77 protein-coding genes (1 of these 77 only partly in view) are annotated in these 81,788 nt (G+C 48.5%); 40 read left to right on the top strand and 37 right to left on the bottom strand.

The annotated features are described in order from the left end of the window. Positions 1–540: 540 nt before the first annotated feature. Complete coding sequence (locus V7723_RS08285; RefSeq protein ID WP_335683986.1) at positions 541–1,716, top strand: hypothetical protein; 1,176 nt, start codon at positions 541–543, stop codon at positions 1,714–1,716. 7 nt (positions 1,717–1,723) lie between these two features. Here the strand turns inward: V7723_RS08285 and V7723_RS08280 are convergent, their stop codons facing one another. The 5 genes from V7723_RS08280 to V7723_RS08260 form a co-directional block, all read right to left on the bottom strand. Next, positions 1,724–2,887, bottom strand: coding sequence for a tyrosine-type recombinase/integrase (locus tag V7723_RS08280; RefSeq protein ID WP_335683985.1), 1,164 nt, complete (start codon positions 2,885–2,887; stop codon positions 1,724–1,726). A gap of 415 nt (positions 2,888–3,302) precedes the next feature. Continuing rightward, a complete protein-coding gene (locus tag V7723_RS08275; RefSeq protein ID WP_335683984.1) occupies positions 3,303–3,701 on the bottom strand; it encodes an MAPEG family protein in 399 nt (132 codons plus the stop codon). A gap of 49 nt (positions 3,702–3,750) precedes the next feature. Beyond that, on the bottom strand, positions 3,751–4,344 hold the full coding sequence (locus V7723_RS08270) for a TetR/AcrR family transcriptional regulator (protein WP_335683983.1): 594 nt from the start codon (positions 4,342–4,344) through the stop codon (positions 3,751–3,753). Between the two features lie 149 nt (positions 4,345–4,493). Continuing rightward, positions 4,494–5,627 (bottom strand): iron-containing alcohol dehydrogenase, encoded by a 1,134-nt coding sequence (locus V7723_RS08265; protein WP_335683982.1) that lies wholly within the window; start codon positions 5,625–5,627, stop codon positions 4,494–4,496. A gap of 63 nt (positions 5,628–5,690) precedes the next feature. Beyond that, complete coding sequence (locus V7723_RS08260; RefSeq protein WP_335683981.1) at positions 5,691–6,899, bottom strand: cytochrome P450; 1,209 nt, start codon at positions 6,897–6,899, stop codon at positions 5,691–5,693. 196 nt (positions 6,900–7,095) lie between these two features. Between V7723_RS08260 and V7723_RS08255 the strand changes: the two genes are divergently transcribed. Beyond that, positions 7,096–8,712, top strand: coding sequence for an AMP-binding protein (locus tag V7723_RS08255; RefSeq protein WP_335683980.1), 1,617 nt, complete (start codon positions 7,096–7,098; stop codon positions 8,710–8,712). A gap of 2 nt (positions 8,713–8,714) precedes the next feature. On the opposite strand, the gene gltS is transcribed toward V7723_RS08255, so the two are convergent. Beyond that, positions 8,715–9,914, bottom strand: coding sequence for a sodium/glutamate symporter (gene gltS, locus V7723_RS08250; protein ID WP_335683979.1), 1,200 nt, complete (start codon positions 9,912–9,914; stop codon positions 8,715–8,717). Positions 9,915–10,251: 337 nt separating this feature from the next. On the opposite strand from gltS, the gene V7723_RS08245 reads away from it, so the two are divergent. Both V7723_RS08245 and V7723_RS08240 read left to right on the top strand, forming a co-directional pair. After that, complete coding sequence (locus V7723_RS08245; RefSeq protein ID WP_335683978.1) at positions 10,252–10,794, top strand: DUF2975 domain-containing protein; 543 nt, start codon at positions 10,252–10,254, stop codon at positions 10,792–10,794. Between the two features lie 11 nt (positions 10,795–10,805). Beyond that, entirely contained in the window at positions 10,806–11,015 is a 210-nt protein-coding gene (locus tag V7723_RS08240; RefSeq protein WP_335683977.1) for a helix-turn-helix domain-containing protein, read from the top strand. 48 nt (positions 11,016–11,063) lie between these two features. Here V7723_RS08240 and V7723_RS08235 read toward each other — a convergent pair whose 3' ends face one another. From V7723_RS08235 to V7723_RS08205, 7 genes are all read right to left on the bottom strand, one after another. Next, a complete protein-coding gene (locus V7723_RS08235) occupies positions 11,064–11,813 on the bottom strand; it encodes a proteasome-type protease (RefSeq protein WP_335683976.1) in 750 nt (249 codons plus the stop codon). A 28-nt stretch (positions 11,814–11,841) separates the two neighbouring features. Next, the gene (locus V7723_RS08230) at positions 11,842–12,642 is read right to left on the bottom strand and encodes a transglutaminase family protein (RefSeq protein ID WP_335683975.1); all 801 of its coding nucleotides are present in this window, start codon (positions 12,640–12,642) and stop codon (positions 11,842–11,844) included. A gap of 8 nt (positions 12,643–12,650) precedes the next feature. Beyond that, complete coding sequence (locus V7723_RS08225; protein WP_335683974.1) at positions 12,651–13,592, bottom strand: alpha-E domain-containing protein; 942 nt, start codon at positions 13,590–13,592, stop codon at positions 12,651–12,653. A 7-nt stretch (positions 13,593–13,599) separates the two neighbouring features. Further along, complete coding sequence (locus V7723_RS08220) at positions 13,600–15,027, bottom strand: circularly permuted type 2 ATP-grasp protein (protein WP_335683973.1); 1,428 nt, start codon at positions 15,025–15,027, stop codon at positions 13,600–13,602. A 164-nt stretch (positions 15,028–15,191) separates the two neighbouring features. Further along, complete coding sequence (locus V7723_RS08215) at positions 15,192–16,154, bottom strand: TAXI family TRAP transporter solute-binding subunit (protein WP_335683972.1); 963 nt, start codon at positions 16,152–16,154, stop codon at positions 15,192–15,194. A 34-nt stretch (positions 16,155–16,188) separates the two neighbouring features. Next, positions 16,189–18,066, bottom strand: coding sequence for a TRAP transporter permease (locus tag V7723_RS08210; RefSeq protein ID WP_335683971.1), 1,878 nt, complete (start codon positions 18,064–18,066; stop codon positions 16,189–16,191). A 179-nt stretch (positions 18,067–18,245) separates the two neighbouring features. Further along, positions 18,246–18,737, bottom strand: coding sequence for a GlcG/HbpS family heme-binding protein (locus tag V7723_RS08205; RefSeq protein ID WP_335683970.1), 492 nt, complete (start codon positions 18,735–18,737; stop codon positions 18,246–18,248). 161 nt (positions 18,738–18,898) lie between these two features. On the opposite strand from V7723_RS08205, the gene V7723_RS08200 reads away from it, so the two are divergent. Beyond that, positions 18,899–19,615, top strand: coding sequence for a GntR family transcriptional regulator (locus tag V7723_RS08200; RefSeq protein WP_335683969.1), 717 nt, complete (start codon positions 18,899–18,901; stop codon positions 19,613–19,615). A gap of 22 nt (positions 19,616–19,637) precedes the next feature. Here V7723_RS08200 and V7723_RS08195 read toward each other — a convergent pair whose 3' ends face one another. After that, positions 19,638–20,504, bottom strand: a complete 867-nt coding sequence (locus tag V7723_RS08195; protein WP_335683968.1) for a fumarylacetoacetate hydrolase family protein — start codon at positions 20,502–20,504, stop codon at positions 19,638–19,640. Between the two features lie 243 nt (positions 20,505–20,747). Here V7723_RS08195 and V7723_RS08190 point away from each other — a divergent pair, with 243 nt between their 5' ends. After that, a complete protein-coding gene (locus V7723_RS08190; protein WP_335683967.1) occupies positions 20,748–21,638 on the top strand; it encodes a 3-keto-5-aminohexanoate cleavage protein in 891 nt (296 codons plus the stop codon). Between the two features lie 12 nt (positions 21,639–21,650). Next, positions 21,651–23,126: a carnitine 3-dehydrogenase gene (locus V7723_RS08185; protein ID WP_335683966.1), complete on the top strand. Its 1,476-nt coding sequence runs from the start codon at positions 21,651–21,653 to the stop codon at positions 23,124–23,126. Here the strand turns inward: V7723_RS08185 and V7723_RS08180 are convergent. Then, on the bottom strand, positions 23,116–24,336 hold the full coding sequence (locus tag V7723_RS08180) for a TauD/TfdA family dioxygenase (protein WP_335683965.1): 1,221 nt from the start codon (positions 24,334–24,336) through the stop codon (positions 23,116–23,118). The genes V7723_RS08185 and V7723_RS08180 overlap by 11 nt on opposite strands. A 104-nt stretch (positions 24,337–24,440) precedes the next feature. Here V7723_RS08180 and V7723_RS08175 point away from each other — a divergent pair, with 104 nt between their 5' ends. Continuing rightward, positions 24,441–25,376: a GlxA family transcriptional regulator gene (locus tag V7723_RS08175; RefSeq protein ID WP_335683964.1), complete on the top strand. Its 936-nt coding sequence runs from the start codon at positions 24,441–24,443 to the stop codon at positions 25,374–25,376. 9 nt (positions 25,377–25,385) lie between these two features. Here V7723_RS08175 and bhcR read toward each other — a convergent pair whose 3' ends face one another. Next, positions 25,386–26,213, bottom strand: coding sequence for an HTH-type transcriptional regulator BhcR (bhcR, locus tag V7723_RS08170; protein ID WP_335683963.1), 828 nt, complete (start codon positions 26,211–26,213; stop codon positions 25,386–25,388). A gap of 222 nt (positions 26,214–26,435) precedes the next feature. On the opposite strand from bhcR, the gene bhcA reads away from it, so the two are divergent. From bhcA to bhcD, 4 genes are read left to right on the top strand one after another with little or no spacing between them, the layout of a single operon-like run. Further along, entirely contained in the window at positions 26,436–27,626 is a 1,191-nt protein-coding gene (gene bhcA / locus V7723_RS08165; RefSeq protein ID WP_335683962.1) for an L-aspartate--glyoxylate aminotransferase BhcA, read from the top strand. Between the two features lie 7 nt (positions 27,627–27,633). Beyond that, positions 27,634–28,605, top strand: coding sequence for a beta-hydroxyaspartate dehydratase BhcB (gene bhcB, locus V7723_RS08160; protein ID WP_335683961.1), 972 nt, complete (start codon positions 27,634–27,636; stop codon positions 28,603–28,605). A gap of 15 nt (positions 28,606–28,620) precedes the next feature. Continuing rightward, positions 28,621–29,775 carry a DSD1 family PLP-dependent enzyme gene (locus tag V7723_RS08155; RefSeq protein ID WP_443024204.1) on the top strand — a complete coding sequence of 385 codons (1,155 nt, stop codon included), beginning with the start codon at positions 28,621–28,623 and terminating at the stop codon, positions 29,773–29,775. Between the two features lie 12 nt (positions 29,776–29,787). Then, on the top strand, positions 29,788–30,753 hold the full coding sequence (gene bhcD / locus V7723_RS08150) for an iminosuccinate reductase BhcD (RefSeq protein ID WP_335683959.1): 966 nt from the start codon (positions 29,788–29,790) through the stop codon (positions 30,751–30,753). 13 nt (positions 30,754–30,766) lie between these two features. Here bhcD and V7723_RS08145 read toward each other — a convergent pair whose 3' ends face one another. Beyond that, the gene (locus V7723_RS08145) at positions 30,767–31,666 is read right to left on the bottom strand and encodes a LysR family transcriptional regulator (RefSeq protein WP_335683958.1); all 900 of its coding nucleotides are present in this window, start codon (positions 31,664–31,666) and stop codon (positions 30,767–30,769) included. A gap of 149 nt (positions 31,667–31,815) precedes the next feature. Between V7723_RS08145 and V7723_RS08140 the strand changes: the two genes are divergently transcribed. From V7723_RS08140 to V7723_RS08125, 4 genes are read left to right on the top strand one after another with little or no spacing between them, the layout of a single operon-like run. After that, on the top strand, positions 31,816–32,805 hold the full coding sequence (locus V7723_RS08140) for a membrane dipeptidase (RefSeq protein WP_335683957.1): 990 nt from the start codon (positions 31,816–31,818) through the stop codon (positions 32,803–32,805). Next, positions 32,802–34,502 carry a hypothetical protein gene (locus V7723_RS08135; protein WP_335683956.1) on the top strand — a complete coding sequence of 567 codons (1,701 nt, stop codon included), beginning with the start codon at positions 32,802–32,804 and terminating at the stop codon, positions 34,500–34,502. Before V7723_RS08140 ends, V7723_RS08135 begins: the two co-directional genes overlap by 4 nt. After that, positions 34,499–35,134, top strand: a complete 636-nt coding sequence (locus V7723_RS08130; RefSeq protein WP_335683955.1) for a DUF3726 domain-containing protein — start codon at positions 34,499–34,501, stop codon at positions 35,132–35,134. The genes V7723_RS08135 and V7723_RS08130 overlap by 4 nt, the downstream gene beginning before the upstream one ends. 13 nt (positions 35,135–35,147) lie before the next feature. Continuing rightward, positions 35,148–36,155, top strand: a complete 1,008-nt coding sequence (locus tag V7723_RS08125; protein WP_335683954.1) for an Ldh family oxidoreductase — start codon at positions 35,148–35,150, stop codon at positions 36,153–36,155. Between the two features lie 14 nt (positions 36,156–36,169). Here the strand turns inward: V7723_RS08125 and V7723_RS08120 are convergent, their stop codons facing one another. The 4 genes from V7723_RS08120 to V7723_RS08105 all read right to left on the bottom strand — a co-directional run bounded on the left by V7723_RS08120 (position 36,170) and on the right by V7723_RS08105 (position 40,169). After that, entirely contained in the window at positions 36,170–36,889 is a 720-nt protein-coding gene (locus tag V7723_RS08120; RefSeq protein WP_335683953.1) for a haloacid dehalogenase type II, read from the bottom strand. Between the two features lie 77 nt (positions 36,890–36,966). Further along, complete coding sequence (locus V7723_RS08115; protein WP_335683952.1) at positions 36,967–38,172, bottom strand: CaiB/BaiF CoA transferase family protein; 1,206 nt, start codon at positions 38,170–38,172, stop codon at positions 36,967–36,969. A gap of 17 nt (positions 38,173–38,189) precedes the next feature. After that, positions 38,190–39,356, bottom strand: coding sequence for an acyl-CoA dehydrogenase family protein (locus tag V7723_RS08110; RefSeq protein WP_335683951.1), 1,167 nt, complete (start codon positions 39,354–39,356; stop codon positions 38,190–38,192). Positions 39,357–39,359: 3 nt separating this feature from the next. Beyond that, positions 39,360–40,169, bottom strand: coding sequence for an IclR family transcriptional regulator (locus V7723_RS08105; RefSeq protein WP_335683950.1), 810 nt, complete (start codon positions 40,167–40,169; stop codon positions 39,360–39,362). Between the two features lie 90 nt (positions 40,170–40,259). On the opposite strand from V7723_RS08105, the gene V7723_RS08100 reads away from it, so the two are divergent. The 5 genes from V7723_RS08100 to V7723_RS08080 all read left to right on the top strand — a co-directional run bounded on the left by V7723_RS08100 (position 40,260) and on the right by V7723_RS08080 (position 43,993). Further along, on the top strand, positions 40,260–40,709 hold the full coding sequence (locus V7723_RS08100; RefSeq protein WP_335683949.1) for a MaoC family dehydratase: 450 nt from the start codon (positions 40,260–40,262) through the stop codon (positions 40,707–40,709). Then, positions 40,706–41,605 (top strand): HpcH/HpaI aldolase/citrate lyase family protein, encoded by a 900-nt coding sequence (locus V7723_RS08095; protein WP_335683948.1) that lies wholly within the window; start codon positions 40,706–40,708, stop codon positions 41,603–41,605. The genes V7723_RS08100 and V7723_RS08095 overlap by 4 nt, the downstream gene beginning before the upstream one ends. 164 nt (positions 41,606–41,769) lie before the next feature. Continuing rightward, complete coding sequence (locus tag V7723_RS08090; protein ID WP_335683947.1) at positions 41,770–42,474, top strand: ABC transporter permease; 705 nt, start codon at positions 41,770–41,772, stop codon at positions 42,472–42,474. Next, on the top strand, positions 42,468–43,184 hold the full coding sequence (locus V7723_RS08085; RefSeq protein ID WP_335683946.1) for an ABC transporter ATP-binding protein: 717 nt from the start codon (positions 42,468–42,470) through the stop codon (positions 43,182–43,184). The genes V7723_RS08090 and V7723_RS08085 overlap by 7 nt, the downstream gene beginning before the upstream one ends. Before the next feature lie 5 nt (positions 43,185–43,189). Next, on the top strand, positions 43,190–43,993 hold the full coding sequence (locus tag V7723_RS08080; protein ID WP_335683988.1) for a substrate-binding domain-containing protein: 804 nt from the start codon (positions 43,190–43,192) through the stop codon (positions 43,991–43,993). A gap of 30 nt (positions 43,994–44,023) precedes the next feature. Here the strand turns inward: V7723_RS08080 and V7723_RS08075 are convergent, their stop codons facing one another. Continuing rightward, a complete protein-coding gene (locus tag V7723_RS08075) occupies positions 44,024–44,551 on the bottom strand; it encodes a hypothetical protein (protein WP_335683945.1) in 528 nt (175 codons plus the stop codon). A gap of 285 nt (positions 44,552–44,836) precedes the next feature. Between V7723_RS08075 and V7723_RS08070 the strand changes: the two genes are divergently transcribed. Then, entirely contained in the window at positions 44,837–45,454 is a 618-nt protein-coding gene (locus V7723_RS08070) for a hypothetical protein (RefSeq protein ID WP_335683944.1), read from the top strand. Positions 45,455–45,465: 11 nt separating this feature from the next. Here the strand turns inward: V7723_RS08070 and V7723_RS08065 are convergent, their stop codons facing one another. The 5 genes from V7723_RS08065 to V7723_RS08045 form a co-directional block, all read right to left on the bottom strand. Then, complete coding sequence (locus V7723_RS08065) at positions 45,466–45,927, bottom strand: DUF3237 domain-containing protein (RefSeq protein WP_335683943.1); 462 nt, start codon at positions 45,925–45,927, stop codon at positions 45,466–45,468. Between the two features lie 29 nt (positions 45,928–45,956). After that, positions 45,957–46,688 carry a phosphatase PAP2 family protein gene (locus tag V7723_RS08060; RefSeq protein ID WP_335683942.1) on the bottom strand — a complete coding sequence of 244 codons (732 nt, stop codon included), beginning with the start codon at positions 46,686–46,688 and terminating at the stop codon, positions 45,957–45,959. A gap of 261 nt (positions 46,689–46,949) precedes the next feature. After that, on the bottom strand, positions 46,950–47,843 hold the full coding sequence (locus V7723_RS08055; protein WP_335683941.1) for a Dyp-type peroxidase: 894 nt from the start codon (positions 47,841–47,843) through the stop codon (positions 46,950–46,952). A gap of 49 nt (positions 47,844–47,892) precedes the next feature. Beyond that, positions 47,893–48,765 carry a mechanosensitive ion channel family protein gene (locus tag V7723_RS08050; protein ID WP_335683940.1) on the bottom strand — a complete coding sequence of 291 codons (873 nt, stop codon included), beginning with the start codon at positions 48,763–48,765 and terminating at the stop codon, positions 47,893–47,895. Positions 48,766–48,792: 27 nt separating this feature from the next. Further along, complete coding sequence (locus tag V7723_RS08045) at positions 48,793–49,632, bottom strand: hypothetical protein (protein WP_335683939.1); 840 nt, start codon at positions 49,630–49,632, stop codon at positions 48,793–48,795. Between the two features lie 186 nt (positions 49,633–49,818). Here V7723_RS08045 and V7723_RS08040 point away from each other — a divergent pair, with 186 nt between their 5' ends. From V7723_RS08040 to V7723_RS08030, 3 genes are all read left to right on the top strand, one after another. Next, entirely contained in the window at positions 49,819–50,973 is a 1,155-nt protein-coding gene (locus V7723_RS08040; protein ID WP_335683938.1) for an MFS transporter, read from the top strand. A gap of 59 nt (positions 50,974–51,032) precedes the next feature. Beyond that, positions 51,033–52,175 carry a CaiB/BaiF CoA transferase family protein gene (locus V7723_RS08035; RefSeq protein WP_335683937.1) on the top strand — a complete coding sequence of 381 codons (1,143 nt, stop codon included), beginning with the start codon at positions 51,033–51,035 and terminating at the stop codon, positions 52,173–52,175. A gap of 88 nt (positions 52,176–52,263) precedes the next feature. Beyond that, on the top strand, positions 52,264–55,494 hold the full coding sequence (locus V7723_RS08030; RefSeq protein WP_335683936.1) for a hypothetical protein: 3,231 nt from the start codon (positions 52,264–52,266) through the stop codon (positions 55,492–55,494). A 34-nt stretch (positions 55,495–55,528) separates the two neighbouring features. Here the strand turns inward: V7723_RS08030 and V7723_RS08025 are convergent, their stop codons facing one another. After that, the gene (locus V7723_RS08025; protein ID WP_335683935.1) at positions 55,529–56,413 is read right to left on the bottom strand and encodes an SDR family oxidoreductase; all 885 of its coding nucleotides are present in this window, start codon (positions 56,411–56,413) and stop codon (positions 55,529–55,531) included. A 40-nt stretch (positions 56,414–56,453) separates the two neighbouring features. Further along, positions 56,454–57,650 (bottom strand): MFS transporter, encoded by a 1,197-nt coding sequence (locus V7723_RS08020; protein WP_335683934.1) that lies wholly within the window; start codon positions 57,648–57,650, stop codon positions 56,454–56,456. Between the two features lie 158 nt (positions 57,651–57,808). Between V7723_RS08020 and V7723_RS08015 the strand changes: the two genes are divergently transcribed. Next, positions 57,809–58,177 (top strand): DUF4870 family protein, encoded by a 369-nt coding sequence (locus V7723_RS08015; protein ID WP_335683933.1) that lies wholly within the window; start codon positions 57,809–57,811, stop codon positions 58,175–58,177. A gap of 24 nt (positions 58,178–58,201) precedes the next feature. Here the strand turns inward: V7723_RS08015 and V7723_RS08010 are convergent, their stop codons facing one another. Together V7723_RS08010 and typA are read right to left on the bottom strand one after the other, a co-directional pair. Further along, positions 58,202–58,423, bottom strand: coding sequence for a biotin/lipoyl-binding carrier protein (locus V7723_RS08010; RefSeq protein ID WP_335683932.1), 222 nt, complete (start codon positions 58,421–58,423; stop codon positions 58,202–58,204). Positions 58,424–58,576: 153 nt separating this feature from the next. After that, positions 58,577–60,400 carry a translational GTPase TypA gene (gene typA / locus V7723_RS08005; protein ID WP_335683931.1) on the bottom strand — a complete coding sequence of 608 codons (1,824 nt, stop codon included), beginning with the start codon at positions 60,398–60,400 and terminating at the stop codon, positions 58,577–58,579. A gap of 253 nt (positions 60,401–60,653) precedes the next feature. Here typA and V7723_RS08000 point away from each other — a divergent pair, with 253 nt between their 5' ends. Next, positions 60,654–61,826, top strand: a complete 1,173-nt coding sequence (locus tag V7723_RS08000) for a M20 aminoacylase family protein (RefSeq protein WP_335683930.1) — start codon at positions 60,654–60,656, stop codon at positions 61,824–61,826. Positions 61,827–61,864: 38 nt separating this feature from the next. Then, on the top strand, positions 61,865–62,656 hold the full coding sequence (locus tag V7723_RS07995; protein WP_335683929.1) for an enoyl-CoA hydratase: 792 nt from the start codon (positions 61,865–61,867) through the stop codon (positions 62,654–62,656). A 33-nt stretch (positions 62,657–62,689) separates the two neighbouring features. Here the strand turns inward: V7723_RS07995 and dgcA are convergent, their stop codons facing one another. The 4 genes from dgcA to V7723_RS07975 all read right to left on the bottom strand — a co-directional run bounded on the left by dgcA (position 62,690) and on the right by V7723_RS07975 (position 67,231). Beyond that, the gene (gene dgcA / locus V7723_RS07990) at positions 62,690–63,676 is read right to left on the bottom strand and encodes an N-acetyl-D-Glu racemase DgcA (protein ID WP_335683928.1); all 987 of its coding nucleotides are present in this window, start codon (positions 63,674–63,676) and stop codon (positions 62,690–62,692) included. Beyond that, positions 63,673–64,674, bottom strand: a complete 1,002-nt coding sequence (gene dgcN / locus V7723_RS07985) for an N-acetyltransferase DgcN (protein ID WP_335683927.1) — start codon at positions 64,672–64,674, stop codon at positions 63,673–63,675. Before dgcN ends, dgcA begins: the two co-directional genes overlap by 4 nt. Before the next feature lie 37 nt (positions 64,675–64,711). Then, positions 64,712–65,302, bottom strand: coding sequence for a gamma carbonic anhydrase family protein (locus V7723_RS07980; protein WP_335683926.1), 591 nt, complete (start codon positions 65,300–65,302; stop codon positions 64,712–64,714). 141 nt (positions 65,303–65,443) lie between these two features. After that, positions 65,444–67,231, bottom strand: coding sequence for a putative bifunctional diguanylate cyclase/phosphodiesterase (locus V7723_RS07975; protein ID WP_335683925.1), 1,788 nt, complete (start codon positions 67,229–67,231; stop codon positions 65,444–65,446). Positions 67,232–67,476: 245 nt separating this feature from the next. Here V7723_RS07975 and V7723_RS07970 point away from each other — a divergent pair, with 245 nt between their 5' ends. The 7 genes from V7723_RS07970 (at position 67,477) to V7723_RS07940 (ending at position 75,711) form a co-directional block, all read left to right on the top strand. Beyond that, on the top strand, positions 67,477–68,367 hold the full coding sequence (locus tag V7723_RS07970; RefSeq protein ID WP_335683924.1) for a MurR/RpiR family transcriptional regulator: 891 nt from the start codon (positions 67,477–67,479) through the stop codon (positions 68,365–68,367). After that, positions 68,364–69,695: an aspartate aminotransferase family protein gene (locus V7723_RS07965; protein WP_335683923.1), complete on the top strand. Its 1,332-nt coding sequence runs from the start codon at positions 68,364–68,366 to the stop codon at positions 69,693–69,695. Before V7723_RS07970 ends, V7723_RS07965 begins: the two co-directional genes overlap by 4 nt. Before the next feature lie 4 nt (positions 69,696–69,699). Then, positions 69,700–70,554 carry a 3-keto-5-aminohexanoate cleavage protein gene (locus V7723_RS07960; protein WP_335683922.1) on the top strand — a complete coding sequence of 285 codons (855 nt, stop codon included), beginning with the start codon at positions 69,700–69,702 and terminating at the stop codon, positions 70,552–70,554. 154 nt (positions 70,555–70,708) lie between these two features. After that, entirely contained in the window at positions 70,709–71,683 is a 975-nt protein-coding gene (locus tag V7723_RS07955; protein WP_335683921.1) for a TAXI family TRAP transporter solute-binding subunit, read from the top strand. Positions 71,684–71,794: 111 nt separating this feature from the next. After that, entirely contained in the window at positions 71,795–74,614 is a 2,820-nt protein-coding gene (locus V7723_RS07950; RefSeq protein ID WP_335683920.1) for a TRAP transporter permease, read from the top strand. Between the two features lie 16 nt (positions 74,615–74,630). Next, positions 74,631–75,056, top strand: a complete 426-nt coding sequence (locus tag V7723_RS07945; RefSeq protein WP_335683919.1) for a universal stress protein — start codon at positions 74,631–74,633, stop codon at positions 75,054–75,056. Positions 75,057–75,069: 13 nt separating this feature from the next. Then, positions 75,070–75,711 carry an SGNH/GDSL hydrolase family protein gene (locus V7723_RS07940; RefSeq protein WP_335683918.1) on the top strand — a complete coding sequence of 214 codons (642 nt, stop codon included), beginning with the start codon at positions 75,070–75,072 and terminating at the stop codon, positions 75,709–75,711. A gap of 25 nt (positions 75,712–75,736) precedes the next feature. Here V7723_RS07940 and V7723_RS07935 read toward each other — a convergent pair whose 3' ends face one another. Beyond that, complete coding sequence (locus V7723_RS07935) at positions 75,737–76,111, bottom strand: c-type cytochrome (protein ID WP_335683917.1); 375 nt, start codon at positions 76,109–76,111, stop codon at positions 75,737–75,739. Between the two features lie 198 nt (positions 76,112–76,309). Between V7723_RS07935 and V7723_RS07930 the strand changes: the two genes are divergently transcribed. From V7723_RS07930 to V7723_RS07920, 3 genes are all read left to right on the top strand, one after another. Then, positions 76,310–77,155: a formylglycine-generating enzyme family protein gene (locus V7723_RS07930; protein WP_335683916.1), complete on the top strand. Its 846-nt coding sequence runs from the start codon at positions 76,310–76,312 to the stop codon at positions 77,153–77,155. Positions 77,156–77,166: 11 nt separating this feature from the next. Next, complete coding sequence (locus V7723_RS07925; protein WP_335683915.1) at positions 77,167–77,940, top strand: DUF6969 family protein; 774 nt, start codon at positions 77,167–77,169, stop codon at positions 77,938–77,940. Positions 77,941–78,002: 62 nt separating this feature from the next. Then, positions 78,003–79,127, top strand: coding sequence for a DUF2336 domain-containing protein (locus tag V7723_RS07920; protein ID WP_335683914.1), 1,125 nt, complete (start codon positions 78,003–78,005; stop codon positions 79,125–79,127). 52 nt (positions 79,128–79,179) lie between these two features. On the opposite strand, the gene V7723_RS07915 is transcribed toward V7723_RS07920, so the two are convergent. Continuing rightward, on the bottom strand, positions 79,180–79,665 hold the full coding sequence (locus V7723_RS07915; protein ID WP_335683913.1) for a thioesterase family protein: 486 nt from the start codon (positions 79,663–79,665) through the stop codon (positions 79,180–79,182). A 123-nt stretch (positions 79,666–79,788) separates the two neighbouring features. Here V7723_RS07915 and V7723_RS07910 point away from each other — a divergent pair, with 123 nt between their 5' ends. Together V7723_RS07910 and V7723_RS07905 are read left to right on the top strand one after the other, a co-directional pair. Beyond that, positions 79,789–81,186 (top strand): FAD-binding oxidoreductase, encoded by a 1,398-nt coding sequence (locus tag V7723_RS07910; RefSeq protein WP_335683912.1) that lies wholly within the window; start codon positions 79,789–79,791, stop codon positions 81,184–81,186. A gap of 32 nt (positions 81,187–81,218) precedes the next feature. Continuing rightward, positions 81,219–81,788: the 5' portion of an HAD family hydrolase gene (locus tag V7723_RS07905; RefSeq protein WP_335683911.1), read on the top strand. It continues 135 nt past the right edge of the window; 570 of the gene's 705 nt are visible here — the first part of the coding sequence; it begins with the start codon at positions 81,219–81,221; its stop codon lies off the right edge, out of view.

Genomic DNA, 81,788 nt, shown 5'->3' with positions numbered 1-81,788 from the left:
ATCTTTAAAATGGACATTGAGTTGTTTCATCAATCCCGGGGCCTTGTTCGCTTGAGAGAACATTCCTCGATATTTTTTTGCTCTTTCAGGATTGGAGAAGGCAACATGGGCTTGTGCAAGATGCGTCGCTTGCTTCCAAATTTCTGTTAGATCCATTATCAAATGCTATCTTTTTAGTTGGGGCTTTTTTCAACGCGGACCCTAACGGATTAAATCCTGAAAAGAAACTCTCAGAGTCATCTAGCGTCGCAAAACCCTAAGGGTAAAATGTAGAAGTTTCCCTAACAGTATTGCAGACCAGATAAAACTAGAGATTATCAGTTTCATCTAGGAGCTTTCCCTAGGGGCTATACTAGAAAACCTACCCATTTTCTAACCGCAGCGTCGGTTTGGTTCCTCGTAACGGCCAATATCGAATGATAGTCTTATACGTAAATACCACAATGTGGTTTATTAAATTATTAATTCATTCAATTATATGGTGGGCTGAATAATGTCGTTAAACTATTCTTATGACACGACTGAGAAGCGGAGATCGACTTGGCAATACTGAATTTTATTCGAAGGGTGTATCAAGATCCGGTTGGCAAAGTATTTTTGTTCATATTAGCTATCTGGGGAACATATTCACTATGGCATCTATACAAAGAGTTTTCCGCGCAAACGCCGATGGTGCACGTGATCGCAGAGTTTGATGTGCAAGGAGAATATGTAAAAATTGACAAAAAAATCCGTTGCTACCCAGAAGGGCAAAGTGGTGAATTACTCCAGCAAGACTTCTCATTATATTTTAAATTCTGGAAAAGTGGGCCAAGATTTTATGGGGATAGAAGAATGCTTGGAGCCCATCTAAAAGATGGTCGAGCATTGTTGATTTATACACCGATTAATGCTTGCCGCGACATCTGGATCTCCCTGCAGAGAAATGACATTAAAGATAATTACGTCTCAGAAAATTTCGTTCCGAGTACTGCACTTGTCTACAATTTCGACAAGCCTTCCGTAATCAAATATTTTTCTTCCAAGACAGCGTATCTAAGTGAGACTGCAGAGGTGAAACCAATTTCGTACGTTGTTAAGCAAGCTCCGAAATGGAGTATGTGGGATTTTCCCGACGAATTTAATTGGGTTTCTAGAAGCAATGGTAATCCCCGATACTACAGATTCGAGTCTCTGGAATTTATGTCCGTTCAAGCTTTCGAAGAAAAAACAGAGATCGCTCTCGCGGAATTTGGACAAGAGGCGCCCATAATGCTCAAAGATATACCGGGTTATGAGCATCCAAACAATATGTGGTCGGCGCTTCCGCATACCATTACGAATGTGCTAGCGGGCCGTTCTTCTGTAGTGAGCGAAAAAACCCCCGGCGCAATAGGAGTTGAATATTCCGTAGATAATTATTACCCGCTGGCAATTGAGAACGGTATTTTTAGGCCTGAATTCTCTCAGAGAGGCGCAAGAATTTATTATAAATTAGAAAAAGAAGATCTAAAGAAAAGTTTCAAAGATCAAGGAATGACCTTGTTCTCTTCATTGGCTCAACATCACATTAGTTGGCCGGATCAAATTGAAATTGATCAAACTCTTTTGGATATTATTTTTTATAAGAGCGAAAAATATGACTCTGAAAGCGAGAATAGGTCGACTTATTTTTATTGGCCGAAAACAAACAAAGTTTACAAGGTGAAAGTTTCGCTCAGAACACTCTTCTATTAATGACTATCTATGCCGAACCATTTCCGAGCAATCTCGCTAACTCGGTTGAAACTCTCTCAGCTGCATTCTGCATGGGATCATCTGCCAGATGGGCATAGCGGGCCGTCGTCTGCACTTGATTATGTCCAAGCAGCTTTCCAATCATCGGCAAGCTTTCACCCAGTCCAACGGCACTAGAAGCAAATGAATGACGTAAATCATGGATACGGACATCGTCTAGCTTTCCGGCCTTGCGTATCCGTCTCCATGGCTTTTGCATATCCGTAAGATGTGTGCGCGGCGAACGTCCCGTAATGACGTATGGATTGCCCTCCAGCCGTTCAATGCCCGATAAGGTTTCTAACGCTGCCGGACCCAAATAAATTCGCTTGGCGCCGCTCTTGGAGTCTGGGAGCCATGCAGAATTGCCTTTGATATATTCCCATTTGAGGGTTTGTATTTCGCCAAGGCGACAGCCGGTCAGGATCAATAAGCGAATACCATTAATGGCCGATTGAGATTCCACGCCCTCGGCTTCCAGATCAATCAGGGTCTGCCCAAGTCGAGATAGCTCTTCCGGGCTTAAATATCGTTCTCGTTTTTTCTCTTCATACTTTTTTACATGGCGACACGGGTTAGAACCATCGGATCTGAATCCCCATACCTCCGCCTGATTAAACATCACGGACAGAACGCCCAATGTCCGGTTGGCTTGATAGGGCTTGTCCCGGTGCCTGTGATGAAGGTTTGCAATATGTGAGCGCTGTATTTCTTCGACCTGCACCAATCCAAAAGCGGGATTGATGAAAAGGTCTACGCAGCGCTTGTACTCTTTGGCTGTACTTTCCTTGCAATGGGAAGGGACATAATCAGAAAGAAAACGCGTGCACAAGCCGCCGACAGTCGGCGCGCCCATTTTACGTAATCTTTCCTCAGATGGATTGCCGCCTCTTGTCACGGAGGAGAGTAACGCCCGTGCTTCCGTCTTAGCTTCTTCTGCCGTCACCGTCCCATAACGGCCAAGGCTCTTGCGCCGTGTCCGCCGTCCGCTATCGCGGTATTGTATCAAAAAGCTTTTCCGACCCGTGGGCATGACACGTACGCCAAAACCGGGGAGATCATCATCCCAGACAAAATACTCTTTTTCTTCTACTTTAAGCGTATCTAGAGTACGCTTACTCAATCGTGGCATAGCTTCTTTCTCCATATTTGGAAGCATAATGGAAGCAAGTGACAGCGAAATGCAAGGTATTTGTGAGAAAAGAAGAGTAGGAAATTAAAAATTTTATCAATTAAATCAGTATTATATAGGACAATATGTGACATATGAGTATGTGGGGATACTGTAGGTAAACTAACTCATAACCTGAAGGTCGTAGGTTCAAATCCTACCCCCGCAACCAAGCTAAATAAAAAAATTAGTAGACTATGTTAGCAAGATACTTTGTACGACTTTGCTATCGAGTAATAAATCATCGCGGGTACCTAGCAGCCAAAGTAAATCAATCTCCAGCCAACAAATATGAGTATCCAACAGCGATCCAAATTGATCAATTTCTATCATTATGGTCCTAAGTGGTGACCATGAGCCATCATACTGTAAGCCTTCACATCGTCGCTGACGTTAGAATAGCGTAAATGAGGTAAAGGGTTGATAGGGTGCACATCAGAAAAGCGGGAACTCGGATAAACGGAATGCCCGTATAGTAGAGAACGGCGAAGGCGGCTCTGCCGATCACCAGCAACAATGCAGCCAATTCAGCACCATTTCCTTGCAACCCCGTTATTGCTCCCGCAGCAAGAACCGGAACCACATAGGCTGCAGATTCAATTTGATTTTGGTAGGTGCGTTGGATGCGAAGCGCCAAGGCAGAACGTTCAACAGAAGCACGATTTGCCGAAAAACCGTAGCCAAACCCTTGAGTGGCGTATGTAAAGAATATTTCGTTGCCCAGAAGAAGCAAGGTAAGTAGCCCGTATAGAGAGAGGGCAAAAATAAGAGACATAGATGTGATCCTTTGTATACTAACCGGTTGGTTATATGAATATCAAATTTTAGATTGTTATATATCGAGCAGCCCGTTCACCTGCTTTTAGAATAACGTCAGCATTCTGGTTTAGTTTTGAGGTTACGAGACAGGCGTTCATATTATCTTGCAGATCACCCGCTAACTCATCTGTTGTGCCTGATGCCCTTAGAGTTCCGTCGGCCCGAAGATCTTCAATAATTTGTCTATAGTACGCCGCGAAACGTTTAAACGCGGCCCGAACCGCCTCCCGAACCTGATCGTTGGTCGTTGAGAGCTCGACGCCGATGTTTACCATAGGGCACCCACGCAGCAGATTTTCTTGCTGATATAACGCCAAATGAGATTCATAAATTCGTTGATAAATTCCACGCAATCTGTCCAATGGATCTTTGTCCGCTTCAAATGCACCTTTAAAGACATAATCGATTGTCCTATCAGCCGCGCGTTCAACAGCTGCAATGGCTAACTCTTCTTTAGACCCAAAATGTTGGTAGACCGTCGCTTTGTTTACGCCGGCGACCCTGCTGAGATCGTTCATGTTCGTGGCGTGGTAGCTCGTCTTCCAGAAAAGATCGATTGCCGTATCTATGATTTGTAATCGAGTGTCTTGTTTGCTCATGAAAAGAGATATAACCAACCGGGTGGTTATAGTCAATATATTGGTAGCTCACATTCGCGTTACCAAAATTTTTGCGAACGGTACTCGTCTTATGACTATACCCTTGGTGGCAAGCAGATGGCTTTTATGAAGACGCAAGAGAAGAAAGATCAGCTCCCAATCGCCTCCGCAAACATCACATGATATTCCTCGACCGTTGGTATCTTCGGATTACTGAAGTGGCAGGCATCGGTCATGCAATGATCAGAAAGGTCCGCGATCATCTCGTGGGTGACGCCCATCTCGCCAAGATTAGCTGGCAAGTTGATAGAGTGATTAAATTCCTCAATCCAGGCGGCAATATCGGCCCCTTCGGCCAGCCCCATGGCGCGTCGCAGGCGGACATACTTATCGCCAACATGATCCGCGTTAAAGCGCAGGACGGTTGGCAATAACACCGCGTTTAAAGTGCCATGATGCAGACGTAATGTCTCGTCGGCGCCGACCGCATGGCTCATGGAATGCACGGCGCCCAATCCCTTGGCAAAGGCCATGGCTCCCTCACTCGCGGCCATCATCATATTCCAGCGGGCCTCTTTGTCCTGTCCATCATCGACGGCGCGTTTGAGATAAGTCACGACCCGTTCCAAGCCATCGAGGCCGATGGCGGCTGCGGGCGGATTAATAATCGGCGTCAAATACGCCTCAATACAATGAGCCATAGCATCCATACCCGTCGCTGCCGTCAGTTGCTTAGGTAACCCAAGCGTTAGATCCGGATCACAAATTGCCATTTTTGGAATGAGGTTAGGTGAGACGATGACAGTTTTTTTGCCTTCTTCGGTGATAATGACCAATCCGCCGCCAACTTCACTGCCCGTCCCGGCGGTTGTCGGCATGGCGATGATGGGGGGTGCCGCACCTATTTTGTCCCGACCGCCGTTGATCGCTGAATAGTTATCGATGGGGCCTTCATGGGTGATCGATAACGACACCGCCTTGCCCAGATCGATGGAAGATCCCCCGCCAAGGGCTATCACACCATCACAGTCATTTTCCCGATAGAGCCGTGCGGCATCTTTAACGGCCCGTTCCGTTGGATTGCCCGGTGTTTCATCATAAACGGTGAGGGTCACATCGTTGGGGACAACTCCCCGGACCGTATCGAAAATACCGCAATCGATTATACCTTTGTCTGTGCAGATGAGCGGGCGGGAGATATTGTTGCGCCGCAAGGCGTCTCCCAGCTGTTTGATGGCGCCAAAATCGATTTCCATGAGCGTCGGGTAGGTGATGGTTGCCATGTTGTTTTGTCTCCTTTTTGTTATTGTTCAGCCGACAAGAAAGTTTGCTGATTTCCGCTCTTTTTAGGTAGTTATTTTAACAAGTAATGAATTGAAGCCACGAATGAAGTTCGAATAAAGGCGATCCGTCGGCCCGACAACTTCGACATTGATATCCCGTGCCAGTAACTCTTCCCAAAGGACCTGTATCTGCAGGGCTGCTAGCCGGTCGCCGATGCACCGATGGATACCCACGCCGAAAGAAAGATGGCGCCGGGCGTTCTCTCGCTCGATATTAAAAACTTCCGGTGCCTCGAACTTTTCTTCGTCGCGATTTGCCGAAATATACCACATCACCACTTTATCTCCGGCCGCGATCGCTTGGCCGTTTAGCTCTGTATCGGCAAGCGCGGTCCGACGCATATGAATGACCGGCGTTTGATAACGGATAATTTCCTGAACCATATTGGGGATCAAAGTGCGGTCGGCTTTGACCTTTTCCAATTCTTCTGGATTCTCCTTCAAGGCCAGAAGGCCACCCGTCATCGAATTGCGGGTCGTATCGTTCCCTCCCACAATGAGTAAAAACAGCGTGCCAATAAATTCTTCGCGGTCCATGTTCGCGGTCGCTGGGTTGTTCGCCAGCATGGTGATCAGATCAAAGTTTTCACCGCCGATCCGTTGTTGCCAAAGTGGCGCGAAAGCATCCGCCATTCGCTCCAGTTCCGCGTATCGCGCGTCTTCTGTTGTTACCGGTGCATTCTCAGCAAGTAAATTAGCGGTGGCAACATCAGACCAGTGAATGAGCTGTCGCCGTTGATCCTGCGGGAAATCGAACATGCTGGCCAGCATCATGCCGGTAAGCTCCGTGGACACCAGATCGGCCCAATCAAACACTTCTCCGCGGGGCAGGGCCTCGAGCACGGCAACAGTCCGTTCCCGGATAAGTTCGGAAAATTTTTCCAGGCTTGATCGGTTTGTCATCGGCGTTACTGATTTTCGTCGGCCCGTATGTTCTGGCGGATCCATGGACACAAAACTCGGTCGGTTCAGGTTAGGCGCGATATTATTAATCTGAATACCGCCTAAATCCGCGCGGTTGGAAAAGACCTTGCTGTTAAGCTCAGCTTCTTCGATGAACTGATAATTCGACACACTCCAGTAGGGTCCATAGGCGCTGTCTTTACAATAATGTACAGGGGCTTCTTGCCGCAGCCGTGCGAACGCTGAGCGCCAGGCATCACCGTGGTAAAGGGCGGGATCGCTGACATTGAGATCGGTTAGATCTGACATCGAGATATCTTGTGACTTTCCTCCAGCCATCTTTTTCCCTTCCCGCTAAGCCAATCGGTTTACTACCTTATGCGAACAGGCGTTCTCGTCAAGTGAGACAATAATGCTATTTTTAACTAATCAGATATTGCCTTCTGGAAATTCAACGGCGACAATCCAGATAACAAATAAAAAGTAAAGTTTGGGGAGTTGCTATATGTACGATTTTCAGTTGTCTCAATCCTATATTCCGGCGCAAGAAGATGATGTCGTTCTGGATACAACTGTTGGCGGGGTGCTGCGTGAGACAGTTGGCCGGACGCCGGATGCTGAAGCGTTGGTGGAAGTCAATATGGAGGGGCAGACGGCTCGGCGTTGGACATACCGGGAATTGCTGGCGGAAAGTGAACGTCTCGCCCACGCGCTCGCGTCCCGGTTCAAGCCCGGTGAGCGCATAACGGTTTGGTCCCCAAATATTCCGGAATGGGTTTTGATGGAGTATGCCTGCGCTTTGGCAGGCCTCGTCCTGGTAACCGCTAATCCAGCCTACCAGCCAAAAGAACTGGAATATGTCCTCAAGCAATCGGGCTCAGTAGCTCTGTTCTCGGTAAAGAGTTATCGCGGCAATCCCATGGCTGACATTGCGTTGGAGGCAACGAAGGATCTGTCCGCAATTCGTGAGATGGTGGATATGGAGGATCCGGCGGCGCTGTTTCGGATGGACAATGAAACGGCCACGTTACCGCACGTGCATCCCGACGATGCCGCGCAAATACAATATACGTCAGGCACCACAGGTTTTCCCAAAGGGGCCGTACTTGCCCATCGTGGCCTGACCAATAACGCCCGTTACTTTGTCCGCCGGGCCCGGACAGGGCCGGACGCTAGTTGGTTGAATTTTATGCCGATGTTCCATACCAGCGGCTGCGGTATGATGACATTGGGTTCCGTGCAGGTTGGTTGTCGGATGTTGATTGTAAAAGTATTCGACCCCATCGCTGTTCTGGATTTGATTGAGGCGGAAAAAATCTCGGCTTTTCTGGGTGTGCCGACGATGTTGGTCGGAATGTTGGAGGCGTTAGAAAATCATAAACGGGATACTTCTTCGCTGACGGTAGTCATCTCCGGTGGATCCATGGTGGCACCGGAGCTTGTGCGCAATGTATGTGACGCCTTTGGCTGCGATTTTGAAACGGTTTATGGTCAAACGGAAACCTATCCCCTCCTCAGCCAGCATCACCATACCGACACGATCGAGGATATCTGCACGACCATCGGCCAGCCCATGCCGCAAACGGAAACCTCTATTCGCAGCGTCGAGGACAACAAGGTGGTTCCGATTGATACGGTGGGCGAGATTTGCGTGCGCGGTTATTGTACGATGATTGGCTATCACGAAAATGAAGCCGCGACCTCAGAAACAATTGATGCGGAGGGTTGGCTGCATACGGGGGATCTGGGCGCCATGGACAGTCGCGGATATCTGCGTATCACCGGCCGGGTGAAGGAAATGATTATTCGCGGTGGGGAGAACTTGTTCCCGGCGGAAATCGAGAATGTGTTGCTAGAACATCCGATGGTGGCGGAAATCGCTGTGGTTGGTATTCCGGATCCAAAATGGGGCGAAATTGTTGCTTGCTTTGTCCGGCCAGAGCCAGGGGCGACGGCGGATCACCTGGAGCTGCGCCGCTACTGCCGTGAACATATGGCACCACAGAAAACACCGGCAATCTGGTGCTTCGTCAAGGATTTCCCGCTGACCGGATCGGGTAAGATCCAGAAGTTCGTGCTACGTGATCAATATGTGGCCGGCGAGCATGACGGCTTAAACTGAGCCTATTGCATAAAGGGTAGGCTCAGGAAGAACTTGATGACGAAGGCATTGGCAATATCAAGAAAGAAAGCGCCGACCAGCGGAATGATCAGGAAGGCTTTGGTCGATGGGCCGTATTTACTGGTCACCGCATTCATATTGGCAATCCCGACCGGGGTCGCCCCCATGCCGAGACCGGCAAACCCGGCCGCCATGACACTGGCGTCATAATCGCTGCCGGCTAAGCGAAAAACAATAAAGACAGTAAACAGGGTGATCACGGCCATCTGCGCAAAAATAACGATCAGAATTGTCGAGAAGGCGCCGGCTAAAATCCACAATTGCATGCTCATCAAGCTCATGGAGAGGAATAACTGCAAGCTGATTTCCTCCGTCTTCTGACGGGCTACGGGATCGAGCCGGATTTTCAAAACATCGGCAGAATTGGTGATGATAATACCGACGGCCATGGCGGTCAGAAAACCGGGAAGTTCAAACCCTTTCTCCGACAAGAAAATATTTACAAGATCCCCTGCTTGAACACAGATCGCCAATGCCATGGCCATACCGAGCGTGGAAGAAATGGAAGGAAGGATTTGTTGAGCTGGTTGCTGGTTTTCCGCCTCTGCATTTTCAGTCTGCTCAGCGGTGTGTTGTAATTTGTGGCGGCGGATCAGCCATTCGGCAATGGGGCCGCCCATAATCCCGCCGGCTATGAGCCCGAAAGTGGCAAAGGCAATCCCGGCTTCCTTTGCCCCGGGTAAACCTGCCGTCAGGGAGGAATCAGACCAGGCGATTGCTGTCCCGTATCCTCCGGCCAGTGAAATGCTGCCGGCAAAAAGGCCATAGCCCAAGTTGTCTCCAAACAGAAACGCCATGGATATACCGACGGTATTTTGCAAGATCAGGAGGGCAAAGGCGGCAAGGACAAGTAACATCAGTGGCTTGCCGCCAGAGATCAGTGTCTTGAACTTTGCCGATAGCCCAATGGTGGAGAAGAAAACAAGAAGAAGCAGATCGCGGAGATCCAGATCAAACTCGACAGTGATATCCAAAAGGTAAAAGAGCAGCGTTGTGATGAGGCTACATAGAATACCACCGGTAACCGAAACCGGGATATTATAGCGTGCAAGTATCGGCACGAGGCGATTGACGGCGGTTCCCAAAAACCAGACTGCAACGGCAATCGTGATAACGCTGGCACCCTCAATAAATATGGTCATCGATCTTTACGGTTGCATTGAGGCTGGAGCGAAAACTGCGCCAACTCCTCAGCATCCCCTTTATCAAAGAAAATTCGGGAAGTGGGAAGAAGACTTGTTTCAAAATATCTCCTCATCCCGTGTAAATCAGGTTGCACTAAGTACCATCAGCTCCGATCCGATAGCACGACAGGATATCAAATGTCGTCGATCTGATAAACCTGTAAATCGGCGAGCATCCACAAAACTCATTTTGCCATCAATTGAATAAATTATCGTAAAACGATAATAATTTATTGAATAGCGATCAATTATATCTTATGTTCCGAGTTAAGCCAGACCTAGGAGAGTTGTCACCATGCGGAATTTCTCGAAAATAAAGACGTTGAGTAACTGGATTTATTGGGCACTATCTATATGCATTGTTATTATCCCCGTTTACTATCTATCGTTTTGGTTCCTCATAAACAATACCGATTTCCCGTTAGAGGCCATCACGACAGGCACGACATCAATCGCCCCCCGGTCACTTCCAACAGAAATACTGGCAGCTGGTTATTTTTCAAGCATATTTCCGTTGACTGTTCTGGTTTGCGTCCTTCTTAGTTTGAGGAAGATATTTTTATTGTATAAAAGCGGGATCGTTTTTTCGTTTGAGCATGTGGTCCTGTTTAAGAAAACCGCAAAGTTACTGGTTTTTTGGGTTCTTTTGTCCGTCGCGTATGAATCCGTTAAAAGCGTTCTTTTTTCGCTGGAGAATCCTCCGGGAGAAAGAGTTTTAAGTGTAGAATTTGGCTCAGATGAGTTAACAGTGATTCTGGTCGCCGCGTTTGTCTATGTCATTGCATGGGTTATGGACGAAGGCCGGGTATTGGCTGAAGAAAATAAAATGACAATATAATCGAGCTCGATATGGCAATTAAAATCAATCTCGACCTTGTGTTGGTCCGAAGACAAATGAAATCTAACGAATTGGCTCGGTTGGTCGGCATTACCGAGCAAAATCTATCAATATTAAAAAGAGGAAAGGCAAAAGCAATTCGGATTAGCACCCTGGAGGCGATTTGCAGGCATTTAGAATGTCAGCCCGGAGACATTCTGGAATACACTGATAGCGAATAATGTAGCTGGCCGATTGCTCGACTTGGCCGGCCCGAAAAAAGCTGCTGGCTACTCAGCCTCTCCTTTATCAAAGGTAAATTCCGGGAGCGAGAGAAAGGTCTGCTTCAAGGCATCACCCCATCCCGTGGAAATCAAATTGTAATAGTCGTCATCGGCTTCGATCCGATGACTATGCAGGATATCAAGGTCGTCGGTCTGATACACCTGTAAATCGAGAGGGAGCCCAACGGACATATTGGCCTTCAAGGTGGAATCAAAGGAGACCAGCATCAATTTGGTGGCATCTTCAAAACTCATCTCGCTGTCGAATACCCTAATCAGGATTGGACGCCCATATTTGGTTTCGCCGATTTGAAAAAATGGCGTCTCGGCGGAGGCTTCTACGAAATTACCTTCCGGATAAATCATGAACAGGCGCGGCGGTGCGCCTTTAATCTGGCCGCCCAGGATTATGGTTGCATTGAAAGCAGAGTCTGCTGTTTCCCCGACCCCGGCGTTTGTCTGGATTTCCTCTCGGATGGTTTCACCCACCAAGCGGGCCACCTGAAACATGGAAGGGGCCTCAAAAATTGAGGGGCTGCGCTCAGACGGGGCCTTTGTCCGTTCGTCAAGAATGCTGACAATGGCTTGCGTAGTGGCAAGGTTGCCCGCCGTCAACATGGTAATGACCCGATCACCGGGTTTGGACCAGGTATGCATTTTCTTGAAAGTCGAGATATTGTCGATACCGGCATTGGTGCGGGTATCTGACATAAAGACGAGCCCTTTTTTCAGGAGCACTCCGATACAATACGTCATGGGTTTTGGTTATTCTTTCTTACGGACTTTATTGTTGCACTTGCAGCGACACGCTCATGGTTTCTTCGCTGCTGCCCATCCGTATTCCGGAAATTGGCGCGGCTTCCTTGTAATCAAGCCCGGTCGCAACCCTGATATAGCGTTCGTCCGGCGAGATACAGTTTGATACATCAAATCCAATCCAACCGATACCTGAAATATGTGCTTCCGCCCAGGCATGGGTTGCATCTTGATCAATCCGGTCATCCATCATCAAATAGCCACTGACATATCGGGCCGGGAATCCCATGGACCGGGCCGCCGCCAGAAAAATATGAGAATGATCCTGGCAAACGCCATGGCCAGAAATCAAGGCATCTTCCGCCGTGGTTTCCGAATGGGTTCGACCGGTTTCATAGGACACCTTGCTGGATATCAGGCTGGAGAGTGAATGCAGGCGGGCAACATCGCTCACAAATTCTGTGCCAAGCTCTTTGACCAGCACCTTTATGTTTTTGCCCGGTTTGGTCAGCTCCGTTGAGCGGTTAAAGAACCACAACGGTGCGTAGCCCCCATGTCTGCCAATGATGCCATCGTCATTGGTGGTTTCAACTTCACCGGCGCAGCGAATGGAAATTTCCGTGCATTCCGGATCGACACTGACCAGAAGCACGTGATTGTTATGCTGATCCTCGAATTCCAGTTCTTTCTTGCCGCCGTTGATAACCGTTTCCCAATTGATGATGGATTGTCCGGCCCGGGATTTTGGCGTCAGGCGAACTTGTTGCAACCCATATTGCAGGGGTTCGTCATATTGATACTGGGTGGTGTGAGAAATTTTCAATCGCATGGGCTATCTCATCCTGTGAAGCGGTAATCTTCTTCGATTTGAGCCGCCAGCGCAATGTTATCTCGAATGAAGTCGGTTATAAATTCATGCAGGCCCATCTCAAAAATCGTCTCGATCGTGCAGTTGCGAAGCCGGGCCATGATGGCGCCTGCCTGATCTTGGCTGGCATGCCGGACACCATAATCTTCCTGTAAATACTCAAGATTATCGGTGACCTTGGCATAGCAAAAGCCGAGGGATCTTGGCAGCGATCGATCCAGCATCAGAAATTCGGCGATACTTTTGGGCTTGATGTCACCTTGATGCATCCAGCGAAAGGCCCGTTGCGCTGACGCCGAGCGTAAGATGGTTTCCCATTGGACATTATCCATGGACGAACCGACAAAAGCCGCAGACGGCAGGAGGACGTAATATTTCACGTCCAGGATACGGGCCGTATTATCGGCCCGTTCCAGAAACGTTCCGAGCCGGGCAAAGTCATAAATATCATTGCGCAGCATGGTACCGTGCAACGCACCGCGCACGAGGGCACTTTGCTGTCGTATTGTCCCCAGAATATCAGGCAGTTCCCGGGTATTGATGGGCGGGGCTAACAACGCTTTCAATGTCATCCAGCATTCGTTGGTTGCTTCCCAGACCTCCCGGGTGAGGGCGGTCCGTACCAACCGGGCGTTATTGCGGGCTTCTTCAATAACAGACATTACACTGGACGGGTTGCTTCGGTCGCGCAGCAGGAAGTCGATCACGTATTGCGCTTCATAATGATCATATTGGTCAAGATATAATTGCTTTGATCCGGCAGTTGCGACAACAGATTCCCATTCACTTTCGGCGGCGCTCGATCGGGTCAGCGCAATACGAAATCCGGCGTCCAGCAGACGGGAGGTATTCTCGCTCCGTTCGAGGTAGCGAAACATCCAAAAAACACCGCCTGCAGTTTTGCCCAGCATAATTTCGTTATTCCTCCAATACCCAGGTGTCTTTCGTGCCGCCGCCCTGGCTTGAATTGACCACCAAGGATCCTTCTTTCAAGGCGACCCGGGTTAGCCCGCCCGGGGTAATATCGATACGCTGCGGGGACACCATGACAAAGGGGCGAAGATCCACGTGACGCGGCGCCAGGCCTTTTTTGGTCAGGATAGGGACCGTCGACAAAGACAATGTCGGTTGCGCGATGTAATTCCCGGGATTGGCTTTTAGCTTTTTTGTAAAGGCTGCAAGTTCCCGTTTGCTTGCCGCCGGTCCGACCAACATGCCATAGCCGCCAGAGCCATGAACTTCCTTGACCACCAGTTCTTCAAGATTATCGAGAACATAGGCCAAAGCGTCAGATTCGACGCAACGCCAAGTGGGGACATTTTTGAGAATTGCTTTCTCACCGGTATAAAACTCGACGATTTCCGGGATATAGGAATAAATCGCCTTGTCATCGGCAATACCGGTGCCCGGCGCATTGGCGATTGTGATACCACCGGCGCGATAGACATCCATGATCCCCGGCACCCCGAGCTGTGAGCCCGGATTGAAATTCATGGGATCCAGATAATCATCATCGACCCGACGATAGAGGACATCGATGGGGGCGTACCCGCGGGTTGTCCGCATGGCGATGCGGCCATTTACCACACGGAGGTCATGACCCTCTACAAGTTCTGCACCCATTTGGTCGGCGAGAAAGGAATGCTCGAAATAAGCGGAGTTGTGAATACCGGGCGTCAAGACGGCGAGCACTGGATCACCAGAACACGCGGGCGGTGCGCAGGCGGTTAGCGAACGCCGTAGATTTTTCGGATAATCGCTGACGGCCTTGATTTTTATCTTGGCGAAAAGTTCGGGAAACATATGCAGCATGGTTTCCCGGTTTTCCAGCATATAGGACACCCCTGAGGGGGTGCGCGCGTTATCCTCCAGAACATAGAAGTCGTTCTCGCCGGTGCGGACAATATCGGTGCCGACGATATGGGTGAACACATTGCCGGGCGGCGAGACACCGATCATTTGCGGCAAAAACGCCTCGTTATTCTGGATAAGTTCCGCCGGGACACGGCCAGACCGCAATATTTCCTGTCGGTGGTAGATATCATGCAAAAACGCATTGATGGCCTGAACTCTTTGCTCGATCCCGCGCGACAGGCGGGCCCATTCGCGGGCGGAAATTATTCTGGGAATAATATCGAACGGGATCAGTCTCTCGGCGGCTTCTTCGCGTCCATAGACATTGAATGTTATGCCGGTACGCCGAAAAAAAGCTTCAGATTCCAATGACTTCTTGCGCAACCGCGCGGCGTCTTCTTTTTCGATCCAGCCTTGATAATCATCATAGGGTTCGCGGACCTGATTGTCGGAACCAAACATTTCATCAAATATCGAAGAGTCTGAAGTCATGCATATACAGTATAGAGTTTGCGTCTACTGGCAACAATATTTTCTGCTACTTCAGGTAGTTAGATGTCTATCTGGTTAATCTTGCGGCATGCCAAGATCTATAGTTAGCGACAGGAAGCGGTAAAGTAAGGGCGGCAAATTTTCTGCTTGCCGCCCTTGAGTGATTATTTGATTTGACCAATTTCCTTATAGAATTTTAGCGCACCAGGATGATAGGGAACCGGATTTTCGCGGACCATCATGTCGGGCTTGAAGCGCTTGAAGGCGCCAAAAGCCGCACCCAGTGCCTGCTTGTTTTCATACATGGTTTTGGTCAGTTGATAGACGACGTCGTCGGAGACATCGGCGCCGGTCAAGACAAAGAAGTCAACTTCAATCATATAAGTCGGATCGGTGACAACCCCGGTTTTGCCTTTATTGGGCGCGATGCTGACGATCCTTGCGGAGGGCAGGTTTTTCGCGACCGCCGCCTGGGCCTCTGGGGAATCAACCAGTGAGACATAGCGCCAACCGTCTTTCATGGTGGCCATGGCTTTTTTACCGACGCCGGCATTCATGGGAACCAGGGCGGCGTCCACCCGATCTTCTGCCATGGCGTTAATCGCCTTGACGAAATTCGGCATGGGAACTTTTTTTGCATCGTCAATAGTCAACCCACCTGTGGCCAACGCTGCATTCGAATAGTAATGGAATGTGCGGCCGGAATTATATCCCGACGGCAGCCGCGCGCCTTTCAAATCGGTGATGGTTTTGAAGTCCGAATTCGTTGGTACCGCGAATGATGTTTGGGTTTCGAACGCCACGCCGACCAGGCGCAGGTTCTTGTTTGGGCGTTGGTCAAAACTTCCCGTTCCCTCATAGGCAAATGTGGCTTCGCCGCCATTAGCAAATCCGAAGGCCAGACGGCCCGTATTGATCAGCGGGATATATGTGGAGGATCCGGCATACGGCGCGACGCGATATTGCTCACCGGTTTTTTCGACCAGAACTTTTGAAATGGCCGCGCCCATGGAATAGAAAAGCGAGCCCTGCTGATTGGTTCCCATGGAATAAGTTTCGGCCTGGGCGTTGAAAGTGAGGGAACCCGCAAGTGCAACCCCCATCACCAATACATTAAAATTTTTCATGTTTTGCTCCTTTTATATCAATTTCGTTCATGTGTTAGGTGACGGCAGCGCGCCGGGCGGACAAATGATCCCACAGCAAATAACTGCCGCCCAGCAGCGTCGCTATCACCATGGGCAGTGGACCATTGGCCAACGTCCCGCTCGGCAATAAAGCGGCAATTCCGGCTATCAATAAAAACAATCGAAACGGTGCGGATTGTGGGCGGGCGAAATATCCGACGACAGCGACAGAAATCAGATATACGCCAAACACGGCAAAAAACAGGTTTTGCAGAATGACGGCAGTACTGCCGTTCATGAGCAAGGCTGGACTGAAGATGAATAAAACAGGCACCACATAGGCAACCCAGCCCATTTGCATGGCCGCCAAGCCGGTGCGCATGGGGCTTGCCCCACTGATGGTCGCCGCGGAAAAAGCGGCCAGCGCAATAGGCGGGGTGATCATGGACATCATGCCGAAATACAGAATGAACATATGGGCGGCCAGCGGCGCGATGCCCGTTTCGACCAGCGAAGGGGCGACCAAGGCAGCCAAAAGAACATAGACACCAGAGGTCGGCATCCCCATGCCGAGGAAAATACAAATACCGGCGGATACCGCCAGCAGAGCCGCGATATGGGTGCCACCGAGATCGATGAGGGCCAGGGTCAGGGCAAATCCGCCGCCCGATAAGTTCAACAACCCAATGACGAAGCCGGCGCCGGCAACGATCATGGTCAGCTCAACCAGCGACTTGCCGGTTTCGGGAAAACAAGCGACAAGCCCTTTGATCGACAGACGATGCCCCTGATAACTGCGCAGGGCACCACCGATGACGATGGAGACAGCGCCATAGAGTGCGGCCAGCTCCGCCGGCACGTGGAACTGGAACATGGCTCCCAGCAGAACGACGAACGGCAAGATAAGATGCCAGCCCTCTTTGAGAATGTCTACAACCGGTCGGGTCTCTTTTTCTGCTGTCGAGATCTGGTCACGGGCCGCAATAAGGTCAACCTGGCAAAACACCGAGACATAATATAGCACCGCCGGAATGATCGCCGCGATCACCACTTCTGAATAGGGAATTTCAAGGGATTGTGCCATCAGAAAGGCCGCCGCGCCCATAATTGGCGGCATCAATTGTCCGCCCGTGGAGGCGATGGTTTCGATGGCCCCTGACTGCGCCGAGTTATAACCGGAGCGTTTCATGAGGGGGATGGTCATGACGCCCGTCGTCACCACATTTGAAATGGCACTGCCGGAAATCGAGCCGAACAAAGCGGAAGAGACAATGGATATTTTTGCGGCCCCGCCGCGCCGCCGCCCCATCAACGCCATGGCCAGATCAATAAAGAATTCACCGCAGCCGGTCTTAACCAGAAGCTTGCCGAAGAAGATGAAGACGATGACGATGGAGGCGACAACACTGAGCGGGGTGCCGAGTATGGCGTTGGGATCAAAGGTGAGATAAACCAAGGTTTCCGGCAACGTCGCTGGCGATGCTGTAAGGGGTGCCGGCAAATGAGCCCCAAACAGTGTATAGACAAAAAATAGCCCGATAATCACCAGCAGAATCCATCCGCCTGTCCGCCAGATGGCGATGGCTGCCAATAAGGTTGCAATGGCAGACAAGATCTGCATTTCCACGGTGAGGTAGGGAAAATCGAACTGGAATCGGGCATAATCAATACCAACAAACGAAAAGGTTGCCAAAGCAAGCAGCGCGCAAAAAATGAGAATAGTCCCCCGACCTCCTCTGGTTGCGCGGTTCAGGAAGGACAAGGAAATGGCCAGGCCCAGGACACAGGCTAGAAATTGTTCCCGCGCCACTTCCAGTCCAAGTGTGATCGGCGCCTGCAGGGCCCAAAGGATGCTGAGGAGTGGGATTGCGGCCGCAATGGCGTAGGCCAATCCGTTCACCCAAGCCGGCATATTCTGCTCTTTGGCCGAATAATCGATAACCTGTTCCTCCCAATTTATCGATTTAAATCGTTTTTTTTTAATTATATACGATAATTTCGAAAATACTAGAATTCTTTCGTCAATTCCGAAGAGTCTGAAGAGAATATCATAGCGCCAGTTAGGTATCACAGAGCCCGCTGCCCGGTGTGTTAGAGGCCCGCCTTGTCCCAGTTTTCTGATGGATCTTCCGGCGAGGGCGTAAGGCCAGCCTTTTTGACGCCGACGATCGCGCAATATTCATCTTTGTCCGAAGCATCCCCGCTGATCCCGATAGCTCCGATTGCCTCGCCGCTATCATTGCAAATCAGGACACCCCCCGGCACCGGTATAAACCGCCCCTGGGAGGCTGCGCTGAGGGCGCCTTGAAACGCCGGTCTGTCGGCCAGACGATCGCGAATGGTGCGGCTGGAAATCCCCATACCAAGAGCGCCCCAGGCTTTTCCAATGGCAACATCACCGCGCAGAATGCCGCATCCGTCATCGCGCTTGAAGGCCAGCAAATGCCCACCGGAATCCAGTACGGCCACGGTCAGAGGCAACAGCTCTGCGTCTCGTCCGGCCTGCAAGGCGAAATCGATGATTTTCTCCGCCTGGGATAGCGGCAGTGGGACGGTGAGATGCTTGACGTAATAATCGGACATGACGGTTTTCCTCTTTAGCGTTTGATCGATGCGGCGGGACAATACACGGTGTTATTTCGCAATTGTGAAATAGAGTTTAGGTGACTTGCGCGCGAATTCGTCGTAAAATCTCCCGGCTTTGGCAATTAGGATTATGATACCTTTTATGGGAAATGACGCAAATGAGCGAATTGGCCACTGATCGGGAAGCACCCCGAAAAAAAGTAAAAACTGCGAGCTCGACCCTTGCCACAACAGTTTATGACCGCATTCGTTCGGATATATTATCAGGCGCCCTGTCGCCGGAGAAGAAGCTACGGACAGAGGAGTTGAGAGAACTTTATGATGCGGGTAATAGTCCCATACGCGAAGCATTAAATCGACTTTCCTCCGATGGATTCGTAGTGCGCGAAGAACAGCGTGGTTTTCATGTTGCCTCTGTCAGCCGGGCCGAATTGCACGAGCTGGTGAAAACCCGCTGTTGGCTGGAAGAAACAGCCCTGCGCCAATCTATTGCGAATGGTGACGATGCCTGGGAAGAAAAACTTGTCGTGGTTCATCATCGTTTATCCAAAGTTCCGCGGTTCACCGATGAAGAAAATTATGCGCGCAATCCCGAATGGGAAATCCAGCATCGTGAATTCCACATGGCGCTGATCTCGGCTTGTGGGTCGCGGTGGCTTATGGGCTTTTGCGAGCAATTGCATGATCAGTCAGATCGATATCGGCAATTGGCTGTGGCGACGAGCTTCCCTGCGCGAGATCCAAAAGACGAGCATTTGGCTATTTTTTCGGCAGCCATCGCGCGCGATGCGGATACGGCAGTTGACCTTCTGTGCAATCATTATAAGCGCACCGCCAAAATCATTGATACATCAGGATCCACGTTTATCGATTAAGGCGACGTGCGGATCCATAGGACTAGAACAAACACTCTTCGTAAATGGGGTTTGAAAGCTTTCCAATGCCTTCAATGCTGACCTCGCAGACATCACCGGCTTTCATCCAGACGGGAGGCGTGCGGGCGTAACCGACACCGGACGGCGTGCCCGTAACAATGACATCACCGGGTTTCAAGGTCAGGCATTCACTCAGTATTGCGATCAACCTGGCGATGGGAAAAACAAGATCGGCGGTCGTGGCATCCTGCATCAACTCACCGTTCAAATGAGTTTGGATGGACAGGTTGTCGGCACCGGGCGGAAGTTCTTCCGGCGTCACAAGAATGGGGCCGAAGGCGCCGGTATTGTCGAAATTCTTGCCGATGGTCCATTGCGAACTTTTCCGTTGATAGTCCCGCAAGGTGGCGTCATTGAAAATTGAGTAGCCGCCCACATAATCGAGGGCATCCGCTTCGCTGATATGTCGGGCTTCCTTGCCGATGACGACAACCAGTTCGCCCTCGAAATCCAGCTTATCGGAGCAATCAGGTCGGACAATGGCGTCGCCATCGGCAATCAGGGAACCATTCGTTCGCATGAATATTTCTGGATATGTGGGCGTTTCTGCGCCGCCTTCTTTCGCATGCGCCGCATAGTTACGGCCGATGCAGATGATTTTTTCAGCATCCTCAATCGGTGGTAAGAGCGAAAGGTCTTCGAGGGCGAGCTGCGGCACAGTTGGGTTGGCGGAAAGGGCTGTCTCGATTTCCGGTAGCCGATCTTGCGCCAGAATTTCGCGTAAAGTCGTCGGCAGTTCCGGAATGAGCGCAGTAAGATCGATGACACCATTGGTGCTTTCAACGCCAATCCGGCGTGAATTTTCAAGATGGAACGATAGTAAGCGCATTTTCCCTCCGATTTTGTTCTCTGATAAAAGGCCGTAATTTTCAAGCATGTCAATATTTAATCGAATATATTTGATAAATAGATAAAATATCGAAATTAATATCTAACTATCCGCGGATACCATGAATTCCGCCGACAATTCAACGAAGGTGTGTTTTTTGATCAGAAAATTGCATTTTTAGGACAAATTCATTTGCGACGATCCCCCTATACTGAATATCTGACAATCTGTGGAGGCAAGTGAATGAATTGGGATGTTTTTATAACCTGTGCGGTAACGGGATCGGGCGATAGTGCGGGGAAAAGCGATAAAGTGCCTGTCACGCCGGCTGAGATTGCCGATGCGGCGATAGAAGCGGCCAAAGAAGGGGCGGCCATCGCCCATATTCATGTTCGGGATCCGCAGACCGGCGCCGCGTCCCGGGACCCCGAGCTGTATAAGCAGGTGGTGGACCGCATTCGCAGTCAGGAAACGGATATTATTATCAACCTGACGGCCGGAATGGGCGGGGACGTGGTGTTTGGTGGGGTGGAGCAGCCGTTACCGCTTAACCCGGTGGGAACAGATATGGTAGGTGCTACAGAGCGTATGGACCATGTGCGCGACTTGTTGCCGGAAATCTGTACCCTTGATTGCGGCACCATGAATTTTTCCGAAGGCGACTATGTAATGACCAATACGCCGAGCATCCTGCGGGAGATGGCACGGCAGATGACGGCGCTTGGCGTGCGCCCGGAAATAGAGGTTTTCGATACCGGGCATCTGGTCATGGCCAAGCAGCTGGTGGCGGAAGGCCTTATTGAAGATCCGGTCATGGTGCAGCTCTGTATGGGGATTCCATATGGGGCGCCGAATGATCCGCTGAGCTTGCTGGCGATGACCCGCAATATTCCCGATAGCTGGACCTATTCTGCCTTTTCCATCGGACGCATGCAGTTGCCCTATGTCGCCATGGCGGCGCTAGCCGGCGGCAATGTCCGGGTTGGTCTGGAGGATAATTTGTATCTGGGTAAAGGCGCGCTGGCCTCTAACGGTGATCTGGTTGCTCGGGCGCATCAAATCCTGACGGCCATGGGCGCCCGTATTCTGGGTCCAGATGACGTCCGCAAGAAACTGAAACTGATCAAACGCTAGAGGGCAACCGACATGCAGGCAGTATCGAAAGTTGCTATTATTGGCGGCGGTGTCATTGGCGGCGGATGGGTCGCCCGGTTTTTGCTGAACGGGATAGATGTCGCGCTGTATGACCCGGCGCCGGATGCCCTCGTTAAAGTGACCGGCCTGATTGACAACGCCGAGCGGGCCTATGACGAGCTGCTGGGTATTCACCGGCCACCGAAGGGAACCTTAAGCCTTGCGGCGGATATTGAAACCGCTGTTCGGGGTGCTGATTTCATTCAGGAAAGCGCGCCTGAAAATATTGACCTCAAGCAATCCATATTGGCGGAGATTGATCGCCATGCCCCGACATCAGCGTTGATTTGTTCGTCCACATCCGGGCTGCGGCCGACAGACTTGCAAAAGAACCTGAGCTATCCGGAACGGTTTATGGTGGGGCATCCGTTTAACCCGGTTTACCTGCTGCCGCTGGTAGAAATTTGCGGCGGGGAACAAACCTCGGCAGACAGCAAGTCGCGGGCCGCGGAAATTTACCAAAGCCTTGGTATGAAGCCGTTAGTGCTGCGAAAGGAAATTGATGCCTTTATCGCCGACCGTCTGCTGGAGGCTTATTGGCGTGAAGCTTTATGGCTGGTCAAAGACGGCATCGCCACTGTTGAGGAAATTGACGATGCCATTCGCTATGGGGCAGGGTTGCGCTGGGCCATGATGGGCACCTTTCAAGTATATCGCATCGCCGGCGGTGACGCGGGCATGCAGCATTTCCTGTCGCAATTCGGGCCGTCGTTGAAATGGCCCTGGACAAAATTGATGGACGTGCCAGAGCTGGACGATGACTTTATCAATCTGATTGCCCAGCAATCCGACGACCAGGCAGGCGACCTTTCGATCAAGGAACTGGAGCAAATTCGCGATACCGGTCTGGTCGGTTTTCTTAAGGTTCTGCAGAAATTGGACTGGGGTGCCGGGGAAGTTCTGGACGATTATGAGACGGCGCTTAAAGCTTCGAGACCGACTGCCGAGTTGGATCTCCAGCACCCGTTGCCGCTTTTCAAGACCAACATAAAATCAGACTGGATTGATTATAATGGTCATATGACCGAGCATCGTTACTTGCAATTATTCGGGGAAACCACGGATGAGCTCCTGACTTATATCGGTATGGATGCGGCGTATCTCGCGGATGGACACTCTGTCTACACGCTCGAAACTCATTTGCGCCATTTGAAGGAAGTCGCGCAAGGGGAGCGGGTTTCCGTGACAACTCAACTTTTGGGTCTGGATAGCAAGCGGGTCAGAATTTTACATGTCATGACCCTCGACAGAAGTGAAGAGGTGCTGGCGACCGCCGAACAGATGCTCATGCATGTGGATACCAACGCCGGAAGTGCCAGTGAATTTGGCAGCGGTCTTGCCGCCCCTCTGTCGACGATTTGGTCAGCTCATCAGCATTTGCAGGTGCCAAATTTTACCGGCAGGGGTATTCGCGCCCTTAACGGGTAGCGTCTTTCGCGATGGTTTTCGCCCGCTCCAGCATTCGAAGGCGTGAGCCAAGATCATCCCGATCCAGATAACATCCTTCCAGATACCGGTGGCCGGTGTTGGGGAAAAACTCGGTGCGCGCATGCAGCGCCCGCCGGTTATCGAAGGCGACCATGTCGCCGGGCGCCATTTTGAACTGAACCCGCATGCGGTCCTCGTTCAATAACCGCATGAGATAATGCTTTGCCTCGAGCGCGGCTTTCACCTCTTCATGAGGCAGATGTGTGAACGGCGCTGTCAGGAACGTATTGATCCGGGATTCAATTGGTTCGCCTCTGGAATCGAGTTTGATCAACGGCCCACTGGCCCGGTAATCACAATCGACGGCACGGTTCTGAAAACAATAATCAACGGTGGTGACAATTCGAAAGATATCCGGAGCTTCTTCTTTGAGGATCTTGGCCGCATGATAGGCATCGGCAAAGCGGCTTTCCCCGCCGTCCGCCGCATTTTCAATACAATGTAGAAACTGCAGGCCGGGCGGTGTTTCCCGAGTTGGCAAATCCATGTGCAGCGGCAATTCCACGGAAAGATAGGCGTTGGAATCTGCATCGGGTTTCGAGACGACGTCAAAAACGGTCCCGAAATTTGTGCTCCTGATCTTGCCAATGCGTTCCGCCAGATGTGCCACTCTGCCATGTTCCAGAGGGACATTTTGAAGTCGCGTCAAGCCATAGCTATCCAGCGCCGTCAGCCACTCATATAAATGATCATCATTTTCAATAATACCGGTGGCGTCAAACTCCGGCACAGTAAAATCACATCCCCATGTCGGCCTTGTATGACCGCGTTCCGCACGCGCCCAGTCATCATAACAATTGGCCCGCAGCCAACCCGGATGATATCGGCTGGCATGACCCTGGTCGGACCAGGTCACAAGCAGATACCCCATCTCGTCCAATCGGCATTCCATCGCTTGAATATCCATGGGGATGTCGGTGATATCAATCAAGGTTTCTCGTGTGATGTCGCTATGACAAATGGTGCAGGGACATTGTTCACGTAACCATAAGGCTAGAAAACGGCTGCTCTTCTGATCATCCCAGTCGACGATAAGGTCGCCGTCGACGAGGCGCGCGCGCTTGATCTGAGCAGTGATCGGCCAAATACCCATATCCGGTATTTCAAGCCTCGATGAGACCTGTTGTGCAAATAGAGGTGCGGAATTCATAGCAAGACTCCCTTTGACTTTTTACAAGAATATCGTGAAATTGAAAAAACAGTTTGACGGAAAAACAATATTTGTTGATCAAAAGTTACGGAGGTTTTCATAAAATGAAAAGGGTTGGTATCGTTTTGTTCAACGGATTCCCGATGATCTCGCTGTCATCGATCATCGAACCTTTGCGCATCGCCAACAGGGAGAGCCGCGTTCCGGTTTTCGAATGGAAAATTATGACCGAGACCGGGGAGCCTGTTCACTCTTCCAGTAAAATTGAAATAATGGCGGACCACAGCTTTGATGAGGAGTATTCACCGGATATCCTGCTAATACTGGCGTCGTATTTTCCAGAAAAAACAGTCACAGAACCTGCTATAAAGTTTGTGCGTAAACATGCGGCGCGTCATATTCTTTTGGGGTGTGTTGATACAGGGGCTTTATTGATGGCCGAAGCCGGCATCTTGAAAAACCGAAAGGCCGCCGTTCATCATGAAAGCCTGAAGGCTATTCGTGATCGACATCCGGCGCAGATATTTATTGATCGGCTATTCGATTTTTCAGGTGATTTTTGCTCTAGTGCCGGCGGGGTCGCGACGCTGGATATGACGCTTGCCCTCATCGCCTTCTGCGAGGACAAAAAGCTATCTAAAGCCGTGGCAGAGGCACTTAATTATCGTCCATTGACGACCTCGTTGGCACAAATTGAATTGGGGCAGGATTGGTCAGTCGCGCGGCTCGATCGACGGTTGGCGCTGGCCGTTGAAATTATGCAGGACACAATTGATGCTCCGGTGTCGATTGCCGAATTGGCTCGGAAAACGGATTTAAAGGGATGGCAATTGCGGCGAAAGTTTCAGAAATTTTTTGGGGAAACACCGGCCCGTTATTACCTAAATTTAAGGCTTGAAAATGCGCGGGCCTTGCTCAAGAACTCTCCAGCCTCTGTCGGGCATATTGGCATCCAATGCGGGTTTTCAAATGTCGAAACACTGAGTAGAAGCTATCTAAAGAAATATGGAATTCAACCGTCTAAAGACCGTAATTATTGACATTGTTGCCTAGGAATCAGGAGCAGTTCCGCCGATAAGTGACGTGATTTCCGCAGCGGCATGTTTAACTTTTGGCGCGAGTTCCGCGATACTGGCATCCGGGAAGCGGGCAGTCGGTCCAGAAATAGATATGCCGGCGATAGCTTCCCCATGATAATTATGGATAGCTGCCGCAATGCACCGCATACCGGAATATCTTTCTTCATCGTCAAACGACCATCCGCGGTCGGCAATATTTTCAAGATCTGAGAAAAGAGCGTCTGCAGACGTGAGCGATTTTTCTGTAAATTGTTGCAGGCCGTGTTTTTGAAGGATCATCTCAACGCTTTTTCTGGGAAGCTCCGCCAACAATGCTTTTCCAATACCTGAGGCATGGATAGGGCCCCGTGTGCCAGAACTAAAGAAGGCCCGAATGGGATTTTGGGTTTCCACTTGGCTGACAAAAACAACCTCGCCATCATCGGCGATGGCGAGATTTGCAGTCTCCCCTGTCTCTTCCATCAAGCGACGCATGACGTCGCGACCGGCTTCGACCAGATTGGTTTGCTGGACGAAGGCATTGCCAATGCGGAAGGCTTCAACACCTATCGTCCATTCCTGTGTACTGGCGTCAAACTCAACAAATCGGTGCTTTTGCAAGGTGATCAGCAGCCGATGGGCGGACGACGGAGGAAGGCCGATTTGTAGCGCCAGTTCCGTCAGTGTTGTTTTCCCGACCCGCTCCATCGCCTTTAAAAGAACCAATCCACGATCCAACGCCTTGACGGTGGACCCTTGTCCTTCAGCGGAGACTGATCTCGGGCGACCACGAGAGCGCTTCGGCGTTGATTGTTGCATTTAACAAGTTACTCCCTGACATATCCAAATCACCTATTTTTACCCTACCTTCTAAAATTTATTTTTTAAAGGAAAAATATTCTAAAAAAGTGAAAAATTAATATATCAATAATAACAATAGGTTACATATTTAATAGGATAAAATGGAATAATATTTCAGAAAAATTGCAAAAATAATTATCAGCCCTATACTTAGGAGCAGATAACAAAAGAGGAAAACAAATGAGCAGTCAAAACCCTGTTTTTATTCCTGGGCCAACTAATATCCCGGACCGTTTGCGTCGCGCCATGAATGTTCAGACAACAGATCACCGCGCGCCTGACTTCGTGGATTTGCTGATCCCAATGCTCGAGGACCTAAAGAAGGTGTTCAAAACAGCGAACGGATATGTCATCACTTTTCCGGCCAGTGGTACGGGTGGTTGGGAAGCCGCGATAACCAACACTCTTTCGCCTGGTGACAAGGTTTTGGTGGCACGTTATGGAATGTTTTCCCATCGCTGGATTGACCTTTGCCAACGGCATAATCTTGATGTGGAAATCATTGATTGTGAATGGGGTGATGGCGCACCGGCGGATCGTTATGCGGAACGTCTTGCCGCAGACAAAAATTATGAAATCAAGGCTGTCCTGGTCACTCATAATGAAACAGCAACTGGCGTCGTTAGTGATATCAAGGCGGTACGCGGTGCCATGAACGCGGCCCAACATCCGGCTATGCTTTATGTGGATTGCGTCAGTTCGCTTGCTTCCATGGATTTTAGGATGGACGAGTGGGGCGTTGATCTCGCGGTTTCTGGATCGCAAAAAGGCTTTATGTTGATGACCGGAATGGCGATTGTTGGCGTGAGCGAGAAAGCCATGAAAGCCTGTGAAACGGCTACCTGTCCGAGATGCTTTTTCGATTTCCGGGATATGAAAAACGCCAATAAAAAGGGAGGTTATCCCTATACACCGCCTTTGCAGATCATTTATGGGATGCGGGAAAGTCTCGATATGTTGTTTGAAGAAGGGCTCGACAACGTGTTCCTCCGACATACGCGCATTGCTGAAGGCGTGCGCCGTGCGGTTCAAGCCTGGAACATGAGCCTATGTGCGCGGTCTTCCGACCTATATTCGGATACGGTCAGCGCGATTTATGTGCCTGAAGGCTTTGACAGCAACGTGCTAACAAATCACGCCTTTGATACTTATGGCGTGTCATTCGGGGTCGGGCTCGGTCAGATGGCAGGCAAGGCTTTTCGGATTGGTCACTTAGGATCTCTCACTGATGTGATGGCCCTTTCCGGAATTGCGACGATTGAGATGGCCATGAAGGACTTGAATTATCCAGTAGAACTTGGATCGGGGGTATCCGCCGCTCAGGAATACTACCGACATTCTACCGAAATCTCGAAACAACATGCGGCGTGAGAGGCAGATGAACCAGGATACTCAATTACATATCCCGAGTTACGACGACGTTGTCGCTGCTCATAGCCGGATTGCGCCGTATATACATCGGACGCCTGTACTAACCTCGCGTTTTTTTGACGAATTGACAGGGGCAAATCTGTTTTTTAAATGTGAAAATTTTCAAAAAGCCGGTGCATTCAAGGCCAGAGGTGCGTCCAACGCTGTCTTCGGCCTTAGTAACGCAGAGGCTGCAACTGGTGTTGCAACGCATTCGTCCGGAAATCACGGGTTGTCCCTTAGCTATGCAGCGGGACGGCGCGGGATCCCGGTAACGGTGGTTATGCCGAGGACGGCACCGGAAGCAAAAAAAGCGGCCGTTCGTGGATATGGTGGCAAGGTTGTTGAATGCGAGCCCAGTACCTCGTCTCGCGAAGCCGTTTTTGCCGAAGTCGTCGCCAAAACCGGCGCGGACTTCGTACATCCGTATAATGACCCCCGGGTTATTGCAGGACAGGCTACTTGCTCAAAGGAGTTGGTCGAAGATGTCACGGATCTTGATGCGGTTGTTGCGCCCATCGGCGGGGGTGGCATGATCTCCGGCTCGTGTCTTACGCTCTCTACCATATCGCCCAATACTAAAATTTATGCAGCCGAGCCGAAGAACGCCGACGATGCCTATCGCTCCTTTAAATCCGGGCATATCATCGCCGATGATGCTCCGGACACAATTGCCGATGGTTTGAAAGTGCCATTGAAAGATCTGACCTGGCATTTCGTTTCCAATCACGTAGAAGATATTTTGCTGGCGACGGAGGCGGAAATTATCGATGCCATGTATTTGGCTTGGCAGCGTATGAAGATTGTAATTGAACCCAGCAGTGCGGTCGCCATTGCTACTATTCTAAAGAACAAGGATCAGTTTGTGGGTAAGCGCGTCGGCGTGATCTTGACGGGCGGAAATGTGGATTTGAAAAAACTGCCCTGGATGAATTCTTAATCACTGGAGGAAAAAATGAACTCAATGACGAAAATAACGGACCCGGTTGTCGGTTTCAATGTGCCCGCTGCAGTTGGTATGGCGCTGGAAGATGTGTCAACGCCCGCCTTAATCGTTGATCTGGATGCGTTTGAGAGCAACGTCAAATATATGCGTGAATTTGTAGAAGCAAAGAACATACGTCTTCGTGCCCATGCGAAAACACATAAATCTGCAGATATAGCCTTATACCAAATTGAGCATGGGGGTGCCTGTGGTGTTTGCTGCCAAAAGGTTTCCGAAGCCGAGGCGATTGTTGCGGGGGGCGTCAAAGACGTCCTTGTTTCCAATCAAGTCGCCGATCCGCGAAAAATTGAACGACTTGCCCTATTGGCGGGAAAAGCACGCGTAATTGTTTGCGTTGATGATCTTGGAAACATAGATGATCTTTCGGCCGCTGCAATGAGGGCAGGTACAGCTATAGAATGCCTTGTGGAAATTGACTGTGGCGCAGGCCGTTGCGGCGTGCAATGGGGGCAACCGGTTGTCGAGCTTGCTATGAAAATTGCAAGCAGCGCCGGACTGACATTCGCTGGTATCCAAGCCTATCAAGGCGCTGCCCAACATATGCACGATTTTGAAGAACGCAAAGCCAAGATTAACACGGCTGTCGCCCAGGTCGCGGAGACAATCGAGCTGTTGAAAAAAGAAGGTTTGGAGTGCGACATTGTTGGTGGCGCTGGATCGGGTTCTTATTATTTTGAAGGAAGTTCAGGCATTTACAACGAAATGCAGTGCGGCTCTTACGTTTTCATGGATGCTGATTATCAGCGTGTAAAAGATGAAAATGGAAACTTTATATCAGAATTCCGAAACAGCTTGTTTATCTGGACATCAATTATGTCCAAGACGAAAAAAGAGGTCGCAATTTGTGACGCCGGACTAAAAGCGCAAAGTGTTGATTCCGGTTTACCTGTGATTTTTGGTCGAACTGATGTGGAATATATTAAGTGTTCTGACGAGCATGGGGTTATTTCAGATCCTTCCAATATCTTGAAGCTGAATGACAAGCTGAAACTCATTCCCGGTCACTGCGACCCTACCTGCAATGTTTATGATTGGTATGTCGGCGTACGCAACGGCAAAGTAGAATGTTTATGGCCTGTCACCGCTCGTGGTTTGGCATTGTAGAAAGAGGTTCGGATGCTTGTAGTTTCGGAAGAAGTGTGTCGGGAGGTTGTCGGACGTGATGACGCTTTTACTGCCGTCGAAAATGTTTTTGCCGCCATGGCAAAAGGAGACGCCTATAATTTTCCTGTCATTCGCGAAGCGATTGGCTATGCGGATGCGCTGTACGGCTTCAAATCAGGTTTCGATCGTCAAGGGTTGGCGTTGGGCCTTAAATCTGGTGGCTATTGGCCGGGAAATATTGATAAGGGACTAACCAACCATCAATCGACAGTATTTCTGTTTGATCCAGATACAGGTCAATTGCGTGCGCTGGTTGGTGGCAATTATCTGACCGCTGTGAGAACAGCAGCTGCCAGCGCTGTGTCTATCTCACATCTTGCACGGAAAGATTCCAAAGTGCTCGGCATGGTTGGTGCCGGTCATCAAGCGGCATTTCAGTTACGTGCCGCAGCTGAGCAAAGAGATTTTGAACGGGTCGTTGCATGGAACTTACATGCGGAAATGTTGGAGAGCCTAAGAGGCGTAGCCGATGACTTAGGCCTTCCATTTGACGTAGTGGAGCGGGAGAAATTGGGGGCAGAAGCTGATGTCATCATTACAATTACGTCGGCCCATGAAGCCTTGTTGATGAAAGAATGGATCAAGCCCGGAACCCATTTAGCTTGTATGGGCACAGATACGAAGGGAAAGCAGGAATTGGATCCAGCTTTGATCGCAGCGGCAAAGGTATTCACGGACGAAGTTGCTCAATCCATAACAATTGGCGAGTGTCAGCATGCGATCGCAGAAAACCTAATTCTCGAAAAAGATATTGTTCCCATTGGAGCGGTGATCAATGGAACTGAGGGGGGGCGGATGTCCGCTGAAGAGATTACAATTTTTGATGGTACGGGCGTCGGGTTGCAGGATCTCGCTGTCGCGAGCGTCGCCGCAGGTCTCGCAGAAAGCCTTGGGAAAGCGCAAAGAATTTCTCTATAGATTATTTAACCGGTTAAACTGAAGATAATTTTAATCGACCAATAAGGTTTGGCATTTCTTCCAATAAGAATGCGAGAAAGGCTTCAGCAATTGGATTGCGAGTTGTCCCGCGCCGTTCGATCAGTCCTACTGTCCGGCTAATGGAGGTATCCGCAATTGCCAATGCGCTGACACCCTCAGGTAATTGATTGGTTGCCAATGCGGGAAGTATCGTTACCCCTAACCCTGTTTTTGCATGAGCCATAAGTGAGCTGACGTTACGGATCGTAAAAGACGCATTACTTCTGAGTCTTTGGTACCCGGGTGCCATGATACTATCCGAAGCCCCGTTAAGAATAAGAGGTTCTCCTTCCAGATCCGTCCATTCAAGGGCCGTCGATATTTCCATAAGGCGGCTGTCCGAATTGCAAATTACTTTAAACTGATCCCGAAAAAGAGGAACAAAGGAAAGCAGGGCATCTGAAGAAGGCTGCCCCGCGATACCCATATCCGCCTGTCCGGTTTCCACCATAGTTTCAACGCCACGCGTATCGTCGTCAAACAACTCTATTTCTACATCAGGCCTAGTTGCGACAAATGCCGGCATCAATATAGGGATAAGGGTTGTCGCGACGGAAGGGACAGACGCTAAGCTCAAATTTCCAATTCGATTTTCGGCGAAAGCGTATATTTTTTGTATGGCCTTGTCATAGCCTTTCACCTGCAATCGCCCAGTATCAAGCATAAAAGTTCCAAGGGCGGTCAGGCTATTTTTTCGATCCGATGCAAAGAGTGGGCTACCAATTTCATCTTCTACCTGTTTCAAGGTCATCGAAATGGCCGAAGCTGTCCGCCCAAGCTTACGCGCCGCCTCTTTGATATTGCCGAGTTCAGCAACAGAAATGAATACACGCACGGCTTCAAGTTTGATCATTATCCCGCATTTCAATTTTTTTGAAATAGATAACAAAAATATCCGGTTGCGTGCTGTCTTACAATAGCTGAATTTAATTTGTTCATTATGGGAATCGCAATTGCAGACTCTTGTCGAGAGTTGCACGCGTACCTGGATAAGGGGAAAAAATGTCTAATCAGCTGCGAATTGATTGTCTGCAATATTCCAATTGGTCAAAGGAAATTTTCCGTCAAATGAATGAAGGGGGAGTGCATGCGGTACATGTGACCATTGCATACCATGAAACCTTCCGCGAAATGGTGCTGGCAATTGAGCAATGGAACCGGTGGTTCGAGCAATATCCAGAGCTTATTTTTATGGGAAGATCAGCGGCAGACGTCACCGTTGCCAAGTTGGAGAAACGCACCGCCATATTTTTCGGTTTCCAAAATCCCTCACCGATTGAAGATGACATTGGGTTAATCGAAATTTGCCACACACTTGGAATACGCTTTATGCAACTCACTTATAACAATCAATCCTTGCTTGCCACGGGTTGTTATGAAGAAGAGGATAGCGGTGTCACGCGATTTGGGCGGCAGGCAATAGCGGAAATGAACAGGGTGGGTCTTGTTGTTGATATGAGCCATTCGGCGGAACGATCGACGCTCGATGCAATTGAAATATCAGCGCGGCCCATTGCTATTACTCACGCCAATCCCGCGTGGTGGCATCCAGCGCTCCGGAATAAGTCGGATGAAGTTCTGAAAGCACTGACAGGTTCTGGCGGAATGGTCGGGTTTTCCATCTATCCTCATCATTTGAAGGATAGTTCAAATTGTTCCCTTAGCAGTTTTTGTACGATGATTGCGCAAGCCGCGGAGAAATACGGCGTCGAAAATCTGGGTATCGGCTCGGATCTTTGTCAGAGTCAGCCAGATAGCGTCGTAACTTGGATGAGAAATGGAAGATGGTCCAAGCAAATGGATTATGGCGAAGGTTCAGCTTCCAACGCGGGATTTCCCGACCAACCAAGTTGGTTCCGGGATAGCCGGGATTTCAATAATATTTCTGTGGGATTGATGGCGGTAGGCTTTGCGGAAACCGAAGTTGACGCTATCATGGGCGGTAACTGGTTGCGCTTTTATGAAAATTCCTTTGAGCCTTTGCCCGTATGACGACAGCTAAGCACAGCGATCCACTTTTCCCACAAACGGCCCTTCGAGCGCCGAGTGAAGTAATGCGTCTAGACAGGATGGGCGCATTTTTTCCAACGCGTTTGAGTTTTATGCGAACTCTAATTAGACGCCTTGCCAATGAGAACGCCGTCGTCAGCCGCCCTGTATGGGAAATTAATAGTGAGGGATTTGGGCATGCTGTTTATTCCCTCTCTCTTTCAGGTCATATTTATAGTCTTGTGGCATTTTCAACAGCCTTACCAGAGGACCAACGTACCGATCGCGTAATCGCCGAAGCCTGGGATTCATCCTATGTATTATACGACGGAGTACCCTCGGACGAAGACATAGCTAGACTTAAAGAAAACACTCCGAAGCAAGAGGCGGGTCGTTTCCTGGAACGAGATCTGATTTTAAGTCGAGCCAATAAATCAGTCCGATTGTTTGATCATGTTGTTGACCGTCTTGCCGCTGGACAGCAACCTGATCAATCTATGCTGCTATCCATCGGATATTTGATGCGGACAACTGCTGTTTATGGAAATGGAAAATTTGGTATTGCAGATCGGTCAAGAATTGAAGATCGGCCGGGATTAAAAGGGCCTTTCCAAGCTGAGATGCTGACTGTTTGGCTGATCCGCGGATTTACACACGATCTCGTCGAGCATGTTGCCCGTTCACAATCGCCCGATACATTTGTCAGCCTGGATCTGGACAGCAAACGGTATCTCGGTATTGGAAATGCGACTGGTTTGGGAATGGCGCCTTTTTTGGTCAGCCATCCTATCCTGATCAATAACTGGATGCTTGTTAGAGAAATGGCCCTTGCACGTGTGCGGGCATTGCCAACGGCTGAACAGCCGGTTATTCAAGATATTCGACGCCTGATGGATAGAGCGAAACAGCATCTTGAGCAATGGAATGTCGTCGACACCGTGCAAATGGCTAAGATCGAAAAATTACGCACGGAGTTTGCTTCGGTGATGGAGATGATGAGCGACACTTGGCTGCAAGGTCCAAACCCATGGGACCGCCTCATCAAGGATGTATCTGCATTGTCATTTGAATGCCAGGAACTGGTCGTTGCCTTGGTGTTAGAACCGCATGGTTCCCTGATAGACGGGCTAACCGAATGTATGGCGAATGATCAGATTTTGCGATTGACGCCCTCGATGCCTCTTGAAAAGCTGAAAGTGATTTTGACCGAGAATTATAATTGGGCTTTAAAAGTCGATTTGTCTTTGCGCGAAGAAACACGTCTTTTTTGGTATGTATCGGAAGAAAAACTTGAGCCCAGACTGGGGGATAGATATGAGGAAGAGGGTGCAGAGCTCGAAATGCCGTTCGATATCTGCAAGCAAATTCAAGAGCTGAACAGAGATCTTGAAACTTTGACAGCAGAGAATTCTGTGGCTGAGTTATTGCTTCAGTATCCCCATTACAGACAGATAGTACGCCGAATTCAGTGTTCTGAAATGTACCCGTATTCGGAAATTCAGGACAATTTGATTGGATCCAAATGCCTGCCAATCAACATGCTTCGCTGTAAACTCTCCTTTTTCGGTGCCTCAAAATTTGACCCTAAATCTGACCGCTGGACCCGCATCACGTTGTATCAGGGCGCGCCTTTATTTGATGAACTGCAAGAACAAGACGCGGATGACTGGTGGCTTCCTGTTTTTGGCCGCCTATCATGAGTTATTCCGCGAATGAAATTGGTTCTCTTTTCAGAAAAGCCGGAATAGGGGCAGGCTTGTCCAGTGGAATAGCCGTGGACATAAGTCGGGCTGGATTGTGGCTCCTTGTGCATGATCTGGCGGGTGACGAGGCAGTACTTGAAGGTATTAGTAGTATCGAGCCGCACGGTTCGATGGAAAGAACGGACAGTCAGAATATTTTGATTGATCCGGTCTGCGCAGTCCTGGACGGGCTGTCGGTCTTTGATCTTGCTGCCGCCTCAACAAAGATTTTCCATGCGCGTCTGCAGAAAATTGATAATCCATTGCTTCTTCTTGGCATCGCGGGAATAGCGGCAACAGATTATCAGTTACGAATTACATTGGAATTTTCCAACAAGTCGTCTTTTACCATTGGAGCAGATGGATCAATGACAAATGATAGCTCTGTTCCAGTTCGTGGTGCAGATGCTGTCCTGACCTGTCAGCAGGTGGAGCTTGACCCGGGGAAAAATCCTAAAGCGAGTTCGACGGTCGGCGTGAAGGACGATGCGCTTAATAAATTGTTGGCATTTGCGGCGAAAACATATGTACCCGCGACTGCAGCTTCGAGAGAAAAAGGGGCTGGTGCGGGCCTCACGGACAACGACTAAAGGGAGAATATGAATGTCGGGCACTATCTTGAGCCTCAAAGAAGTAGAAGATCTTGCCACGGCGGCACTTGTGGGGGCCGGTGCAAGCGCAGATAATGCAATTGCGGTTGCGCGATCAACCGTCAAAGCGGAACGTGATGGAATTCGAAGCCACGGATTGATGTATGTACCGATTTATGCCGAACATGTTGTTTGTGGAAAAGTGAACGGATTGGCCCGGCCGGTCGTTGAACACTCTCATCCTGGTGCCATTCGGGTAGATGCACAATCGGGATTTGCCCATCCTGCAATTGATGCCGGTTGGTCGGAGTTTACAAATGCGGCCCGAGAAAATGGCGTTGCCGCCCTAACTATTTATAACTCGTACAATTGTGGCGTTTTGGGTCACCATGCAGAGCGATTGGCTGAAGAAGGATTGCTTGGGCTTTGTTTCACCCATGCACCGGCGTCGATTGCACCGGTTGGGGGCAAAACACCCGTGGTTGGCACCAATCCGTTTGCCGTAGGTGTACCGGACGGCGAAGGCGGTGCGGCTATATTGATAGATCAATCAGCCAGCGCCATCGCAAAATCAGAGATTATGCTAAGGGCACGTCAGAACGAACCGATTGAACCCGATTGGGCCTTGGATGCCGAGGGGCGACCGACAACGGATGCCGCGCTGGCTTTGAAGGGATCGATGGTGCCGTCGGGCGGATATAAGGGCTTTGGTATCGGCTTGACTGTTGAAATTCTCGCCGCGTGCCTTGCAGGATCCGTCCTGAGTAAGGACGCGAGCCCGTTTTCAGGAACCGCTGGTGGTCCCCCAAGTACAGGGCAATGTTTTATTGCATTTGATCCGGCTGCATTTTCAGGGGCTTTGTTTTTTGATCGTATTTCCGCCCTGACAGATGCCATAACAACGCAGGAAAGTGCACGTGTTCCCGGATCGAGACGAAAACTGAACCGCGAAAGAATCGAACAAGAAGGCGTTTCGGTCGATCAGGATATTCTCGATCGAATACAGGCCTTTAACAAGTAAGGCTGGATGACCCGTTATCGCTCTGCTCGCAGGACTTGATCAAGGTCGATAAAGCTAGAGACGTCATAATCAAAGGCGATTGGCTTGTCTTCTTGTGGCACGCCGGGGCCAAATTCAAGTAATCGGTTCACGTAAGCTGTTTTGAATCCGGCGTTTTTTGCGGCCGTCAGGTCTTGTGCATGACAGGCGACCATCATTATTTCTTCCGGTGGCAATTGCAGGAGCGCAGCGGCATCTAGATAAATGGTTGGATCCGGTTTTACTTTCTTAAAAAAATCTGCAGAAATAATTCCGTCCCATGGCAAATCATTCCGCTTGCTGATCTCCAACAAACAACGATAGTCGCCATTGGAAAAGGGCATGATCATGTAATTTTCTTTCAGCAATGAAAGCCCTTCTGCGACATCGCTCCAAACGCCCAATCTATTCCAGGCGAGATTGAAATGATCAATTTGCGCATCGGTCAATTCGCTAACACCGTACTCATCCAATAAGGAGAGGAGTTTTGTTTTATGGATAGTTGCCGTCGGTGTAATATCCATTTTTCCGGAGGAGATGTCTTGCAAGGCGGCCATGTATCCTTCTAGCCGCCATCTAGTGACGAACTCTCCCCAAGGAATTTGTATCCCGGTTTCCCGGCTCAGCGCTTCACCTTCGTTCGTGACGGAAGAGTACCAGTCTGTAACCGTCCCAAAGACATCGAAACAGAGTACTTTTACAGGTGTGGTGGGCATGACAGTACCTTTGTAATTATTGCTTTGCGCCTAAGGTACGCAGCTCCAGAATTGAATGCAATGGGGTCGTTAAAATCTCAACCTACGGGCTCATTAATAACTTTGGATACGATTAGCCCATCGATCTGGGAATCCGTATAGCCGGCTTCACGCAAAACCTCCTGACTATGTTCGCCGAGCCGGGGGGCGTGGCGGGAAGGTGCAGGCTGTGTTTTAGACCAACTACTTGGTACTGCCATATTTCTTAGCGGGCCTTCTGATGGATGATCGATAGTTGAAAAGAATCCTATTGCTTCTAAATGTGGATCGGCGAGTAGACTGTCTGGCGTGTTAAGGGGCATGGCAGGAATATCAGCATCATCAAAAAATTTGAGCCAGTCCGAGGTCGTACGTGTTTTTAGTAAACTTGCTAGTTCCTTGTATATCTCTGCAATGTTCTCAGTCCGGGTGGCCATGCTTTGGTATCGTGGATCGCTGTCAAATTTTTCAGCTTGACCAAGCTTTTCAAAGAATGATCGCCAATGCCGATCCGTATAGACCATGACACAAATGTATCCGTCTTTGGATTTGTAAGGACGCCGATCCGGGTTAAGCATCCGTTTATATCCCAGCGGGCCTGTAGGCGGTTCAAACGTATGCCCGCCCATATGGTCAGCCAGAACAAAACTTGCCATCATCTCAAACATTGGAAGATCAATACGTTGCCCTTCACCGGTTCTACTTTGGTGAAAAAGGGCTGCGTTAATTTGACCGACAGCCCATAAACCAACTCCCCGATCGACGATCGCGGTCGGCGCATAAACGGGATCGCTGCCATCTGCCATATGTGCCAGCCAGGGAATAGAAACGGCCCCTTGAATAAGATCATCGAATGCTGGTTTATGGCCGTAAGGACCGTCTTGTCCATATCCGAACAAACCAGCATAAATAATCTGTGGATTGATCTCTTTGACAGTTTCATATGAGAGGCCGAGGCGTTCCATCACCTGAGGCCGCCGATTGTAGACAAGTACATCTGCCGTTTTCAATAAACTTAGAACGGCCTTCAACCCCTCAGGATGCTTAACATCAAGTTGGATGCTCCGTTTACTGCGGTTGCAGTTGAGGTAAATGGCTCCCATGCCAGAATTGCGTTCAGGTCCAATTCCGCGGACAGGATCACCACCTGGAGCTTCTACCTTAATGATATCAGCCCCCATATCTCCCAATATTTGTGTTGTATAGGGGGCCATGAGCATATTCGAAAAGTCGATGATCTTTACGCCGTTAAGAGGTCCGGTCATGATTTCACTCTCATCAATTAATAGGATTTAGGAAGATCGAGCGCACGTTCGGCTAAGTAGCTCAATATCAATTGTGGACTGATGGGGGCGAGGCGATGGATCATGCATTCGCGCAAATATCGTTCTACGTGATATTCCTTGGCATACCCCATACCACCATGGGTCATCACCGCGGTCGTGCAGGATTTGTAGGCGGCTTCCGCGGCGAGATATTTTGCAGCATTGGCTTGCAGCCCGCAATCCTCGCCAGAATCATACATTTCTGCCGCATTAAATGCCATTAAGTTGGCCGCTTCAAGTTCTGCCCAGCTTTCTGCAAGAGGATGTTGGATGGACTGGTTCATACCAATAGGCCGATCGAAAACGACGCGTTCCCGTGCGTAGTCAGCACCTCGTTTTAAAGCAGCCCGGCCAAGGCCGACCATTGAGGCCGCAATGAGGATGCGTTCAGCGTTAAGCCCATGAAGTAGGTAGCGAAAGCCTTTGCCTTCTTCCCCGATAAGGTCTTCTTTCGGGATTCTAAGATCATCAATAAACAGTTGATTTGAATCCACGCACTTGCGACCCATTTTATCGATTGGACGAATTTCAATATGATCGCGATCCAGGTCTGTATAAAAAAGCGATAGGCCATTGATCGGTTTGTCGGTTTTGTCTTCACTTGTGGTTCGAGCAATGAGCAGCATTTTGTTGCATTGTTGCGCGGTCGACGTCCAGATTTTTTCGCCGTTGACGACGTAATGATCACCGTCGCGAACCGCCCGGGTTTTCAGCCTTGTTGTGTCAAGGCCGGTATTCGGTTCTGTCACGGCAAAACAAGCGACATCTTCGCGTTTAATAATGGGGGGCAGCCATTTTTGCTTCTGCTCTTCCGTTCCGAAGACAACGACCGGATTGAGGCCAAAAATACCGATTATTAGCGCGGCAAAGCCCGCATTGGCCGCTCCTGATTCAGTAATTGTCTGCGCCATTACAGCGGCGTCGGTGATACCGAGACCACTTCCGCCATATTTTTCCGGCATTGCTATGCCCATAAAACCTTCATCTGCTATTGCCTGGCAAAAGTCTTCGGGGAAAACGCCATCTGTATCGCGATCGAGCCAGTATCTATCGTCAAACGGTTTGCAAATACGTTTGATGCTCTCGCGGATTTGGTGTTGTTCTGGCGTGAGTTTGAAACTCATTTTTTATTCCTTTTTTGATTTCCCGCCAATAAGCAAGCTGCAATTTTCAGCGGCTTGTTCAAGTAGGGGTTCGATTAAATAAGCATTTTTTGCCATGCGCCCGGAGGGTCCGGCGATGAGCAACGACGCGATTACTTCTCCTTCGCTGGAATAAATAGGTGCGGCTATGCCGCTCGCCCCGTCAATTCGTTCGTCTTGTGTGTAGGAGAGACCTTGGCTGCGAATATATGACAGCTCATTTTTGAGATCCTCAGCTTTGGTGACTGTTGACGGAGTGAAGGCTCTTCGACGCTTTTTTAAATATTTGTCTAACCGAGGCTCGTCAAAAAATGCCAGCAACAATTTACCCATAGCGGTACAATGTAGATCTCTACGTTCCCCAACGGAAACCGCATAACGAATAGGATTGATACTTTCCGCTCTGTCCAGATATGTCACAAGCTCAGCGTCAGAAGCGAGGGCGCCCAGCACAGCTGTTTCGCCTGTATCTAAAGACAGCTTCTCAAGTGTAGGCCTTACCAATGTGACCAGCTCGCGGCCTGCGACTGCCTTCATGGCGAGCGAAAGAAATTGCGGTCCTAGAAAATATCGCCCGGACTGGTCTCGTAACAGATAGCCTTCATTTGTTAACCCGGTCAAAAGACCGACAAGGCTCGTTTTCGGCGCATCAGTTTTAGAGGCGAGTTCGGAGAGTGTCGCGCCGGCAGGCAATTCTGCTAATGACTCCATTATGAGAAATATTCGACCAACAGACTGAGGACTCGCTCGCGAGGACGAAGAAGCGGCGTTCGTATTTGAGGATTTGATACGCATATGCGAACGTTATACGAATATATATACAAAAGGCAAGTAGTTTGCTAAACAGGTTTGGACACCAAACAACAACAAAAAGGAAGACCGTTCATGTCAGGTTTATATTACGAAGAGTTTGAAGTAGGTATGGAGTTCACTCATGCGCTGACACGTACCGTGACGGAAATGGATAACATTATGTTTTGCGCGATGACCCATAATCCGCAACCACTCCATTTGGACGAGGAATTTTCAAAACAAACAGAATACGGCCAGCGCATTGTAAACAGCCTCTTTACCCTTGGACTCGTGATCGGCGTGACAGTTGCGGAAACGACGCTTGGGACGACTCTTGGTAACTTGGGCATGACGGATATTCGGTTTGTAAAACCAGTATTTCATGGCGATACCGTACATGTCGTGACGCGCATCAAAGAAATGAGGGAAAGCAAATCCCGCCCAACTGCAGGTCTGGTCGTATTTGAGCATTTTGGATTTAATCAGCGCGATGAAGAGATCTGCTATTGTGTGCGGACAGGTTTGATGAGGAAACGGCCATGACTCTCATTCGATCCTGGCTTTTTGTCCCCGGAGATAGTGAAAAAAAACTTGAGAAGGGACGAGGAAACTCTGCGGACGCACTAATTTTAGATTTGGAAGATGCTGTCTCCGATGACCGACAGGAAATTGCTCGTGAAATGGTTTGCGCATTTTTAAAGACTAATCCAGATCGACGTCGCCAAAAACTCTGGGTACGTATTAATCCGCTGGATACGGATCTTTCATTGCCTGATTTAACAGCGGTTATGGCGGGTGCACCGGACGGTATCGTTTTGCCAAAAGTATATTCTGCAGAAGACGTGAATACGCTGGCAAATTATCTGTCCGCTTTGGAAACCCGTGAAAATTTGAAATTAGGGTCAACGAAAATTCTGAGCGTTGCAACGGAGACGGCGGCTTCTCTCCTGACATTTCATACATATCTTGAAAACATTTCCGACCGGCTTGTTGCAATGACTTGGGGAGCAGAGGATTTGGCGGCCGCCCTCGGCGCCAGCGACAACCGACATCCCGTAAGCGGGGAGTATGATGATCCGTTCCTAATGGCCAAATCTCTTTGTTTATCGACAGCCCGGGCCATAGATGTTCAGCCAGTGGGCGTGGTGTTCGTTAATTTTCGCGATTTAGAAACATTGGAAAAGGATTGTTTGCGGGATCGACGATCCGGGTTTGTTGGAAAGATCGCCATTCATCCTGCCCAGTCAGAAGTAATTAATCGTGCATTTACACCGTCGGAAGAAGAAATTGCCCATGCCCGCCGCGTTATCGACGTCTTCGAGAAGAATCCGGGGCTGGGGACAGTTGGATTGGATGGTATGATGCTTGACATGCCCCATCTCAAACAGGCGCGAAATTTGTTAGATCTTATGGCGCAAATAGAGGCATTGGAGCAATGAGCGTGTAATTTTCGCGATATTCGGCAATCTGGTTATACTCTGCATTGTTTTGCAAACAAAAATGAGGCATATGAAGGTCTGCAGGTTATAAAACCGTGGAAATGACCGATGATGCGTTATGCCTTTGTGACTCAATCCAGTTTTCCGTGTGAGATTGTCGATCAATGAATGATCTGACCGAAGGGTTGGCGGCGGCGTTTAAGCTCGTTGTTACGTTGGATTCCGATTTAATCGAAATTTCTCTACGATCTTTGCAGGTTACTGTGTCAGCCGTCGTTATTGCTGCGATTGTGGGTCTTCCGTTCGGCGCTTGGTTGTCCGTAACACGGTTCCGATTCAGGAGAATTGCTATTGCAGTCCTGAATGCCATGATGGGCTTGCCACCCGTTGTCGTTGGTTTGATTGTCTATATATTGCTTTCGAGGTCAGGCCCGTTCGGTGTCTTCAATCTCCTCTTTACGCCAACAGCGATGATAATTGCACAGGTTATTATTGTGACACCGATCATTGCGTCACTATCCCATCAGGGACTTCGTGATTTGTGGTTTAACTATCATGACTTACTGATCTCCCTGAACACGACGAAATGGCAACGCATGAAAGCGTTGCTGTGGGATGGCCGGAGATCCCTCATCACCGCGCTGCTAACTGGATTCGGTCGTGCAATAGGGGAAATCGGCGCAATTATGATAGTTGGCGGCAACATTGATCATTTGACCCGCGTGCTGACAACGGCCATTGCATTGGAAGTGGGCCGAGGAGATTTTCCTTTGGCGCTAGGTCTTGGGTTTATTCTGATAACCCTCGCCATCATCATTAATCTGGCGATCCACATAATATCGAGAACAGAGCGGGAGGGTAGATGGTGACGTCTATTTTTCCGCTTCAAGTTAGTAACGCCTGTGTCGAAAAGTCCGGAACACAAATTATTGGCCCTATTGATTTAGAGCTTTCGAGTAAAGGGTGCACGGTTGTGATTGGACCGAACGGCTCGGGCAAGACAAGTCTTCTTCGGTTGATGCATGGGCTGGAAAAAGCGAGCCAAGGGTTCGTGAAATGGAATGTACCACGCACCCATGCATATGCTTTTCAAAGTTTTGTTTTTCAAACGCCAGTTATTATGAGGCGATCCGTGCGAGAAAACATAGCCTACCCCCTCATTTTACGTGGCGTAAAAAAACAGTTAGCAATGGCGGAAGCTGATAGATGGTTGGAAAATGTCGGCTTGCAAAACTCGGGCGAGAAAAACGCTCACGTTTTATCTGGTGGAGAGCGACAAAAGCTGGCGGTGGCGCGGGCGCTAACTACCAACCCAAAAATTCTTTTTCTTGATGAACCGACAACAAACCTGGATGGGGCTTCGACCAAGGAAATCGAGCGGCTTGTTCAGAAGGCACAAGAGGATGGAACCCGAATTGTTATGGCAACACATGACTTCGGTCAAGCGCGTCGCCTTGGGACCGAAGTTTTATTTATGCATCACGGACGTATCCATGAAATGGCTGATGCCGACACCTTTTTCCGGGCGCCGAAGACGTCAGAAGCCAAGGCATTTCTCGCCGGAGAAATAGTGCTTTGAAGAACATGTCCTTGCTTATCTCGTTCTTTTACTTGTCGATTTTAAACTCGAGCTTTGCTGCTGATATGAAGCTTGCCGTTACAACATCTTTTCATAATTCAGGTTTATCTGACGTTTTATTACCCGAAATAAAAAAAGACCTCGAACTGGATGTCCACCTAATTGTCGTCGGAACAGGACAAGCGCTGAAACTGGGACGTGCCGGAGATGTCGATGCAATATTGGTGCATTCAAAAAAAGCGGAAGAAGAATTTATCAGGCAAGGTTACGGCTCCCACCGTCGTGAAATCATGTTTAACGATTTTATATTGATTGGCCCCGTGGCCGATCCGGCACAAGCCGCGCAGCACGAGCTTGCTGTATCGGCACTCAGGGCAATTGAAAAGGCCCGGAAGCTATTCGTCAGCCGAGGCGATGACAGCGGCACCAACAGGAAAGAAATAGCATTATGGCTAGCAGCTGGTTTGGATCCAGCAGAATTTCCGGCTTCCTGGTATAGAGCTGCTGGTGCAGGGATGGGGGCGACTTTAAACACAGCAAGCGCTATGAACGCCTATGCTTTTACAGATCGTGCCAGCTGGCTCAATTTCAAAAACAAAGGGAACCTGGCGCTTGTATTCGAGGGAGACCCTATCCTGTTCAACCAATATAGTTATATCCCCGTCGATATTGATCGTCATCCCCATACGAAATATGAACTTGCTACTAAGCTAGAAGAATGGCTCGCAAGTGATAAAGCGCAAGCCATGATTGCCAAGTATGAAATAGCTGGACAACAGCTATTTACCCCAAACGCGACGATTGACTGAGTTTTCGACGACAATGATACGTAACATGATTTAAGCGAATACATTCTCATTCGTGAACGGGAATTGTACGAGCACTTGTTCGGCATCGTTCCTTTTCAAAATAATTTTCCATTCCAGGACGAATACGAAAGGTGCCTTGGGTGCAGAAAATACCACTTCGCCAGTATTCAAATTCATATAGACAATTTTGTGGGGCATGTTTCCAGATTTAATTGTCAGGAAGGAACCATCCATGTTTTCAACCACAATGCCAGGCTTCGGCCAATATTCAGGTCTGAGCAACATTGATTTTGTTGAAACCGTATGACGAAAATGCGGATCTGAAACTCTATAGGCGGTTTTTCCTAGAATTGATTTCGCTTCAACCAAAAGCGGAAGTTTAATATCATCCTGATATCCAGGTGTGAAAGAAATAATGTAATCAACGATGTGAGCATCGTTCTCAATCAGATAAGCTTTAACACATCCTCTGATTGTCTCTCCTATCTGAGCGAAGAAAAAATCTCCATACTTGATATCGGACAGAAACGCTGGTTTTCCAATTGGCTCTATATTCATTATTCATGCCTCAAAAAAATAGATGCTCGCAAAGTATTCGCCTCTTAGAAAAAATGTAGAGGCCAAAAAAAATCAGTTACTTAAGGGCATCGAAAATTATTATATTTTGAATTAGACTAAAAATTATTAGAAATTGTATCTGTTTTGGGGCCATTTGTAAAAATATTCGGCAGATATGGTTAATTTCGCATAGGAAAAACACCATTTGGTGTGATTCTGCGAATTTTATTGAGGACTACTCAATAATGTTTCACTATTCCGTGGCACCCTACCAGGAGATTAGGTATGAAAGCTTTATTATTTTTGGCGATAGCTGTCATATTGGCAGCCTGCGGAACGCCTGCTATCGATGCAAATATAACTGCATTCTACACGCCGGAAGTACGGACAATTGCGTCGAAGACGATTGCAGTTAGGGCTCAGCCGGCGTCCAGGGATTCTAGTTTGGAATTCAAATCCTATCGCCCAAAAATAGAAAATAAGCTCCGACTGGTTGGGTTTGATATTGCGAAATCTACCGATGACCCGGATTATGTGGCCTATGTTTCGTATGGGATCGACGGAAAAGAGCAAAAGTCATCAACAACTTCTGATCCATATTTTGGATCGGTGGGCGTCGGTATTGGTGTCGGGCGCGCTCCATTTTATGGGGGTGTCTCTCGATCATATAACACTCAAACATGGGAGGAATATAACCGATTCATTTCTCTGGATATCGTTGAAGGTACTTCAGTAGGATCAGACAATCCGGTTAGAATTTATGAAGGGCGAGTTCAATCAGTTGGAAAATGCCCCACCCTGGCCGGCGTGTTTGATGGTGTCCTTGATGCAATGTTTGAAAACTTCCCGGGCTCGAACGGGAAAACCACTTTTGTTTCTATACCCTGGGATGGTTCGTGCTGAACAAGCGTTGTTTATTCTATGAGAAAAACATGATACGTCGGGCCGGCTGGATTACGGACACCGTTCGCGACAAATAGATTTTTGTTGAGCCAGTCGTGAGTTTCTGCTGAAGTCTCAAATATTGGTGCTATTTTAAAATAATACTCATCTGGATCAACCACTTCACCTTTTGCCATTCTATCCATTACTTCCTTCGGCCCATGGCGCAAGCCCCGATATGTTACGTAAATCAAGCTACCATCATCTGCTTCAATAGTGAGCCTGACATCGAGTTGCATAACGCCATCATTGCGAAGTAGTAGCCAATCTCCGCCGCCTGCGTGAACTTTCCCTGAGAGCATTGGGCCCGTAACCTCACCACCGGTAACCTCAGCTATTAATCTATCGCCATACGGCGTTTTACCTAAGTTGGTGAGCGGCATTTTAACGTTCAAATGCATGTCGAACGCAGGTGTGAGCGATAAATCGATCATTTCTTATTCCTTTTATTCTTTTATCGGTCTTACCCGCGTTTAGGCAGGCGTGAAAATATCCAGCTCCAAATGTAACGGGACCAAACAAGTGTCGGCAAATTGGACATCCAACCCAAAGCAATAAACAGAGCCATTCCGCCCCCTACCAATTCGTCGCTCAGCCAATGGGCGCCCGAAAACAGTCGGGGAACCGAATAGAGAATCCCAAAAATAAGTGTGAGAATGCCGGTTTTTTTATTGAGCAACAGAAAAACCATGCCGACGAATGAAAAGGCGGCAACAGCGTGATCACCTGGAAAGCTGTTTTTTGACTCCCACTTTGCGTCGATCCAAGGGACAAGTTCGTTGAGATAAACCACTGGCTTCAGGACGAGTGTTGGACTATGAAAATCGATCGACGGAAGTAGGATTTTTGACATAAAGACGACGATGATAACGGTGCCCCAAGTGACACTAGTCCTCGCAATTCGCTCCTTTAAGTCATGATCACTTCCGGCGAATATATACCAAATGGTTGGTAAGAACATTAAGACGGCACCTAGTACATCATATGTTTTAGTATTTAGCGCCGCCCATAGAACTGCCCAGCTTTCGTTCCAGAGTAGTGAACCATTTAACAGGAAAAAGACCGCCGAACTAATATTTAGCCAAAGTTCTGCGGTCACAGGCCAAATCATCGATGCCCCGATAATCGCAGCGATGGCGTGGCACATTATTAGTCTATCAAGTTGCCAATGCTCGGCGTTGCTTGTTAGCTTCATGGAAATTTTCTTCACATACGATATTAATCAACAACTATGGACGTGGCTCGTTACCTTCATAACAACAGCTACTAGAGTCGTAACTATAGTCCCCATATCCTCGCGGATTGGATATGGAAAAATTTGCACAAGCCGTCACACTTAATAACACGCCAAGTAAGATTATGTATTTCATGTCACAAAGTCCAAATTTATAGTCTCATTGGTAAGTATGGTACCGATAATAAACGAATAAAGTAACCGGAAAAACAACTTCTGGAGCTAATTTCGCAGAGCTACTAACTGGGCAGCGGGGGGTATGTACCAATAGGAACCGCTGGTCGCTGTCGAAAACTCTGTCAATCGGTCGACAAGTCCATCATCGGTCTCACCGAACATGCGTTTCAACTGTATATCGTGTCGCTGTATCTCTTTTGCAAATGATACGAAATAAAGCCCATGCTCATGCAGGTTGCCGAACGGAGCACTACGTCGGTAAACCTTCTGTGCGACGCCGTTAATATCGACATCGGTTCGGCTGACATGTGATGTCGGGGGCATTGCGTCCCCTTCTAGTTCCAGGTTCTCGTACTTCGTGCGTCCGACAATCTTTTCTTGCTCCGGCACAGGGACGGCTTCAAACTTTTCAAGGTCGTGAACCCACTTTTGAGTAAGCAAAATAGAACCGCCTGTTTCCGTTAGCGCTGCGTCCGCCCGCGCGTCATCCGTTTTCGGGTTTGCTGTACCATCTTCAAAGTCGATTAAATCATGGTCGTTTCTATACTTGAAGCCAGTTATTTCGAGCGAGACCCGACAGATTTCAGTAAGGTGATGAAAATGGTGGCGGGCGGAATCAAAAACCTCGTCCTCATGGTTTCCATGTATCCAAAGAAATATGTCACGTTGCGTTGCCGCCGTTTTGTTATTGCCTGAACCATAGGGAGAAAAATCACGCAGATCAGACGGGGTGTCGGCTCCAAATAGAGATGTCGCAAGTGCGGATCCAAACCCCCACACCACATGAGGGGCTTTCATTGTATTCTCCATATCACCCGCCAGCGCGCTTGCAATCGAACTCCTCACGTCGCCTAAATCAGCATCTTCCTTAATCGAGAATTCCAGAAATCGGTTCTGCGTTGTCCCTTCAATAAAAATAGAGGACTGAGCGTTATTCATGTTTTGACCTTTTGAATAAATGTTCACATTTTGAAGAAATTAAGAACTATTAGAGGACAGGAGGCGGGGAAGATGAATTTTCCTCTATCGTCAGGGAGGGTAAAATCATGCCCCCTGCGGCCATCGTCATTAGTTGGATTTTATGGGCCTTCAAGGCTTCAAAAACAGATCCATTAACACTGTAGCGGACTTGAAAATATTTTAGCCCCGGTGCCCAAACACGAATTCCGATGATAATGCCCCCGTAGGTAAAATCCTGGATACCTACTTGCGGGACTGGATCTTGTGAAATGCCTTCTATTTTTGATAACGTCGAGCGGACCAGTTTGATGACGTGATCCGTGTCCGTATCTGCGGGGATACAGAACTTAGTCTCGACAATTCGCAGCTCCAGGGAATTAACAATCACTTGCCCAACGATTTCCTTGTTTGGAACAGCGATTTGTTCTCCATCTTCGCCAGTCAAGAAGGTAATGCCGAGAGTAATACGGTCAACGACGCCACTGACGCCGTGTACGGTGATTACATTGCCCACGACAAAGGGGCGCGTGATGATGATGGCGACGCCAGCGCCGAAGTTCGAAATAGGTCCTTGTAACGCGAGCGTGGCACCAAAAGTAATCGCGCCAGCCAACGCAATAAGTGGTGCAATACTAATCCCAAAATTTCCAAGTGTGATAATAATGAGAATGACAATGAGGATAAACTTTACGGCGCTCCCCATAAACATTGATAGGGTAACATCAATGTTCTTAGTTTGGGCAACGTTGGCTAGCCGGTTACCTATCCAATTGATAACCAACAAGCCAACAAGTAAAAAAACAAGAGCTCCTAATATCTGGAACCCGTACTCGATCGCAAAGTCTGTCAGGACGCCAATCCAAACAGAGACAGTCTCGATATTCTCGTTTACAGTTTCCATAATCGGCGCCCAAACATCTTGTTTCTACTAATCACTCAGGAGCTTTTTAAGAGATTTTCCAGCGCCATCAACAGCATCCGTGGCACTCTTTGCCGCATCCTTCGAAATTTCACCCGCTTTACCAGCAGCGGCGCCCACGCCGACTTTATTTGCAAGATCACCAGCATTGTCAAGTAAGGTTCCCATCGTTTTACCGATACCCAGATTTGTTACGACGGCCATGGCCTGACTGGAAATTTCATTGATTAGCTGGGCTGCAACTTCGTCAGGGCTTGCGCCGCCCTCACTTTTCCCAATATCCTTCATATGGATATCAGGTAAGTTCCCCTCAACTTTTTGATTGAGCAGGATCGGTGATTTCACCGTAACTTTTCCGCCATTAATATAGATATTATCAATAATAAGTTTCGGACCTTCTTCCGAGCTGGCTTCTTCTTTTTGCTCGCCGCCGCCCATGCCATTTTCTTTCATGAAAGTATCAACATTCTTTTTGATGGCATCGAGGTTGTTCGTTGTTTCATTCACTTCATAAGTTATCGCTGGTTGTTCGATCCGGATCTCCGTGATGTGAATAAGCTTGTCATTTGTATTTGGGATATCGACGTTGACGGCAACCGTGTTAAATTGAACGGCATGTTGTTCGTCAAAGCCGCTAGGATTGGCAACACTGAAGCCTTTTAGGGCGCCTTTACCGCTGGTCAGATCGAGGTCGACCTCGTCTAGAACCACGTCAGTTTGTGTTACTTCAGATCCGTATTTTTCGACCGCTGCAATAATAATCTTATCGAGATTGAAATAGAATATGCCTGCTACGACGGCAATAAGAATAACGACCACCGCGACAACACCGCCAATTATTTTCCCCATGACTTTATGCCCCTTGTTTAGAATTAAGGAAATCTAATCTTAAGTTGTTGATTAAGCCAGACTAAGCAGGTTTAATCAATGGGATTTTAGGTGCACTTTACTCCGATAATTGATTGTCATAAGATTAAACGACCGTAACGTCTTTGAAAGTTACCTTATTTGCCGACAATTATTGGAAGTGACCGAGTGTTGGCTCTCAGGCTGGCGCCATTTTATTTTGCCTTGTTTCTTGTTGTTGGCTTTCAGCTTCCCTTCTGGCCGGTGTGGTTATCTCATAAAGGTCTAAGCCTGGAACAAATTGGTATTGTTATTTCGGCGCCTATTTGGATCAAGATCATCTTTATCCCGATTTTTGCAAGTCTAGCTGATCGTTTGGGCCGAAGGAGAGCACTACTTGTAACGCTGTCGGCAATTTCCTTTGGTTTATATCAGATATATTTTGTCGCGGAGGGTTTCTGGCAAATTCTTTCCTTAGGGATGATTATCGGGGTGTTTATTTCGCCTTACGCTACACTCGGGGATAATCTGGTTTTAACTTTAGCGCGCAGTCACAAGATTGATTACGCTCGCATTCGGTTATGGGGATCAATATCCTTTATCCTAGCTTCTGTCGGGGGTGGATGGATATTGGAAGATCGTTCACCGGACTATATTCTTTTAGTCATCGTTGTATCGGCATTCTTGTTGTTTCTGTGCTGTATTCTCTTGCCCGAAACACCACCGCAAAAAACGAAAATCCATCATAAAGGACTCCGTCGTTTATTAAAGGATCGGCGTTTTCTGGCATTTTTGGTGACAGCGGGTCTAATTCAGGGCAGTCACGCAGTATTATATACCTCTGGGACACTTCAATGGCAGCAGCAAGGAATTTCCGATTTGGCGATCGGTTTGTTATGGGCAGAAGGTGTTATTGCTGAGATCATTCTTTTTGCCCTAGCAAACAGGTTTCTAAGGCGATTTTCTTCTATTCAGCTTTTATTGCTTGGAGGCATCGCGGGTTTTGTTCGGTGGCTCTCTATGGGATTTGAGCCCGAACTAGAATTTCTGCTTTTGTTGCAAATTCTTCATGGGTTTACCTTCGCCTCTGCGCATCTTGGAGCCATGCGATATATTTCGGAGACTATTCCAGTTGAGATATCGGCGAGAGCGCAAGGATTGTACTCGGCTATTTCCGCTGGACTAATTATGGGTGTTGGTTTGTTTCTTTCTGGCTATTTATTCAAGTACTTCGCCTCTGGCGCATACTTTTTTATGGCGGGAGGGTGCCTCTTTGCCTTGATCATCGGCGTGACTATGTTGCATCACGCACGTTCAAACCTCCATTCAAGGGATGACAGGTAAGGCTGGATGAGGTTAAAATATATGAAACTGTTCGGGTCTAATTAAGAAAAGGAAAAAAAATGGGACCGTTAGCTGGATATAAATTTGTTGAAATGGGTGGAATTGGGCCCGGGCCAATGTGCGCCATGCTACTTGCTGATTTGGGGGCAGAGATTGTCCGTATCGATCGCTTGGTTGATTCCGGATTAGGTACGGCAAGTAACCCTAAATTCAGTTTGTTGATGCGCAGTCGTCGCTCAATAGCTGTTGATACAAAAACGGATGCTGGTCGCGAACTCATTCTTGATTTAATCGAGCAGGCTGATGGATTGATCGAAGGTTTTAGGCCAGGTGTGATGGAGCGTCTTGGATTGGGCCCAGATGTTGCCCTTGCGCGTAACCCGAAGCTGGTTTACGGCCGGATGACTGGTTGGGGGCAAGATGGACCCATGGCAAAAGTCGCAGGCCATGATATTAATTATATTGCACTTTCTGGTGTTCTGCATGCTATCGGTCGTGAAGGTGAAGCACCCGTACCGCCTCTTAACCTAGTTGGAGATTTCGGCGGCGGCGCTTTGTACCTGGCGCTGGGACTTGTCAGTGGGATCCTTGAAGCACAAAAATCCGGTAAAGGCCAGGTTGTAGATACTGCTATGGTCGATGGGGCCGCGTCCTTGATGACAACTTTTTTCGGCCTGATGGCTGCGGGAAACTGGAAAGACGAACGAGGTGTCAATATTCTTGATACGGGTGCTCATTACTACAACGTTTATGAAACAAAAGATGGCAAGCACGTTTCGATCGGATCCATAGAAGCGAAATTCTATGTCCAACTTCTCGAATTGACGGGATTGGATAAGGAAGACTTGCCGCCGCAAATGGACAATGCTGGATGGCCTCTGATTAAAGCAAAGCTTGAAGCTGTTTTTAAGACAAAAACCCGTGATGAATGGGATGATATTATGGGCGGTACCGATGTTTGTTACGCACCCGTGCTATCCATTTTAGAAGCGACCGAGCATCCGCATAACGCGCATCGACAAACTTTTGTAACATATGATGACGTTCTGCAGCCAGCTCCGGCACCGCGGTTCAGCCGCACTGTTGCCGAAATTCAAGGACCACCTTGTTTGCCTGGCGAGCATACCAATGAAGCTATGCTAGATTGGGGAGTGTCCCAGAAAAATATCGATAGTTTACGGGCAAGCGGTGTCATAAAATAGCGGCAATGCCGCATTTCCGACGCATTTGAAAACTTGACGTAATGTTGATTTTGCAGGACTCTCACCCGGTTATTTAAGGGGAGATGTGATGTTGCATAAACATCCTGATACAGGAAAGAGTAGCGAGCAAGATGAAGCTCCGTTGGTTTTGGGGCAATATGAGGAGAAAGCTGCGAAAAAACGGCGTTCTAACAGCTCATTACTCTTTGCTGGACTAGGTATACTGGCCACCATTTTGTGGGTGGCTATTGTTGGTTATTTCGTTCAGTCGAGAATCGGCTGGTCGAGTATTGCCCAAACACCACCGATTGACTTGGGGCTAATCTCTCTTGGTGCTTTTGCTCCGCTTGCATTTGTTTGGATTTTGCTTGGATATTTTCACCGCGGCCGTGAGGCGACGCTCAAAGGTGAAGCGCTTGATTTCTTAATGAGTGAACTTGGGTATCCCAGTCCGGAAGCCGAAGCACGAGTTGCTAGTTTGACATATAGCCTGCAGCAGCAAAGCCGTGAGGTGCAACAGGAAACTGAGCGCGCCGCAGCCAGTATTGAAAAAGCTGGTGAAGGGCTGGACAAGCAGGGTATAGCAGCAAAAAAAGCCACGGAAGATATGCTGAGTACATCAGATCGGCTGGTGACGGAGCTTGAAACGCGTTCGGCAAAATTAGCAGGCCTCATCGAACAAGTTGAAGGACAAGGCAAACAGCTTGATACGGCGATAAATCTACAAACAGAGAATTTGAAAGAAGCCGCCGAGGAATCTGAAACACGGAGTGCAGCTGTGCAGGCATCTCTGGGTAAGCAGATCTCGGCATTAAAAGATGCTATTCGCGTTGCGGATGAAAAATCTCAGGACATTTCTCATATTCTTGAAGAGACTAGCCAGAAGATTTTTACCAACGCGACGGAAACGCTTGAGCAAACAGAAAAAGCGACAGATTCACTAGGTGAACAAATAAAAAATCTGGAAGAGGCCACAACGAAGGTTAGATCTCAGATGGATGAAGGTGTCGTCCAGTTTAATAAGCAGGGTGAAGAAATCCTGGAGGTCTCTCGCAAAACAACCACAGAAATAGCCAAAACAACGGATATGCTGCTGCAAGGAACAACCGACCTGAGTATATCGAGTGACGAAGGCGTAACCCGTTTGAATGCTCTTCGTAACACACTTCTTGCCAGCGCCACAGATGTGGAAAAAGTGATAGGTCAATTGCAGGACCAGGAAGTAACTGCCCTGAAATCCGCCAAAGACGCAGAGATTGGTATCGCAGAATCAACCCGTCAACTGCAGACGAGCACTGAGCAATTAGCGCAGAAAGCATCTACAACCACCGATCAGATGGTGCAGTCGAGCGAGAAATTGCGAAATGAGTCTGGTCAGCTTGAAGAAGTTCTTAAAGCAACTGAGCTAAGCATGGTTGATATCGATGGTACTCTTCAGAAGGGCCGCCAACTCCTCGATGCAGCGGGCGAAAAATCGTTGCGAAATGCGGATCAGCTAGGTGAAAAATTGGCGACCCATGCGGCGTCACTCACACAAGCGTCAGAAACTACTGGAGAGCAAACAACTCTTATCCAAGAACAATTGCGCGATCAAATCGGCGCGCTGGAAACGGCGTCGCAACAAATTCTCAAAATGTCCGAGGATATTAGCGCTCAATTGGAACAAGATGTCGATATGCTTGGAAAAACGGCGGAAACGACCGGCACGCAAATCGATCATGTGGGGCAGACCTTCCAACGGCAGGCAGAAAATCTGCGCCAAACATCAGATTCAGTTTCAGGTCAATTACGGGAAGCAAGCGAAGATATTCGCCGAGAAAGTGGCGATGTAGAAATGAGTGCAGATAAAATGGCGCGATCTCTCGCCTCTGCTTCGGCGGAGCTTGAGAAGCGCCAAAAGGAAATTGCCGCAACTGCAGATCAGACACATAACAAGCTTTCGACGGCCATCGAAGATGCCATACGATACCATCAAGATTTCATGGCGACAGCTGAACGCGCCTCGCTTCAAGCACGTCAATCTGGTGAAGCCGCGCATTCGCAAACAGCCGAACTGGCGAAAACAGCGGAAAGAGCTTCGGCTGAATTGCGCGCCATGGGCGACCAGGCAACAGACCATGTTGAACAGTTGAATTTGGCCGCATCAAAAGCCGAGAACCAAGGCAGCCGACTAGCAGATGTAACTCGATCTTCTCTGGCGAATATTAATGAAGCTAGCGGCTCGGCAAAAGTCCACATGGAAGAGCTTGCGGATATTTCTATTCGGGCCAGAGAGCATGCGGAAGCGATGGAAGAGATCCTGCAGAAAGAAACAGCGGCCTTGTCCGACATTGCGATGCAGCTTACGGATCAGGTTGAATCAGTCGATGGGACATTGTCGGATCGCTCTGCGTTGCTGGATCAATCTGTTGAAAAAGCAAATCTTGCCGGTGATAGCTTTCAACGTAAATCACTTGAATTTGCCCGAGCTAGCGAACTGATGATCAGAGGCATTAAATATGCTGACAATGCTCTTGAAAAACATAAAAAGGGCATTGATGAAACACGGCGGAGTATCCATGCTGACCTTGACCTAGTTTCGGAAAAAATCATCGAAGCCAGCAATCAAGTTAAAGAAACCGGATCGGAAGCGGCTACCCTGTTCTATGGACGTGCGAAAGACTTGATAGAATTTACCTCGCAGGCGAATGAAAATGCGCGTTCGTTGTCAGAACAGTTTGAATCGCAACATAAGCGTCTGACCCTGTCAGTGGCACAAGTTGAAACTACATTGCAAAAATCTGCCGGAATTCTGCAGGAGGAAAGTAAAAACTTCCAGACAGCTGCGGAAAAAGCGGCTGAAGAGGCGTTAATGTCGGGCCTTAAAATCGAGAAACAAACTGACGATTTGACAAAAGCCGGAGAAAAAGCCAATCAGCTCGCTGAAAAAATAATGCAGAATAAGCGGACAGTTCAGAATGAGCAGTTCATGAAATCTTCTGGGTTCGTCTTGGATAATCTAAACTCTTTAACGATCGACCTTGGCCGTATTCTGGATAGTAACTTGTCGGACGATTTGTGGCGGCGGTACCGCAAAGGAGAGAAAGGTATCTTTACCCGGAAACTTTTGAAGTCTAAGGATGCCGAGAAAATTCGCTCGAAATATAGAGATAACGGCGAATTTCGTCGTTATACCGATCAATATGTTTCAGAGTTCCGGGAAATCATGACTGAAGCAGGGTCTGTTGAGCATTCAGAATTATTGTCTGATGCCTTCATCACAGCAGATGTCGGCAAGGTTTACTTACTGTTGCAAGAAGCTCTCGACGGTCTGGAATAGGAAGGCCGTCGAAATTTTTTTAGGGTTTATTCCCCTATCCCCGCTTTTTCTTGTCTTTCTCATTCGCGGTTTCAATTTGGCCGCGGATGCTGACCCAATCGTCGTCTGTCAGTTGGCCTAGCTCACCATAATTGCCCGCACTGTTAAGCCACTGACCGCCATCAATAGCGATAACCTCGCCGTTAATATAGGTGCATTCATCAGCCATCATAAAAGTAGCAAGGTTGGCTAGTTCAGAATGCTCACCGGATCGCCGAAGTGGAATTTTATCTGTTCCTTTTCCTGGGAGCGTATCTCCGTAACTACCCTTTGGTCGAAGCCTTGCCCAGGCGCCTTCAGTTGGAAACGGGCCAGGCGCGATTGCATTCAGGCGAATTCCCTTCGGTCCCCATTCTACGGCAAGGCCCTGTGTCATCGCCTTCACACCTGCCTTGGACATGGCGCTCGGTACGACATAAGCGGACCCATTCCAGGCCCAGGTCGTTACTATGGAAAGAACATTGCCGCTTAATCCTTCCTTGATCCATCGCTTGCCGCAGGCATTGGTCATATAAAACGTTCCATGGAAGACAATATTGGCGATGGCATCAAACGCTCGAGAGCTTAAATCTTCAGTACGTGAAATAAAATTCCCCGCGGCATTGTTGACCAGCGAGTCCAAAGGGCCGCTTTGCCATATTTCGCCGACCATTTCCTCAATAGCATCTGGGTTGCGTATATCTACTTGAAAGGTCGAAACTTTGCCGCCTGTTTCTTCGTGTAACTCGGCCGCTGTTTCATCCAAAACAGATTTTCGGCGACCACAAATAATAACCTCGGCACCAACTTCCAGAAAACCACGTGTCATGGTTTTCCCTAGCCCTGTTCCACCGCCCGTTACAAGTATTCGTTTTCCCTTTAGCAGGTCTTCTTTAAACATATGAAACTCTCCTTCTTTGAAAGCCTTTGGCTTTCGGCCGCTATAACGCGGTTTCTTTTGGTTTTTTATCGAGCTTAGTGTAAACCGCCCTCAAGAGCAGGGCCAGAAAAACAAAACAGATTGCTCCGCCAATTAGAAACGGCGCATCGAAATGGACATAGTCAAAAAGGATACCAGCCCACAATGGGCCGGCAACTCGGCCAAATCCGGAGGCAGTGTTAGCGATGCCCAGCGTACCACCTTGCTGGCCTTTTGGGGCAGCCAAGCTGATCAGACTGGATTGTGTCGGTGTCAGTATTCCGATACCAAGGGTAATGAAAGTCGTCGCCACAATAAAGATCCAGACGGTACTGGATAAAGAGGTGAGGAGTAATCCGCAGCCAAGGAAAGTTAGGCCAACGACCACCAGCCTTCTTGAGCCGAGACGCTTTGTCAAAGGGCCAATCAATCCGCCTTGCATGATGACGATTAACACTCCGATGTAAGCGAAGCAGTATCCCAAATCACGAGGCGTCCAGTCGAAAGTTCGCGATGTCCACAAGGGGAAGATTATTTCAACCTGACTGAACACAAAACTGACAATGAAAAAAATGCCAATTAACCAGACCACCACTGGGGACGCCAATATCAGCTTGATTTTCTCCCTCCATGATATTGTCGACGACTCTCGGGCAGCAGCTTTATCTTCGGTAGTTACAGATTCCTTTACCGTGAAAACGGCTAGAACAAGCCCTAGAAGTGAAAGGCCAGCGGCCACATACATGGGCGTCTGAAAATCCGGATTTGCTGGATCGGTCCCGACAAGCAACCCACCAAGTGCCGGGCCGGTTACAAACCCTAACCCGAAAGCAGCACCGACCATGCCCATACCTTTTGCCCGGGTTTCTGGCGTTGTGATGTCTGCGATTATTGCTTGGGCGACGGAAATTTTTCCGGACGCGATTCCACTGATACAGCGAGCAAGAATTAAGGCTGTAAACGTTTCTGCCAGGCCGGTCCACAGATAGGCAATTGCACTTAAAAGCATGCAAGCAAGAAAAATTGGGCGGCGGCCCCATCGATCTGAAAGATGACCCCAAATATATGAAAAAATAAGTTGAAAGAGTGAAAATGCGGCGGCGAGCCACGTGACCATAAAAGGACTCGCGCCATAATGCTCTGCATAAAAAGGAAGGAGCGGAATGACAATGCCAAAGCCAACCAGATCGAGAAATATTGAGAGAAAAACTGCCAGCATAGATAAAGTACCAGTAAAAATTTCCCCGATCTTAACGAACTGGTATTAGGATTGCGAGTTAGAGTTACGGCGATCGGTAGGATATTTTTTACTTTAGTGCGCTCCGCTACTAGATTAATAAGAGATCACGCTGAATTTTAGGCACGAAGGATTGGTTGATGGATGAAACAACACAAACACCACAAGAAATAGCCAGTGATAAGGGCGGCGCCAAAATGGCGCAGATCATCTATTTTTTATATTTGGCGACCCTCGTTATCCAAATCGCTCATTTTGTCGGCGCGGTTATGGCCTATTTGAACAAGGATGAAAATTCTCCCTGGATCGAAACACACTTCCAATACCAGATACGAACTTTTTGGATGTATACTTTATATCTGATAATTGCAGCTGTTACGGCTTTTTTCGGTGTCGGCGTATTTGTATTTCTCTGTGCGGCGGTGTGGCTCGTTATTCGCTGTGCAACAGGCATGAAATATCTTTATCGCGAGCAAGCGGTCCCGAATCCAACAACCTGGTTATGGTAAAATTATAAAGGGGGAGCGGAAGACTTAGGCTTGCATTCTCGCGATAACCTGGCCTTCTTTAACCGGGTCGCCTTCACCAACAAGAATTTCTGCAATGGTTCCGTCGTCAGGCGCTAAAATCGGAATCTCCATTTTCATGCTTTCCAAAACGATGACAGGATCATCTTCTTCAAGTTTTTCACCTATCGCGGCTTCGATTTTCCAGACTTTTCCAGTAATTTCTGAGATTACATCGACCAGCGCCATTATTGCCTCATTCTGTTCTTGTTATTATTAACGCAAGCTCGTACTTGCTGCGTTGATATGTTTCCACAAGACGCCAAAGAACGCCACCGTTAATTTTCAGCGTTTATTAGCTTTGAGACGTAGGAGGTTAATTGCGAAAACCGAAAACTCGATTTACGACGCTATCTTCGTACGTGAAGCTTTCTTGCGTTCATGTGGATCGAGATGAAATTTACGCAGCCGGATGAAGTTCGGCGTAACTTCCACGAGTTCATCGTCGTCGATATATGCGATGGCTTGCTCAAGAGACATTTTCCGAGGGGTTGTTAATCTTACGGCTTCGTCCGTACCTGACGCCCGGATGTTTGTCAGCTGTTTGGCCTTCAATGCGTTAACCTCAAGATCATTAGGGCGATTATGTTCGCCTAAGACCATGCCTTCATAAACGTCGACACCACTACCGATAAAGAAGAAGCCACGTGCTTCCAGATTCCAAAGTGCAAAAGAAACAGATTTGCCGGTAGAGTTGGCGATAAGAACACCATTGCGGCGTCCGGGAATAGTTCCTTTATGGGGTACATAGGAATCAAATAATCGGTTCATGATGCCGGTACCACGAGTATCGGTGAGAAACTCGCCATGATATCCAATCAAGCCACGTGTCGGGCAGATAAACGTTATCCGCGTTTTGCCACCACCAGACGGACGCATGTCTGTCATCGTCCCTTTGCGCAGCGCCATTTTTTCGACAACGACGCCAGAGAATTCATCGTCCACATCGACGACGACTTCTTCCTGTGGCTCAAGTGTTTGGCCGGTTACTTTGTCTTCACGGAAGAGCACACGCGGGCGACTGATGGACAGCTCAAAGCCTTCACGACGCATTGTTTCGATCAATACGCCAAGCTGTAATTCGCCGCGACCGGAGACAATATATGCATCGGCTTCGGTGCTGTCTTCGACACGAATGGAGACATTGCCTTCAATTTCTTTCATAAGGCGCGCCCGGATAACCCGGCTCTGCACCTTGTCACCATCACGACCAGCAAGAGGTGACGAATTGATCGCAAATGTCATGGAAATCGTTGGCGGGTCAATTGGCTGCGCTTCAAGAGGGGTTGTTTCCTCAGGGGTACCAATAGTGTCGGCAACCGTCGTTTTCACGAGGCCCGCAATTGAGACGATGTCGCCAGCACGGGCTTCTGAAATAGTTTCGCGCTCTAGGCCGCGAAATGCCATGATCTTGTTCGCTTTGGCATCTTCGATTTTGCCACCTTTACGTCCGAGCCCCTTAACCATTTCATTTGTTTTCAGGACACCACTTTCAACGCGCCCTGTAAGAAGGCGTCCAAGATATGGATTACTTTCGATGGTCGTGACAAGCATACGGAATGGCGCGTCCTCATCAACCTTTGGTGCCTCAACATGTTTGACGATCAGGTCGAAAAGAGGGTGTAGATTTTCTCTTGGCTCATTAAGGTCCGTTGCGGCCCAGCCTTCTTTGGCAGAAGCATATAATACGGGGAAATCCAATTGATCTTCGTTGGCATCCAGTGCCACCAGCAAATCGAAGCATTCATCGAGCACTTCATCAGCACGTGCATCAGGGCGGTCCGCCTTGTTGATGACGACAATTGGCTTGAGGCCAAGGGACAGCGCTTTTTGTGTCACGAATTTTGTTTGTGGCATGGGACCTTCAGCAGCGTCAACCAACACGACAACACCGTCAACCATGCTCAGGATACGTTCAACTTCACCACCAAAGTCGGCATGGCCTGGTGTATCTACAATATTCAGGCGGTAGCCTTCCCATTCTACTGACGTACATTTGGCAAGGATGGTTATCCCGCGCTCACGCTCCAGGTCATTACTGTCCATGGCCCGTTCGGCTACTTGTTGATTGTCCCGGAACGTACCACTTTGCTTAAGCAAGCCATCCACTAGAGTTGTCTTCCCATGATCGACATGAGCGATGATCGCGACGTTCCGAATTTCCATGATTTTAGTACTTCATTTTCTATAAAAAGCGCGCGCAATATAACACCGTTTCTGCGATTAGCAAGGAATGCTTTTCGCAACTGCACACAAGATACCTTCATATAGTTTAGAAAAAGGACATTAAAAGTTCATTGTACCTGTTTTTAGGCAAAAAAGTGAATAAATACAGAGGCAAGCAGGGGCTGTTATTGCCATGGCGGGTAATCGGTGGCACCATAATGAAAAATAAATATCGAGTCATCGGAGCAAAAATATGGCCATCTATAATCGCATCGCGGAAATTCACGAAGAAATGCAAGTTTGGCGGCGGGATATTCACCAACACCCGGAACTTTGCTTTGAAGAACAGCGTACCGCGGAAATTGTCGCGGAAAAACTCAAATCTTTTGGGCTGGAAGTCCATGAAGGAATCGGCATAACCGGAGTTGTTGGTGTGCTGAAAGGGCAGGGCAATAGCACTAGGTCGATTGGTATCCGGGCTGATATGGACGCATTGCCGATGCAAGAGCTTAACGAATTCGATTATAAATCTTTGATTGATGGCAAGATGCATGCTTGCGGCCATGATGGGCATACGGCGATTTTGTTGGGAGCCGCGAAATATCTGGCGGAAAGTCGAAATTTTGACGGAACAGTTAATTTTATCTTCCAACCGGCAGAAGAAGGCGGTGGTGGAGGTGACGCCATGGTCAAAGACGGATTGTTTGAACGGTTTCCCTGCGACGGCGTCTATGGCCTTCACAATCAACCGGGCATGCCCCGGGGAACTGTTAACATCCGCTCCGGTCCTCTAATGGCTTCCGCAGATACTGCGGTTCTGATCATTAAGGGTAAGGGGGGACACGCGGGGTACCCGCATCTAACAATTGATCCGATTGCAGCCGCGGTTCAATTGCACGTGGCGTTGCAAACCATTGTTGCCCGAAATGTGGGCCCTGTCGATAATGCTGTCGTTAGTGTCACCATGTTTGAGGCCGGTTCTGGCAGTAATATCATTCCGCAAGACGCCAAACTAACGGCTTCTATTCGAACAATGACAGCGGAAGTTCGCGATCTTGTAGAAAAGCGGGTTCGGGAAATATGTACAGGTATTGCTCAGACACACGGTGTGGAGATCATTGTGGATTACACACGTGGATACCCGAGTACGGTCAATCACGAAAAGGAAACTTATATAGCGGCAAAAGCTGCTGCGGAAGTGGTCGGCCCGGCAAACGTTGATACCAATACGCCTGTTCGCATGGGCAGCGAGGATTTCGCCTATATGTTGCAGGCTTGCCCCGGGGCTTATATGTTTCTTGGGACGCAGGATGATACCCATTTTCATTCGGTGCATCACCCGGAATATGATTTCAATGATGAAGTGCTATCCATCGGTGCCAGCTTGTGGGCGAAACTCGTCGAACAACAAATGCCTAGATCCTGATTTTATGACTTTCAGATAACCAAAAAAGGAAAAATAATATGTCTGATGATCTTCTTGAAACCATTGAAGATGGTGTCGCCACTGTCACCATGAACCGGCCGGAGGCGCGCAATGCTTTTACTGCCGAAATGATGGTGGGCCTGACTGAGGCGTTTAATCGTCTTGCTGCGGACACCTCTGTCCGAGTTGTTGTCCTGACCGGTGCGGGAGGCGCCTTCTGTGCCGGTGGTGACGTTAAAAGCTTTGCCGCCAATGCTGGAGCCAAAATCAACCTGGATGCCCGTATTCTTGATCTGCGAACGCGGATGGAAGTCAGTCGCGTGCTCCATGAAATGCCCAAACCGACTTTGGCGGTTATTCCTGGTCCCGCTGCTGGCGCTGGCTTCTCCCTTGCCATGGCATGCGATATGCGTATTGCTGCGGATACTGCGAAAATCACCACTGCTTTTTCGAAAGTGGGTTTGTCTGGTGATTTTGGAGGCTCTTTCTTTCTAACGAAACTTTTAGGGGCGGCGAAGGCGCGGGAGCTTTATTTCACTGGTGACGTGGTGTTAGGCAAAGAGGCAGCAGCTATTGGGATGGTCAGCAAATCCGTACCTGATACAGAGTTGCCTGAAGCGGCCGCAGCAATGGCTAAACATCTCGCTAGTTTACCGACTGTCGCAGTTGGTTATATGAAGAAAAATCTCAACACTGCGTTGGAAGGAAGCCTCAGCGATGTTCTGGACTGGGAAGCCACCAATATGGTTCGCTCCTTTGAAACTGAAGATCATCAAGGTGCCGCGAAGGCGTTTGTTGAAAAACGGGCGCCGGTTTTTAACGGACGCTAGAAAAATGGCAGCGGTGTAATCATCGCTGCCAAATTATCCCCACAGAGAGGCTGACGGTGGGTGCATAATGCTTCCATCAAAATGAATACCGTTTTCTCTGTCTTCCGCCAAAAGGAGCGGGCCATCCAAATCAACAAATCGGGCAAAGCTGCCAAGCAGCATGGCTGGTGCCATGGCGAGGCTGGTGCCAAGCATGCAACCAACCATTACGCCAAGGCCAAACCCCCGAGCCGCTTCTGCTAATAACAGTGCCTCAGTTAATCCGCCGGTTTTGTCTAACTTGATATTAATGTAATCATAAATTCGGGCGACATCGTCGAGTGTCGCTGTGTCATGAGCACTTTCATCTGCACAGATAGGTACCGGGCGATTGAGTTCGGCCAGAATATTATCTTCCCCAGCTGGTAGCGGTTGCTCGATAAGTTCTACGCCCAAGTCAGCCATTCTTGGTGAAAAATCTTCTACCATTTGGGGAGTCCAGGCTTCATTGGCATCGACGATCAAGCGAGTTTTCGGCGCGTTGCTGCGAACAGCCGTCACTCGTTCTATATCCAATTCTCCAGCCAATTTAAGTTTTATCAACGGGCGATGCGCTTGCGCTTTAGCGGCTATCCCCATTTTTTCGGGGGTATCAAGTGACAATGTGTAGGCTGTAATTGTTAATCCCGGCTCGGCGATATTAGCGAGGGTTGCGACTGACTTTCCAGTGAGTTTTGCCTCCAAATCCCATAATGCGCAGTCAACTGCATTGCGCGCGGCACCTGGCGGCATTATCGTCAGCAAACCTTCACGGGTCACACCATCTTCGATAAATTGGCGGGCGGCCGAAATCTCGGCTGTAACCGAGCGTTGGCTTTCTCCATAACGTGGGTAGGGAACACATTCCCCGTGGCCAGTTTTGCCCTTTTCAGTAATTGTGACATGGACAATATCGGCGCTGGTTTTCGCACCTCGACTGATGCGGAAGCTTCCGGCGATAGGCCAGCTTTCCGACTGAGCCGTTACCTGACGATTGTTCATCCTATATTATCTACTATAGCTTTGGTGCCGTGGGAATACGGGTCCGTACAAGGTAGGTTTAACTCAGTTTCCAATTGCTCCAAATAGCTTTGGATTTCAGGTTTTTCGAGCCCCGATGTGTTGACGCAAACACCAACAAAGCGCGCATTTCTATTGGTGAGTTGTGCATTTTTCAAATTTAGGTCAATGCATTCCTGCAGCCCTGGGAGGGGTTGATGTGGGATGCCGCGCATGTGCGTGCGTGTGGGTTCATGGCAGAGAACAAGAGCATCAGCTTGGGCGCCATGGATCAGTCCGAGACTAACGCCCGCGTATGACGGATGAAAAAGAGAACCTTGTCCTTCAATAATGTCCCAATGATCTGCATCGTTATCTGGCGACAGTTCTTCAACAGCGCCCGAAATAAAGTCGGCGACGACAGCGTCGATGGAAATGCCGGTTCCCGCAATAAAGATGCCCGTTTGTCCAGTGGCGCGGAAATCAGCTTTCCAACCGCGTGCGCGCATTTCTTTTTCGATAGCAAGTGCTGTATACATTTTACCGACGGAGCAATCTGTGCCAACGGCCAATAGGCGTTTTCCGTTGCGTGGCTCACCTTTGCCGGTGGCGATGTCATGGGTTGGGTGACGGACGTCAAATAAAGAGGCGCCATTGCGCTCAGCTGCTTCTTTTATCTCAGGAAGATCTCCTAAACGGATATGCAAGCCACTTGCGACATCCATGCCTTTATTTAGTGCTTCAACAATTTTAGTCGTCCAATGAGCCGGGAGGAATCCTCCGGAATTAACAATACCGATGATTAGCGTCTTCGCTCCAGCGGCGACGGCCTCATCAATAGATATATCCTTGATACCTAAGTCGGCGACGCAACCGTTCAACCGCAATTGTCCCACGCACCATTCCGGTCGCCAATCGACAATGCCTTGCGCTGTTTTGGCTCCTAATTGGTCCGCTACATCTCCCAAAAACATCAGGTACGGATTTTGCATTTCGCTCATAAGGCCTCCAGAAAAATATAAACAGTGTCGTCGTGGCTCATGCAGTTTGCTCAAGCGCGTTCTGTTCCGTTGTTAATCGCTCAATTTCCCGATGAATGGCTTCAGAACTTTCCTGGGATGCCCATTCTCGATGCTCACCTTTTGCATAAGCCAGCGCATTGCGATAGTACATAAATGCATTCAATCGGCATTTAACAAAATTATTAAATGTACGCACCACTTTGCCTGGCGTGCCCATAACTATTGAATTATCCGGAATTACGGTGTTTTCTTTAAGAAAAGTATGGCCAGCGATGATGCAGTTGTCGCCAATTACACAACCATCCATGATGGTGCTGTTGATGCCGATAAGACAATTGTTGCCAATTTTGCAGCCGTGTATCGTACAATGATGAGTGATTGAGCAATGAGAGCCAATAATACTGCCTGTTTCTTCGCCAACATGGATCATGCAGAAATCTTGAATGTTTGTATATTCTCCGATCACCACATTTTTTGATTCGGCTCGAACGACGGAATAGGGCCACAAGGAAGCGCCTTTCTTGATTTCGACTTTTCCATATACAAGTGCCGTGGGATGTAGATAAGTTGCGTCGTCGATCGTTACATCCGGACCATATTGCGACATCTGATACTCCTGTTCTTGTTTTTTTTGAAGAGATCTGTCGTTCGTCAGATATCCGTTTCGACTGCGCGAGACAATAGTAGGCAGTCGCGCTAATTTTATCAGCGGTATTGATGTAAGGTCAAACAGATGTTGAAAGGAAAGCTATTTAAAGTCTTGTTGCCAGGGTTGGTCGGATAGCCATTCAGAGAATGTTTCGACGTCAACAGGGCGGCTCATATAATAGCCTTGGCCCACATCACAACCCAATTCTTTGAGGCTGTTCCATAAGTCGATGTCTTCAATGCCTTCTGCAACCACGGAAAGATCCAGGTTACGAGCAAGATCCAGTAGGGTCCGAACAATTACGGCATCATCAGCAACGGTGTTCATATTTAGAACGAAACTTTTATCGATCTTGATCTCATCCACCGGCAATTTACGGAGGTAAGCGAGCGACGTATAGCCAGTACCAAAATCGTCGATTGAAACCCTGACACCCATATCATGCAGGGATATAACAACCTCTGTCGCACGGGTGACATCGGAAATGATCGCGCTTTCAGTTATTTCAAGTTTTAGGAGCTCTGCGGGGAAACCGGATTTCGAAAGTAACTTTGCGACAGTGTCCGGAAAGACCGGATTATGCAGTATTAATGCGGAGATATTAACAGAGACAGACAGGCGCTTGCCTTCTGATAACCATTTGCTCCCCTGTTCAATCGCGACTTTCAAGACCCACCTTGTTAAGGCTTCGATGGATCCGGAGCTCTCGGCTAGGGGAATAAAACTGTCTGGAAACAATAAGCCTTTGTCGAGGTGCTGCCATCGGACTAGTGCTTCAACGCCAATTATTTCGCGATCTTTCATACGAACCATTGGTTGGTAATGCAGACGGAGTTGGTTGGATTCGATCGCTTGTGGTAGATCTTGCGCGAGACGAAGCTGCTCTTGCCGTTCCAGATCATCTTCTTGCGTGTAGACCATAAAGCGCGTTTTGTCGCGTTTCGCGGAATAAAGGGCGGACATAGCTTTATGCAGAAGTTCATCCGGGCTGTCCGATGCTTCTAGCGTCGCGATGCCGAGCGTGGCACTTATATCGGTCTTTTGACCGTCAATAAGATAGGCTTTACGTAGTTCGTGTGACAGGCGAACGGCAACGGTCGTATGGGCCGGTCCAAGATAATCGCCTTCCGTAACCAGTAAGGCAAATTCGTCATCGCCTAGGCGTCCAACGATAGAGTTATCCGGGGCAAATCGGAACAACCGTTTGGCGACAGTTTTTAGAACTTCATCACCAAAATCATGGCCGCGGCTTTCGTTCAATCCCTTAAAGCTGTCGAGATCGAGAATAATTAGGGACGCTGGCGTATTTCGTTTATGGGCCTGTTCAATGGCTTGGGCCATTTTCAAACGGAATTTCCGTCGGCTGGGCAGAGCCGTAAGAGGGTCTTCTTCAATAAAGGCAGAGAGTTCCGTTTCCAGATGGACAGCGCGATTCCTAATTTTACATAAGCGATCCGCGTTATAGAGGGCGGTTTCCAAACGACCAGCAGTCAGTTCTGTCGCAGCAATATTGTCGAAGGCGCCTTGACGCAAGTGATGCAAGGATCCGTCGATCACAATTGTCGGGACGAAAGGAGGGCGGGAGGCGGCTAGCTTTATCGCTTCGTCATATTCATTGATCTCGTCGGCGCCGTCAAAAATAATACAGTTGTAGGCACCAGATTTGATGTTTTGCGCCGTATCTTCATCAAAATGAGATTGGTGGGCAGTGACTGTGAGATTGATTTCGTTGCAAAAGTTCTGAATCCGGCTTCCGGGCTCCAATACCAACAGGCGCATCTGGCTGTAATTCAAGCGCAAAATTTTTCGGCTTGTTGCAGATGTTTTATGTTTTTCGGTTTCCGGCAATCCTTTGGAATGCGTTGAAGCCAAACCTCTTGAAGTCAATGATTTATTCTCAATTAAATTATTCTTCTGCCCTGATCACTGCAGCTGTTTCAGTAACCCTTATTGGTTATATCGGGAGACTGTAAAGAAGGGGTTAATTTCTCTAAAATGTAAGCTAGTCAAATTTAGTCGAAATCATATATGATTCAAATGTATCATTTTATTATAAAAGATTCATTTGTTGCAATGTAGTTTCGTCTCTATTAGGGTCCGATCTACAGAATGTTTAAGCTGTGTAGGCGACAATGTCAGAAACCAATATCGACATACTCAAAATAATTGAGACGAGATTTGACGGATTAAGTCCCCAGCTGCGCGTAGCTGCGCGGTTCGCACTGGATAGCCCCGACCGTATGGCCGTGCATTCCATGCGTGAAGTTGCAAACCAGGTAAATGTTATGCCCGCAACCATGAGCCGGTTGGCTGCACGGCTCGGGTTTAAAAGCTACACGGATTTCAGAAACCGGTTCAGAGATCGTATTTTGCCGGAAACCGGAACTTATGCAGCTCGAGCGCGACAATTGCAGATGCGCAGTTCAACTGCGGCCAGCTCGGTCTTTCTTAAAGAGATGGCGGAAACAGATACGGATAATATTGAACGAAGCTTTTCCCAGTCGGAAGAGTGTGCTTTTCAATCCGCGGCGGAAAGTTTGATTAATGCTGAAAAAATATATGTCGTTGGGCTTAGAAAATGTTATCCGGTGGCCTATTTTTTCCATTATGCCACTCGGCATTTTTTCCCAGGTTCAATGTTGCTCGAAGGCAAAGCCGGCTTGTTTGGCGAGGAAATTTCTGCCATTCGCCCAACAGATGTTTTGCTTGCCGTGGCATTTGACCCCTACACCAAAGAAACAGTGCAAGCCGTCAATGCTGCTCAACAGGAGGGCGCCGCAGTGATATCCATAACGGATAGCAAAGTTTCACCTTTGGCCGAGCGAGCCACACATTTGTTTCTGGCGGCAAATCGCAGCCCATCTTTCTATCGTTCACTTGTCGGCGCTATGGCTCTTGCGCAGGCTTTAGTGGCGGCCGTTGTTAATGAATTGGGACAGGTAGCCGTGCAGAAACTTGAAGTTTCCGAACTCAAGCTCCGTAAAAACAATACGTATTGGAACAAAGGCAAACAAGATCAATGACACATGTAATTCACCGTAATCCGAAAGCGAATTACCCTGTCGCGGCCCGCGGAGAGGGCCCCTATATCATTGATGATGCAGGAAAAAAATACTTTGATGCCGGTGATGCTGCCGTTTCCTGTCTCGGGCATAGCAATGAGAGCGTTGCCGCAGCCATGAAGACCCAGATAGATAGCATAGCCTTCACGCATAGTGGGTTTTTTACTAATCCGGCGATGGAAGGACTGGCGACACTTCTGTCGGAAAAAGCTCCTGGTGATTTGAATCACGTGTTTTTTGTATCAGGTGGTTCGGAGGCGGTTGAGTCAGCCTTAAAGCTTGCCCGTCAGTATTTTCTGGAAAAAGGTGAGCCTTCACGGACACGGTTTATATCGCGGCGCCAAAGCTATCACGGCAATACGCTCGGTGCTTTATCCGCAGGCGGTAATCAGTGGCGCCGGGAGCCGTTTGCCCCGTTGTTGATGCCGGTTGATTTGATTTCTCCATGCTACGAATACCGTGGTCGGCGAGATGACGAAACAGATTGGGAGTTCGGCCAGCGGACGGCCGGTGAACTTGAGGCGGCGTTGTTGGCGCAAGGTCCGGAAAATATCTGCGCTTTCATTTGTGAGCCCGTGGTTGGCGCCACGTTGGGCGCTGTCCCGGCGGTCGAGGGATACTTTACCCGTGTTCGTGAAATTTGCGATCAGTATGGCGTGCTGTTTATAGCAGATGAAGTGATGTGCGGCATGGGGCGAACAGGCAGCCTTTTCGCTGTCGAACAGGAAAATGTCGTGCCGGATATTCTAGTTATGGCAAAAGGGTTGGGTGCAGGGTACCAGCCCATCGGCGCGATGATGTGCACGGATGAAATTTACAGGGCTATCGTTGATGGGTCCGGGTTTTTCCAGCATGGACACACCTATCTTGGCCACCCCGTAGCTTGTGCAGGTGCTTTGGCGGTTCAGCGATTTATCGAGGATAATGACTTGCTTTCCAATGTACAGCTGCGCGGTCAGCAGCTGCATGAAGGGTTGACAGCACGCTTTGGCAACAATGCTTTCGTTGGAGATATTCGCGGTCGAGGGTTGTTCCGAGGTATAGAAATTGTGGCAGACCGGTTGACGAAAGAACCGTTTGATCCAGCATTAAAAATTAACGGAAAGATTAAAGCCGCGGCGATGGATGAAGGATTGATGTGTTACCCCATGGGGGGCACCATTGACGGACATAGAGGTGATCATGTCCTGATTGCACCGCCGTTTATTGTTGATGACTCTCATATCGAAGAAGTCGTTTCAAAACTTGGTCGTGCCGTCGACATGGTTCTAAAAAGTGTGAAGGCGTAGCAGTTTGATAAATCAAGCTTCAACGGCTGAATTCATTTCTAGCCCTGTTATCCTTACTGTGGCACCTAACGGTGCTCGTAAAACAAAAAAGGACCATCCGGCACTGCCGATTTCACCTTCAGATCTGGCTAAAGAAGCAGACTTGTGTCGACGTGAAGGAGCGGCAATGATTCACCTGCACGTACGCGATGAACAGGATGGCCATACGTTGGACGTTAAGAGGTACCGGGATGCAACAGCGGCAATTCGAGATCGGGTGGGAGACGATATTGTCATTCAGGCGACGACCGAGGCAGTAGGCATCTATTCTGCCGACCAGCAAATGGAAATGGTACTTGAATTGCAGCCCGAAGCGGTGTCGCTCGCTATCAAGGAACTGGTGCCATCAGGCGGCGAAGAAAAAGCCCGGCAATTTTTTACCGAAATGAAAAGCCTGAATATCATGCCACAGTTTATTCTTTACTCGGCGGATGATTTACGACGCTGTCAGGCACTGATTGCAGATGAGGTGATTCTTGACAAATACCCGTTTTTGTTGTTTGTGTTGGGGCGGTATACAGAAGGGCAAAAGTCTCATCCTATGGATTTATTACCATTTATCGAGGTAACGCCTGAGGGAACAGCATGGGCGGTTTGCGCGTTTGGCTCTCTCGAACATACTACTATTAGCTGTTCCCTTGCAATGGGTGGCCATGTAAGGGTAGGGTTTGAGAATAACATGTTACTTAAAGATGGTCGCCAGGCCACATGTAACGCAGATTTGGTAGGTCAGGCTCGCGATGTTGCGATGGCAATAGGCCGATCCATCGCGAGAGCTGCAGATATACGAGCGAAGTTTTGTGGGGCGCCGGTATTGTAAAATATCTGGCGTGAGAATTTTCCTTCCAATACTTCGTTTGAAGCATTTGAAGGAAACACCGTTTGTCAGGAATACAGACTGGCACTCGGGATTAACGTTGCTACGGGAGAACTTAGGTTACTAGCAACAATATTGACAGGTGAAGGAGTTTGAGATGAGAAAGTTTTTTACAGCGACAGCCGTTGCGGTTGCTGCGATCGGCGGGGTTGGCTTGACAGCTGTTCCGGCGGCGGCAGAAACCTTTATTACGATTGGTACCGGCGGTCAGACTGGCGTGTACTATCAAGTTGGCGGTGCAATTTGTAAGCTTGTGAATCGTGGAACAAAAGACCATGAAATCAAGTGTACACATACTACAGGCGGTTCTACGAAAAACATCAACGGCATTCGCGCGGGCGATCTGGATATGGGTGTGGCCCAGTCTGATTGGCAGTACCATGCGTATAACGGAACCGCACCAAAGCAGTTCCCTGACGGAGAGTTTAAAGAACTTCGTGCTGTGTTCTCTGTGCATCCAGAACCGTTCACGGTTGTGGCGCGTAAAGATTCCGGTATTAAAACCTTTGAAGACTTAAAAGGTAAGCGAGTTAATGTCGGTAATCCAGGTTCCGGTCAGCGCGGTACCATGGAAGTTGTTATGGAGAAAATGGGTTGGGAAATGGACGATTTCGCTCTGGCTTCTGAACTCAAGTCTTCAGAGCAGGCAGCCGCCCTTTGCGATAACAAAATTGACGCTATTGTGTTTACAGCCGGTCACCCAAATGGCTCCATTAAGGAAGCCACGACTTCCTGTGAAGCGATTGTTGTCAATGTTAATAACGATGTGATCAAGAAATTGGCGTCTGAAAATGATTACTATGCCATGGCAACTATTCCAGGTGGCATGTACACAGGTACAGATGACGATGTAGAAACATTTGGTGTCGGTGCGACTTTCGTATCTTCTTCCAATACGGACCCAGAAATTGTGTATCAAATCGTGAAAGCGGTTTTCGACGACATTAAGCGGTTCCGTAAAATGCATCCTGCATTTGCAAACCTCGATCCAAAATTGATGATCGTTAACAATCTATCTGCACCTTTGCATGAAGGCGCCATCCGCTACTATAAAGAACAAGGCTGGATGTAAGATACCAGATTGGGCGGAAGAGACACTTCCGCCCATTTTTTTATAAAAAAATTAATTAATATGTAGAGTGCCCATCGCGGGATATCTGCATTGAAAGAGGGGAGACTTTCAATGAGTGACGCAGACAAAAGCACAGTACTGAGCAATGAGGAACTTGATGACCTGGTAGCGTCAAGTGACGTCGGGGGACGAGCTCCAAAAAACAGGAATGTTGCTCTTTTAATTGCCGGGCTGGCCCTGGTTTGGTCGCTGTGGCAAGTGTGGATTGCTTCTCCAATTCCTTATATGTTGAGCTGGGGCGTGTTCTCGGGCAAGGAAGCCCGTCCGATCCATCTGGCCTTTTCCTTGATGCTTGCATTTCTGGCCTATCCGGCCTTCAAGAATTCCCCACGTGGACATGTGCCGGTCACGGACTGGATTCTTGGTATTCTCGGCATTGCGACAACAATGTACTTGGTGTTTTTTGATACGGCGATCGCAGACCGAATAATGGGCTCTCGTCTCTCAGATCGACCAGGCAACCCAAATATGACGGATATCCTCGTCGCCTGCGTCGGCATGGTGGTCTTGATGGAAGCGACCCGACGGGCGCTCGGCCCTCCCTTGATGATCGTCGCCATGGTCTTTCTTGGTTATACGTTCCTAGGACCATATGCTCCCGGTATATTAGCTTGGAAAGGCGCAAGTTTTGGCGCCGTCGCAGATCACCAGTGGTTGTCTTCAGAAGGCGTCTTTGGTATCGCACTTGGCGTCTCCACGGGTCTCGTCTTTTTGTTTGTACTCTTCGGCGCGTTGTTGGATAAAGCCGGAGCCGGCAACTACTTCATTAAAGTTGCCTTCTCATTGATGGGACATATGAAAGGTGGCCCGGCAAAAGCTGCCGTTGTTGCATCAGGCATGACCGGATTGATCTCAGGCTCTTCCATTGCTAACGTCGTAACCACCGGTACCTTTACAATCCCAATGATGAAGCGTGTTGGGTTTAGTTCTGAAAAGGCCGGTGCTGTTGAAGTGGCGTCATCTGTAAACGGTCAGATCATGCCGCCGGTTATGGGAGCCGCGGCCTTCCTGATGGTTGAATATGTGGATATCAGCTATTTCGAAGTGGTTAAGCATGCGTTTCTACCAGCAATCATTTCCTACATTGCGCTAGTTTATATTGTTCACCTTGAAGCCATGAAGATGAATATGCAGGGATTGCCGCGGGCCGGAGAGGTTAAGCCGGCGAAACTCGCACTGCTGTCATTCGGCATTACTTTGGCTTCAATTCTTGTACTTGGTGGTGGAATTTATTACCTTTCCGAGATTTTCCATTTACTGGACAGCTCGCTTAATAAACTCGTCGCCATTCTGGTACTGATTTTGTTGCAAGTCGGAGTCTTTAAGGGCGCTGTTGCCAAGGCAGAGGAAGGGACAAAAGCAAAGATTTTGTCCAAAGGAGCGTTAATCCTCTGCAATATGGTTATCGTCAGTTTTGGTGTCTTTTTTGCCATTGATCTCGTACGTGAAGTAGCTGGTCAGGCTCTGACACCTTGGATTGCCGCTGCTGCAATTTTGGTTATATATGTATTTTTGATTTCCATCTGTGCGAAGCATCCGGATTTGGTCGTGGATGATCCGAATGCACCCGTGACTGCGTTGCCTGACCCAGGCCCAACAGTGATGGCTGGGTTGCATTTCATTTTACCAGTTGGCGTTCTTATCTGGTGCCTAATGATTGAGCGACTGTCACCAGAGTTGTCGGCTTTCTGGGCCGTAGCACTGATGATCTTTATATTGCTCACGCAACGCTATTTGTTCTCAATGTTCCGTAAAGAAACGCTTTCAGGACGTATTCGCCAGGGCTTTGATGAATTGATTGATGGGATGATTGCTGGTGCCAGAAATATGATTGGTATTGGTATAGCGACCGCTGCCGCCGGTGTTATCGTTGGAACGGTATCCCAAACGGGCGTTGGCCTGGTGTTAGCGGAATTGGTTGAATTTTTGTCGCAGGGTCAGATCATGTTGATCCTGATTTTTACGGCAATCTTGAGTTTGATATTGGGCATGGGGCTACCGACAACGGCAAACTATATTGTGGTGTCGTCACTTCTAGCCCCGGTGATTGTTAGCCTTGGACAGCAGAACGGCTTGATTGTGCCACTGATCGCGGTTCATCTCTTCGTGTTTTATTTTGGCATTATGGCGGACGTGACGCCACCGGTGGGACTTGCGTCCTTTGCCGCGGCGGCGGTGTCTGGAGGGGATCCCATACGAACGGGCTTTGTCGCCTTCTTCTATTCGTTGCGAACGGCGATTTTGCCATTCCTGTTCATTTTCAACACTGACTTGCTGCTGATCAATGTCACGCCGGTTCAAGGGGCCATTGTTTTCGTCATAGCGACGGTGGCCATATTGTTGTTTACAGCGGGAACACAAGGGTATTTTGTCATCAAGTCACGATTTTGGGAATCAGCGCTGTTGATTGTCATCGCCTTTACATTATTCCGTCCAGGGTTCTGGATGGACTTGATTTCTCCTCCATATGCGGAAACAGACCCAGTACAGATTGTTGAAGCTGTTCAGAAAGCACCTGCGGGATCTGAATTGCGTTTGATTGTCCAAGGGGAGAATGATGTGGGTGATGAACTTGTTTTCACAGCCATCATGCCGATTGGTGATGAAGCTACTGGACAGGAAAGGCTAGAGGCTTACGGGCTTGAGTTGCTCGTTGAAGACGGAAGTGTTCTGATTGATGATGCAGTGTTTGATAGCCCGGCACAAGCCGCAGGTTTGGATTTCGATCAAAAGATCCTTACTGTTCTCGTGCCCGTCAGCCAGCCAGCGAGGGAATTGATGTATATCCCAGCACTCTTGGCATTGGCAGGAATCTTTTTGCTGCAGCGTCGCCGCCGTGATGCTGGCGCTGTATCTGCCGCAACAGCGTAATTAGGGGAGACGATAAATGTACAAACATATCTTGCTGGCAGTGGATTTGGACGATGAGCGGCAAAAGTCAGTGGAAGTCGCGGTCGAATACGCGAAAGCATTCGGCTCGACACTGCATGTGATGACGGTCTTGCCAAATTTTGGTATGAGCATTGTTGGTTCTTTTTTTCCGAAAGATCATGAAAAAGAGATGCTCGAAAAAGCAACGGAAGCTTTGCATAGTTTCGTGAAATCCAGTATTCCGACAGAAATCGCAGTTCAGCATATTGTCGGGCTTGGCTCAGTATACGAAGAAATATTGCGGGTCAGTGACGAAATCAAACCTGATTTGATCGTCATTGGCACGCACCGACCTGACATGAAGGATTACTTACTCGGCCCGAATGCCGCCAGAGTAAGCCGTCATGCGAAATGTTCCGTGTTGATTGTTCGCGAAATCTGAAGGAATTCAGAGAATGCGGAATATTCTGTGTTACGGCGATTCCAACACTTGGGGCTGCAGGCCAATTACGCAATTTGGTGTTAATGAACGTTATGGTCCTGACGTTCGCTGGCCCGGGGTGATGCAAGCAGCACTTGGTGCCACTTATAAAGTGATTGAAGAGGGACTCAACGGCCGGACGACGGTATTTGACGATCCGATTATGGGTGCGCATCGAAATGGCAAAACTTATCTTGCTCCGTGTCTAGAAACACATATGCCTCTTGATCTTGTCATTATAATGCTGGGCACAAATGACATGAAGCCTCGCTTTGCGGGAACGGCGTTTGATGTTGCCTGCGGAGCGGGCGCCCTGTTAAGCATGGTAAAAAATCCGGTTGGAGGTTGGGTTGGAGATCTTCCGAAAACCCTGCTTATTGCTCCGCCTCCTATTGGAAAACTAACAACCCTTTCCGGAGTTTTAGAAGGCGGGCATGAACGTTCTAATAAGCTTGCAGGAGAGATGGAACGGATTGCCGACATGCTTGGTAGCCCGTTTTTAGATGCTGGACAGCATATTCAATCCAGTCCGGCAGATGGTGTTCATCTAGAAGCAGAAGATCACTTGATTTTAGGCCAAGTGGTCGCGGCGAAATCTCAAGAAATACTGAACTAAGAAATTTTGCGGGATAAGATTGATCCTACTGAAAAGTTTTCAAATAAGCTATGAGATCCTGACGCTGTTTTTCTTTCTTAATACCGGCAAAGCTCATCTTGTTGCCTTTGATAAAAGCTTTCGGCTTGGTTAGATATTGATCCAGATTTGAATCATCCCAAGTCAAATCAGTAGCTTTCATCGCTTTAGAGTATTTAAAGCCTTCAACCTCAGCAGATTTTCGACCGACAACACCAAAAAGATTTGGGCCAATTTTATTTTTCCCACCTTTTTCGATGGTGTGACAAGCCTTGCATTTTTTAAAAACCTTTGCCCCTTTCGCCGCATCTCCTTCTGCAAATGCTGTCGATGCAGACAATGCAATAGCTAGTGAAAGGCCAAGGGCCGCAATCTTTGTCATACTCATAACTCTCTCCTAGAGATTTAACTTGAATCGGTGGATCCTGCTGGCAAATTGGATAGCATAAGATGACACGGGATAACAGAGGCATTATGTCGCGGTATTGCAGCCTTACAGGACACAATCTATCACCATCTCGTGAAATCATATGTTGTCTCCTTTTTTGATGAGTATATTGAGCGTCATAAGGAGTTTTTTTTGAACGTACTGAAATTGCTATTTATTGTGGTTATTCTGATAAACGTACCTGCTGTCAGCCAAGCAGAAGTTGCCCCCGTGGTTGTACCTGTGCCTGCCGGCCCCTTTTTATTTGGATCGGATCGGGAAGAAAAAGAATATGGATATCAATTGGATGAAGTAGCTTATGGTCATTCAGCGACTCGAAATCAAAATTGGTATGAGAACGAGGAGCCGCTACGAGAGATAGTGTTGCCGGCCTTTGCCATAATGAAGAACCTCGTAACCAACGCTCAGTACGCAGAATTTATACGAGATACAGGGCATGTTGCGCCCAGCGTGACTAAGGGACGCTGGCAATCTTATGGCCTTATTCACCCATATGAACGAACAAAAAAATTCCAGTGGCAAGAGAATAAGCCGGATCTTGGTAGGCTCGATCATCCGGTTGTTTTGGTTTCGCATTCTTCGGCCGTCGCCTATGCCATGTGGCTTTCCGATCAAACCAATGAAATTTGGCGGTTGCCAACAGTAGAGGAATGGGAGAAGGCTGCCCGAGGTCCCTTAGGAAATCGATTTCCATGGGGTAATGATTTTGATGCCACATTGTTAAACAGTCACGACAGGGGTCCGTTTGACACGCTGCCGGTTGGAAGTTTTCCTGGTGGGGTAAGCTTTTACGGCATGCTCGATGCATCAGGGCAGCTTTTTGAATGGACGTCGACACCTGCTTCAAGCAACCACTACATTGTAAAAGGTGGGTCTTGGGATGACAAAGGGTGTGGTGTTTGTCGGACGGCAGCTTGGCATACACGACCAGCGTCGATAAAGCACATTTTGGTTGGTTTCCGTTTGGTAAAAGAATAATTGAGGGTAAAATGAACAAGATGACTAACCTTGAAGAAGAAATGAGCGCATCGCTGATGATGGATGCCCCCGAGTTGCGGGCCGTATTGCGCGATTTTAAGCCTGCCCGACTCAACAATATGAACGCAGCGGCAGACGAAATTCTTGAATGTTATCGGGTGTTGAAAAAGGGCAGCTCAAATATCGTCGGTGAAATCTTGCGCGGACAGGGAACTTTTTACGAATGGGATCATTATCCTGAAGGGGATATTTACGACGACGAAACCCATGCTCAGTATTATTACCATTCTCACAGGGAAGATGAACATGGCCATTTTCATACTTTTTTACGACTGAAAGGCATGAAAAAAGACGTCAAACCTGTTCCGTATGATGGTTCTGCGGAATGGCCAACAGCGGAGGATGAAATCCTTTCGCATCTTATAGCTGTATCCATGGATAGCGCGGGCTTCCCTACCCAGCTTTTTACCACGAACCGTTGGGTGACGGGGGAGAACTGGTACGATAAAAAAGATGTTATTGCTATGTTGGATAGTTTTGCAATCGACCATAGTACACCGTCTTGGCCCGCAAACCGCTGGTTGACTGCGATGATAATTATATTCAGGCCCCAGATTGAACGTCTGATTATTGCCCGAGATGCCCGCATTTTGGAATGGCAAGCCCAAAAACCGGGTGAAGATGTTTATGAAGACAAAGACCTGGAAATCACGAGCATCCTGAATATTAAGGTTGAGGATCAGATCCGTACCATAAAAGAGGTTGTCGAAGGGCGACTTGATTAAGGGAATATTAAGATTAATCGGCGATATTTGAACTTGGGATTAATTCAAATATTGGAGCCAAAGTGGCAAATTCGGGTTCTTTAAGTCCAGCGGACGTCGAACGGTTACTAACAGATCGTTCCGCTGAAGTACGTGCAGAAACAGTTGAAAAGATTGCGGGCGGCCTTGGAGATGGAGGGTTTAACCCCACAGAGCGTCTTGAAGCAGAAGAGATATTTCGGCTGCTTGTGAATGATGCGGAAGTGCTGGTTCGCCAAACATTGGCTGAAACACTGAAGGCTATTCCGGATTTACCAAACGATATTGCGAAAACGCTTGCCAGCGATGTTGCTGATGTTGCCACACCGATGATCAGCTTCTCTGAAGCTCTTTCCGATGATGATTTATTTGAAATTATTTCTTCACAATCAGATATGCATCAGACGGCTGTCGCCAGCCGCGTCGTAGTCTCTGAAGCAGTTTCCGAAAAACTGGCAGAAACCGGGAATGAAGACGTTGTTGCTACCCTTATGAGTAATGAAGGCGCTGAAATTTCCGAAGATACTTTTGAAAAAGTTCTAGATCAGTTTGGAGACAGTGAAAAAGTAAACGCGCCCATGGTGCATCGGAGTAAATTGCCGATTACGGTCACGGAGCGTTTGGTATCGATGGTATCCGATAAACTTCGCGATCATCTCGTCAGCCATCATGAAATGTCCCCAGGCATGGCCACCGATATCATATTGGAAAGTCGTGAGAAGACCATGATCGGTTTTATCAAGGATGGCGCAAGTCACGCAGACTTAATAAGCTTGATCGACCAACTTTATGATAATGGCAGGTTAACCCCCACAATTATATTACGAGCTCTTTGCGTTGGAGATGTAGATTTCTTTGAAACTGCGATGGCCAAATATTCGGATATTGCGGTTGCTAATGTTCACATTCTTGTCAATGATGCCGGCGGCGAGGGGCTAAAGCAGTTATGCAAAAAATCACATATTCCAGGTGGTTTGCACGAAATTATGAAAGTCGGTTTGGAGGTTGCCAACGAGCTTGACTTTGACGGGGCTCCTGGAGATCGGGAACGTTACCGCAATCAGGTTATTGAGCGTGTCCTGACGCATTTCGAAGATCAGTTCGACGGTGATAACGTAGACTATTTGATTGCCAAGTTAGGCGGTTCCAGAGAGGCAGAAGCCGCCTGATATTTTCTGAAAATACCGAACTGAAAAACGCCGCCTTTAGCTCCGGCGTTTTTTATTGCCTCCGCCGAATGCCAATGACGTTGCCAGACTGTTTAGGTTTTGGAGTTTCCTTGAAACTCGCCTTATTTGCTTCGAGGGCCGTGAGCATCGTTGCAGGCATTGGGGCTGCTTTTGGGCCCGTTTTATCTAGATGCATGATCATTTGTTCGGACGTTGCGGCTAAATATCCTTTGTCCCGATGATACATTTCTAGAAAAAGATGCATACGTTTCTCGTCACAATCAATCACCCTCACAGTCATCTCAAGGAGATCACCTTCATGAACTTCCTGAAGGTAAGTGACATGTGTTTCCAGCACATAAACCGTACAATTTGCGCCTTCCCGATATTCTCGCGTTAAACCGATCTCATCAAGGAAAACATCAAGAGATTGATCAAATACTAAAACATAAAACGCAACATTCATGTGGCGATTATAATCAATCCATTCTGTAAGAACGGATTGTTGGTGTATGGCAGGGACGGCTGGGCCAGTCATTGTTATTACCTTTTTTCTGGAAAAGCAGACGGATTTCTTATTTTGAATTACGGTCAGAATATATGATAATGTCTTTATAACGGGCTGACTAGCCCGGCGAATGACGATTAAGAGGGAAATTTTATGGCCGGCCAGCATGCGGAAATGGATCAGGTAATTGAGAAACTTACGGATCTTTTGGGAAAACGTTGCACGACGGCGGAAGCGGTGCGTGAACAGCATGGGCATGATGAAAGTTGGCATTTTCCAGCTGCGCCGGATGCTGTTTGTTTTGCGCGAAGCACGGAAGAAGTATCTGAAATCGTTAAAGTATGTGCGCTCCACAAAGTGCCCATCATTCCCTTTGGTGCAGGCACATCATTGGAAGGTCACGTGAACGCTGTGCATGGTGGGATTTCCGTCGATTTAAATGAGATGAATGAAATTCTAAGGGTTAGCCCGGAAGATCTAGATTGCACGGTTCAACCGGGAGTGCGCCGCAAACAATTGAATGAATATTTACGTGATACAGGCTTATTTTTCCCTATTGATCCTGGTGCAGACGCATCTATTGGCGGCATGGCTTCGACCCGCGCATCGGGTACAAATGCCGTCCGCTATGGCACCATGCGAGAAAATATTCTTTGTATGACAGTTGTCTTGCCGGATGGTCGGATCATCTCAACTGGCCACCGATCTAAAAAAAGCGCAGCTGGGTACGATTTGACAAAACTCTATATTGGCGCGGAAGGTACATTGGGAATTATAACAGAAGTCACGTTGAAGCTGTATGGGATTCCAGAAGCGATTTCGGCTGCGACAGTGTGTTTTCCGGATATCGAAGGAGCTATCCAAGCCGTGATCCTGACGATCCAGACTGGTATTCCAGTGGCCCGAATAGAGTTGCTGGACGAGGTGCAGGTCGACGCCATCAATCGATATTCCAACCTTGATCTGGCGGTAAAACCGACGCTGTTTCTGGAATTTCACGGGAGTGAAGCTTATGTGAAAGAACAGGCAGAGCAAGTGAGCGATATATGTTCAGAGTTTGGAGCCCAAGGGTTTGCGTGGACGACACAGGTTGAAGAACGCACGAAACTCTGGCAAGCCAGACATGACGCAGCGTATGCTGCAATCGCATTGCGAAATGGGGCGCAAATTTGGGCGACAGATGTCTGTGTTCCCATTTCTCGTTTGGCGGATTGTATTCTTGAAACCAAGAAAGACCTTGAAGGCAGTTTCCTCATAGCACCGTTAGTCGGTCATGTAGGCGATGGTAATTTTCATTTGTCATTCGTTATCAAGAAGGAAATCCCCGAAGAGCTGGCCGAAGCGGAACGTCTGAATGGGCGGTTGATTGATCGGGCTTTGGCGATGGACGGAACCTGTACTGGTGAGCATGGCATTGGGCTTGGCAAGAAGAAATATATGTACCGGGAGCATGGCGAGGCAGTTGATGTCATGGCGACATTGAAGCATGCGTTGGATCCGGACAACATTATGAATCCCGGCAAGATCATCCCAGATCAGGCGGCCGAGTAGAATCACAGCTTACCATTTTATGGGGGGACAACATGGCCCGCACTTCATCGCTGTCTGTTATCGCGTTCGATGCGGACGATACCCTATGGCAGAATGAAACGTTCTTTCGAATGACGGAAGAAAAATTTACGGATTTTCTGAAGGATTATGCTGCTGGAGATCACATTACTGAACGGCTTCTGGCCGCGGAGCGTCGGAATCTCGAATTCTACGGCTACGGCGTTAAAGGGTTCACATTGTCGATGATCGAAACGGCCATCGAAGTCACTCAAGACAAAGTGCCGGCAACAGTACTTCACGATATTTTGCGCACAGGGCGTGATATGTTGCGCCATCCAATAGAAACATTGCCTTATGTCACGGAAACACTGAACGAGTTATCCTCCAGTTTTCAGTTAGTTATGATTACCAAGGGCGATTTGTTTGATCAGGAAAGAAAGCTTGCTCAATCTGGATTGGGAGAACTGTTTGAAACTGTTGAAATCGTCAGTGAAAAGAAACCAGAGGTATACCGTCGTATCTTTCGGCAGCATTCGAACGTACCGCATAACTGCATGATGGTCGGAAATTCTCTGAAATCTGATGTTATTCCGGCTCTTGCT

It is taken from the genome of Sneathiella sp., from assembly GCF_036960985.1.
Lineage (GTDB): Bacteria > Pseudomonadota > Alphaproteobacteria > Sneathiellales > Sneathiellaceae > Sneathiella.
This window is presented reverse-complemented; position numbering and strand designations above follow the sequence as displayed.

Coding starts and splice junctions, on each gene's coding strand:
- V7723_RS08280 (WP_335683985.1), bottom strand. CDS start 2,887: ATGCCACGATTGAGTAAGCGTACTCTAGATACGCTTAAAGTAGAAGAA.
- V7723_RS08275 (WP_335683984.1), bottom strand. CDS start 3,701: ATGTCTCTTATTTTTGCCCTCTCTCTATACGGGCTACTTACCTTGCTT.
- V7723_RS08270 (WP_335683983.1), bottom strand. CDS start 4,344: ATGAGCAAACAAGACACTCGATTACAAATCATAGATACGGCAATCGAT.
- V7723_RS08265 (WP_335683982.1), bottom strand. CDS start 5,627: ATGGCAACCATCACCTACCCGACGCTCATGGAAATCGATTTTGGCGCC.
- V7723_RS08260 (WP_335683981.1), bottom strand. CDS start 6,899: ATGTCAGATCTAACCGATCTCAATGTCAGCGATCCCGCCCTTTACCAC.
- V7723_RS08255 (WP_335683980.1), top strand. CDS start 7,096: ATGTACGATTTTCAGTTGTCTCAATCCTATATTCCGGCGCAAGAAGAT.
- gltS (WP_335683979.1), bottom strand. CDS start 9,914: ATGACCATATTTATTGAGGGTGCCAGCGTTATCACGATTGCCGTTGCA.
- V7723_RS08245 (WP_335683978.1), top strand. CDS start 10,252: ATGCGGAATTTCTCGAAAATAAAGACGTTGAGTAACTGGATTTATTGG.
- V7723_RS08240 (WP_335683977.1), top strand. CDS start 10,806: ATGGCAATTAAAATCAATCTCGACCTTGTGTTGGTCCGAAGACAAATG.
- V7723_RS08235 (WP_335683976.1), bottom strand. CDS start 11,813: ATGACGTATTGTATCGGAGTGCTCCTGAAAAAAGGGCTCGTCTTTATG.
- V7723_RS08230 (WP_335683975.1), bottom strand. CDS start 12,642: ATGCGATTGAAAATTTCTCACACCACCCAGTATCAATATGACGAACCC.
- V7723_RS08225 (WP_335683974.1), bottom strand. CDS start 13,592: ATGCTGGGCAAAACTGCAGGCGGTGTTTTTTGGATGTTTCGCTACCTC.
- V7723_RS08220 (WP_335683973.1), bottom strand. CDS start 15,027: ATGACTTCAGACTCTTCGATATTTGATGAAATGTTTGGTTCCGACAAT.
- V7723_RS08215 (WP_335683972.1), bottom strand. CDS start 16,154: ATGAAAAATTTTAATGTATTGGTGATGGGGGTTGCACTTGCGGGTTCC.
- V7723_RS08210 (WP_335683971.1), bottom strand. CDS start 18,066: ATGCCGGCTTGGGTGAACGGATTGGCCTACGCCATTGCGGCCGCAATC.
- V7723_RS08205 (WP_335683970.1), bottom strand. CDS start 18,737: ATGTCCGATTATTACGTCAAGCATCTCACCGTCCCACTGCCGCTATCC.
- V7723_RS08200 (WP_335683969.1), top strand. CDS start 18,899: ATGAGCGAATTGGCCACTGATCGGGAAGCACCCCGAAAAAAAGTAAAA.
- V7723_RS08195 (WP_335683968.1), bottom strand. CDS start 20,504: ATGCGCTTACTATCGTTCCATCTTGAAAATTCACGCCGGATTGGCGTT.
- V7723_RS08190 (WP_335683967.1), top strand. CDS start 20,748: ATGAATTGGGATGTTTTTATAACCTGTGCGGTAACGGGATCGGGCGAT.
- V7723_RS08185 (WP_335683966.1), top strand. CDS start 21,651: ATGCAGGCAGTATCGAAAGTTGCTATTATTGGCGGCGGTGTCATTGGC.
- V7723_RS08180 (WP_335683965.1), bottom strand. CDS start 24,336: ATGAATTCCGCACCTCTATTTGCACAACAGGTCTCATCGAGGCTTGAA.
- V7723_RS08175 (WP_335683964.1), top strand. CDS start 24,441: ATGAAAAGGGTTGGTATCGTTTTGTTCAACGGATTCCCGATGATCTCG.
- bhcR (WP_335683963.1), bottom strand. CDS start 26,213: ATGCAACAATCAACGCCGAAGCGCTCTCGTGGTCGCCCGAGATCAGTC.
- bhcA (WP_335683962.1), top strand. CDS start 26,436: ATGAGCAGTCAAAACCCTGTTTTTATTCCTGGGCCAACTAATATCCCG.
- bhcB (WP_335683961.1), top strand. CDS start 27,634: ATGAACCAGGATACTCAATTACATATCCCGAGTTACGACGACGTTGTC.
- V7723_RS08155 (WP_443024204.1), top strand. CDS start 28,621: ATGAACTCAATGACGAAAATAACGGACCCGGTTGTCGGTTTCAATGTG.
- bhcD (WP_335683959.1), top strand. CDS start 29,788: ATGCTTGTAGTTTCGGAAGAAGTGTGTCGGGAGGTTGTCGGACGTGAT.
- V7723_RS08145 (WP_335683958.1), bottom strand. CDS start 31,666: ATGATCAAACTTGAAGCCGTGCGTGTATTCATTTCTGTTGCTGAACTC.
- V7723_RS08140 (WP_335683957.1), top strand. CDS start 31,816: ATGTCTAATCAGCTGCGAATTGATTGTCTGCAATATTCCAATTGGTCA.
- V7723_RS08135 (WP_335683956.1), top strand. CDS start 32,802: ATGACGACAGCTAAGCACAGCGATCCACTTTTCCCACAAACGGCCCTT.
- V7723_RS08130 (WP_335683955.1), top strand. CDS start 34,499: ATGAGTTATTCCGCGAATGAAATTGGTTCTCTTTTCAGAAAAGCCGGA.
- V7723_RS08125 (WP_335683954.1), top strand. CDS start 35,148: ATGTCGGGCACTATCTTGAGCCTCAAAGAAGTAGAAGATCTTGCCACG.
- V7723_RS08120 (WP_335683953.1), bottom strand. CDS start 36,889: ATGCCCACCACACCTGTAAAAGTACTCTGTTTCGATGTCTTTGGGACG.
- V7723_RS08115 (WP_335683952.1), bottom strand. CDS start 38,172: ATGACCGGACCTCTTAACGGCGTAAAGATCATCGACTTTTCGAATATG.
- V7723_RS08110 (WP_335683951.1), bottom strand. CDS start 39,356: ATGAGTTTCAAACTCACGCCAGAACAACACCAAATCCGCGAGAGCATC.
- V7723_RS08105 (WP_335683950.1), bottom strand. CDS start 40,169: ATGCGTATCAAATCCTCAAATACGAACGCCGCTTCTTCGTCCTCGCGA.
- V7723_RS08100 (WP_335683949.1), top strand. CDS start 40,260: ATGTCAGGTTTATATTACGAAGAGTTTGAAGTAGGTATGGAGTTCACT.
- V7723_RS08095 (WP_335683948.1), top strand. CDS start 40,706: ATGACTCTCATTCGATCCTGGCTTTTTGTCCCCGGAGATAGTGAAAAA.
- V7723_RS08090 (WP_335683947.1), top strand. CDS start 41,770: ATGAATGATCTGACCGAAGGGTTGGCGGCGGCGTTTAAGCTCGTTGTT.
- V7723_RS08085 (WP_335683946.1), top strand. CDS start 42,468: ATGGTGACGTCTATTTTTCCGCTTCAAGTTAGTAACGCCTGTGTCGAA.
- V7723_RS08080 (WP_335683988.1), top strand. CDS start 43,190: ATGTCCTTGCTTATCTCGTTCTTTTACTTGTCGATTTTAAACTCGAGC.
- V7723_RS08075 (WP_335683945.1), bottom strand. CDS start 44,551: ATGAATATAGAGCCAATTGGAAAACCAGCGTTTCTGTCCGATATCAAG.
- V7723_RS08070 (WP_335683944.1), top strand. CDS start 44,837: ATGAAAGCTTTATTATTTTTGGCGATAGCTGTCATATTGGCAGCCTGC.
- V7723_RS08065 (WP_335683943.1), bottom strand. CDS start 45,927: ATGATCGATTTATCGCTCACACCTGCGTTCGACATGCATTTGAACGTT.
- V7723_RS08060 (WP_335683942.1), bottom strand. CDS start 46,688: ATGAAGCTAACAAGCAACGCCGAGCATTGGCAACTTGATAGACTAATA.
- V7723_RS08055 (WP_335683941.1), bottom strand. CDS start 47,843: ATGAATAACGCTCAGTCCTCTATTTTTATTGAAGGGACAACGCAGAAC.
- V7723_RS08050 (WP_335683940.1), bottom strand. CDS start 48,765: ATGGAAACTGTAAACGAGAATATCGAGACTGTCTCTGTTTGGATTGGC.
- V7723_RS08045 (WP_335683939.1), bottom strand. CDS start 49,632: ATGGGGAAAATAATTGGCGGTGTTGTCGCGGTGGTCGTTATTCTTATT.
- V7723_RS08035 (WP_335683937.1), top strand. CDS start 51,033: ATGGGACCGTTAGCTGGATATAAATTTGTTGAAATGGGTGGAATTGGG.
- V7723_RS08030 (WP_335683936.1), top strand. CDS start 52,264: ATGTTGCATAAACATCCTGATACAGGAAAGAGTAGCGAGCAAGATGAA.
- V7723_RS08025 (WP_335683935.1), bottom strand. CDS start 56,413: ATGTTTAAAGAAGACCTGCTAAAGGGAAAACGAATACTTGTAACGGGC.
- V7723_RS08020 (WP_335683934.1), bottom strand. CDS start 57,650: ATGCTGGCAGTTTTTCTCTCAATATTTCTCGATCTGGTTGGCTTTGGC.
- V7723_RS08015 (WP_335683933.1), top strand. CDS start 57,809: ATGGATGAAACAACACAAACACCACAAGAAATAGCCAGTGATAAGGGC.
- V7723_RS08010 (WP_335683932.1), bottom strand. CDS start 58,423: ATGGCGCTGGTCGATGTAATCTCAGAAATTACTGGAAAAGTCTGGAAA.
- typA (WP_335683931.1), bottom strand. CDS start 60,400: ATGGAAATTCGGAACGTCGCGATCATCGCTCATGTCGATCATGGGAAG.
- V7723_RS08000 (WP_335683930.1), top strand. CDS start 60,654: ATGGCCATCTATAATCGCATCGCGGAAATTCACGAAGAAATGCAAGTT.
- V7723_RS07995 (WP_335683929.1), top strand. CDS start 61,865: ATGTCTGATGATCTTCTTGAAACCATTGAAGATGGTGTCGCCACTGTC.
- dgcA (WP_335683928.1), bottom strand. CDS start 63,676: ATGAACAATCGTCAGGTAACGGCTCAGTCGGAAAGCTGGCCTATCGCC.
- dgcN (WP_335683927.1), bottom strand. CDS start 64,674: ATGAGCGAAATGCAAAATCCGTACCTGATGTTTTTGGGAGATGTAGCG.
- V7723_RS07980 (WP_335683926.1), bottom strand. CDS start 65,302: ATGTCGCAATATGGTCCGGATGTAACGATCGACGACGCAACTTATCTA.
- V7723_RS07970 (WP_335683924.1), top strand. CDS start 67,477: ATGTCAGAAACCAATATCGACATACTCAAAATAATTGAGACGAGATTT.
- V7723_RS07965 (WP_335683923.1), top strand. CDS start 68,364: ATGACACATGTAATTCACCGTAATCCGAAAGCGAATTACCCTGTCGCG.
- V7723_RS07955 (WP_335683921.1), top strand. CDS start 70,709: ATGAGAAAGTTTTTTACAGCGACAGCCGTTGCGGTTGCTGCGATCGGC.
- V7723_RS07950 (WP_335683920.1), top strand. CDS start 71,795: ATGAGTGACGCAGACAAAAGCACAGTACTGAGCAATGAGGAACTTGAT.
- V7723_RS07945 (WP_335683919.1), top strand. CDS start 74,631: ATGTACAAACATATCTTGCTGGCAGTGGATTTGGACGATGAGCGGCAA.
- V7723_RS07940 (WP_335683918.1), top strand. CDS start 75,070: ATGCGGAATATTCTGTGTTACGGCGATTCCAACACTTGGGGCTGCAGG.
- V7723_RS07935 (WP_335683917.1), bottom strand. CDS start 76,111: ATGACAAAGATTGCGGCCCTTGGCCTTTCACTAGCTATTGCATTGTCT.
- V7723_RS07925 (WP_335683915.1), top strand. CDS start 77,167: ATGAACAAGATGACTAACCTTGAAGAAGAAATGAGCGCATCGCTGATG.
- V7723_RS07915 (WP_335683913.1), bottom strand. CDS start 79,665: ATGACTGGCCCAGCCGTCCCTGCCATACACCAACAATCCGTTCTTACA.
- V7723_RS07910 (WP_335683912.1), top strand. CDS start 79,789: ATGGCCGGCCAGCATGCGGAAATGGATCAGGTAATTGAGAAACTTACG.